Source organism: Streptacidiphilus anmyonensis, assembly GCF_000787855.1.
GTDB classification, from domain to species: Bacteria; Actinomycetota; Actinomycetes; order Streptomycetales; family Streptomycetaceae; genus Streptacidiphilus; species Streptacidiphilus anmyonensis.
In genome coordinates, this window is the sequence record NZ_BBPQ01000009.1 from 47028 (window position 1) to 160687 (window position 113660).

The window sequence follows — 113660 nt, forward strand, 5'->3', positions numbered from 1 at the left end:
CTCGGGCTCAGGCGACCCAGCCCCGGCCTCAGGTTCAGGCGGCCAGCCCGGACCCGGGCTCAGACCCCGCCTCAGGCTCAGGCTCGGGCTCGGACCCGGGCGACCCAGCCCTGGCCTCGGGCTCAGGCCCGGCCCCAGGCTCAGGCGGCCCAGACCGGACCCGGGCTCGGACCCGGGCGACCCAGCCCCGGCCCGGGCACGGGCCCAGGGTCGGCCTCAGGCTCAGGCCCAGCCTCAAGCGGCCCCGGCCCGGCCTCGGGCCCAGGCTCGGCCTCAAGCGGCCCACTCCCGGGCCCGGCCTCGGGCTCAGGCGGCCCAGACCCGGACCCCGCCTCGGGCTCAGGCGGCCCAGACCTGCCCCCGGACCCGGGCTCAGGCTCAGGCGCTCAGGTCCGGGCGACGGTGACGATGCTGCGGCTGGTGGCCGTCACCGGGCCGCCGTTCCAGTCCCCCTCGCGGCGCTCGATCTCGAAGCCCGCCTCCGTCAGGAAGGCGTCGAGCCGGGCCTCGTCGAGGAAGCGGAGCGTCGTGCCGTCGACGGAGAGGATCGTGCCGTCCGGGGTCGCGGTGGTCTCGGTGAAGGTGACGAGGTCGTCCTTCACGGAGCTCACCTCGTGCCACTGGCGCAGATCCCAGCCGTTGCCCGTGATCGTGTGGACCGTGGACGGATTCCAGGTCTCCCACGCCCGCGCGGCGGGGTTGCGGGTCTCGAAGGCGAACCGCCCGCCGGGGCGGAGCGCGCCGTGGATCGCGGCGAGCGAGGCGCGCAGCTCCTCGTCGGTGACCAGGCACTGGAAGGCGTTGCTGGCCATGGTGGCCAGGGCGAACTCGCGGTGCCAGCGCGAGGCGTCCGACACGACCCCCTCGACCCACTCGATGTCCGTGCGGCGGCGGGCGCGCCGCAGGGAGGGAAGGTCGGGGTCGAGGCCGACGAGGCGGCCGGCGTGGCCGTGCCCGCGGGCCTGATGGAGCATCATGCCGGTGCCGCAGCCGAGGTCCAGGACCGAGTCCGCGGCCATCACCAACAGGTCGTAGAACCGGTCCGTCGCGTTGGCCGCGCCGTCCCAGCGGTACATCTCGTCGTAGAGCGCGACCGAGTCGTCAGGAGTGAAGTCCACCCGGGAACGTTAGAGCCCGATCGATCGGGAGACAACGGGATTTCCCTCGACGTCACCGTCGCCGTCACCGTCGCCGTCGTCGCCGTCGTCCTCGCCCCCCTCGGCGGCAAGGCTCTCGGCCCGCCGGTTGCGGAGCACCGAGCCGTACAGGGCCAGCGCGATGAAGGCGACGCCGATCAGACCGGTGACGACCTCGGGGATCTGGTACCTGATCGAGGCCATGAGGATGAGGGCCAGCGCGCCGATCGCGTAGTGCGCGCCGTGTTCGAGGTAGACGTAGTCGTCCAGGGTCCCCCGGCGGACCAGGTGGACGGTGAGGGACCGGATGTAGAACGCGCCGATCCCCAGTCCGAGCGCGATCTGGAAGATGTTCTGGCTGACCGCGAACGCCCCGACGACACCGTCGAAGGAGAAGGACGCGTCGAGGATCTCCAGGTAGACGAAGAGCACGAAGGCCGCCTTGCCGGCCACGTGCACCGCCGAGCGCCTCGGGCGCGGCGCTGGCGCCCGCTCGGCGGCCGCGTCCTCGCCGTTCCCGTCCGGGACGCCGACCGCTTCGAAGCGGTCGGCCAGGCCGGTCGCGAGCAGGTAGGTGAGCACGCCGGCGACCCCGGCGAGCAGGACGGTCTCCGTGCGGTCCCCGGCGAAGAGGCGGGCGGCGAGCAGCAGCGCGCCGAGGGTGAGGATCACCGGCAGGCGTTCGATCCGGCCGAAACGTTCCATCAGCCGTTCCAGCGGCCCGAACCAGCGCAGCTCCTTCTCACCGGAGAGGAAGTCCAGGAAGATCATCAGCAGGAACGCCGCCCCGAAGGCGGCGATGGCCGGATGCGCGGCGTCGAGGTGCTCGGCGTAGCTGAGGCCGTGGTACGTCCGCGAGGAGTCCAGCGCCAGTTGGAGCACCGTGAGCGGAGCGATGTGCGCGGTGAGGCCGACCACGAGCAGCGGGAAGACCAGCCGCATCCCGAAGACGGCGACGAGCACGCCGACCGTCAGGAAGATCCGCTGCCAGAACGGGCTCATCCGGCGCAGCACGGTGGCGTTGATGACGGCGTTGTCGAAGGAGAGCGAGATCTCGAGGATCGCCAGGATCAGGACGACTCCGAAGCCGTCCGCCCCCCACAGGTACCCGGCCGCGGCCAGTCCCAGCAGGGTGACCCCGAAGGACCAGCCGAAGGTGCGGAGAAACACCGCGCGCCCACCCCTCTCGCTTCCGCCGTCGGTCGACGCTCGCCCGGCCGCCGTCGGCCGGGAGATGCCCCCAGCATCTCATGACGGATTCTTACGAAACGTTCACCCCGAAGTCTAGGGCGATGCCTCGCAATCCGGTCGCGTACCCCTGACCGACGGCGCGGAACTTCCACTCCCCGTCGTAGCGGTAGAGCTCGCCGAAGATCATCGCGGTCTGGTCCGACGCCTCTTCGGACAGGTCGTAGCGGGCGAGCTCGGTCCCGTCCTGCTGATTGACCACGCGGATGAAGGCCCCGCGAACCTGGCCGAAACTCTGCCTGCGGATCTCGGCGTCGTAGATGGAGACCGGGAAGACGATCTTGTCGACCTGGGTGGGCACCAGGGCGAGCTGGACGGTGATCGCCTCGTCGTCCTCGGTGCCGTCCCCGCCGTGGACGTCGTCGCCGTGGTGCTCGACCGAGCCCTCGGGGCTCTTGAGGTGGTTGTAGAAGATGAAGTACTCGTCGCCGAGCACGCGCCCGCCGGAGCAGAGCAGGGCGCTGGCGTCGAGGTCGAAGGGCGCGCCGTTCGCCGACCGCGCCTGCCAGCCGAGCCCGATCCGCACCGTCGTCAGGTGCGGTGCCGCCTTGGAGAGTGAGACGTTTCCGCCCTTGGCCAGCGTGACGCCCATGGCTTGTGTTCCTGCCCCTCTGCCGCGCCGATCTCTCGTTGCTGGGCTCGATCGTAACGGGGCATCAGCACTTGAGCACAGGGCCCGCGGAACCCGGCGAACCGGTTCCCGCGGGCCCTTTCGTCAGCTCGGCGGATCAGGCTCAGATGCCCTGCAGCGCCTTCAGGTACTCCTGCTGGTCACGCGCGTCCGGCAGGCCGTTGACGACGCTCCAGCGGACGACGCCCTGCTTGTCGATGACGAAGGTGCCGCGGACCGCGCAGCCCTTCTCCTCGTCGAAGACGCCGTAGGCGCGGGAGACCTCACCGTGCGGCCAGAAGTCCGAGAGCAGCGGGTACTCCAGGCCCTCCTTCTCGGCGAAGACGCGCAGCGTGAACGGCGAGTCGTTGGAGACGGCCAGGATCTGCACGTCGTCGTTCTGGAACGACGGCAGCTCACGCTCGATGCTGCAGAGCTCGCCGGTGCAGACGCCGGTGAAGGCGAACGGGTAGAAGACCAGCACAACGTTCTTCTCGCCACGGAAGTCCGCGAGCGAGACGACCTCGCCGTGCTGGTTCTTGAGCGAGAACTCGGGAGCCGGAGAACCGACCTCGATAGCCATGCGAAAACCCCTCATCGTCGTAGGCCGTGCCGTGGCCAATCCTGCCACGCCGAGGCCGGGCTCCCTGCTGTGCAAAGGTTGCCGCTTCCCGAGGACGACGTCCTCGCACCCTGGATGGTGCGACGAAACGTCTCAGCGGAAGCCGGGCAGGCGGCTCAGCAAGGACACCGCGCCGACGGCCTTGCGCAGCAGCGGGCCGCCCGGGAGGTTGGGGACCTGGTCGACGAGCGGCGCCAGCGCGAGCAGGCCGCCGACGCGGCGCATGCGGATCTCGCCACGGGCGAGCATCGACGGGACCGAGCCGGTGGAGACCAGCAGGTGCCGGGCCGCGCCCTCGACGCCGGGGAGGTCGTCCGCCGGTTCGTGGCGGCGTACCCGCCAGCCGTCGGCGTCGGCGGTGAAGACCCAGCCCAGGCCGCCGTCGGGCTCCCACAGGCCCGCCGAAGAGGGGATCTCGGCCCGCCAGGCCAGCGCGCCGACCACGTCGACCATCGCGGCCAGTCCGGCGTCCGCGAGCGGCGGGGGGACGGTGCCGGTGGCGTCGTGGACCGCCTGGGCGGCCTCGTGGCCCATGGCGTGGATCTGCGTCAGGACCGGCAGCGGACCGAGGGGGGAGTCCACGATGCGGCGGCCGAGCTCCGGCGCGGCCAGGACCTCCTCCAGGGCCGCGGCGACCCGCTCACGGGCCTCGGCCAGGGCGGCGCGGACCTCCTCGGGCGAGGGGTCGAAGGGCTTGGGGCGCCGCTCGGGCGCCGGCAGGCCGTGCGCCGCGGCCATGACGGCGCCGAGGACCGGCCGTCCGGGCCAGGAGCCCAGCGCGGCGAGCGGACGCAGATCCCGTGGCCCCTGCTGCTCGCGGCCCTCGCGCGGTTCCTCCGTCGCCACGGCGAGGACCGCGTCCCAGCCGCCGAGGACCCGGGCCCGCAGGCTCTCCGGGGGCTCCTCGGCGACGCCGCGCGGCCCGTGCAGGACCGGTTGGTGATCTTCTGCCATGCCGCCATTCTGCCGCCGGGGCCGCAAGCCCGGCATTTCGGCCGTTTCGCGTCCGCGGAGAAACCCTGGGCGGGACGCGCGAAGCGGGGCCCGGACGGAGGATCCGTCCAGGCCCCGCTCGTCAGCTCGGGATGCTCGGGGAGCGCCTCAGCGCTTGCCGGCCTTGGCGGTCTTCGGGGTGGCCAGGCGGACCGCCGACCACTCCTTGCTCACCGCGGCGGTGCTGGTCTGCGACAGGCCGGCCGTCTGTGCGGCGTCGGCGATGTCACTGGCCTCGACGTGGCCCTCGCGCCCGGTCTTCGGGGTGAGCAGCCAGACCAGGCCGCCCTCCACCAGGTACTCCTGGGCATCGACGAGGGAGTCGGTCAGATCTCCGTCTTCGCTGTCCTCGCGGAACCACATCAGCACGACGTCCGCGACGTCGTCGTAGTCCTCGTCGACGAGCTCGGTTCCGGTGAGTTCCTCGATGGACTCACGCAGGTCCTGGTCGACGTCGTCGTCGTAACCGAGCTCCTGGACCACCTGTCCGGCCTCAAGACCCAGCCGACGTGCCGCACTGGTCTTGTCCTCCGCGGGGTCCGCGGTCGCGCTCACGGGAATTGCCTCCTATATCCGACCCTGTCTTCTGGTACCAGGGCTGTGCCGGTAGTCCACACGGGCGGGGCGCGGAGCGCAAGTACCCGACCTCCGATCAGCCCCTGGCTACGGTGAGTCGCGGTGCGACACGCCGCCGGGAGTGACCGGGATCACTCCCATTTGCCCCAGTATCACCATCAAACGACGTTCCGCGCAGCGGATCGTGATTCCCCTTACCCGCTGTAGGCGTTGCTCACTCCTCGTAGGGATCCCGGTCCGGAGAGCAACCGAGCGTGTCTCATCACTCGACCATGTGACCGAGTACTCCTTGACCAGGCGTAGAGTCTCCTGTTGGCCCTCCCCAGCCTGCCCACTCCACAACGTTGTGGGGACGGGTCGGGCCACCTCGTCGTGCGACACCGCGCACCTGGCGAGAACCGGCTCGATTGCCCCTAAGGGATTACTCCCATAAGGGCACGATTCGGTTACTCATGGGTAGAGATGACGTTTCTCCCCCTGCGGTCCACGATGGAGGCGGCGCGACACACCCTCCGCAACGACCGACAAGTGAAGGAACAGCGTGGCTTCCGGATCCGATCGCAACCCGATCATCATTGGCGGCCTGCCCAGCCAGGTCCCCGACTTCGATCCCGAGGAGACCAGCGAATGGCTGGACTCCCTCGACGCCGCCGTCGACGAGCGCGGCCGTGAGCGCGCCCGCTACCTCATGCTGCGGCTGATCGAGCGCGCCCGCGAGCGGCGCGTCGCCGTGCCGGAGATGCGCAGCACGGACTACGTCAACACCATCGCCACCAAGGACGAGCCGTTCTTCCCCGGCAACGAGGAGATCGAGCGCAAGGTCCTGAACGCCACCCGTTGGAACGCCGCGGTGATGGTCTCCCGCGCGCAGCGCCCGGGGATCGGCGTCGGCGGCCACATCGCGACCTTCGCCTCCTCGGCGTCGCTGTACGACGTGGGCTTCAACTACTTCTTCAAGGGCAAGGACGCCGAGGGCGCCTCCGGGGACCAGATCTACTTCCAGGGCCACGCCTCGCCCGGCATCTACGCCCGCGCCTACCTGCTGGACCGACTGAGTGAGCAGCAGCTCGACAGCTTCCGCCAGGAGCACTCGCGCGCGCCGTACGGCCTGTCCAGCTACCCGCACCCGCGGAACATGCCGGACTTCTGGGAGTTCCCGACCGTGTCCATGGGCCTCGGCCCGCTGGGCGCGATCTACCAGGCGCGGATGAACCGCTACCTGCTGAACCACGGCATCAAGGACACCACCGACTCGCGCGTGTGGGCCTTCCTCGGCGACGGCGAGATGGACGAGGTCGAGTCGCTCGGCCAGCTGTCCATCGCCGCGCGCGAGGGCCTGGACAACCTGACCTTCGTGGTCAACTGCAACCTGCAGCGTCTCGACGGCCCGGTGCGCGGCAACGGCAAGATCATCCAGGAGCTGGAGTCGATCTTCCGCGGCAACGGCTGGAACGTGATCAAGCTCATCTGGGACCGCACCTGGGACCCGCTGCTCGCGCAGGACCGCGACGGCGCGCTGGTCAACAAGATGAACACCACGCCCGACGGCCAGTTCCAGACCTACGCCACCGAGTCCGGCGCGTACATCCGCGAGCACTTCTTCGGCGGCGACCTGCGCCTGCGCGCCATGGTCGAGAACCTGACCGACGAGCAGATCCAGCACCTGGGCCGCGGCGGCCACGACCACAAGAAGGTCTACGCCGCGTTCAAGGCCGCGACCGAGCACAAGGGCCAGCCGACCGTCATCCTGGCCCAGACCGTCAAGGGCTGGACGCTGGGCCCGAACTTCGAGGGCCGCAACGCGACCCACCAGATGAAGAAGCTGACGGTCGAGGACCTCAAGCGCTTCCGTGACCGGCTGCACCTGCCGATCACCGACAAGCAGCTGGACGAGGGCTACCCGCCCTACTACCACCCGGGCAAGGACTCGGAGGAGATCCAGTACATGCACGACCGCCGTGCGGAGCTCGGCGGTTACATGCCGACCCGCAAGGTCCGGCCGCGCAAGCTGGAGCTCCCCGGCGACGACGCCTACAAGGTCCTGAAGAAGGGCTCCGGCCAGCAGTCGATCGCCACCACCATGGCGTTCGTCCGCCTGCTCAAGGACCTGATGCGGGACAAGAACATCGGCAAGCGCTTCGTGACGATCGCGCCGGACGAGTACCGCACCTTCGGTATGGACTCGCTCTTCCCGTCCGCGAAGATCTACGACCCGATGGGCCAGCAGTACGAGTCGGTCGACCGCGACCTGCTGCTCGCGTACAAGACCTCGCCGCAGGGCCAGATGATCCAGGACGGCATCACCGAGGCCGGCTCCACCGCCTCGCTGATCGCCGCGGGTTCGTCCTACGCCACCCACGGCGAGCCGCTGATCCCGGTCTACGTCTTCTACTCGATGTTCGGGTTCCAGCGCACGGGTGACCAGTTCTGGCAGATGGCCGACCAGCTGGCGCGCGGCTTCGTGCTCGGCGCGACCGCCGGCCGCACCACGCTGACCGGTGAGGGCCTCCAGCACGCCGACGGCCACAGCCAGCTGCTGGCCTCGACCAACCCGGCGGCCGTCAGCTACGACCCGGCCTACGGCTACGAGATCGCCCACATCGTCCAGGACGGTCTGCGCCGCATGTACGGCAGCAGCCCCGAGCACCCGCACGGCGAGGACGTCTTCTACTACCTCACCGTGTACAACGAGCCGATCCAGATGCCGGCCGAGCCCGAGAACGTGGACGTCGAGGGCATCCTCAAGGGCGTCTACAAGCTGGCGGAGGGTCAGGGCGGCCAGGTCCCGGCGCAGATCCTCGCCTCCGGCGTGGCCGTGCCGTGGGCGCGTGAGGCCCAGCGCATCCTGGCCGAGGAGTGGAACGTCAAGGCCGACGTCTGGTCGGTGACCTCCTGGAACGAGCTGCGCCGCGACGCGGTGGAGACCGAGGAGTTCAACCTGCTCAACCCGGACGAGGAGCAGCGCGTCCCGTTCGTGCAGCGCAAGCTTGCCGGCAGCGAGGGCCCGTTCGTGGCCGTCTCCGACTGGATGCGCGCGGTGCCGGACCAGATCGCGCGCTGGGTCCCGGGCCAGTACCAGTCGCTGGGTGCCGACGGCTTCGGCTTCGCCGACACCCGTGGCGCAGCGCGCCGTTACTTCCACATCGACGCGCAGTCGATCGTGCTGGGCGTGCTGACCGAGCTGGCCAAGCAGGGCAAGGTCGACCGCACGGCGCTGAAGGCGGCCATCGACCGCTACCAGCTGCTGGACGTCGCGGCCGCCCACCCGGGCAACGCCGGCGGCGACGCGTAGTCCTGGCAATCCTTAAGTAACAGAGGCCCGGTGACGATCCGTCACCGGGCCTCTGCGTTTTTTCTGTGGATTCAGGCAAACCACTCCCGCGCGTGGTGGCACTCCTCTACCTTGGCCGAACGCCGACAACGCAGTCGGCACTTCGTGCGAGAGGAGCCCCATGCGTACGACTCGTCGCGCCACCGCTCTGTCCGCCGCACTTCTGGCCACCCTCGGGACGGCCGCCCCCGCCGTCGCGGTCACCGCCCCCGCGATCGCCAACGGCACCGTGCACAACCTGCACATCCACCTGCGCAACAGCTCCAGCTCCAACTGGTCGGGCTTCGCCGCCACCGGCGGCGGCTTCACCAGCATCTCCGCCAGCTGGGTGCAGCCGACCGGCAAGTGCACCAGCGCCACGAGCTACTCCAGCTTCTGGGTGGGCATCGACGGCGACGGCAGCAACAGCGTCGAGCAGACCGGCTCGGAGGTGGACTGCTCGGGCGGCTCGCCGCAGTACTACTCCTGGTACGAGATGTACCCGGCGTACCCGGTCAACTTCTCGAACACCGTCAGGCCGGGCGACCACTTCACGGGTTCGGTGACCTTCAACGGCTCCGGCAAGTTCACCATGAAGCTCAGCGACACCACCCAGGGGTGGAGCCGCTCGGTCAGCAAGACCTACTCGCCGGCGCAGCGCTACTCGGTCGAGGTGATCGCCGAGGCGCCGTCCAGCTCCACGGGCGTGCTGCCGCTGACGAACTTCGGCACCGTCAACTTCACCAACTCCCTTGCCAACGGCCAGCCGCTGGGCAACTACAGCCCGGACCAGATCAACATGGTCTCCGGCTCCACGACCAAGGCCACCACCTCCTCGCTCTCCGGCGGCGAGAACTTCTCGGTGACCTGGAAGCACAGCTGACAACGGGTTGGCGACCGGTTGACGACGGTGGGTGACGCCTCACGGCGGCGCCCACCGTCGCTGTGTGAACGCCTCGTAAGAATCACGCGCGAGTCACGGCCGAATGACGGCCATTGTGATGGTTGTCGCAGTTTGCGTCTGCTCCGTACAGCGTACGCAGCCGGACGATGCCCTTACGCTTGCGCAAAGCGTCTCGCATGGCGGGCATCTCGCCTCACGCCGTGACGCCCCGCACCCGCGAGACCAACCGGGCTGTTCGCGCCCGCACGACGGTCGCCGGCATCCCCGAGGAGACACCTGCATGCGGTTCAAGCGCACCCTGGTGGCAGCGATGGTCTCCTTCACCTGCCTCGCCGGCACGGGTGCCGCGGCCGCCGGAGCGGCCGTCTCCGCCGAGCAGATCGCCGTCACCACCCCGCCCGCGGGCAGCACGGGCTGGCTCCACGACCGCTCCCTGGGCGTCACCATGCCGGACCCTGCGACGGCGAGCGCGACCGACGTCGCCGACTTCTTCGCCGGGCTCACCGACGCCCAGCAGCAGCGGCTCGTCGCCGCCTACCCCCTGGTCGTCGGCAACCTCGACGGCGCGCCCCTGGCCCTGCGCTACCAGGCCAACCACCTCGCCATGCAGGCCGAGCTGGACCGGCTGAAGAAGCAGGACCCCCAGTCCGCCGCGCAGATCGCGATGCTGACGCAGCTCACCCAGCCCGGCCACCAGGTCATCGCCTTCGACCCGCGCAGCCGCGGCCTGGTCGCCGAGGTCTTCGGCGACCTCGCCACCGCGGAGAAGGTCTCCGTCCTCGTCCCCGGCTCGGACATCGACCTGGCCCACTTCGCCAAGGTCCAGGACGAGGCGCAGGCGCTGCGCGCCGAGGAGCAGCAGGTCTCCCCCGGCACCACCACCGCCGCCATAGCCTGGGCCGACTACGTCACCCCCGTGGGCCTCGGCGCCGACGCCGCGACCTCGCGCCTCGCGGACGCGGCCGCCCCCCGGCTCACCCGCTTCCTCGCGGGCCTCGCGGTCACCGCCCACCCGAGCACGCCGCCGTCGCTCTTCTGCCACTCCTACGGCTCGGTCGTCTGCGGCGTCGCCGCGCCCACCCTGCACGCGACCGGCACGGTCACCGACATGGTCGTCCTGGGCAGCCCCGGCATGGACATCGACGGCGCCTCCGCCCTCGGCGAGGGCGTCCGCCTGTGGGCGACGGTGCGCAACGCCACCGACTGGATCGGCAACGTCCCCTACCTCGAGTTCGCGGGCCTCGGCCACGGCCAGGACCCGACCAGCCCCGGCTTCGGCTCCCACCTGGTCGCCTCCACCGGCGCCGCCGGCCACAACGGCTACTACGCCCCGGGCACGGCCAGCCTCCGCAACTACGCGGACATCGCGCTGGGCCAGTACGGCGACGTGACCTCGTAACCGAGGGAAGTGCACTACCCAGGGGCGCGGGACTCTGCCGATATGCGGCTCCGCCGCGTGGGCGCGAGCAACCGCCGGCGTGCGGAAGGCCCCTCGCGCAGCCCTGCGCCCTGAAGGTGACCGTCAGCGCGAAATGCTGCTCATGTCCGCGTAGCGGTCGCCCGCGACCTGGGCGGCGATGGGCTCCAGGGTGGCGAGTTCCGCGTCGGTGAGGATCAGCCGCGTCGCGGCGGTGTTCTCCTCCAGGCGGGTGCGCTTGCGGGTGCCAGGGATCGGGACGACGGCGAGGTGGTGGACCTGGGCGCGCTGCTGGACCCAGGCGAGGGCCACCTGGCCCGGCGTCGCGCCGCGGTCCGCGGCGATCTTGTGGACCGGGGCCAGCAGCGCCGCGTTGTGCGCGGCGTTGTCGCCGGTGAAGCGCGGCTGGTAGTTGCGGAAGTCGCCCGCCGCCAGCTCGCCCGCGTTGCTGAAGGACCCCGTCAGGAAGCCGCGGCCGAGCGGCGAGTACGCCACGAACGCGACGCCCAGCTCCGCCGCCGCGGGCACCGCGCTGCGCTCGACGTCACGGGAGAAGAGCGACCACTCGGACTGGAGCGCGGTGATCGGGTGGATCGCGTGCGCCTCCCGCAGCTCCTCGCCGTTGACCTCGGACAGGCCCAGGAACCGCACCTTGCCCGCGGCGACCAGCTCCGCCATCGCGCCCACGGACTCGGCCAGCGGGACCTCGGGGTTGCGGCGGTGCATGTAGTACAGGTCGATGTGGTCGACGCCCAGGCGTCGCAGGCTCGCGTCGACGGCCTGACGGATGTACGTCGCGTCGTTGCGGACCGCGCGGTACGTCGGGTCGTCCTCGCGGCGCTCGATGGCGAACTTCGTCGCCAGCACCACCTCGTCGCGGTGGGCCTGCACGAACGGACCGACGAGCTGCTCGTTGCGGCCGTAGCCGTACATGTCGGCCGTGTCGAACAGGGTGACGCCCAGCTCCAGCGCCCGCTCGAGCGTCGCCCGGGACTCGGTCTCGCCGGTGTCGCCGAACTGGTCGCTGTAGAACTCGCTCATGCCCATGCAGCCGAGGCCCTGGACGCCGACGACGGGGCCGTTCGTGCCCAACGTGGTGGTCGGGATGGTGCTCATGACTCAGTCCTGCCTCTCGCCTTACTGACAATCTTGGCCGTACAAGTCGATCTTGTAGTCCAGGACCAGAAGGTTCGTCTGGAGGTCGCGGATCCGCGCCAGCACCTCTTCGCGGTGCGCGATCAGCAGCTCGCGGCGCTCGGCGCGGGTGTCGTCGCCGGCGCGGACCAGCTCGGTGTAGCGCAGCATCGCCGCGACGGGCATGCCGGTCGCCCGCAGGTTGCCGAGGAACCTCAGCCAGCCCAGGTCCGCGTCGCTGAAGCGACGCTGCCCGTGGTGCGAGCGGGCCGGGTGGTCCAGCAGGCCGATCCGCTCGTACCAGCGCAGCGTGTGCGCGGTCAGGCCGGTGCGTTCGACCACCTCGCCGATGGTGTAGCGAGCCTCGAACTCGCTTCCCGCGACCGCCGCCTGCGACATCTGCGACATCCCGGGCCCCCTTCCGATCGTGTCCTGATCGACGCTACCGACCTTGAGTGCACTCTAAGCAAACGCCGCTCCGTAGACTCGGCACCCATGGAGAGCCTGCACCTGATCGAACAGTGGCCCGTCACCACCGCGGCGGCCGTCGTGGTCCGCCGGGACGGCAGCGTGGCCGGCAGCCACGGCCCGCAGCGGCACCCGTTCAAGCTGGCCTCGGTGACCAAGCCGCTGACGGCCTACGCCACTCTGGTCGCCGTCGAGGAGGGCGCGCTGGAGCTGGACGACCCGGCGGGTCCCGAGGGTTCGACGGTCCGGCACCTGCTCGCGCACACCTCCGGCCTCGCCTTCGACGAGCACCGCACCATGGCCGCGCCCGGCACCCGCCGCCTCTACTCGAACGCGGGCTTCGACGTGCTGGCCGAGACGGTCTCCAAGGCGACGGGCATGCCGTTCCCGCAGTACGCGGCGGAGGCCGTCTTCACCCCGCTCGGGATGAGCGGGACCTGGCTCGACGCCGCGAGCAAGAGCCCGGCCGGCGCGGGCGGCGTCTCCACCGCCGAGGATCTGGCCCGCTTCGCCGCGGAGCTCCAGGCTCCGCGCGTGCTCCACCCCGAGACCCTCGCCGAGGCCACCCGCGTCGCCTTCCCCGGCCTGAACGGGGTCCTGCCGGGCTACGGCCACCAGAAGCCGAACGACTGGGGCCTCGGCTTCGACATCCGCGACCACAAGTCCCCGCACTGGACCGGCCTGAGCAGCTCCCCGGCGACCTTCGGCCACTTCGGCCAGTCCGGCACGTTCCTGTGGGTCGACCCGGCGGCGGGCGCGGCCTGCGTCGTCCTCACCGACCGCGACTTCGGCCCGTGGGCGGCGGAGCTGTGGACCCCGTTCACGGACGCCGTGCTCGCCGAGCTTCACCCGTAGCTGACGGCCGACTCCATCGCCCACACCAGCAACTCGACGCCGTCCGGGCCCGCCGTGGGGTCGACCAGGACGGCGTCTCCACTGATCCGCACCGCGTCCCCCGCGGCGAGCTCGCGGCCGCGCCCCTTCGGGCCGTCGGACTCGCGGAAGCCGAGGCCGCCGCGGGCGACGTGCAGGTAGACGTACGCAGCCCGCGGCAGCTCGGGAAGCGGCAGGTACGCGCCCGCGCGCAGCAGATGCAGGGCGGCGTCGGCGCGTCGCAGCAGTCCCGGCGGGGTCAGCAGCACCGACCCCGCCCCCGCCTCGGCGTCCGCATCCCGCACCGCATAGGCCGGGTCCGTGCCGAACTCCCCTGGCTGGAGCCAGAACTGCAGGAACCGCACCGGTTCGTCCGTGGCCGCGTTGACCTCGCTGTGGCTGACGCCGGACCCCGCGCTCAGGTACTGGAGCTGTCCGGGCCGGACCACCGCCTCGTGGCCGTGGTCGTCGCGGTGGGCCAGCTCGCCCTCCAGGACCCAGGTGAGGATCTCCGTGTCGCGGTGGCGGTGCGCCGCGAAGCCCGCGCCCGGGGCGAGGAGTTCCTCGTTGCAGGCCAGGAGCGCGCCGAAGGAGACGTTGGCGGGGTCGTAGTGCGCGGAGAAGGAGAACGCGTGGGCGGTCCGGACGCCGGGCTCCGGCTCGGAGCGGTACCGGTGGCCGGCGCGGCGGATACTGAGCGGCATAGGGCCACATTAGGCACTTGTGACCCGCGTCTCCCGCGCCGGGTGCATCCCCGTGCACGGATCGGCGCGGCGATGGTGCAGGCTTAGTCTGTGCCAGACCCAGTCGCCCAGAACCCCGCGAACCAGCCGGCCGAGGCAGCCCCCGGAAAGACCGCCGACACCGTGGAGCGCACCGCCGCGCGGCGCGGCTCGCGGCGCGGGACGGCCTTCGAGCGCAAAACCGTGATGGCCACCGCCGAGCAGCACGCGCAGACGCTGAAGAACCTCGAGCGCGCCGCCGGGAAGATGGCCACCGCGGCCATCGCCCGGATGGACGACAGCCTCGCCTGGTACCGCAACATGCCGCCGGAGCACCGCTCCTGGATCGGGCTGGTGGCACAGGCCGGTATCGCCGCGTTCACCGAGTGGTTCCGCCACCCGGACGCGCCGCAGGCGATCAGCACGGACGTGTTCGGGACCGCGCCGCGCGAGCTGACCCGCGCGGTCACCCTGCGCCAGACCGTGGAGATGATCCGGACCACCATCGAGGTCGTCGAGGAGGCGATCGAGGAGGTGGCCGCGCCGGGCGCGGAGGAGGCGCTGCGTGAGGCGGTGCTGGTCTACGCCCGCGAGATCGCCTTCGCCACCGCCCAGGTCTACGCCCAGGCCGCGGAGGCCCGTGGTGCGTGGGACGCGCGGCTGGAGGCGCTGGTCGTCAACTCCCTGCTCTCCGGCGACGCGGACGAGGGCGTGCTGTCGCGCGCCGCCGCGCTCGGCTGGGGACAGCCGGACCGGGTCATGGTCGTCATGGGCAGCGCGCCCGCCGGGGACAGCGAGCTGGTCGTCGAGGCGATCCGGCGGGCCGCCCGGCACGCCAAGCTGCACGTGCTCACCGGCGTGCTCGGCTCCCGGCTGGTCGTGGTCGTCGGCGAGAAGAAACCGCGCAGCGGCGAGCGGCTGTGGGATCCGGTGGTCGCCGCCCGCGCGCTGCTCGGGCAGTTCGCGCCCGGGCCGGTGGTGATCGGTCCGACCGTCTCCGACCTGCTGTCCGCGACGCGTTCCGCGCAGGCCGCAGCGGCGGGTCTGCGAGCGTGCTCGGCCTGGCCGGACGCGCCGCGGCCGGTGCTCGCGGACGACCTGCTGCCCGAGCGCGCGCTCGCGGGCGACCATCAGGCGCGCACCCAGCTGGTCGAGGAGATCTACGCGCCGCTCGACGAGGCGGGATCGGCGCTGCTGGACACGCTCTCGGTCTATCTGGAGCAGGCCTCTTCGCTGGAGGGGGCGGCCCGGATGCTGTTCGTGCACCCCAACACCGTGCGCTACCGCCTGCGGCGTGTGACCGACATCACGGGCTACGCGCCGTCGGACGTGCGTTCGGCGTTCACGCTCCGCATCGCCCTGGCCCTGGGACGACTCCAATAGGGATGAGCTGGGATGATGCCCGGCTGTAGGGAACCCACAACTCCGCTCGCGGTTCTTCGTCGCGGTCCTCACCCGCGGAGCACCGGCTCGACAAGAGAAGGTTGATGACGTGCTCGTACTCGTTGCTCCCGGACAAGGCGCCCAGACGCCCGGATTCCTCGCCCCCTGGCTGGAGGTCTCCGGCGTCGCCGACCGCCTCCGCCTCTGGTCCGACGTGGCCGGTCTGGATCTGGTGCACGCCGGCACCGAGGCGTCCGAGGACGAGATCAAGGACACCGCCGTCGCCCAGCCGCTGCTGGTCGCCGCGGGCCTGGTGACCGCGTCCGCGCTCTTCGGGGACCACGCGAACATCGCCCGGCAGGTCGGCGCCGTCGCCGGTCACAGCGTCGGTGAGATCACCGTCGCCGTCGCCTCCGACGTGCTGAGCCCCGAGGACGGGCTGGCCTTCGTCCGCGAGCGCAGCCTGGGCATGGCCGAGGCCGCCGCCGCGACCGCCACCGGCATGGCCGCCGTGCTCGGCGGGGACCCGGACGAGGTGGCCGCCAAGCTGGCCGCCCACGGCGTCACCGGAGCCAACAACAACGGCGGCGGCCAGATCGTGGCGGCCGGCACGCTGGAGCAGCTGGCCGCGCTCAAGGCCGATCCGCCGGCCGGCGCCCGGCTGATCCCGCTCAAGGTCGCCGGCGCCTTCCACACCGCGCACATGGCCCCGGGCCAGGTCCGGCTGGAGAAGCTGGCGCCCACGCTCGCGGCGGCGGACCCGACCGTCCCCTACGTCTCGAACAAGGACGGTCAGGTCGTCACCTCGGGCGCCGAGGTGCTGGCGCGCCTGGTCTCGCAGGTGTCCAACCCGGTCCGCTGGGACCTGTGCATGGAGACCCTGGCCGGGCTGGGCATGACCGCGATGATCGAGCTCTCTCCCGCGGGGACCCTCACCAACCTGGTCAAGCGCAACGTCAAGGGTGTCGCGACGCTGGCCCTGAAGACACCGGCCGATCTCGACAAGGCCCTCGCGCTCGTGGCCGAGCACGGAGCCGGGGAGCAGAACGCATGACAGCCCAGCCCACCATCAAGCCCAGCACGGGGGCGCAGTTCTCGCGCATCCACGGCGTCGGCGGCTACCGACCGGTCCGGGTCATCCCCAACTCCGAGGTGCTGAACTGGATCGAGTCCTCGGACGAGTGGATCCGCACCCGCAGCGGCATCACCGAGCGCCGTTGGGCCGGCCCGGAGGAGACCGTCGCCGAGATGTCGGTCCAGGCCGCCAGCAAGGCGATCGCCATGGCCGGGATCGCGCCCGAGCAGGTCGGCGGCGTCATCGTGGCGACCGTCTCGCACCTGAAGCAGACCCCGGCCATCGCCACCGAGATCGCCCAGCGCCTCGGCTGCGGCACCGCGCCCGCCTTCGACATCTCCGCCGCCTGCGCCGGCTTCGGCTACGGCCTGTCGCTGGCCGACGGCATGGTGCGCGGCGGCAGCGCCGAGTACGTGGTCGTGATCGGCGTCGAGCGCCTGTCCGACCTCACCGACATCCACGACCGCTCGACCGCCTTCATCTTCGGCGACGGCGCCGGCGCGGCCGTGGTGGGCCCGTCCGACACCCCCGGCATCGGCAAGGTCGTCTGGGGTTCCGACGGCTCGCAGGCGGACGTCATCAGCCAGACCGCCGCGTGGGACACCGCGTTCGCCAAGCCCGACGCCGTCAACGGCGCGGGCGAGGAGACCAAGTGGCCGGCCCTGCGCATGGAGGGCCAGACGGTCTTCCGCTGGGCCGTCTGGGACATGGCCAAGGCCGCCCAGCAGGCCCTGGACGCCGCCGGGATCACCGCCGACCAGCTCGGCGCGTTCATCCCGCACCAGGCCAACATGCGGATCATCGACGCGATGATCAAGGCCCTGAAGCTTCCCGAGTCGGTCCCGGTGGCCCGCGACATCGCGGAGACCGGGAACACCTCGGCGGCATCGATCCCGCTGGCCATGGAGCGCATGCTCCAGTCCGGCGAGGCGAAGAGCGGCGATCTCGCCCTCATCATCGGCTTCGGGGCGGGTCTCGTCTACGCAGCCGCAGTCGTTACCCTCCCGTAGGAAACACCGTTCACCACTAGAAGGAGCCATCATGGCCACGCAGGACGAGGTCCTCTCCGGTCTCGCCGAGATCGTCAACGAGATCGCCGGGATCCCGGCCGAGGACGTTGAGCTGGACAAGTCTTTCACCGACGACCTGGACGTCGACTCGCTCTCCATGGTCGAGGTCGTCGTCGCCGCCGAGGAGCGCTTCGACGTCAAGATCCCGGACGACGAGGTCAAGAACCTGAAGACCGTCGGCGACGCGGTGAACTACATCATCGCCAACTCCTGAGCGTTCACACGCTTCCAGGGGGACGCCGCCGGCCGGCGGCGTCCCCCGCCCCCACAGAACCACCCCGGACTTCCTTTCGGACCACCCGGACTTCCCTGCCAGGAGACACAGCAGTGACCAGCGACAACCGCACCGTGGTCGTCACCGGGATCGGCGCCTTCACGCCGCTCGGCGCCGACGCCGCGTCCACCTGGGAGGGCCTGGTGGCGGGCCGCTCCGGCGTCTCGCCCCTCGAGGACGAGTGGGCCGCAGACCTGCCGGTCCGCATCGCCGCCCGCACCGCGGTCGACCCGGGCGAGGTGCTTCCCCGTCCGCTCGCCCGCAAGCTCGACCGCTCGGCGCAGTTCGCGCTGATCGCCGCGCGCGAGGCCTGGGCCGACGCCGGCTTCACCACCCCGGCGACCGAGGACGGCTCCCCGATCGCCCCCGAGCGCCTGGGCGCGGTCGTCGCCTCCGGCATCGGCGGCGTCACCACCCTGCTCGACCAGTACGACGTGCTGAAGGAGAAGGGCGTCCGCCGCGTCTCCCCGCACACCGTGCCGATGCTGATGCCCAACTCCCCGGCGGCCAACGTCGGTCTGGAGGTCGGCGCGCGGGCCGGCGTGCACACCCCCGTCTCCGCGTGCGCCTCCGGCGCCGAGGCCATCGGCTACGCGATCGAGATGATCCGCACCGGCCGCGCCGACGTCGTCGTCGCCGGCGGCACCGAGGCGGCGGTGCACCCGCTGCCGATCGCGGCCTTCGCCAACATGATGGCGATGTCCAAGAACAACGAGCACCCACAGCAGGCGTCGCGCCCCTACGACAAGGCCCGTGACGGCTTCGTCCTCGGCGAGGGCGCGGGCGTCGTGGTCCTGGAGTCCGCGGAGCACGCCGCGGCGCGCGGGGCCCGCGTCTACTGCGAGGCGGTCGGCCAGGGTCTGTCCTCCGACGCCCACCACATCGCCCAGCCGGAGCCGACGGGCGCGGGCGTGGCCCGCGCGATCGAGCAGCTGCTGGAGTCCACGGACGTGAACCCGGCCGAGGTCGTGCACGTCAACGCGCACGCCACGTCCACCCCGCAGGGCGACACCGCCGAGATCAAGGCGCTGCGCCGGGTCCTCGGCGACCACCTGGACCACATCGCGATCTCCGCGACCAAGTCCATGACGGGCCACCTCCTCGGCGGCGCGGGCGGCATCGAGACCGTCGCGACGGTCCTCGCCCTGCACCACCGCACGGCCCCGCCGACCATCAACGTCGACGACCTCGACCCCGAGGTCGACGCGGACATCGTCATCGGCGAGCCGCGGGCCCTCCCGGCGGAGGGCAGCATCACCGCCCTCAACAACTCCTTCGGCTTCGGCGGCCACAACGTCGTCCTGGCCTTCCGCACGATCTGAGCACGTCGCTCCCGCAGGCAGTTGCACTCCCCAGGGGCGCGGGGCTGTACCCGACTTGCGGCTCCTCCCCCAGCCTTCGGCCGGGAGGTGCCCCCAGCATGGGCGCGACAAGCCCGACAAGTCGCTCCCGCAGGTCGTTGCACTATCAGGGGCGCGAGGAACTGCGCGACAAGCCACCAGATGTGGTGAGTCGCCGCGCTGAGCAGGGCCATCCGCACAGGGTCGTTGCTCGCGCAGTTCCCCGCGCCCCTGTTGTGGTTGCCGCTCGCGCGTAGATTTCCCGCGCCCCTGGCGTTTGCAACGGGCTCGTTGAGGTCTATCCTCGGTTTTGAGCGAGTGCTCAAAACGGGGGGTGTGAGGCCATGGCCACGGCGGAGACGCGGGAGGCGCTCGTCGCCGGAGCGATAGCGACCCTGCGGGAGAAGGGCCACGCGCACGCCAGCGCGCGCGAGATCGCGGGGCGGGCGGGGTGCAACCAGGCGCTGATCTTCTACCACTTCGGGTCCGTGGAACGGCTGTTGCTCGCCGCGCTGGACCGCGTCGCGGACCTGCGGCGGGAGCGGTACCAGGCGCTGGTCGACGAGAGCCGCAATCTCAAGGAGCTCGTCGCCGCCGCCCGGACCGTCTTCGAGGAGGACCTCGAACTCGGCCACACGGCCGTCCTCGTGGAGATGATCGCCGCCGCCCAGGCCGACGCCGAACTGCGACCGGAGGTCGCGACGCGGCTGCGGCCCTGGCGCGGCTTCGCCGCGGACGCCCTGCGGGGGACGCCCGCCGCGCGCCTCGGGCCGCCCGAGGAGCTCGCGCACGGGGTGGTCGCGATGTATCTGGGCCTGGAGCTGCTGGCCGTGCTCGACGACGATCCCGCCCCTGCCATGGCCCTGTTCGACCGGGCCGGCTCGCTCGCTACCCTGCTTGACCTTTTCTCACTGCGGAGGCGGTCGTGACGGTCATCAAGCGTGGTTGGATCTGGTTCCTGGCCTGGGCGGCGGTCGGCGCAGGCGGAGTGACGGCGTTGCTGACGGTGCTGACCGTCGGGCCCTACGTCGCGGTGCTCACCCTCGTCGCCGCGGTCCTGCTCGGCAGGACGCCGCGCTCGCACGGCGGGCTGCCGGGCCTGGTCGCGGGAGCGGGCGTGCTGCCGCTGGTGGTGGCGTGGCTCAACCGCTCCGGGCCCGGGAACGTCTGCACCGCGAGCGGCGACAGCTGCACCGAGGAGTGGAGCCCGTGGCCGTGGCTCGCCGCAGGCGTCGTGCTGATCGCGGTCGGAGCAGCGATCTGGGCCCGGCGGGGAGCGAACTCCCGCACCGGGCCCAGGCCGTGATGCTCTTCGGATCTCCTCGGATCCCTCGGCGCTTAGCGGCCGAAGTCCGCCCAGAGGAAGGACCGCAGGTAGGACGCGGTCGGCGAGCCGACGCCGGTGGCGTCGTCGTAGCCGCGGACGGCCTGCAGGCTGGTGTCCTCGCCGAAGGCGACCAGACGGACACGCAGCGAGCCGCTGATGACGCCGAAGTCGGCGACGTTGCTCAGCGGGGCCTGGTGGTGCGCCGCCGCCTGGTTGACCACGTCACGGAAGTCGCCGGCGCGCGAACGCTGGTAGATCTCCGGGTTGGCGAAGCCGATCGCGCGGCCGTGCTGCGCCTGGATCGCGTCGGCCTGGACCGCGGCGAACTCCGGCGACGCGACGCTGGTGCCGCCGTAGCCGCCCTCGCTGTACACGCCGCCGGTGGTCATGCCGACCAGGACGGAGGTGTACAGGTCACCGTTCATGGCGACGTCGGGGGTGACGCGCTGCGCGGTCGCGCTGTGCTGACCGGTCATCAGCGTGTGCGACAGGCCGCTCGGGACGATGCCCTTCTGGTAGAAGGGCTGGGCGAAGTCCTCCGAGGTACCGCCGCCGCCACCGAAGTAGAAGGCGCCGGGGAGCGGGTTCCAGGACTTGCCGTCGGCCGACAGGGCCGAGCGGAGGGTGCCCATGGAGGTCTCGAAGCCGTACTTGCCGGCCTTGTCGGCCAGGCCGAGCGCGGTGCCGCCGACATCGGTGACCCACGGGTCCGAGGACGGGTAGCCGACCTGGGCGCGCGGGGTGTCCGTCTGGCAGTTGGCACCGGTCGCCGCGGCGGTGGGCGACTGGTCGCCACAGTCGCCGGAGGAGAACCCGAAGCCGATGCCCTCGATCGCACCCTGCTCGAAGATCTGCTCGTAGGCCTGGATCTGGGCCTTCGTCATGTCCCCCTGGTCGGTGGTGTGCATGATCTCGCTCCAGGAGTTGGAGACGACATCGGCCAGGTGGTTGTCGACGATGTTCGCGAGGGCGGCCGACAGGTCGGCGTCCTCGCAGGAGTTGGCGCCGACGTAGACGACGTGGGCGTCGGGCGCGAGCCCGTGCACCATCTCGACGTCGAGCGCCTCCTCGCCGGCCCAGCCGGCGGGGCCGCCACAGGCGTCCTGGTTGGTCCACTGCGCCGGGGTGACGTCCTCGGTGTACTGGCCCTTGCGGAAGGCCTTGTCACCGTGGGCGGTGGCGAACTTGTTGGCGTCCGCCTGCATCGTCGGGGAGCCGTAGGCGTCGACGATGGCGACCCGCGCGCCCTTGCCGGTCAGGCCGGTGGCGGTGATGCCGTAGGCCTTGCGCAGCTGCGAGGGGACGAACGAGCACTGGTCGAACGGCACGGCGCCCTTGACGTAGCCCGCCGGAGCGCCGGTGGCCTTCTTCTGGCCCCAGTAGTCCGAGCAGGTCGCCGTGGTGGGCAGGCCACCGCCGGCCTTGCTGCCCGCGCCGGTCGCGGTGCTGTTGACCTTGACCGAGTCCGGCGTGGCGTGCGAGCCGATGTTGGAGCTGATGCCGACGACGCCGAGCACGTACGAGGCGACCTGGGCCGGGACGACCACGTTGGCGGCGGGGGCGTGTGCCTCTTGGCCCTGGACGCGGTAGTCGTGGATCTGGGTGCCGAAGGCCTTCGCCATCTGGGCGCTGGTGCCCGAGACGGTGATGGCGTGCCAGCTGCTGCTGACGATGGACAGGCCGGAGCTGGTGAGCCAGCTCTTGACCTGGGCGACCGCGGCGTCGGTCGGGCCGAAGCTGCTGCGCACCCAGTCGGCACTCTGGAACTTGCCGTACTGGGCGTTGGTCGGGTCGGAGACCGCCGAGGCGTAGGCGGCGAGGCCGGCCTGGTCCCGGGCGGCGAGGTACACCGTGCCCGTGAACTTGGCGCTGCTCGGCGCGGTGCCCTGGTCCGCGGCGTGGGTGGCCCACTCCGGGTGGGTGCCGGTGACCGTCTTGGCGGCGGGAGCAGGCGCACTGGCCTGCGAAGGAGCGGCGAGAACCAGCGAACCGGAGACCACCGCAAGTGAAGCGGCGGCGATGGTGGCTATCCGGGCGCGGCTGACGCGGGAGTTGCTGCTTGTGCTGATGACGACTCCCAGGATGAAGGTCCGTCAGAGGAAAGGGAGCGACAGAGATTGTTCGAAAGCCCCCGGGGGATGTCTACACGGGCTCGGATTTGCGACGCAAGGGTCCCTTGGAGGTTCTTTTCCACCGTGACACCACCGGGAGTGAATACAGACTTCACTTCCTGGACGCATCGTGCTGACCGTCCGCCAATTGAACGCGACGGCACGCATATCGGTCTGACGCAGGTCATCCGTGGCGCGACATCGAGGTCATACCCGGGCAAGTCGGCCGCCATGAGTGCGCGTGGATCATCCGCACACGCGCACGGCGCGCGTCAGCGCGCACTCCCCCCGACCGGGGGCCCCCAACCGGCTGGAATTTCTGGAAAGTCTCTGAACAGTTGGACGTGTCGGCTGCTGGATCGGTTCCGTCCGCGCTCGGACGACGGTCACACCACCTGGTGCAGCCAGCGGACCGGCGCACCCTCGCCGGCGTGCCGGAAGGGCTCCAACTCGTCGTCCCAGGGCTTGCCCAGAAGCCGGACGATCTCCGACTCCAGCTCACCCTCGCCCAGCCGCGCGCGCAGCAGCGCGGCCCGCAGCCGGTCCTCGGGGATCATGATGTCGCCGTGGACGCCGATGACGGCGTGGAAGATGCCGAGGTCGGGGGTGCTGGAGAAGCGCTCCCCCTCGGTGCCCGTGGTCGGCTCGGCGGTGACCTCGAAGCGCAGCAGTTGCCAGCCGCGCAGCGCGGAGGCGAGCCGGGAGGCCGTGTCGGGCGCGCCCTGCCAGGACAGCTCGGCGCGCCAGGTGCCGGGCGCGGCCGACTGGCGGATCCAGTCCAGGCTCACCCGCTGACCGAGCACGCCGGCCACGGCCCACTCCACATGCGGGCAGAGCGCGCGCGGCGCGGAGTGCACGTAGAGAACTCCACGAGTCGTCACCGGACCTCCAGTGTGGTGCGAGGGGCGCCTTCCCCAGCGGTCTCGCGCCAGCCTGGTGACGGTGTGTCCGTTGTCCGATATTTCCGCTTGTTCCTGCTATGGGCTGACGACTACCCCTCACGGGCGGCGACAAAACACGCGCGAGACCGGTCCGGTCGACGGGACCGGGGCCGTGTGGAGAAACGGTACCGCTCAGCAGCGCCGCTGGAGCCCTCGTCCAGCACAACCACCCGGACGGCACGCTGATCCGCCCGAGTGGTCGCACGTGATGACTGATGGTCAGACTTTTGATCCGGTCGGCCCAGCCGGGCCGACCGACGTGTCAGCCCAGCTTGACCAGCATCTTGCCGGTGTTCGCGCCGCGCAGCATGCCGAGGAAGGCGTCGACGGCGTTCTCGAAGCCGTCCACCACCGTCTCCTCGAAGCGCAGCTTCCCCTCGCGCAGCCAGCCGCCGACCTCGGCGACGAACTCGGACTGGAGGTCGTAGTGGTCGCCGACCAGCACGCCGGCCAGGGTCAGCCGCTTGCCGATCACCTGCACCAGGTTGCGCGGGGCGGCCGGCGGGTTGGTGTCGTTGTACTGGGCGATGGCCCCGCACAGCACCGCGCGGCCGTGCACGTTCAGCGCGCCGATCGCGGCCTCGAGGTGCTCGCCGCCGACGTTGTCGAAGTAGACGTCGACGCCCTCGGGCGCCGCCTTGGCGAGCTGGCCCGCGATGTCCCCGTTCTTGTAGTTGAAGGCGGCGTCGAAGCCGTACTCCTCGACGAGCTTGCGGACCTTCTCGTCCGAGCCGGCGCTGCCGACCACGAGCGAGGCGCCGCGCAGCTTGGCGATCTGACCGACCGTGCTGCCGACGGCCCCGGCCGCGCCGGAGACGAAGACCGCGTCACCCTCCTTGAACCCGCCGACCCGCAGCAGGCCGGCGTAGGCGGTCAGGCCCGGCATGCCCAGCACGCCGAGGTAGGCCTGGAGCGGCGCGGCCTCGGCGTCGACCTTGACCGCGTGCGCGGCCGGCACGTCGGCGTACTCGCGCCAGCCGAGGCCGTGCAGCACGGCGTCGCCGACCTGGAAGCCCTCGGCGGCGGAGGCCACCACGCGGCCCACCGCGCCGCCCTGCATGGCCTCGCCGAGCTGGTACGGCGGGGCGTAGGACTTCACGTCGTTCATCCGGCCGCGCATGTAGGGGTCGACGGAGAGGAACTCGTTGCGGACCAGGATGTGGCCGGGCGCCGGGGCGGCGACGGGCTTCTCGACCAGGGCGAAGTCGGCGGGCGTCGGCCAGCCCTGCGGGCGGGCGGCCAGCTGCCACTCGCGGGCGGCGGCGGGGAGGGTCTGCTCGGCCATGAGTGATCACTTTCAGGGTGGAAGTTTGAGGTACTCAAGTAACGGTGGACGAGAAAGGTTCAGCTTGTCAAATATTCAGGTAGCCTAGGAGGCATGCAAGAGGAGCACACCGATCCGCTCACGCCCGAGGTCGTGGATCTGATGGCCGCGCTGGTGGGCGTCTTCCACAAGGAGTACGAGGAGGCCGCGGCCGCCCGCTCCCTCACCGGCGCCCAGGCCAAGGTGCTGGGCCTGCTGCGCCGCGGGCCGCTGCCGATGCGCCAGATCGCGCAGACGCTCAGCTGCGAGCCGTCCAACATCACCGGCATCGTCGACCGCCTGGAGGCCCGCGGGCTGGTCGAGCGCCAGGCGGACCCCGAGGACCGCCGGATCAAGCGCGTGGCCGCCACCGAGACGGGCAGCGCCGCCACGGCGGAGCTGCGCGCCTCGCTCAACTTCGCCCGGGAGCCGCTGGCCGCGCTCAGCCAGGACGAGCGGCTCCAGCTCCGTGATCTTCTGCGGCGGATGCTCGACCAGGCGCGGCGTCAGGACTGATCCCGCTCCTGAAGGATGGAACCCGCCGCGCACGGACAACGTCTCACCAGCTATGCTGCGGCGAGCGGCCCCTTCGCAGGGCCGCTCGTGCTGGTGTACGAGATGAGGGGCTGTAGCTCAGCCGGTTAGAGCAGGGGACTCATAATCCCTTGGTCGTGGGTTCGAGTCCCACCGGCCCCACCGACGCACAGTCGACGGACAGTCGACGCACATCGAGGACGTGCGGGTGATACCTGCCTGTACGTTAGCGAAAACGCTCCGTGGTGCCTGCACCACGGAGCGTTTTTCACCCGAAAGGGCTCGTGCCTGGGGGATTGAACGGGCTAGCTCGGCAAGGTCCACTTCTGGTTGGCGCCGCCGGTGCAGTCCCAGATCTGCAGCCGGGTGCCGTTGGCCGAGCTGGGGCCGGTGGCGTCGAGGCAGCGGCCCGACTGCGGATTGACCAGCGAACCGTCCGCCTGGGCCTGCCACTGCTGCGCGCCGGTCCCGTTGCAGTCGTAGAGCTGGATCTGGGTCCCGTTGGCCGTGCCGCCACTGGTGACGTCCATGCACTTGCCGAGCGCCTGAAGCGAGCCGTCCGAGGCGACCGTCCACGCCTGCGCGCTCGTGCCGTTGCAGTCGTAGAGCTGCACGGCGGTGCCGTCGGCGCTGCTCGCGCCCGCGACGTCGACGCACTTGCCGCCGTAGCCGGTGATCTGCCCGGTCGGCGCGGCCGACGCCGTGCCCGTCCAGGTGAACGTCGCGCTGGTCTGCGCGGGCAGGGTGTAGGTGAAGTGCTGCCCGCCCCAGTTGACCGTGAACGGCTCGGAGCCCCCGGTGGCGTTGTAGGCGACCACGGCCTTGGAGCCGTCCGGGTTGAGCCAGGCCACGTTCGGCACGGCGGTGCTGGCGGTCGAGTCGATCCGGTAGGCGCCCGGCTTGACGAACTTGGTCAGCTGGCCGAGGTCGTAGTACTCGATGTTGTAGTCCACCTGCCCGCTGCGGGAGTCGCCGTTGTGCACGGTGATCAGCCCGGTGCAGGTGCCGCAGCCGCCGTTGTGCGGGCCCATGTTCTGGTCCACCGCGAGCGACCACTTCACCACCGACTTACCCCAGTTCCGGGTGTAGTCGACGATGTTCTGCATGTCCTCCTGCTGCTGGTTCGCGATCCAGGTGCCGCCGGAGTGCTCGGTGTCGAAGGCGTCGACGTTCGGGTACGCGTTGTGGACGGTGGTCTGCTCGCTCGGGTCGCCGCTGTACCCGTGCCAGGCGATCCCGCCGAAGAGCGGGTCGTTCCGGATCGCCGCGTCGTTGACGGTCTGGGCGGCGTAGCTGTCGTAGTCGTCCCAGTTCCAGTCCAGGGCCAGGACCTTCGTCGACAGGCCCGCCGCGTGGAAGGCCGGCAGCAGGTCGGTACCGGTGAAGTAGTCGAGCCCGCTGGCGTTCCACTGCATCGAGGGGTAGCCGCTGCAGCAGGTGGGCTCGTTCTGCGGGGAGACGTAGTCGATGTGCACGCCCTGGGCCTGGTAGGCCTGGATGTACTTGACGAAGTACTGCGCGTAGGCGGCGTAGTACTGCGACTGGAGCCAGCCCTGGCTGTAGGCGCCGCTGTCCTTCATCCACGGCGGCGCGGTCCACGGCGTGCCCATCACCTTGAGGCTCGGGTTGAGCTGCTCCGCCTGCTTGGTGAGCGGCAGCACGTCCGTGAGGTCGTGCGCGATGGAGAAGTCGGCGAGCGAGGGGTCGGTCTGGCCGCTCGGCATGTCGTCGTAGGTGTAGTTGTACCGGGCCAGGTCGGACGCGCCCATGGGGTTGCGCAGGAAGTCCAGGCCGATGCCGTTCACCGGGTCGAAGAGGTTGGTCATCACGGCGTTGCGGGTGGCGGTGCTGAGCGCGCCGCTGCTGTTCATCAGCCAGGCGGCGGTGTCGGTGAACGAGGCCCCGGCCCCGGTGAACTGCTGGTAGCGGGTGTTCTCGTCGACGCTCACGGTGGCGGCGGAACTGCCGGACCCGGAGGAGAAGGCGATCGGGGTCTGCTGCTGGAGGCCCCGGGCGACGGTCCGTCCTCCGGAGTCGGAGGTGGTGGTCAGCCAGATGTTCACGGCCGGGCCCGCCGCATGGGCGCTGGGGGTGGCGGCGGGTGAGGCGAGCAGGAGTCCGGAGGCGGCGAGCGCTCCGGCGAGCAGGGCGGGCAGTCGTTTCGACCGCATGGACCGCAGGGACCGCATGGGCGAAGCCCTTCGCGTGGGGGCGGATGGACTGGGACGCCGCCGCATTCAACTCCCGTATGGTCTAGACCGTCAAGAGGTTCGAGAGCGCTCTCCTGCGTCCACTTGTTGGAGTGCAGGTCGGACAGATGCGCCGGTTCCCGCACGGCCTGCCTGCACTTGATGAACTGTCATGATCCCCGGCGCGCGGCGGCTCCGACGCCCCCACGTACCATGCCGGATAGCCGAACGATCGGGGATCCGACGTGGAACTGCGCCAACTCCGTGCCTTCGAGGCCGTCGCCGCGCACCGCACCGTCGCGAACGCGGCGAAGGTGCTCGGCCTCGCGCCGTCCTCGGTCGCCGAGCGGCTACGGGAGTTGGAGCAGTCGCTGGACGTCCCGCTCCTGGCCCGCACACCGCGCGGGATGACGCTGACACCGGCCGGGAGACGGCTGCTGCCGTGGGCGCGGCGGCTGCTGGACGCCGCGGAGGAGGCGCGGCAGGAGACGGTGACCGAGCGGCCCGAGCTGCGCCTCGGCGTGCTGGAGACCCTCGCGACGGCCTCCGCGCCGGACATGCCGACCCGGCTCGCGCAGCGCCGACCGGACGTGCGGGTCGCCCTGCACACCGCGGCCGAGCACGACGGGCTGCTGGACGCCGTCGCGGCCGGGGCGTTGGACGCGGCGGTGGTCCTGGATGTCCCGGGCCCGCTCGGCGGGCTGGGCTTCGCCCTGCCGCCCGCACCGCTGGGCCACCTGGACATCGAGGACGTGCCGCTGGCGCTGGTCGCCGCCCCCGGCCATCCGCTCCGCGAACACGACGCGCTGTCCCTCGATGACCTGCGCGGTCAGCAGCTGCTGGTCGGCGTGCGGGCCTGCTCCTTCCGCCTGGCCGGGGAGCGGCTGCTGGGCCGCGCGGTCGAGCGGGTCCCCACCGGCGGGATCGCCGTCGCCCGGGCCTGCGCGGAGCGCGGTCTCGGCATCGCGCTGCTCCCGGAGTCCGCCGTCCGGGAGCAGCTGGCCTCGGGCTCCCTGGTCCGCCTGCCGGGGCCGGGCACCGAGCCGCGGCTCCGCCTGCGCGCGGTCTGGCGCGCGGACCGCGAGGCCCTCCCGGGCCTGCACGGAATGCTCCACGCCCTGGCCGAGTAGGTCCTGTCAGGAACGGGCACCGCGCCCGTCGTCCTGCGCCCTGCCCCGAGGCGCGGCGGGCACTCCCCCGGCCGTCGGCCGGGAGGCACCACCCACGACGCCGGGGCTCACGCGGCAGGGTCGGCCGACGCGCGGCGCCGACGAGCGGGACGGGCCGGAGCTCACTCCCCCCGCAGCCAGGCGTCGATACGGGCGAACGCGTCCTGGACCGCCGGGGCGTCGGAGCGCAGGAAGCTGTGCCCCGCGCCGGGATAGGCGAGGAACTGGTGCCGCTCCCCCGCCGCTGCCAGCGCGGCGGCGATCTGGCGCTGCTCCTCGGCGCCGATGACGTGGTCGTCCGCGCCGACCAGGTAGAGAAGGCGGCCGGAGATCTTGGGCGTCAGGGTGAGGGTCGGCTCGGGCCCGGTGACCGGGAGGTCCGGGTTGCCGGTGAGCCAGCCGCCGTAGCAGACGACGGCATTCGGGACGTCGAGCGCGGTCGCGGCCAGGTAGGTGAGGTGCCCGCCGGCGCTGAGGCCGAGCATGCCGGCCCCGGGGATGCCGAGCGAGTCCAGCGCGGCCAGAGCCGCCGCGGCGTCGGCGATCACGTCGGAGCGGGTCAGCTGCGGCAGCAGCTCGAAGCCCCGCTCGCGGCCCGCCGCGTCGTGCGGCAGGTCGGCGCCGGGCTGGACCCGGTGGTAGAAGTCGGGCGCGAGAGCCGTGAACCCGCGGCGGGCGAGGTCGTCGCAGATCCCGCGGACGTGCGCGTCGACGCCGAACAGCTCCATGGCGACGACCACGCCGGGGTGGTCCCCCGCTCCGGCGGGACGGGCCAGGTAGCCGCCCATCGAGGTACCGTCGGCGACCGGGATCTCGATCCGGTCGGTGGTGATCTTCTCAGCGGTCATGTCCTGAGGCTAGGTCGCGGCCGCGTCCCCAACCAGAGGGCTCTTGTCCCGGTAGCAGGGCCACCTGGATACCGGGACCAAAACCAGGACCAGGAGCAGGACCCGCGGGATCACATCCCCTGCGGGATCGACTTCGCCCGGTGATGGACCTGGATCGCGGTGATGATCTCGATCACGCCCATCACCAGCAGCCAGATCCCGGTGAAGACGGTGAGCACGACGATCGAGTGGAACGGCCAGACCAGCACCACGACGCCGCCGATCGCGGTGAGCACCCCCGCGAAGATCTGCCAGCCCCGGGCCGGCATGGCCGGGTCGGAGGCGGCAGCCACCAGGTGCGTGATCCCCCGGAACAGCCAGCCGATGCCGATCCACAGCGCCAGCAGCAGGATCGACTCCAGAGCGCCGCGGAAGCAGAACAGACCCAGCAGGATCGACAGCGCGCCGCTGATGAAGGCCATCACCCGCAGGGACGTCGTGACGTGGGTGCCGAAGGCCGCGACCAGTTGGAGAACACCCGAGATGACCAGGTAGAGGCCGAACAGCACACCGACGACGGTCAGCGTCGCCTTGGGCCAGGCCAGCACCGCGACGCCGAGCAGCATGGTGAGGACGCCCAGCACCAGCAGCACCTGCCACGCGCTGCGGGCGAGCTGCTGCAGTGGGCCGGGGAGGGTTTCCGTCATCTGGTCCATGACGACCAGGATCGGAGGCGATCGCGCGCCTCGCGCGCCGAGGAGAGGCTCCCCCAATTGGACTCGAACCAATAACCTGCCGATTAACAGTCGGCTGCTCTGCCAATTGAGCTATGGGGGACTGCACTTGGGCACCGCATCGGTGCCGCGCTCCCCCAATTGGACTCGAACCAATAACCTGCCGATTAACAGTCGGCTGCTCTGCCAATTGAGCTATGGGGGATCGTTCGTCGCCGCCGCGTCGCTCCGTGACCGGCGCGGCGCTTGCTGCGGGTCATACATTAGCGCACGTGGGGGGGTGCTCCGCCAATCCGTTGCGGTTCGGGGGCCGGAGCGAGGGGTACTCGCTTGTGACGGGGCTCTCGCCGTCACCCGGCGGCGCGCCGAACAGGCAGGTCCGCGCCGCCGCGCCTAGGCTCCATCCCGGCAGAGCGGCAGTGGCCGCGGAGCGGCAAGAGCAGCAAGCAGAAGGGCGGAGGGGTATGCGCAAGCTCACTTTCCTGGCGGGCCTGGCCATCGGGTACGTGCTGGGGACGCGCGCCGGTCGGGAGCGCTACGAGCAGCTGCGTCAGACGGCGCGGGACCTCTCGCAGACGCAGGCCGTCCAGTCGGCCACCCGCAACGCCAAGGCCGCGGCCGGCTCGGCGGCGTCCAAGGCCGGCCAGGCGGTCGCGGACAGGGTCGGCGACCGCCTCCCGACCGCCGTCACCGACCGCATCCCGTACCTCAACGGCAAGGGCTCCACCCTCGACGACTGGGACAGCGCCCGCAGCTGAGCCCTTCGCTCCCGCAGCAGGTCGCACGCACCCCAGGGGCGCGAGGCCGTGCCACTCCCCCTGCGGGAAGCCGCTGATCCCCCGCGCTGAGGTGGCGGGATGAGGCATGATCTCGGCATGGCCATCGCCGCGGGCATCGACTGCTCTGCACAGTTCACGAAGATCACCGTCTGCGACACCGAGACGGGCGCGGTGCTGCGGGAGAACCGTGCGCCGCATCCCGGTGTCGCCGCCGGGACCGCGCCGGTGGAGATCGATCCGCAGGAGTGGCTGCGTTCGCTCGGCGCCGCGGCCGAGGGCGGACTGCTGGAGGGGATCGCCGCCATCGGCGTCTCCGCGCAGCAGCAGGGGCTGATCGCCCTGGACGCCGGAGGCGTCCTGGTCCGGCCGGCGATGCTGCGCAACGATCCGCGGGCGGCGTCGTCCGCCGTCGCCTTGGTGGAGGAGCTCGGCGGGCCCGCCGCCTGGGCGCACGCGATCGGCGCGGTGCCGCTGGCCTCCGCGACGATCGCGAAGCTGCGCTGGCTCGCGGACCGGGAGCCGCAGTCCGCGAAGCGCGTGGCGGAGGTCCTGCTCCCGCACGACTGGCTGGTGTGGCAGCTGCTCGGGCAGTCCGCCCGCAAGACGACCGACCGTGGCGACGCCTCCGGCACGGGCTACTGGTCCGCCGTCGAGGAGCGCTGGCGTCCGGACCTCGCGGCGCTCGCGCTCGGGCACGAGCTCCAGCAGCTGCCGACCGTCCTCGGGCCGGCCGAGGCCGCCGGGCAGAGCCCGGAAGGTCTGCTGATCGCCGCGGGGACCGGCACGACGATGGCCACCGCGCTCGGGCTGGGGCTGGGGCTGGGCGACGTGATGGTCTCGGTCGGCAGTTCCGGGACCGTCCACGCCGTGCACGACCGGGCGCTCAGCGAGCCCGCGATCTCGACCTACGCGGACGGGACGGGCCGGTACCTGGCGCAGGTCGTCACCCTGAACGCGGCGCGGGTGCTGCGCGCGACCGCGGCGATGCTGGGCACGGACCTCCAGGGGCTGAGCGAGCTGGCGCTGCGGTCGACGCCTGGCGCGTACGGGCTGGTGCTGCTGCCGTTCCTGGAGGGCGAGCGCACGCCGCCGCTGCCGCACGCGGCGGGGACGCTGTCGGGGCTGCGGGTGGAGTCGATGAAGCCCGAGCACCTGGCGCGCGCGGCGGTGGAGGGCATGCTGTGCGGGCTCGCCGAGGCGCTGGACGCGCTGCGCGCGAACGGGGTCGCGGTGGAGCGGGTGTTCCTGACCGGTCTCGCCGGGCGCCTTCCCGCCGTGCAGGCGTCCGCGCCGGCCATCTTCGGCGTCCCGGTCGTGGTGCCGGCGCAGGCGGAGTACGCCGCGATCGGCGCCGCGCGCCAGGCCGCGTGGGCGCTGACGGGCGGCGCGGAGCCGCCCGTCTGGGAGCTGCCGGCCCCGCACACGGTGCTGGAGCCCGGCGAGGAGGCCGCCGTGGGCGGCGCGGTGCGCGCGCAGTTCGCGGCGGTGCTCAAACGCACCCACCCGGAGCTCGGTCGGTAGACCGAACGCGGCTCAGACCGCGTCGGGGCCGCGTTCGCCGGTGCGGACGCGGACGACGGTGTCGACCGGGACGGCCCAGACCTTGCCGTCGCCGATCTTGCCCGTGCGGGCCGCCGCGGTGATCGCCTCCATCACGGCGTCCGCGTCGGCGTCCTCGACGACGACCTCGAGGCGGGCCTTGGGGACGAGGTCGATGCGGTACTCCGCGCCCCGGTAGACCTCGGTGTGACCGCGCTGGCGGCCGTAGCCGCTGGCCTCGGTGACGGTGAGGCCGTGGACGCCGAGTCCGACCAGCGCCTCGCGGACCGCGTCCACGCGGAACGGCTTGATGACGGCGGTGATCAGCTTCATGCGACGGGCGCCTTGTCGGACGAGTGCGGGAGCGCGGCGGTGTGGTGCGCGGACGCGCCGTGGCTCAGGACCCCGTGATCGTACGCGGTCTCCGCGTGCACGGCGAGGTCCAGGCCCGTCAACTCGTCGTCGCGGGAGGCGCGGAAGCCCATGACCCGGTCGATCGCCTTGCCCACGCCCCAGGTGACCGCGAACGCGTAGAGCGCGACGACGGCCACCGCGAGCGCCTGCCTGCCGAGTTGCGCCATGCCGCCGCCGTGCAGCAGACCGTCGACGCGGCCGGTCATCGTCGCGGTGGCGAAGACGCCGATGAGGACGGTGCCGATGACGCCGGCGACGAAGTGGACGCCGACGACGTCGAGGGAGTCGTCGACGTGCAGGCGGAACTTCCAGCTGACCGCGAACGAGCAGACCACGCCCGCCGCCAGGCCGATGACCAGTGCGCCGAGCAGGTCGACGCTGCCGCACGACGGCGTGATCGCGACCAGGCCGGCGACCGCGCCGGAGGCGGCGCCCAGGGTGGTGGCGTGGCCGTCGCGGCGCTTCTCGACCACCAGCCAGCCCAGCAGGCCCGCGCAGCCCGCCGCTTGGGTGTTGAGCAGCACGGCCGCCGCGATGCCGTTGGCGCCGAGCGCCGAGCCCGCGTTGAAGCCGAACCAGCCGAACCAGAGCAGCCCCGCGCCGAGCAGCACCAGCGGCAGGTTGTGCGGGCGCATGGCCTCCTTCTTGAAGCCGACGCGCGGGCCCAGCACCAGGGCCAGCGCCAGGCCGCTGGCGCCGCAGTCGACCTCGACGACGGTGCCGCCCGCGTAGTCCAGCGCGCCGAGGCGCGCGGCGATCCAGCCGTCGGGGGCGAAGACCCAGTGGGCGACGGGCGCGTAGACCAGCACCGTCCACACGACCGTGAACAGCACCCAGGCGCCGAACTTCGCGCGGTCCGCGATGGCGCCGCTGATGAGCGCGGCGGTGATGATCGCGAAGGTGAGCTGGAACGCGGCGAAAAGCAGCGTGGGCACATGCCGGGTCAGGCTGCCCGGGGTGATCCCGGACATGCCGAGATGGCTCAGGTTCCCGATGAGACCCGCTCCGGCGTCGGGGTCGAAGGCGAGCGCGTAGCCGACCGTCAGCCAGACCACCGTGACGACCGCGATGGAGACGAAGCTCATCATGATCATGTTGAGCACGCTCTTGCTGCGGACCATGCCGCCGTAGAACAGGGCCAGGCCCGGCGTCATCAGCAGCACGAGCGCGGTACTGGCCAGCAGCCAGGCGGTGTCGCCGGTGTCGAGACCGGACGCGGAGGAGGCGAGGAGCATGCGGCAGTTTTTCCCGCCTCCGTTACCGCCGTCGGACAGCGATGTTTCAAGGGAGTTTCGTGTTGCGCCGACGTTTCGAAAGTCTCACGTCATGGGACGACGCTAACGGGCAACTAATCGAGATAGCCCCGCAGTTGGTCGGCGAACGCGTGGTCGCGCAGCTTGTTCAGCGTCTTCGACTCGATCTGCCGTATGCGCTCGCGGGTCACCCCGAAGAGGCGGCCGATCTCCTCGAGCGTGCGCGGGCGGCCGTCGATCAGTCCGTAGCGCAGCTGCACGACCTTGCGCTCCCGCTCCCCCAGCGTGCTGAGCACGGCCTCCAGGTGCTCGCGCAGCAGCAGGAACGCGGCGGACTCCACCGGGGAGGCCGCGTCGCCGTCCTCGATCAGGTCGCCGAGGGCGACATCGTCCTCCTCGCCCACGGGAGCGTGCAGCGAGACGGGCTCCTGGGCCAGCCGCAGCACCTCGCCGATGCGCTCCTCGGGCAGCTCCAGCACGGCGGCGACCTCGGCCGTCGTCGGCTCCATGCCCCGTTCCTGGAGCAGTTGGCGCTGGACCCGGACCACCCGGTTGATCAGCTCCACGACGTGCACCGGCACCCGGATGGTGCGGGCCTGGTCGGCCAGCGCGCGGCTCATCGCCTGGCGGATCCACCAGGTCGCGTAGGTCGAGAACTTGTAGCCGCGGGTGTAGTCGAACTTCTCGACGGCCCGGATCAGCCCGAGGTTGCCCTCCTGCACCAGGTCCAGCATGGTCAGCCCGCGGCCGACGTAGCGCTTGGCGACGGAGACGACCAGCCGCAGGTTCGCCTCGACCAGGCGGCGCTTGGCGATGCGGCCGCGCACGATCAGCTGGTCCAGGTCGTCGGCGAGCCCGTCGGCGACGGTCTCGTGATGCAGCGCCAGGTACTCCTCGGCGAAGAGCCCCGCCTCGACGCTGCGGGCCAGCTCGACCTCGTCGGCGGCGGTGAGCAGCGGGATGCGGCCGATCTCCCGCAGGTACTGGCGGAACAGGTCCGCGGCCGGGCCGCCGCTGTCGTCCAGCGCCGGGAGCGGCGGTTCGTGCTCCACGGAGCGGAGGTCGTCCGGGCCGGGCCCGGTCGGCCGCCCGGCGTCGGAAGGCGCGGCGTCGGGAGGCGCGGCGGGGGCCGCCCGTTCGTCCGGCGCGGCGGCGCGCTGCACGGGAACGACCGGGGCGAGCGAGAGGGACCCGGGTTCGTCGAGGGGCCCGGGTTCGTCGAGGGGCTGGGGGCGGAGGGCCGTGGCGGCAAGTTCCACGTCCATCCCTTCCGGCGCCGAAGGACACCCCGGGGGCGGGGCCGACGCCTGCTCGGAAGCGGGATCGGGGGCACGCGGCATCGGAACGTGGGGAGGGTTCTCGTCACCCCGCGTCCGGGAAGCCTGGGGCGCGGCGCCGCCGGAGTCGGCGGGCCGCGGCTGAGAGGATTGAGGCACCGACTCCCAGTGTGGAGCAGTCCGGGGGCCCGGGCAGAGACCCGTGCGAGGAGTTTCTGTGCAGGAGCGGTCACCGAGGGTGAGCTCGACGCACCGTCAGAGTGCCGCAGCCCCACGGGAGCGCAGCTCCCCCTCGTACTGCTGCAGACCCCACAGCTCCCGCTGGACCGCCTCCGTCTGCTCGGCGGACGCGTTCGGCCCCAGCCGCTGGAGCTGGACGCGGCACGCGGCCACCCGCCGGGCCACGGCATGGAGTCGCAGCTTCACCAGGAACTCCCCCGCGTAGAGGGTGTCCGGCGCACGCCTGGTGCGGATCGGCTCCACCGCCAGCTCGGTGATCAGGCCGCGCACGGCGTCGTCCGGTGCGACCTCGCGCAGCACGTCCACCCAGATGTCGGCCGCCTCGGCGCCCGCGGTGACGCCGCCGCCCGAGGCGATGGCCTCCCGCACGGCCGCGTAGGGCGGCGTCACGAACTCCTCCGGACTGAACGCGTCCAGGATCGGTGCGACCAGGGTCGGGAACTGCACGGCCAGCTTCAGCAGTTCGCGCTCCACGAACTGCTGCGGGTTGCGCGCGTCCAGTCGGAACGCCGACCGGACCGGCGCGGCGGGCTCCGGCGGGGCCTGCCCGGGCCGCTGCTGGCCGGGACGCTGCTGCCCGCGCGCGTTGCCGCGCCCCTCACGGCGCTCGGCGGCCCACTGCGCCACCTGCTGCACCCGGCGCACCACGAACCGCTCGTCGAGGATGCCGAGCATGCCGGCCAGTTGGACCGCGTACTCGTGCCGGATCGACGCGTCCTTGATCTGCGCGACGATCGGCGCGCACGCGTCCAGCGCGGCGGCCCGGCCCTCGGCGGCGTCGAGGTTGTGCCGGGCGACGGTGGAACGGATCGCGAACTCGAACAGCGGCGAGGCGCGGTCGATCAGGTTGCGCACCGAGTCGTCGCCCTCGGCGATCCGCAGCTCGCACGGGTCCATGCCGCCGGGGCTGATCGCGATGAGCGTCGACGCGGCGAACTTCTGGTCGTCCTCGAAGGCCCGCAGCGCGGCCTTCTGTCCGGCGGCGTCGCCGTCGAAGGTGAAGATCACCTTGGCCTCGCTGCCCGCGGTGTCCAGCAGCAGCCGGCGCAGGATCTTGATGTGGTCCTCGCCGAAGGCGGTACCGCAGGTCGCCACGGCCGAGCTGATCCCGGCGAGGTGACAGGCCATCACATCGGTGTAGCCCTCGACGACGACGGCACGCCCGGAGCGGGCGATCTCCTTCTTGGCGAGCTCCACGCCGTAGAGCACGTGGGACTTCTTGTAGAGGGGCGTCTCCGGGGTGTTCAGGTACTTCGGCCCGTTGTCGTCCTCGCGCAGGCGGCGCGCGCCGAAGCCGACGACCTCGCCGGTCAGGTCCCGGATCGGCCAGACCAGCCGCGCCCGGAACCGGTCCATCGGGCCGCGGCGACCCTCCGAGCAGATGCCGGAGGTGAGCAGTTCCTTGTCGGTGTAGCCCTTGCCGCGCAGGAGGCGGGTCAGGTTCTCGAACCCGGCCGGCGCGTAGCCCACGCCGAAGTGCGCGGCGGCCTCGCGCTCGAACCCGCGCTCCTTGAGGAAGCGCCGCCCGATCTCGGCCTCCGGCCCGTTCAGCTGCTCCTGGAACCACGCCGCGGCGAGCCGGTTGATCTCCAGCAGGCGGATGCGCTCGCCCTGCTGGCGGCCCGGGACGTAGGAGCCGCCCTCGTAGCGGAGCGTGATGCCGACCTGCGGCGCGAGCCGCTCCACCGCCTCGACGAAGGAGAGGTGCTCGACCTTCATCACGAAGCCGATGGTGTCGCCGCTCTCCTGGCAGCCGAAGCAGTTGTAGACGCCCTTGGAGGGGTTCACGTAGAACGAGGCGGACTTCTCGTCGTGGAACGGGCACAGCCCCTTGAGCTGCCCGCCGCCGCCGTTGGCGAGCTGGACGTAGTCGCGGACGACGGCGTCGATCCGCAGGGCGGCTTTCACCGCCTGCACGTCTTCATCCCTGATCCGTCCCGCCACAGAGGAAGTCTACGGCTGGTCGCGCCCTCCAGGGCGCGGGGAACCGCGCCCTGGGGAGTGCGACTAGAGCAAGGACTCCAACGGAACCGACGGATCCGCCAGGCGCTCCGGGTCGACGGGGGTGCGGGCGCGCACCAGCGCCTGGATCGGGTCTGTGACGTCCCACACGTTCACGTTCATGCCCGCGACCACGTGGCCGTCGCTGCTCTGCCAGAAGGCGATGAACTCACGCTTGCCCGCGTCGCCGCGGATGACCACGCGCTCGTAGCCGCCGGGCGCGGCGAAGCCCGAGTACTCCATGCCGAGGTCGTACTGGTCGGAGAAGAAGTACGGGACGCGGTCGTAGACGACCTCCTGCCCGAGCATCGACTTCGCCGCCGCCGGGCCGCCGTTCAGCGCGTTGGCCCAGTGCTCGACCCGCAGGCGGCGGCCGAACAGCGGGTTGAACGCGCCGGCGACGTCGCCCGCCGCGAAGACGTCGGGGTCGGACGTGCGCAGCGCGGCGTCCACGGCGATGCCGCCGCCCTCCTCGCGGGGGGCGAGCTCGAGGCCGGCCTGCTCGGCCAGCGCGGTCTGCGGGATCGCGCCGATGCCGACCAGGACCGCGTGGGCGGGGTGCTCCTGGCCGTCGCTGGTGTGGACGGCCAGGACCATGCCGTCGCGGCCCTCGATCTCGGTGACCGACGCGCCGAAGTGGAACTTCACGCCGTGGTCCTGGTGCAGCCGCGCGAAGAACTCGCCCAGCTCCGGCCCGAGCGCCGTCTGCAGCGGGGTGCTCAGCGGCTCGACGACCGTCACCTCGGCGCCGTAGCCGCGGGCCGCGGAGGCGACCTCCAGGCCGATCCAGCCCGCGCCGACGATCACCAGCGTGCCGTTCTCGCGGCCCAGCGTCTGCAAGGTCGCGCGCAGCCGCTCGGAGTCGGCCAGGCGGCGCAGGTAGTGCACGCCGCCCAGGCCCGCGCCGGGCACCTCCAGGGGACGCGGCGCGGAGCCGGTGGCCAGCAGCAGCTTGTCGTAGCCGAGGACGTCGCCGTCCCCGCCCAGGCGCAGCTCGCGGGCGGCGCGGTCGATCGAGACGACCGGCTGGCCCAGGTGCAGCTCGACGTCGTGCGCCGCGTACCACGCGGAGTCGTGGACGAAGACCTCCGAGCGTTCGCTGGTGCCGACCAGGTAGCCCTTGGAGAGCGGCGGGCGCTCGTAGGGGTGGTCACGCTCCTCGCCGAGCAGTATCACGCGGCCGTCGAAGCCCTCCGCGCGCAGCGTCTCCGCCGCCTTGGCCCCGGCCAGTCCCGCCCCGACGATCGCCATCGTCGCGTGCGTGCCCACCATGTCCGTCTGCCTCCGTGGATTACCTCGGTGGATCCTTCATGGGTGTCTGTGTCTCAGCATGGATTTCCCAGTGAGCCTCCCGTATGCACACCCGGAGGTGAAGAGGGCGTCACTGATCGTTCGTCAAGATCTCATGGTGACTTGGTGAGCGCCCGATGGCGGGCCAGGGCGCTCGCGTCGGTCAGGGTGGCGATCTGGTCGATCACCGCGCGCAGTCGGCCGGCGTCGTCGGACGCCTCCTCGTACAGGGTGCGGAAGACCGGGTCCAGCCCCTCGGGCGCGCTGCGCGTCAGCGCCTCGGCGAGCTCGCCGATGACGACGCGCTGGCGACGGCGCAGCTGCTCCTGGTCCTCACGCTGCATCACGTAGCGGTCGGCGACGGCCTTGAGCACGGCGCACTCGAGCCGGACCTCGCGCGGGACGATCAGGTCGGCGCGGTAGCGGGTGAGCGGGCCGTCGCCGAAGGCGGCGCGGGTGGCCGTCTCGGCGGAGGTGCAGAAGCGGCCGATCAGCTGGCTGGTGGCGTCCTTGAGCCCGGCCCGGTCCCGGGCTGAGCCGTCGTAGTGGTGCGGCCACCACTCCTGTGCGCGCAGCCGGTCCAGGGCCTCCTCCAGCTCCTCCTGCTCGGCGTTGGGCGCGTAGCGGGCGGCCACCCGGTACAGCTCGGCGCGCTCGCCCGGCGCGCCCAGCGCGGCGGGGCGGATGTGGCCGGCGTGCAGGCCGTCCTCGACGTCGTGGACGGAGTAGGCGACGTCGTCGGACCAGTCCATCACCTGGGCCTCGAAGCAGCGCTTGTGGCCGGGCGCGCCCTGCCGCATCCAGGTGAAGACCGGCAGGTCGTCGGCGTAGACGCCGAACTTGTGCGGCAGCTCCGGATGTTGGCCGCGGCCCCAGGGGTACTTGGTGGCCGCGTCGAGGGCGGCCCTGGTGAGGTTCAGGCCGACGCTGATCGGGTGGCCGTTGGCCTCCGCGTGCGGGACGAAGCGCTTGGGCTCAAGGCGGGTCAGGATGCGCAGCGACTGCGCGTTGCCCTCGAAGCCGCCGCACGGCTCGGCGGCCTTGTCGAGCGCCTCCTCGCCGTTGTGGCCGAAGGGCGGATGGCCGATGTCGTGGGCCAGGCAGGCGGTCTCGACGAGATCCGGGTCGCAGCCGAGGGCGGCGCCGAGCTCGCGTCCGACCTGGGCGCACTCCAGGGAGTGGGTCAGCCGGGTGCGCGGGAAGTCGCTCTCCAGGGGCGCGACGACCTGTGTGGTTCCCGCAAGCCGCCGCAGCGCGGCGGAGTGCAGCACGCGCGCGCGGTCGCGCTGGAACGCGGTGCGCCCCGGGCGCTTGTCCGGCTCCTCCACCCAACGCGCCTGCGCGCCGGGGCTGTAGCTGATGACCTGCGCGATCTCGTCCATCCCCAGCACAGTAACCCCTGGGAGGGACAACGCGGCGTCAGGCTCGCACGGGCCGGGTCCAGCGAAGCAGGCGCTTCCAGCGCGGCAGCTCGGTGAGACAGGTCAGCAGGGCGAGGGCGGTGACGAGCACCGCGGCCCACGGCCAGAACAGCAGCCAGGCCGCGGCGACCGCGCCGCCCAGCTCGGCGATCACCATGAGGATCGTCACCCAGCCGGGCACGGCGATGTTCGTCCCCGGCTTGTCACCGGGCGTCTGGAAGGCCGCGGGGACGCCGATGAGCAGCACGTCGACGCCGACGGCGGCCGGGATCGAGTGGGGCCACAGCGCGATCGGCAGCCCGATCCAGCCGACCAGTTCGAGCCCGGCGCGCAGCGCGGTGGCGTACCAGGGCTCGCTGTACTTCTCGACTCCCGGTTTCTCCGGCCCCGGCTGCTTCTCCATCGTGGCTCCCCCTCCGACGATCGCGGGGGAAGCGTAGCGCCGGGCGGGCCGCCGTGAGGTGCCTTCGGCCGCGGCCGTTCAGCCGCTCGCGGAGGCCGACGCGGACGCCGGGACCGACGCCGACGAGGACGGGGAGGCCGACGAGGACGGCGACGGGGAGGGGCTGCCGGCCGTGACCGCCTGGGCGTACAGCGCCTGGATCCGGTCGCCGAAGAACACGGCGTACGACACGTCGTCGGAGTCGCCGCCCTCCTGGTATCCCCCTATGACCCCGACCAATGTGCCGAGGCCGGTCTTCGGGTCGATGCCCTGGAGCAGCGGGCCGCCGCTGGTGCCGTCGGCGAAGCCGGTGCAGTCGAACTCGGACTGCGTCGCGCTGTAGACGGTCAGCGAGTTCAGGCAGGAGACCGGTCGGTCGCTGCCGGACGGGTAGCCGATCACGCCGACCGTCGTCGGGCGGGTGATGCCGAAGGCGATCCTCTCGGCTCCGACCGCGTCCTCGACCCGGGCGTTCGGATCGCCGTCCTTGTGCACGACGAGGAAGGCGACGTCGGAGTCCTGGTCGCTGTCGGCGGACCAGTGCGAGTCGAGCAGGACGGAGGTCGCCCTCCAGAGCCCGAAGGGACGCTGTCCGTCGTGGTAGCCGGGCGCGAAGACCACCGAGGCGGGGTTCGGCGAGCCGTTGGCCGGATCGCTCAGGCAGTGCGCGGCGGTCGCGACGACGTCGCCGCCGGTCGAGTGGACCACGCTCGCGGTGCAGAAGTGGTGGTTGGCCCCGTTGTCGTCCGGATAGAAGAGCACGCCCACGGCCGGCAGTCCCTCGAAGGGCGTGCTGTGGCCGTCGGGGGTCGCCTTGGGCCCGGCGAGGGAGGCGGGCACGTTCGCGGCGGGGCCGACCGAGCCCGTCGGCAGGGCGCGCCGACCCGCGTCGGACGCGGAGGCGGGGCCCGTCGGGCTCCCGTCGGCCCCGCCGGAGCCGAACGCCCCGTTCACAAGTACGAGCGCGAAACAGACGGCGAACGCCAGCAGACCGAGAGCGCGGGTGGCGCTGCGCAGCTGGGCTCTGGTCATTTCGCCGATCATAGGCAGGCGGACACGGGTGCTGTCGAGAGTGCGGACGCCGGGGCTTTCGTGTGTCGCGTCGGTCACACCGTCGTCGGCGACGCCGCCGTCGGTCACCCCGTCGTCGGTCACCCCGATGCCCCTTCCCTTGCGCACAGAGTCACAGCTTGCCTCACCCGTGCGACAGTTCTGTCACGAACCGCCCCGAAGCGTCAGGTAAGAGACTTTCGCTCACCCGGCCCGGCTAACGTTCACGGCGGTGGGACGGTGCTGACAGGGCTCGGACCTCCCGATGTCCGTCCAGCAGTGAAGAGAGAACGGGACTGTGAGCCTCACCGGCACCGCCTTCTTCTACACCCTGATCGCGGCGACGATCGTCGCCGTCGTGGTGACCATGGTCACCTGGGGTGCCGTTCGTGGTCCCAAGTACCTGCGGGGGTTCGTCCGGCTGAGCCTGATCGGCCTCTGCCAGCTCACCGCCATCGCGGTGGTCGCGGTGTGGATCAACAACGCCAACGGCCTCTACTCCTCCTGGGGCGACCTCTTCGGCCAGCAGGACAACGCCGGGGTGGGCGTGACCGGCGACGCCGCGAACCCGCAGGCGCAGGCGGCCTCCTTCACCGGCGGCCCCAACGGCTTCCAGCGCACCGTCCTGCACGGCGCGGCCTCCGGCCTGACGGGCGAGGTGCTGGTGTGGACGCCGCCGCAGTACAGCGATCCGCAGTACCGCAACTACTCCTTTCCCGTCGTCGAGCTGCTGCACGGCTACCCCGGCTCCCCGGAGACCTGGCTCAAGGGCGGCGGCATGCCCGGCCCGCTGACCTACCTGATGGCCCAGGGCAAGATGAAGCCCGCGATCCTGGTCGTGCCGCGGATCAACCCCAACGGCGTCAACACCGACTGCACCGACGTCGGCAACGTCCGCAACGGCACCTGGCTCGACACCGACGTGCCGAACCTCATCAAGAAGGACTTCCGGGTCCTGGGCGACTCCCACGCCTGGGGCCTGGTCGGGGACTCCACCGGCGGCTACTGCGCGACCAAGCTGGTCCTCCAGCACCCCGACCGCTTCGGCGCGGCCGTCGCGCTCAGCCCCGACGACTTCCACGGTGATCCGACCGTCGTCCGCGACAAGGCGGTCCTCGCAACGCAGAACCCGCTGGCGCTGATGAAGGCGGCGGGCCCGCAGGCGGACGTCTCGATCCTGATCGCCACCACCGCGCACGACCGCTGGAGCACCCCCGCGAACGCGCAGGCGCTGCGGGCGGCGGCGAAGTTCCCGGTCACCGTCGCGCAGCCGATCGTGCTGAAGGACGGCGGCCACAACTGGGGCACCTGGGCGTCGCTCTTCCCGGTCGTCTTCCCGTGGCTCAGCCAGCAGCTGGACGCCCCGCAGCTGGTGCAGCCGGCGGCTCCCACCCCGGCCCCGGCCCCGAAGGGCGCCCTGCCCCCGGGCCAGGTCGGCGCGAAGCCGTCCGCGTCCCCGAAGGCGTCCGGCAAGCCCGCCGGCAAGCCGTCCGTGCCGCCCGCTCCGGGCCTCGCCCTCAACGGCACGGTGACCACCCCCACCCAGACGCACAGCTGAGGCCGCTCAAGCCGCTGAGGCCGCTGAGGCCATAAGAAGGCCGCTCCCGACGCGCTGGTGCGCGTCGGGAGCGGCCTTCTTGCGTCGTACGGGCCCCGGGCTACTCCGTGTCGCCCTGCTCCGCCAGGAACTCCTCGAAGGCGCGGCCGAGTTCGTCCGCGGAGGGCAGGTCGACCGGTTCGGCCATGAGGTTCTCGCGGTCGGCGGCGCCCGCCACCGCGTCGTACTGCTGCTCCAGCCCCGCGATGGCGGTGCGCAGGTCCGCGTCGCCCTCGGCGATCTGGCGGTCGACGTCCTCGCGGACCTCGTCCATCCGGGCGCGCAGGCCCGTGCCGGGCAGGACCAGGCCGGTGGCCGACTGGATCGCCTCCAGCACCGCGACGGCGGCGTGCGGGTAGGGGGTCCTCGCGAGGTAGTGCGGGACGTGCGCGGCGAAGCCGAGGACGTCGTGGCCCGCCTCGTCCAGGCGGTACTCGAGCATGCCGCCCGCGCTGCCCGGCACCTGGACCTGCTCGAACCAGCGCGGGTGCGCGCCGATCAGGTCCTTGCGGTTGCCGTGCGGGGTCATCCCCGTCGGCCGGGTGTGCGGGACGCCCATCGGCACGCCGTGGAAGGTCACCGAGAGCCGCACCCCGAGCCGCTCCACCACCTGGATGACGGCCGCGGCGAAGCGCTCCCATTCCACGTCCGGCTCCGGGCCGGAGAGGACCAGGAAGGGCGCGCCGACGGCGTCGTGCACGAGGTGCAGCTCCAGCGCCGGGGCCGCGTAGGAGGCCCAGTGGTCGCGGTCGAAGAGCATGGTGGGGCGACGGGCCCGGTAGTCCACGAGCCGGTCCGCGTCGAAACGGGCGATCAGCCGGCGCTCAGGATCCTCCAGCAGTTCGGCGACGATCTGTTCGCCGGTCTCACCGGCATCCATGAAGCCGTCGAAGAAGTGCAGCAGGATGGAGGAGTCCGCGGCCAGCTCCTCCGCGTCCGGCTCGAACGCGTACAGCCCCTCGGGTTCCAGCACCTGGATCCCACTCCCGTCCTCTGGCTGTCGAAACAGCATCCATTACCCTGGTTCCAGCATCCCGGAACCAGGGTTCATTCCCCAATTCGGAGTGCGAACCGCGGCCATGCGCCCCGGAGACACGCCGTGCACGTCGGTTTCGCGCGGCTGGGGTGACTTAACCCCTCCGGGCGGGTATGGTCCTCTCGCTGCACTCCACTCTGGCACCGCGTAGGCTGCGTGGAGATCGCCGCACAACCCCTCGCAGCACCTTCGCAGAACCCCGCATCGCACCTTGCCTTCACCTGGCCGCCCGCTGTCCTTCGCGCTCTCGTTCCCGCCTCGGCCATTTTTCGGACACACACTGTCCCCTTCGCTCCCCGCACGCCTCACGGCGAACGCGATCCGTCGTCGTACCCACGGCCGTCGGGGCGCACCTTTCCCGACCCCACCCGCCGAAGGACATAAGGCCAAGTGCCCGTACCCGTCTTCCTCTGCGGCCGCACCGTGCGGCTGGAGCCGCTCACCGAGCGACACATCGAGGCCCTTGCCGCGGCCGCGGCAGAGGACCGAAGCAGCTATGCGTTCACGCCCGTGCCGCACGGCATCGAGGCGACGGAACGTTACGTCAGCGACGCGCTGGCCGCGCAGGCGGCGGGCCGCGCACTTCCCTTCGCCACGGTCAGAACGAGCGACGGCCTGGTGGTGGGGTCGACCCGGTTCACCGAGCTGGACTACTGGCAGGGCCCGGTCATCTGGCCGCCGGCCCCCCGCGGCCCCGTGGGCGATCCCCTGACCGCGATCCCCGACGCGACGGAGATCGGCGCGACGTGGCTCTCGGCCCGGGCGCAGGGCACCGGCATCAACACCGAGGCGAAGCTCCTGATGCTGCGTCACGCCTTCGAGACGTGGGGCGTCCGCAGGATCTCCATGCGCGCCGACGCCCGCAACGTGCGCTCGCGCGCGGCGATCGAGCGCCTGGGCGCGGTGCTGGACGGGGTGCACCGCATGCACACCCGCGGCCTGGACGGCATCGTGCGCAGCACGGCGTTCTACTCGATCCTCGACGAGGAGTGGCCCAACGTCCGCTCCGGCCTCGAACAACGCGTCGCGATCGGCCCGACCCGCCACGTGGCCGCGAGGCCGCTGATCTCCGCGTAAGCGGAACCAGGGGCGCGGGGAACTGCGCGAGAAACCACCCTGTGCGGATGGCCCTGCCCGATGGGGACCATCCGCACGTGGGTGGCTTGTCGCGCAGTTCCCCGCGCCCCTTGATGGTGCAACGACCCGCGGGAGCGGATCGTCAGCCCTTGACGACGATGGTGACCTTCCAGGTCTTGCCCGACGGGGCCGCGCTCGTGAGGACCGACGTGCCGTCGGTGGTGCCGACGAACATGGCCGGGGTGACGCCGAGGGGCGCGGTCATGACGCCCGTGTTCGCCGGGGCGAGGATCGCGCCGGTCGCCTGGACCGGCTGCCAGGTGTCACCGCTGTGCGCCGCGGTGAGGAAGATGTCGACGCGCTGCCCGCGGGGCAGGCAGTAGGCACCGGACTGCTGCTGCGTCAGTTCCCCTGCGGAGTGCGGCAGCACGGGCTCCGGCAGCTTGGTGCAGGCGGGAAGCACGGTCGGGGAGGGGTCCGGCGCCGGCGCCGCGGCCGGCGACGCGGGCGCGGCACTGCTGCACGCGGACAGCAGGGCCACGGCCGCCAGGGGAAGCAGACGCAGGGCTCGGTTCACGACAGGGCTCCTCGGGGACGGCCGTAGGCCGAGCGCCCTGGGAGGGGGCCCGGCCTACGGCATCGGGTGATGCGGTGTCAGTGCTGGTTGCTCGCGCTGGTGTAGGACACCACGCAGTTGCCCGCGCCGCCGCCGTAGTTGTTGCTCCACAGCGACTGCACGGCGAAGTTCGCGCCGTTCAGGCTGATGATCGACGACGCGCCCTGGCCGCTGGAGATCCAGGCGCACTTGTCGCCGGTCTCCGCGCCCGTGCTGTCCACCCAGCCGCTGCTCGGCGCCGGGTCCGTCAGCGTCTCGGCGTACTCGTGGCCACCGACGATGGTGATGCCCTCGTCCGTGCCGTTCACACCGGAGGAGCCGGTGGCGACGAAGTTCGCGCCGCAGCCGGAGCCGGCGTCGGTGATGTACGGCATGTTGGTGTAGGGCAGGTCCGCGCCGTTGCTCGCGGTGGTGTGGTCGTGCCAGGCGCAGTACTGCGTCTTGAAGCCCGAGGGCACCACGCCGTGCGGCAGGTCGACGATGACCTGGACGTTGTCGCCGGAGATCCCGAAGTGCGAGGCCGCCTTGACCGCCTCGGCGGCGATCTGGGCGTCGCTCGGGCGGCTCGGGGCCTTGGCGGAGCTGTCCAGCCAGGTGCCGCCCAGCGGGTTGGACGCGGGGTGGCCGACCGGGGTGCCCGCGCCGTTGCACTGGGTGGTGCCGGTGGCGACGCCCTGGCAGTACTGGGTCTGCGAGGTGAAGAACGTGTCGCCGCTGCCGTAGGCGTGCGAGAAGAAGCTCTGCTGGAGCGCGACCTCACCCGACGGGTCGTTGGTGACGGTGGAGCCGGTGCCCCACTGGTTGCCCCAGTAGACGTAGTAGACGGTCGGGCTGGTGACGACGTTGCCACCGCCGTAGACCAGGTTGCCGGCGCTGCTGGCGGCGGCCGCCGCCTTGTGGGCGTTCATGTGGTGCGGGGCGAGCTCGGAAGCGCCGGCCGGGGCGGCCATGGCGAAACCTGCGGCAGCCAGCGCGGTGGCGCAGCCGGCGACAAGTGCGGAACGAAGCACGGTGGTGCCCTTCTGAACAGAGGGGGAGGAACCGGAGGGCTGTGCAACGCCGCTGGCCAGGCGGCACCGTGGTGTCACCACGAAGAAGGGTGGTGCGCTTGCGTTCCGAGACGTTAGGCGATGCGTCGCGCGTAGTTCAAGAGCGCGTAAGCGTCAGAGTGAACTCAGAGATTCCGGAAACAGTCCGGCAAACAAAAGGCCCGGGCGGGAACGGACGCCTTTGTCCGTTCCCGCCCGGGCGGGTTCCGTCGCGGCTACTCTGCGCCGAGCTCCGCGACGGAGCAGGTGCGGGCAGCGACCCCTCCCCCCTTGCATCAACTTCCGCCTTGGTCGGGGACGGTGTGACGATGGGAGGGGCTTGCCTCGCGCTGGCACCCGGTGAGGTGAAGACCGGGTGAGGGTCTGTCAGCGCGAGTCGCTGCCCGCCGTCTCGATGGCGGCGCGGCCTGCCTCCAGGCGCGCCACCGGGATCCGGAAGGGCGAGCAGGACACGTAGTCCAGACCGACCTCGTGGAAGAAGTGGACGGAGTCCGGGTCGCCGCCGTGCTCGCCGCAGACGCCGAGCTTGAGGTCCGGACGGGTCTTGCGGCCCTCGATCGCGGCGTTGCGGACGAGGGAGCCCACGCCGTCGCGGTCGATGGTCTCGAACGGGGAGACCCCGAAGATGCCCTTCTCCAGGTAGGCGGTGAAGAAGCTGGCCTCGACGTCGTCGCGGCTGAAGCCCCACACCGTCTGGGTCAGGTCGTTGGTGCCGAAGGAGAAGAACTCGGCGGCCTCGGCGATCTGACCGGCGGTCACCGCGGCGCGCGGCAGCTCGATCATGGTGCCGAGCGCGATCTTCAGGTCGACGCCGGTCCGCGCCGAGACCTCGGTGAGGACCTTCTCGGCCTCGTCACGGACTATCTCCAGCTCCTGGACGGTGCCGACGAGCGGAATCATGATCTCGGCGCGCGGGTCGGCGCCGGCGAGCTTGCGCTCGGCCGCCGCCTCGGCGATCGCCCGGACCTGCATGGCGAACAGGCCGGGGATGACCAGGCCGAGGCGGACGCCGCGCAGACCCAGCATCGGGTTCTGCTCGTGCAGGCGGTGGACCGCCTGGAGCAGCCGCAGGTCGTTCTCGTTCGGGTCCTTGCGGGCCTCGGCCAGCGCCACGCGCACCGACAGCTCGGTGATGTCCGGCAGGAACTCGTGCAGCGGCGGGTCCAGCAGGCGGACCGTGACCGGCAGGCCGTCCATCGCCGCGAAGAGCTCGACGAAGTCGTTCTTCTGCAGCGGCAGCAGGACGGAGAGCGCGGCCTCGCGGTCGGTGTCGTTGTCGGCCAGGATCAGCCGCTCGACCTCCTTGCGGCGCTCCTCGCCGAGGAACATGTGCTCGGTGCGGCACAGGCCGATGCCCTGGGCGCCGTAGCGGCGGGCGCGGCTCGCGTCCTCGGCGTTGTCGGCGTTGGCGCGCACCCGCAGGCGGCGGACCGAGTCGGCGTGGGCGATGATCCGGTGGACCGCCTTGACCAGGCCGCCCTCCTCGTCGGCGCCGGCGTGCAGGGTGCCCTCGAAGTACTCGACGACGGGGCTCGGTACGACCGGTACCTCGCCGAGGTAGACCTTGCCGGTGGAGCCGTCGATCGAGATGAGGTCGCCCTCCTCGATGACCCGGCCGTCGGCGGTGGTGAACCGGCGCTTCTTGGTGTCGACCTCGAGCTCCTCGGCGCCGCAGACACAGGTCTTGCCCATGCCGCGGGCGACGACGGCGGCGTGCGAGGTCTTGCCGCCGCGCGAGGTGAGGATGCCCTGGGCGGCGATCATGCCGTCGAGGTCGTCCGGGTTGGTCTCGCGGCGGACCAGGATGACCTTCTCGCCGGAGCGGGACCACTTGACGGCGGTGTAGGAGTCGAAGACGGCCTTGCCGACCGCGGCGCCCGGCGAGGCGGCGATGCCCCGGCCGATCTTCTCGGCCTTGGTGTTCTCGTCGAAGCGCGGGAACATCAGCTGCGCGAGCTGCGCGCCGTTGACGCGGTGCAGCGCCTCGTCGAGGTCGATCAGGCCCTGGTCGACGAGCTGGACGGCGATGCGGAAGGCGGCCGCGGCCGTGCGCTTGCCCACGCGGGTCTGCAGCATCCACAGCTTGCCGCGCTCGATGGTGAACTCGATGTCGCACAGGTCCCGGTAGTGGTTCTCCAGGGTCTGCATGATGGCCATGAGCTCGTCGTAGGACTTCTTGTCCAGCTGCTCGAGCTCGGCCAGCGGCACGGTGTTGCGGATGCCGGCGACGACGTCCTCGCCCTGGGCGTTGGACAGGTAGTCGCCGTAGACGCCCTGGTGGCCGGAGGCGGGGTCGCGGGTGAAGGCGACGCCGGTGCCGGAGTCCTCGCCCAGGTTGCCGAAGACCATGGAGCAGACGTTGACCGCGGTGGCCAGGTCGTGCGGGATGCGCTCCTGACGGCGGTACAGCTTGGCGCGGTCGCTGTTCCAGGAGTCGAAGACGGCGTGGACGGCCAGGTCCAGCTGCTCGCGCGGATCCTGCGGGAAGTCGCGGCCGGCGTGCTTCTTGACGATCTGCTTGAACGTCTTGACCAGGCCCTTGAGGTCCGCGGCGTCCAGGTCCAGGTCGTTGACCGTGCCCTTGGCGCGCTTGGCCTCGTCCAGGGCCTCCTCGAAGAGCTCGCCCTCGACGCCCAGCACGGTCTTGCCGAACATCTGGACCAGGCGGCGGTAGGAGTCCCAGGCGAAGCGCTCGTTGCCGGACTGCTTGACCAGGCCCTTCACCGAGGCGTCGGACAGGCCGATGTTGAGGACGGTGTCCATCATGCCGGGCATGGAGAACTTGGCGCCGGAGCGGACCGAGACCAGCAGCGGGTCGGCGGCGTCGCCGAGCTTCTTGCCCATGGTGGTCTCGAGGGCGACGAGGTGCGCACTCACCTCGTCGCGCAGGGAGGCCGGCTCACTGCCGGTCTCCAGGTAGACCTTGCAGGCCTCGGTGGTGATGGTGAACCCCGGAGGGACGGGGAGCCCGAGGTTGGTCATCTCGGCGAGGTTCGCGCCCTTGCCGCCGAGAAGGTCCTTGAGGTCCTTGTTGCCTTCAGTGAAGTCGAAGACGAACTTTTCCTGAGTGGCCACGAGCCTCTCCTGCCGCACGGTTGCCCTGATGCCGGAGAACATACCCAGATCGAAGGCACTTGGCTGCCCCAGATAGGCCGTCAGAGGCCGGAACCGACGGGTAACCCGCGAGATCGCATGCCCGCAAACGGGCTTTGCCTGCGAAAGTAAAATCGTCGCCCTGACGCTAGCGCGCCTTCACCTGTTGAACCCAGGGAAACCCTGATCTCACACGATCGCAACCGGACAACTGCGGAACGTTACGCTCCGGCGTCCTTGCCTTGATCCTTTGGAGACAGGGGCCGGTCGCCGCGTTCAGCCTCGTTCGGGAAGCGTTTCACACCCCGCCCCACCTGCGGTTTTATGTCCATCTGACGCAAAGTGACGGCAAATGTGGCCGGAGTCACGCGACAGCAGGGGCTCCATCTCACCCCTCGTACGTATCCCGTCTCACCATGCGTCGCCAAGCGTCCACGTTCCGTTGTGGAAACCGGGCCTCAGCCGCCGGAGGTGTCGAGCTCCGCGTCGGCGGAGGGGACCGCGCAGTCGTACGGGTCGTCGAGCCAGCCCTCGGGAAGGACCACGCGGTTCGCGCCCGAGGTCCGGCCGCGCGGGCCGTCGGCGCTGTCCGGCCACGGCTGGTCCGGGTCGATCCGGGAGAGCAGTTCCTCCAGCTCGGTCAGCGAGGAGGCGGTGGCCAGGCCGTTGCGCAGCTCCGAGCCGACCGAGAAGCCCTTGGTGTACCAGGCGACGTGCTTGCGGAAGTCGATGACGCCGCGCTTCTCGTCCCCGATCCACTCCCCCAGCAGCTCCGCGTGGCGGATCATCGTCTTCGCGACGTAGCCGAAGTCGGGGCGGGCGTAGTCGACCTCGCCCTCGAAGACCGAGACCAACTCCTTGAACAGCCACGGGCGCCCCAGGCAGCCGCGGCCGACGACGACGCCGTCGCAGCCCGTCTCGCGGACCATGCGGGCCGCGTCGTCCGCCGACCAGATGTCGCCGTTGCCCAGCACCGGGACATGGTCCGGCACGGCCTCGCGCAGGCGCGCGATCGCGGACCAGTCGGCCTCGCCGCTGTAGTGCTGGATGGCGGTGCGCCCGTGCAGGGCGATCGCGGCCACGCCCTCCTCCGCGCCGATCCGGCCTGCGTCGAGGTAGGTGATGTGGTCCTCGTCGATGCCGATGCGCATCTTCATCGTGACCGGCAGGCCGCCGGCGTTCGCCACGGCCTGGCGCAGGATGTCGCGCAGCAGGTTGCGCTTGTAGGGCAGGGCCGAGCCGCCGCCCTTGCGGGTGACCTTGGGGACCGGGCAGCCGAAGTTCAGGTCGATGTGGTCGGCCAGATCCTCCTCGGCGATCATCTTCGCCGCGCGGCCGACGGTCTCCGGGTCCACGCCGTAGAGCTGGATGGAGCGCGGTTGCTCGCTCGGGTCGAAGTGGATCAGGTTCATGGTCTTCGCGTTGCGCTCGACCAGGGCCCGCGTGGTGATCATCTCGGAGACGAACAGCCCCTTGCCGCCGCTCTGCTCCCGGCACAGGGTGCGGAAGGGCGCGTTGGTGATCCCGGCCATCGGCGCCAGCACGACCGGCGGCCACACGGTGAGCGCGGAACCGAGACGCAGCGGTGCGGCGGCGGTGACGGCATCGGGCGCGGGCGTGGTCATCGGGGCAGTCCTTCGGTCGGGCTCGGGCCGGGAGGCGAGGAGGCAGAACCCCTATTGTCCCATTGCCGCCAGTTGCTCCACGCGCGCCTTGGTCACCGGGTCCGCCGGGATGTAGGTGGTCATGCGGTAGCCGGGCCGCGGACCGAGCCAGAGGTTGGTGTACTCGAAGTTCAGCAGGCCGACCTCGCTGTTGAGGAAGCGCTTGGTGCCCTCGGCGGTGCCGGTGACGTCGTGGTGCTGCCACGCCTCGGCGAACTCGGGCGAGGCCAGCAGCAGACGCTTGAGCAGCGACTTGTACTTGGGCTCGGCCACGTGCTCGGCGAGCGCGACGCGGAACTTGGCCGTCATGCCGCGCGCGGCCGTCTCCCAGTCGACGAGCAGCTCGCGCCAGCTCGGCTCGGTGAAGGCCAGCCACATGATGTTGCGCTCGTCCGGCTCGTAGTGCTCCAGGCCGCCCAGAAGGCGGGAGTAGACGTCGTTGAAGCCGATGATGTCGAAGCGCGCGTTGAGCACCACCGCGGGCATCGGCGAGAGCTGGTCAAGCATGGCCCGGACCGGCGGGGTGACCACCGGGCACGCCTTGGGTCCGCCGGTCGGGTCGGCGACGCCGGCCAGCGCGAACAGGTGCTGCCGCTCGACCTGGTCCAGCAGCAGGCCGCGCGCGATCGCGTCGAGCACCTGGGTGGAGACCTGGATGTCGCGGGCCTGCTCCAGCCACGTGTACCAGGTGACGCCGACGGCGGCGAGCTGCGCGACCTCCTCGCGGCGCAGCCCCGGCGTACGGCGGCGACCGACGCTGGGCAGGCCGACCTGCTCGGGCGAGATGCGCTCACGGCGGCTGCGCAGGAACGCGCCGAGTTCGCGTCGGCGCAGCTGCTCGGGTTTCCCGAGCGGCGGGACGAGTTCGAGACTGGACGCGGGTGCGGTGGTCATGTATTCCAGGATGCAACGGATTTCATCCCGTTGCCAGGTACTCCGAATACCAGGATAAGCAGACCCTGGTACCAGGGTACCAAGGGGCGGATCGTAGTGGTCGTGACGATCCAGACCACACCTCAGCAGACCCCCGGGACGCCGACCCGGGCGAACGTGCTGCCGCGCGTCATCCGCCTCGGCCACTCCTCTGCCCCCGCCGCTACTCCCTCCGGCCGGCTCAGCACCCTGGGCCTGGTCACCGTCCTGCTCGGCGCGTTCCTGCCGATGCTGGACTTCTTCATCGTCAACGTCGCGCTGCCCACCATCGACCGGGACCTGAAGGCCGGGCCCGCGACCCTGGAGCTCTTCGTCGCCGGCTACGGCATCGCCTACGCCGTCCTGCTCGTCCTCGGCGGCAGACTCGGCGACCTCTACGGACGCAAGAAGCTGTTCGTCGCCGGCGCGCTGCTCTTCGGCCTCACCTCCGCCGCCTGCGGCTTCGCCCCGACCGCGCTGGCACTCGTCGCCGCCCGCGTCGCTCAGGGCGCCTCGGCCGCGCTGATGCTGCCGCAGGCGCTGGCCACCATCCAGGCCGCCACCGAGGGCGAGCGCCGGGCCAAGGCCATGGGCGTCTACGGCGCCGTCGGCGGCATCGCCGTCGTCATCGGCCAGGTGCTCGGCGGGGTACTGCTCACCGCGAACCTCTTCGGCACCGGCTGGCGCTTCATCTTCCTGGTCAACGTGCCGGTCGCGCTGGTCGCGGTGCTGCTCGCGATGCGCACCGTGCCCGAGACCCGCTCCGCCAACCCCGCCCGCGTCGACGTCCCCGGCACCGTGCTGCTGGCGGCCTCGCTGCTGGCGCTCCTGGTCCCGCTGATGGAGGGCCGTTCGCTCGGCTGGCCGGTCTGGACCTGGGTGCTGCTGGCGCTCTTCCCCGTCCTGCTCACCGCCTTCGTGGTCGTCGAGCGGCGCGGCGAGCGCAGGGGCGAGGTGCCGCTGATCCCGATCTCGCTGCTCCGGCTGCGCGGGCTCAAGGTCGGCCTGACCATGGCCGTGCCGTTCTTCGCCGGCTTCGGCGGCTTCATGATGGTGATGGCCGTCGCACTCCAGACCGGCCTGCACGAGGGCCCGATCGCCTCCGGCTTCGCCATGGTCCCGATGGCCGCAGGCTTCTTCGCCGCGTCGCTGGCCGGTCCGCGCCTGCTGGCCCGCTTCGGCTCCCGTGTCATCGTGACCGGCACCGTCATCCAGGCGATCGGCCTCGGGGTGCTCGCGCTGACCGTCGCGAACGACTGGTCCGGCATCAACCCCTGGGTGCTGCTGCCCGGCATGCTGATCGCCGGCACCGGACAGGGCCTGGTCATGCCGCCGCTCATCCGCCTGGTGCTGAGCCAGATCCCGGTGGAGCGGGCCGGCGTCGGCGGCGGCATCCTCGCCACCACCCAGCAGTCCTCCCTCGCGCTCGGCGTCGCCACCCTCGGCACGCTCTTCCTCTCGCTCGGCCCCTCGATGGGCATGCGGGACGCGCTCACCCTGGTGCTGGGCCTCCAGTTCGCCGCGACCTTCCTGGTCGTCGCCCTCGCAACGCGCCTGCCGCGCAAGGTCGGGTGAGGGCTGTGGATAACGCGTGGCAGGGTGTCAGTGCCGACTGCCAGGATCTCGGGCATGACGCAGAACGACATCACCACCCACGAACACCCGGCTGGAGCCCGTAGCCGGGAAGAGCTGGCCGCCCTCGTGGCGGCCGGCGCGCGTCCCAAGTGGCTGATGTTTTGATGGATTAGCAGGTCCGCGCCTTACGAGGGCTCAGGGGCCGTCTGCGGGGCGTCACTCGGGATGTAGCTGGGCAGGCGGTGGGCGCCCGTCTGCTGGACTGGGTTGCAGCGCGGGCCGCGGCAGCGGGAAAACCCCTCCAGCGACTTGACGCCTGGAAGTCGAACGTGGCGCTCCAGCGGTACTACACGAGTCAGGGCTTCACGCTGGCCCGTCTCGTGGACTTGCCACACAGGCAGTCGGGAGCGCTCTTCGAGAGGCAGACCAGATGGCCCAGCGCTGCGCTACACCGAGAGTGTCGCCCCAACGGCACCAAAAATGTCGCTGTACGACTGTCCACGGCAGGCTGTGATGCTGTCAGCATCATTCTGAGGCCACTCCAGCAATGAAGCGAAAGTCACTACCGGTTCCCGTGTATCACTTCTCAAACACCGCTAGCATGTTCAATGTGGGATTTGACGGGGCCTGAGACTCGGGTGCCGCGCCCGCAGTAGGGCCTACCTCGGTAGATGAAAGGCCCGGCTCCTGTGCTACCAGGAACCGGGCCCCAGGCCAGAGGTACGAGTAGCCCGACCGACTATCACGCGGTCGGGCTACTCACATGCCCGAACCCTGCCGGTCGCACGACTGCGGTGCCTCGTTCGAGCGCCACTGCACGTGAGTGCTCACGTACTGGTAAAACCCGTTGGCGATCGGCGCGAGCACCGCGGCTATCACCAAGGGGAGCCACCAGGGCGGCCTTCGCTTGGCCATGATCGACTACCTCCACCATCAGAGCCCCGCCCTCTTGCGGGGCTTGGATGCTTGGTGGGGAGCGACCCACGACGAACTCTACTACCTCGTTAGGGCGCATCAGTGCCAGTGCTCGCACAACTGAGCATTCGCCAGGAAACGCTACCCGTACCCCTGGCATAGCTGCCTCTGCGACACCGCGCCTGCCAGCATGGCCCAGACCGCAGGCCAACCCCTACCCGTCGGGGTCGATGCGCCGACAGCCGGGCCGTCGGACGGTGGCCAACAACGACGAGGAGCGCTGGGCCGCCGAGCGGTTCGAGCTGGTGGTCCAGGGCAACGTCGCCAAGTTCGGACAGGACGCCGCACTGCGGCAGTACCTGCTCGGCACCGGCCGCCGCGTTCTGGTCGAGGCCAGCCCGCGCGACCGGATCTGGGGCATCGGCCTCGGCGCGGCCGACGAGGCGTCCACCGACCCAGGGCGCTGGCGCGGCCTCAACCTCCTCGGCTTCGCCCTGATGGAGGCCCGGGACCGGCTGGCCGCGGAGTAGTCCTGCTACCGGTAGTGGACGTCGGCCTCGCCGCTCGTCACCGCCACGGAGACCGCGCCGGTCGCCGAGGGAGAGGACAGGAGCGGGTCCACCGAGCTGCTGCCGCTGGTGACGGACGCCTTCACCCGGTACTGCGTGCCGCGTGGCAGGGCGACGGAGACCTGCCCGGAGGTCGCGCCGGCCGTGACGGACACGGGCGGCGCCGCGAACCCGAGGTCCACCTCGCCCGAGCCGGCGACGGCGTCCACCCTGTCACTCGTCAGGTCCGTGCCGCTGATCTGGCCGGATCCCACCCGGATGTCGAGCGCGCCGCTCGTGCGGGACAGGTCGACCTCGCCCGAGCCGAACTGTGCGGTGACCGGGCCCGCCATGGCCGTGACGCCCAGCTGCCCGGAGCCTCCCGTGGAGACGATCTCGGCCGTGGCCGGCACCGTGACGTCAAGCTGCACCGCGCACTTGTCGACCGGGAACTTCTCCCCGTCGCAGCTCGCGTCCACGTTCAGGGTGCCGCTCGCCGGGTCGAACTTCACGAACACCGTCGGCTTGGAGAACACCCACTGCATCGACTGCGTCACCCGCGCCGTGCCCCCGCTCGCGGGATGCACCTGCACCTGCGCCGGCCCGGTGTTCAACTGCACCGACTTGACCTGGTCGGCCGCGTACGCATCCGTGTGCGACGACTGCTTCTGCAGCATCTGCGTCAGGAGCGCCCCGGACGAGAAGGTCGCCGCCACGATGATGACGAGCGCCGACAGCACCCACCAGATCCTCTTCTGCCTGTCCATTCTTTCCCTCCCAGTTGCTCGTCTCAGGCGTCGAGGAAACGCAGCACCGCCATGACGCGGCGGTGCTCGCCCTCGGTCGGGGGCAGGTCCAGCTTCGTGAAGATGCTGTTGATGTGCTTGGCCACCGCGCTCTCGCTGACCACGAGTTCACGGGCGATCGCGGCGTTGGAGCGGCCCTCGGCCATCCGGCCCAGCACCTCGCGCTCGCGCGGGGTGAGCTGGTCCAGCGGCCCGCTCTGGCGGCGCAGCAGCAGCTGCGAGACGACCTCGGGGTCCAGCGCGGTGCCGCCCGCGGCGACCCGTTCCAGCGCGTCGAGGAAGTCGTCGACGTTGGCCACCCGTTCCTTCAGCAGGTAGCCGACGCCCCGGTTGTCGCCGGTGAGCAGGTCCGCGGCATAGCGCTCCTCGACGTACTGGGAGAGCAGCAGCACCGCGACGGAGGGCCACTGACGGCGGATCATCAGGGCCGCACGCACCCCCTCGTCGGTGAAGCCGGGCGGCATCCGCACGTCCGTCACCACGACGTCCGGCTGGTGCTCGTCGACGGCGGCGAGCAGTTCCTCGGCGTCGTTGACCGCCGCGACGACGGAGTACCCGACCGCCTCGAGCACCTTGACCAGTCCCACCCGCAGCAGGACGGAGTCCTCGGCGATTACAGCGCGCACGGCAGCTCCACATGAAGAGTCGTCGGTCCCCCGAGGGGGCTGTTGATCTGCAGCGTCCCGTCCACGGACGCCGCTCGCTGGCGCAGGCCCACGAGGCCGCTGCCCTTGCCCGGGTCGGCTCCGCCGACCCCGTCGTCGGTCACCGTGATGACCAGGACCGGCCCGTTCACCCCCGGCCGCTCCGCCACGGCGACCTCCGCGCGTGAGGCGCGGGCGTGCTTGGCGATGTTGGCCAGCGCCTCGGAGACCACGAAGTACGCCACCGCCTCGACGGCCGGCGCGGCCCGCCGCTCCAGCCGCACCTGGAGCCGGACCGGCAGCGGCGCGCGGGCCGCGATCCCCGACAGGGCCGCGTCCAGGCCGCGGTCCTCCAGCACCACCGGGTGCAGGCCCCGTACCAGGTCGCGCAGTTCGGCGATGGCGGCCTGAGCCTCGCCGTGCGCCTCGTCGATCACGACCATCGCGCGCGCGGCCTGCTCCTGCGGTGGCAGGTTCTTCAGTGTGCGCTTGGCCAGCCCGAGGTTCATCGCCAGCGACACCAGCCGCTGCTGCGCGCCGTCGTGCAGGTCCCGCTCGATCCGGCGCCGCTCGGCGTCCGCGGCGTCGACCACCTCGGCCCGGCTCTCCGCCAGGTCCTCCACGCGCCGCGTCAGTTCCGCCAGCTCACGGGCCCGGTTGGGCCCGAGCAGACCGGCCGCCGCGCGGGTGTCCATCATCCGCCCGAACAACGCCATCCACGGCGCGAACACGAGCGCGAGCGAGCCGAGCACGATCAGCCAGGTGATGCCGTGGTGGTTGATCCCGAGGACGAGCGTGGCGGGCGTGCCGCCCGGTGCGCCGAGCACGGGTGGCTCGCCGGTCGTCCCGCCACTCGGCACCGCCCAGTACCACGCCGGGAGGCTCACCAGCACCAGCCCGCAGGTGATCACGCATACGGTGGCCAGCGCATACAGCGCCATGACGGTGTTCACCAGGAGGTGGTAGAGAAGCTGTCGCCAGGTCGTCTCGACGGTGAGCGCGCGCCAGCGCGGCCGCACCTGCGGGACGGCCGGGATCTCCAGCCCCAGGAGCGAACGGAAACGACTGCGGTGAATCCTCGTCAGCACCGGGATCAGCAGGAGCGCCATCACCGGCCCGAGCACGAACGCCGCGCCGCTCGGCCGGACCAACACCGCGAACGCCCAGATGTTCGCCGTCGGCACGGCCGAGGCGAGGAAGACGAGGTCGCGCAGCCCCTGGCGCCCGTACGGGGCGAGGGCTGTGCGGACCGCACGGGAGAAGGGCATGCGCCCAGGCTAGGGGCTGAATGATCACCGTCGCCATGAACCCTGAGACCGTCTCAGGGTGTACCTGGCACCACCCCCGAAACGGCGACCAGCGCTACCGCGCTTCACAGGCGGATCCGGAAGTCTTGGACACCGTAGGCCAGAACGACCCGTTGGGAGGGGACCGGTGAACGACACCGAACTCGGCGAACCGAGCGCGCTGGACCTGGAGTTCCGCGGTCTGCCGCTGCTGGACTCGCCCTGGTCCGTCCGGTTCGCCCGCGCCACGCGGGGCCGCCGGGCGCTGGAGGTCTACAACAACGGCCTGCTGCTGGACGTGATGGTGCAGACGGACTTCTCCCCCCAACTGCTGCGCGGCGCGCGGCGCGGTTCCCGCGAGGGCCGCGACAGCGTGCTGGCCTGGGGCCACGTCTGTCCCGACGGCACGCCCCCCGCGCTGACCCTCGGCCGGGCCGGCACGCCCCTCCTCGGAGCGATCACCACCCCCGGCGGCTTCTGGCTCGCCCTCGCCGAGGGTGACGCCGCCCGCGTCATCGCCCACGCCCCCGACGGCACCCCCACAAAGCTCCGCGTCCGCGCCGGCTGGTCGCGCTAGGGACGTTGCAGACGTCAGGGGCGCGGGGAACCTGTGCGCGGTGGGCAACCACAAGAGGGGCGCGGGGAACTGCGCGACAAGCCACTGACGAGCAGATGGTCCTCACTGAGCAGGGCCATCCGCACAGGGTGGTTTCTCGCGCAATTCGCGCCCCTCAAGCGTGCTGCAACTATCTGCGGAAGCCCAGGGTCAGCAGCCGAGGAGCTTCGGGGCCAGGAACTGGTGCACCTGGTCGAGCGAGACGCGAGTCTGCTCCATCGAGTCGCGGTCGCGGATCGTCACCGCGTTGTCCTCGAGGGTGTCGAAGTCGACGGTGATGCAGAACGGCGTGCCGATCTCGTCCTGGCGGCGGTAGCGGCGCCCGATCGCGCCGGCGTCGTCGAACTCGACGTTCCAGAACTTGCGCAGGTCCGCGGCCAGGCCGCGGGCCTTCGGGGAGAGGTCCGCGTTGCGCGACAGCGGCAGCACCGCGACCTTGACCGGGGAGAGACGCGGGTCGAGCCGCATCACGACGCGCTTCTCCATGACGCCCTTGGCGTTCGGCGCCTCGTCCTCGCGGTAGGCGTCGAGCATGAAGGCGAGCATCGCGCGGTTGACGCCGGCGGCCGGCTCGATGACGTAGGGGTACCAGCGCTCGCCGGACTCCTGGTCGAAGTACTTGAGGTCCACGCCCGAGGCCTCGCTGTGCGAGGCGAGGTCGTAGTCGGTGCGGTTGGCGATGCCCTCCAGCTCACCGAACTCGTTGCCGCCGAAGTTGAAGCGGTACTCGATGTCCACGGTGCGCTTGGCGTAGTGGGAGAGCTTCTCCTTCGGGTGCTCGAAGAAGCGGATGTTCTCCTCGCGGATGCCGAGGTTGCGGTACCAGTCCCAGCGCTCCTGCAGCCAGTACTCGTGCCACTTCTCGTCCTCGCCCGGCTTGACGAAGAACTCCATCTCCATCTGCTCGAACTCGCGGGTGCGGAAGATGAAGTTGCCCGGCGTGATCTCGTTGCGGAAGCTCTTGCCGGTCTGGGCGATGCCGAACGGCGGCTTCTTGCGCGAGGTGGTCTGCACCGCGGCGAAGTTGATGAAGATGCCCTGCGCGGTCTCCGGACGCAGGTACGCGAGGCCGGAGGCGTCCTCGGTCACGCCCAGGTGGGTCTTGAGCATGCCGGAGAACTGCTTGGGCTCGGTGAACTGGCCCTTGGTGCCGCAGTTCGGGCAGTTGACGTCGGCGAGGCCGTTGGCCGGGAGCTTGCCGTGCTTGGCCTCGTACGCCTCCTCCAGGTGGTCCGCGCGGTAGCGCTTGTGACAGGAGGTGCACTCGGTCAGCGGGTCGTTGAAGGTGGCGACGTGGCCGGACGCCTCCCACACCTCGCGCGCGAGGATCACCGAGGAGTCAAGACCGACGACGTCCTCGCGGCCGGTGACCATCGCACGCCACCACTGGCGCTTGATGTTCTCCTTGAGCTCCACACCGAGCGGTCCGTAGTCCCAGGCGGCTCGCTGACCGCCGTAGATCTCACTGCAGGGGTAGACGAAGCCACGGCGCTTGCTCAGGCTGACGATGGTGTCGATCTTGTCGGCGGCCACAGTGCTCTCTTCAGGTACGACGAAGCGGTCAAGGATGGATTTCCATGCACGCGGTTATCACAGGCTACCGGGCGGCGTGGGGAACGTTTCAAATCCGTGGTAGATTGAAAATCGTTTTCATGTGAATGCTGCCGTACGAAACGCTCCCGTGCGCGCACGGACTGGCACAATTGCCCGGGAGGACTCCCGTCCTCCCCTCAACCGACAACTATCCGCAGGAGAGCCGGTGACCCCCGCGAACCCGTCGTCCCCCGCAAGGTCGACCCGTCAGCGCACCGCCGTCGCCTCCCTGCTCGCGGAGATCGACGACTTCCGCAGCGCGCAGGAACTGCACGACCTGCTCAAGCACCGGGGCGACTCGGTCGGCCTGACCACCGTCTACCGCACGCTCCAGTCGCTCGCCGACGCCGGCGAGATCGACGTGCTGCGCACCGACGACGGCGAGGCGGTCTACCGCCGCTGCAGCAGCGGCCACCACCATCACCTGGTCTGCCGCTCCTGCGGCCGGACCGTCGAGGTCGAGGGTCCGGCCGTGGAGCGCTGGGCCGAGGGCGTCGCGCGCGAGCACGGCTACGTCGACGTCGCCCACACCCTGGAGATCTTCGGCACCTGCGCGGACTGCGCCGCGCGGGGCGCGAACGCCGCTCAGGAGGTCTGAACGCTCAGGAGGTCTGAACGGGGCCCGGCTGTGACGGGACCTCGTTCGGCAGCGCCCCGCCGTAGCGGCGGTCGCGCATGGCGAACTCCTCGCAGGCCCGCCACAGGTCGCGCCGGTCGAAGTCCGGCCAGAGCACGTCCTGGAACACCATCTCGGCATAGGCGGACTGCCAGATCAGGAAGTTGGACGTGCGCTGCTCGCCGCTCGGGCGGATGAACAGGTCCACGTCCGGCATGTCGCGGTGGTACATGTACTTCGCGAAGGTCTTCTCGTTGACCTTGCCCGGGTCCAGCCGGCCCTCGGCGACGTCCTTGGCCAGCGCCGCCGCGGCGTCGGCGATCTCCGCGCGACCGCCGTAGTTGACGCACATGTAGAGCGTCATGGCGTCGTTGTCGCGGGTCATCTCCTCGGCGACCTGGAGCTCCTGGACGACGGACTTCCACAGCTTGGGCATGCGGCCCGCCCAGCGGATCCGGATGCCCATGTCGTTCATCTCGTCGCGGCGGCGGTGGATCACGTCGCGGTTGAAGTTCATCAGGAAGCGGACCTCGTCGGGCGAGCGCTTCCAGTTCTCGGTGGAGAAGGCGTAGAGCGAGAGGTTCTTCACGCCCAGCTCCAGGCAGCCCTTGAGCACGTCGAGCACCACGGCCTCGCCGACCTTGTGCCCCTCCGTGCGCGGCAGGCCGCGCTCCTTGGCCCAGCGGCCGTTGCCGTCCATGACGATGGCGACGTGCTCGGGGACCAGCTCGCCCGGGATCTTGGGCGGCTGCGCGCCGCTCGGGTGCGGGGGAGGCGGGAGGTACTCCCGGGTCCGCTTGCCGCCGAAGAGTCCGCGCCGTGCCACAGCCATGTGCCCTACTTCTTCTCTGCTACGACTATTGCCTAGTGCCTCAGTGGGCCACGTACCGGAGCGAACGCAGCCCGCGTTCCAGGTGCCACTGGACGTAGGCGGCGACCAGCCCGCTGCCTTCGCGGCGGTGCCGCGGCTCGCAGGCGTCCGCGGTCTCCCAGTCGCCGGACAGCAGCGCGCCCAGCAGCTCCAGTGTCTCAGGGGAGGGTACGACACTCCCCGGCACCCGGCAGTCGCCGCACAGGGATCCGCCGGTCTGCACGGAGAAGAACCGGTTCGGCCCCGGCAGCCCGCAGGCGGCGCAGGCCGCGAAGGACGGGGCGTAGCCGTTGACCGCGAGGGAGCGCAGCAGGAACGCGTCGAGGACCAGGTGCGGCTCGTGCTCGCCGCTCGCGAGGGTGCGCAGCGCGCCGACGAGCAGCAGGTACTGCTGGACGGCCGGCTCGCCCTCGTTCTCGGTGAAGCGCTCCGCGGTCTCCAGCATCGCCGAGGCGGCGGTCCAGCGGTCGTAGTCGACCGCTATCCGGCCCCCGTACGGGGAGATCGTCTCGACCTGGGTGCACAGCGCGAGATGACGCCCGACGATCTCGTCCCCGCGGCAGAAGAACTGCACGTCCACGTGCGAGCACGGCTCGAGCCGGGCGCCGAACTTCGACTTCGTCTTGCGCACCCCGCGCGCCACGGCGCGGACGCGGCCGTGCTGCCGGGTCAGGATGGTGATGATCCGGTCCGCCTCGCCCAGCTTCTGGGTGCGCAGCACCACCCCGTCGTCCCGGATCAGACTCATAGGTCCATTCTGACGCGTCGGCCCCAGTGCTCGGGACCAGGCTCGCGAACACGGCTCAGGGACGCAGGGTCCGCGCCGCGACCGCGAGCGCGGCGTCGGTCTCCTCCCGGTTGAAGCCGAGGCACTGCCCGATCGCCCGCAGCACCGAGCGCTCGGCGGCCCGGTAGGGTCCGTCCGCGAGCGCGACCAGCGCGCCCTGGGTCAGCAGACGGGTGAGCCCCGGCGCGAGCAGGTGCGGCACGAGCGGCTCGATCGCGGTGTGCAGCTCGACGACGAGGGCGCTGCCGCACCCGCAGACGTCCCCCAGCGGGTCCTCGTCCTCGCTCGAGGCGGCGAGGTCGGCCAGCAGGCCGGGCTCGTCGAGGTCCGCGTAGCCGGCGTCGCGCAGCACCCCGATCGCGCTCTCCTTCACCGCGGGCGCGGCGCCGGGGCCGCCCGAGGCGGCGAGGACGGCGAGCGCGACGGCGTGCTGCGCGTTGCGCAGCATGGCCAGGAGCTGGCCGGAGGTGGGGTGGGCGAGCGCGTCCAGCCCGTAGCGGTGCCGGCAGGACGTGCACTGCAGCGTCGCCGCGGTGCGGCGTAGCGGCAGCAGGGGGATCCCCGCGACCCGTAGCCAGTTGCGGCCGCGCTGTCTGCGGTAGTTGCGGTCGCCGCCGCAGGCGAGGCAGTAGAACTCCCCGAGCAGCTCGGTGTGCCACCGGGCTGAGACAGCGACCACGTGCGCCACGTTGGGCTCCTGCCTGCGTCGGCCGAGACCGCCCCGTCGCCGTCCCGACTGACCATTGATGCTGCCATGCGGATGACGCCCTGTCAGCACCGCGAACGCCGTTTAAGGGGCGTAGCCCCAGGGGCGCGGGGAACTGCGCGACAAGCCACCCTGTGTGGTGGGTCCCCGAACGAGCAGGGCTGTCCGCACAGTGGTTGCTCGCGCCCACGCGGCGGAGCCGCACATCGGCAGAGCCTCGCGCCCCTCGATGGTTACTGTCGCTGTGCCCGGTTGACGGCGGAGACGATGGCCTTGATCGACGCGCGGACGATCGAGGTGTCGATGCCGACGCCCCACACGACCTTGCCGTCGACCGCGCACTCCCAGTACGCCGCGGCCTGGGCGCCCGAGCCCTGGCTCAGGGTGTGCTCGGCGTAGTCCAGGACGCGCACGTCGACGCCGACGCCGATCTGGCTCAGCGCGCGGACGAACGCGTCGGCCGGGCCGTTGCCGGTGCCCTCCAGGGTGAAGTCCGCGCCGTCGACGACCGCGTCGACCGTGATGGTCTCGGTGCCGTCCGCCGCCGAGGACGCCTGGTGGGAGCGCAGCTGGATGCGGCCCCAGGGCGCGTCGGGGGTGGGCAGGTACTCGTCCTCGAAGACGGCCCAGATCTGCGCCGGGGTGACCTCGCCGCCCTCCGCGTCCGTCTTGGCCTGGATGATCTTCGAGAACTCGATCTGCATCCGGCGCGGCAGGTCCAGGTTGTGCTCGTTCTTCAGGACGTAGGAGACGCCGCCCTTGCCGGACTGGCTGTTGACGCGGATGACCGCCTCGTACGAGCGGCCCACGTCCTTCGGGTCGATCGGCAGGTAGGGGACGCCCCAGGTCTGCTCGCCGACGGGGACGCCCGCCGCGGCCGCGTCGGCCTCCAGGGCGTCGAAGCCCTTCTTGATCGCGTCCTGGTGGGAGCCGGAGAAGGACGTGTAGACCAGGTCGCCGACGTAGGGGTGGCGCTCGGCCAGCGTCATCTGGTTGCAGTACTCCCAGGTACGCCGGATCTCGTCGATCTCGGACAGGTCGACCATGGGGTCGACGCCCTGCGAGAACAGGTTCAGCGCGACGTTGACCAGGTCCAGGTTGCCGGTCCGCTCGCCCTGACCGAACAGGCAGCCCTCGACGCGGTCGGCGCCGGCCATCACGGCCAGCTCGGCGGAGGCGACGCCCGTCCCGCGGTCGTTGTGGGGGTGGGTGGACAGGGCGACGAACTCGCGGCGCGACAGGTTGCGCGACATCCACTCGATCTTGTCGGCGTAGACGTTCGGCGTGGAGCGCTCGACCGTGGTCGGCAGGTTCAGGATGATCTCGCGGCCCTCGCCGGGCTGCCAGACGTCCATGACGCCCTCGCAGACCTCCAGGGCGAAGTCCAGCTCGGTGTCGATGAAGATCTCCGGCGAGTACTGGTAGCCGAAGACCGTGTCGTCGCCCAGGATCTTCTCGGCGTACTCCATGACCAGGCGGGTGCCGTCGACGGCGATCTGCTTGATCTCGTCCTTGGAGGCGTGGAAGACGACCCGGCGGAACAGCGGCGAGGTCGCGTTGTACAGGTGGACGGTCGCGCGCGGGGCGCCGCGCAGCGACTCGACCGTGCGCTCGATCAGCTCCTCGCGGGCCTGGGTCAGGACGGAGATGGTCACGTCCTCGGGGATCGCGCCGTCCTCGATGATCGAGCGGACGAAGTCGAAGTCGGTGGCGCCGGAGGCGGGGAAGCCGACCTCGATCTCCTTGTAGCCCAGCCTGACCAGCAGGTCGAACATGGCGCGCTTGCGGGCCGGGGACATCGGGTCGATCAGGGCCTGGTTGCCGTCGCGCAGGTCGGTCGACAGCCAGCGGGGGGCCTTGGTGATGACCTGGCTCGGCCAGGTGCGGTCCGGCAGGTCGACGGTGCCGAAGGGTACGTAGCGCTGGAACGGCATCCCGGACGGCTGCTGGCGGACGCTCGCCGCGGTGATCGGGGTGGGACGCTCGTTGAAGGGCTGCTGGCTCATGGTGGGTGAGTCTCCTGATGCTCGTCGCTCCGAGAGGCGGCCGACGGCTGCGGGATCACCAGTGATCAACTAACGCGCAGCACCCACCCCCGCGGCGAGGGAGTCGGCCTCGATCAACTCGGGCCCTCGCCGCGGCAGCTAAGAAGAAGCAGACCGCTACGCATGATGTCTGCCAGAGTAACCCAGCCGCGACGCAGAGCTAAGCGAAACCCGCCGGTAGTCCGCCTGATGAGACGAGAGGTCTGGACCTCTGACCCTCCGGCTGGACTGGTCGCGGTCAAGAGTCAAGGCCCGAAAGCACTCCTCTTTCGTCGCTCCTCGGAGCACACTGATTACTATGCGCATCATGGTCACCCGCACCGGCGGGTCCGCCACGACGGAGCACTGGGCCCTGCTGGACACCGAGGGTCGCCCGGACGCTCCCCACATCCACGCCCTGGTGCGCGAGGCCCTCGGCGCCTGCGGTCGCAACCCCTCCCTCGGCCTGCCGCACGCCCCGCACTTCGCCTACGCCATCACCGTGGACGGCCGCCCGACCGGCTACTGCGCAGACCCGCAACTCACGTCCTCGCAGCGGTCGTTGATATCACTGGTGCTGCACGGCGGCTGACCCGCGCGGAGGCGGGACCGCGGAGCCACCGGCCCCGCGTTCCGAGGCCAGGCACGACCGGGAACGCGGGGACGGTGTGCTGCGTCAGCCGCGGAGAGGCACCTCCGCGGTGACGGTCAGGGGCAGGTCGGCCACGCTGTGGCCGACCTGGATCCGATAGGAGCCCGGGCGGTCGGTCCAGGCGCCGTCCGTCCAGGTCTGGAAGGCGCGCAGCGGCACCGGGATGCGTGCCTCCGCCGCCTCCCCCGGCTCCGCCGTCACGGCCGCGAAACCGGCGAGCGCGGTGCGCGGCCGAGACGCGTCCGAGCCGGTCGGTCCGTCCGAGCCCTCCGGGGACAAGTAGAGCTGGACGACCTCGCGTCCGGCCCGTGCGCCGGTGTTGCGCAGCCGGACCACCGCCTCCGCGACCGCGGCGTACGGGTCGTCGCCCCCGCCGTCCGCCTGCGCGGGCAGCAGCCGCACGTCGAGGCCCTCGTAGGTCCACGCGGTGTAGCCGAGGCCGTGGCCGAACCAGTAGGCCGGGGCGACGCCGTCCCGGCGCTGCCAGGCGCGGTAACCGACGAAGAGTCCCTCCGCGTAGTCCAGCCGCCCGTCGACCGGCTCGACGTCCCACACCGGGGCGTCGGCCTCCGCGGCGGGCCAGGTGGTGGGCAGACGGCCGCCCGGCTCGCGGACGCCGGTGAGGACGTCGGCCAGCGCCGCGCCCGCCTCCTGCCCGGGGAACCAGGCGAGCAGCACCGCCGCGACCTGCTCCCGCCACGGCATCAGCACCGGCGCGCCCGCGTTGACCACGACCACCGTGCGCGGGTTGGCCGCCGCGATGCGGGCCACGAGCTCGTCCTGACGGCCCGGCAGGGCCAGCGAGGCGCGGTCGACGCCCTCGCTCTCGACCTCCTCCGTGGTGCCCACGACGACCACCGCGACATCGGCGGCGGCCGCCGTCGAGACGGCCTCCTCCAGCATCTCGTCGGCGGTGCCGACGGGCTCGCCGTGGCCGAGGGTGAAGGAGACCAGGCCGAACCCCGCGAAGCCGCCGCTCTCGGGCAGCACGTGCCGCAGCCTCAGCGACACGGGCGCGGCCCCCTCGGCGACCTCCAGCTCGAAGACGCGCTCCGGCGGGTTGAGGAACGCGGCCGCCGGGTCCTCGCCCTCCGGCAGCACCGCGTCGTCGAAGACCACCGCGCCGTCCGCCTCCAGGACGAAGCGGCCGACGCCCCGGATGCCGAGCCGGTGCGTGCCCGCCCGGCCCGGCTCCAGCGTGGCTCCGAGCTCGACCGACGCGAGATCGGCGAAGGAGAGCCCGTGCGGAAGCCGGCCGATCCAGCGCGCCGCTCCGTCGGGCAGCGAGGCCGTGCCGAGCTCCGCGCCGTCACGGCCGAGGAACCGCGCCTCGGTGCGGGCGGCGAGCGGGCGCAGGTGGACGTTCGGGTCCGCGCCGACGGCGTAGGCCACGGCGGTGCCCTGCGGCAGTGCGGACCGCAGGCCCTCCAGCGGGCTGACCACGTGCGTCGGGAAGACCTGCGCGGACCCGCCGCCCCCGATCCGTGCCTCCTGCGCGGCCTGACCGATCACCGCGACCGAGCCGACGGAGTCGGGGAGCGGCAGCACGCCGTCGTTGGCCAGCAGCACCATGCCCGCCGCGGCGACCTCCCGGGCCAACGCCTCGCCGTCGATCGGCGCGGGCAGCTCGGACGACGGGACGGCGGCGGGGGCGCCCTCCAGCAGGCCGACGCGGGCGGCGAGCCGCAGCACCCGGCGGGCCAGCTCGTCCACCGTCTCCTCGGGCACCAGGCCCTCGCGCACCGCGCGGACCAGGTGCTCGCCGTAGACGGTGGCCGGGCCCGGCATCGCCACGTCCAGGCCCGCGAGCGCGTCGCGGACGGTGTCGCGCGCGCCGGTCCAGTCGGAGACGAGCATCCCGTCGAAGCCCCACTCTCCCCGCAGGACGTCGTTGTTCAGCTCCTGGTGCTCGGTCATGAACGTGCCGCCGACCTTGTTGTAGGCGGACATCAGGCCCCACGGCGTGGCCTTGCGCACGATCGCCTCGAACGGCGCCAGGTAGAGCTCGCGCAGGGTCCGGTCGTCGACGCGGACGTCGACGGTGAAACGGTCGGTCTCGGAGTCGTTGGCGACGAAGTGCTTGGGCGTCGTGGCCACGCCGCCGGACTGGACGCCGGACACGAAGGCCGCGCCCAGCTCGCCGGTGAGCAGCGGGTCCTCCGAGTACGCCTCGAAGTGCCGCCCGCCGCGTGGGCTGCGGTGCAGGTTGACCGTCGGCGCCAACACCACGTGCGCGCCCTTGCGACGGGCCTCCTGCGCCAGCAACTGTCCCGTGCGGTGGGCCAGTTCCGGGCTCCAGGCAGCCGCCAGCGCGGTCGGCGAGGGCACCGACACCGACGGGTCGTCCGGCGTCCAGTTCTCGCCGCGCACACCGGCCGGCCCGTCGGACATCACCAGCCGGCCCAGGCCGATGTCCTCGTTGGCGGGCAGCGACCACATGTCCGCGCCCGCGAGCAGGGCGACCTTGGCGGTCAGGTCCAGCTTGCCGAGCGCCGCCTCGACGGTCGCCTCACGCTGCTGATCGGGTGTCATCTCTCGTACATCCTCTCTCACTCCCCCGGTTGCCGCCTTGTTCAACTGTCCGTCAGATCCAGCCGTCGAGCGAGGCCATGAACCCGTCGAAGTCGTCGCGGTGGACGGTGTGCCCCGCGCCCTTCACCACGCGGACCTCGAATCCGCGCTCGCGCAGCGTCTCCTGGTCCGCGGCGGAGAGCAGGAAGCTCGGGTCCGCGACCTGGACGAGGGAGGGGACGACCGGCGCGGCGGGCATCATCGAGTGGCCGCCCGCCTCGCCGAGCATGCCGATGGTGGCTCGGTCCCACACGGCCAGGGTCTCCAGCTCGACCTCGACGTCCTCCGGCGCCCAGCGCGGGTTCATCGCGGCGACGGACTCGCGTGTGGCGTGCTCGGCGAACTGCACGAACATGGCCGGGTCGAAGGCGTCACCCGCGGCGGGGATGTTCCAGCCCGGGTCGGAGTAGACCGCGCGCTTCGGCCGCAGCCGGTCGACGGCCAGGGAGAGGGTGAGACCGCCGAGGGAGTGCCCGATCGCGAGGTCGGCGCCGGCGGGCAGGGTGTCGACGAGGTCCTGCGCGAACAGCTCGGGGCTGTACGCGCCGCGCTCGGACGCGCCGTGGCCGCGCAGGTCGACCGCGATGACGCGGTAGCCGCGGTCCGCCAGCGCCGGGGCGACCAGTCGCCAGGTGCGGGAGTCGGACATGACGCCGTGGACGAGCAGGGCGAGGCGGTCGCCGGAACCCCACTCACGGGTGTTGAGCTTCATGCGGTGCAACTGCCTTTCGAGGATCGAGGATTCGAGGATCCCGAGGTTTTCGGGGATCGGTTCAGCGGACGGAGCGGATGGGTCGGATGGCCAGGGCGCCGAGCACGGCCAGGACGCCGCCGGCGGCGAAGAGCAGGTCGTAGCCGCCGAGGCCGACGAGCATCGAGGCGACGAAGGGCGCCACGATCTGCGGACCTGCGTTGGCGACGTTCAGCACGCCCATGTCGCGGGCGGCGTCCTCGGCCTTCGGCAGGACGAGGGTGACCAGCGCGTTGTCGACGGCGAAGAAGCACCCGAAGGCGAGGCCGTTGACGACGGAGAAGACGACCATCCCGACGAAGGTGGGGCTGCTGATGGGGATCAGCACAGCCAGCCCCGAGGCCGCGGCCGAGATGCCGACGAAGAGCTTGCGCGCGTCGAGCCGGTCCGAGAGCGGGCCGCAGACCGCGATCGAGACGACCATGGCGACGCTGTTGACCGGCGTCAGCACGGCCGCGGCCGCCGTCGCGCTCATGCCGTGCGGCAGGCGGATGTGGTCCTGCAGGACGTAGAGCTGGTAGCCGCTGACGGCGAAGTACCCGAGGACGAGCAGCGCCCGGCCGATGAACGCCCAGCGGAAGTCGTGGGCCCGCAGGCTGTCCGCGAAGGCGCGGACCTGCTCGCCGAGGGTGGCCGGGGCCTTGGGCGGGCGCGGCGTCTCCTTGCCGAGCGCGGTGAACAGCACGGCCGCGACGGCGACGAGCAGCCCGAGCACGAGGTAGCCGGTGGTGAAGTGGCCGGAGAACCCGTTCGCGACCAGGACGCCGAGGATGGAGCCGACCGGCACGCCGAGCCCGACGGCGGCCGAGGCCGCGCCACGGCGTGCGACGGGCACACGGTCCGGGATCACCGAGGTGATCGCCGCCTGGTAGACGTTCATCACGGCCTGGCCGAGGCACCAGGCGAGGGCGACCAGCAGGATCGAGTTCACCGCGCCGAGCAGCAGCATCGCGGGCACGGCGAGCAGACCGCCGCCGAGGATCCACGGGTTGCGCCGCCCGGACCGGTCCGAGAGCGCGCCCGCGACGGGGTTGAAGACGGTGGCGAAGACCGCGCTCACGCCCGCGACCAGACCGAGCATGGCGACCTTGTCGTGCGGGGCGATCTTCTCGATCTGGAGCGGCAGCAGGATGCCGCCGACGCCGACGTAGAGCGCGTACATCGCCGTGTTGCCGGTGAAGAGCAGCGGCAGCAGCCCTCCGGCTCTGGAGGGTCTCGCGTCGGCGCCGGCGTCGGCGCCGGCGTCGGCCCCGGCCCCGGCCCCGGCCCCGGCCCCGGCCTCGGCGTGCTGGGCCGGTGCGTGGACGGGGGTGGGGGTCGTGGGGGTCGGTTCGGAAAGGGCCACGGTGCCCTCCTGGTTCCTGACTCGGAGCTGTGGGTGGGGGTGCCGCGGCCGGTTGAGGGAGTCCGCCGCGGCTGGGGTCTCGCAACCCCGCGCCGCTCCTTGTGAGGCGCTTGCTTACACGTGTCACATGACTCGTGTAAGCACATGTCTAGCATTGGTTTCGGTAAGAGACCAGCCCCTGGGCCCGACGAGTCTGCAAAGATGTGGAACGCCATGAGCGAAACGTCATCATCCGCGCCCACCAGCGCGGACGTCGCCCGCCTCGCGGGCGTCTCCCGGGCCACCGTCTCCTACGTGCTGAACGACACCGCGGGCGGCCGGGTCAGCGAGAAGACCCGGCTGCGCGTGCGCGCCGCCGCCGACCAGCTGGGCTACGTCCCGCATGCCGCCGCGCGCTCGCTGCGCGCCGGCCACACCGGGCTGGTGCTGATGGCCGCGCCGGAGGTCACCCTCGGACGGCTCTTCAACGAGTTCTTCACCGATCTGCGCGCGGGCCTGCGCGACCACGGCTACACCGCCGTCCTCTACGGCACCCGCGCCGACCTCTCCGCCCGCGAGATCGCCCGCGCCTGGGCGGAGCTGCGGCCGACGGCCGTCATCACCGGCGTCACCGACGATCTGACGCCCGAGGGCGTGGAGATCCTCAAGCGCGCGGGCACCCGCGCGGTCCTCGCGCTCACCGAGCGCCCGGTCCCGGGCGCGCACTCGCTGATCCTCGACCAGGGCGGCGTCGGCGCGACGGCAGGCGAGCACCTGGTGGCGCGGGGCCACCGCGCCATCGGCGTCGTCATGCCGACGGACGCCACCCTGCGCCGCTTCAGCGAGCCCAGGCTCGCAGGGCTGCGGGAGGCAGCGGGCCCCGCGGGGGCCCGCGTCGAGCCGCTGGACCTGGACTACACCGAGGAGTCGGCGGCGGCCCTGGCCGGGCGCTGGCCCTCACTCGGTCTGACGGCGCTGTTCTGCTACAACGACGAGTACGCGGCCCTGATCCAGGCGGCGTTCCAGGACGCGGGCATCACCGTCCCGGCGGACGCGGCCCTCGTCGGCGCGGACGACCTCATGCTGGCGCGCGTGCTGCGGCCCAGGCTGACGTCGGTCCACGTCTCGCTGCCCAAGGGGCTCGCGCTGGCGGACCTGATCGACCGCCTGATCCACGAGCCGGACACCCCGCCGGAGACCCACGCGCTGGGCAGCGCGCGGATCGCGGTGCGGGAGAGCAGCTGAGCCCGGAGGGCCGTCAGAAGCCCAGCTTGCGCAGCTGCTTCGGGTCGCGCTGCCAGTCCTTGGCCACCTTCACGTGCAGGTCCAGGAAGACCGGCGTGCCGAGCAGCGCCTCGATCTGCGTGCGCGCGGCGGTGCCGACCGCCTTGAGGCGGGCGCCGCGGGTGCCGATGACGATGGCCTTCTGGCTCTGGCGCTCGATGTAGACGTTCGCGTGGATGTCCAGGAGGGGACGGTCCGCGGGGCGGCCCTCGCGGGGGATCATCTCCTCGACCACGACCGCGAGGGAGTGCGGCAGCTCGTCGCGGACGCCCTCGAGCGCGGCCTCGCGGATCAGCTCCGCGACCATGACCTGCTCGGGCTCGTCGGTCAGGTCCCCGTGCGGGTAGAGGGTGGGGCCCTCCGGCAGCAGCGGGACGAGGAGGTCCACCAGCAGCTCGACCTGGTGACCGTCCTTCGCCGAGACCGGAACGATCTCCGCCCACTCGATGCCGAGCTCGGCGCCCATCCTGGCGACGTCGAGCAGCTGCTCGGCGAGGCGCTTGGAGTCGACCAGGTCCGTCTTGGTGACGATGGCGACCTTGGGGGTGCGCTTGATCCCGGCGATCTCCTTGGCGATGAACTTGTCGCCGGGGCCGATCTTCTGGTCGGCGGGGAGGCAGAAGCCGATGACGTCGACCTCGGCCCAGGTGGCCCGCACGACGTCGTTGAGGCGCTCGCCGAGCAGCGTGCGGGGCTTGTGGAGGCCGGGCGTGTCGACGAGCACGAGCTGCGCGTCGGGGCGGTGCACGATGCCGCGCACGGTGTGCCGGGTGGTCTGCGGGCGGTCGGAGGTGATCGCAACCTTGGTGCCGACGAGCGCGTTGGTGAGCGTGGACTTGCCGGCGTTGGGCCGCCCGACGAAGCAGGCGAAACCCGATCGGTGCTGCTGGGTAGAACTCATATGGCCATTCTCCCCTACGCGGGGAGGGCGCGACGTCAGCGGTGGAGCCGCCGGTCGGTGAGGTCGACCTCGATCGGGTAGGGCAGCTCGGTCTCCAGCTTGCCGCGGTGGATACCGGTCGGGGCGTAGGCGCCGATGGCGTCGTCGAGCTCGAAGGTGTGCACGACCGGATCGGCGCCCTCGCGCTCGACCCGCCAGAAGTAGCGGATTCCGGCGGCCGCGTACTTGCGCGGTTTCACCTCGCGGTCGCGCACGTCGGACTCGGGGGAGACGACCTCGACCGCCAGGTGCACGTCCTCGGGCTGGTAGCTGGTCAGCTCGTCGTCGAACGCCTCCGCGGAGATGACCATCAGGTCGGGCTCCGGCCGATCCCGTTTGCCGAGCGTGACGGTCATCTCCCGGATGACGGTGAGATGGCCCGGGCAGGTGGCCATCAGGCGGAACTCCAGCAGCCGGATGACGCGCATGTGGAAACCGCGCTGCGGACACATGAAGACGAGGCTCCCGTCGAGCAACTCCGTGTGGCGGGGGAGGTCCGGGAGTTGGTCGAGGTGCTCCGCCGTCCAACCGCCCTCGGGCGGGAAGGGCCACGCGGTCTCCGCGCAGGCGGAGTCGTCCCCGCTCGCGGGCGGGTTCGTCGGCGCGACGGTCATCGCTGCTCCCATGCCGCAGGTCCTCGTCGTGCCGTCCAGCGTACCCAGAGGGGTTCGGGGCTAACTCACCCGAACGAGCGAGCGCAGGCTCACTTGCCGCGCTTGAACAGCGCTCCGACGCCACCGATCACGGTGAAAAGGGCGACGATGATCGAGGCGGCGAGCCAGCCCGGGTTGTTGTCCTGCTGCCAGTGCCCCATGCCCATCAGCACGAACAGCACGCCACAGATGAACGCGACGCCCTTCATCACGTCTGCTCCCCCACCGCCGCCCGACACCGCGCGAACACCGACGCCCCGACCATAGTCGGCCTCGGGGCGTTGGCAAGAGAGAAAGGCTCGAGGAACGCCTCAGTTCTCAGTTCACGACGACCCTCAGTTCACGACGACGGTGTCCCGCACGACCGCGTCCGTGCCGGCCAGGTAGACCGGCGTAGCGGCGCCGCCGAGGTCGCGGGCGGCGGCAAGGTCGGGCTCGGCGAGGTGGTTGGCGTCGCTCACGACAGCGGCTGCCTCCAGGCTCTTCGCGCCGCTGGCCACGGCCATGGCGACGGCGGTCTGCAGGGCGCTGAGGTGCAGGGACGGGAGGGAGACGGTCGCCGCGACGTACGTACGCCCGGTCTCGTCGCGCACCGCGGCGCCCTCGGCGACGCCGTTGCGGGCGCGGGCCGACCGGGCCAGGGTGATGATCTTCTTGTCTTCGGCGTCAAGCTCGACGGACTGCTCGCTCATGCCACGAGGATAAGGTCTGTCGCCTCGTCATGATCGGTCGTGTTCAGCGTGTGGTCGCGACGGGTTCCGAGGCGGGACCCTGCCCCGGGAGGGAAAGGGGTCGGCCGGACCTCGGCGCAGGCGCTAGCTTGGCCGCTCATGACGGCTCTTCGTATCGGTGTGATGTACGACCGTTCCTGGGACCCGGCCGGGTTGCCCGCGTTCGCGCGGGAGGTGGAGGCGCTGGGGGTGGACGACCTGTGGGTGGTCGAAGATCTGGGCTGGAACGGCGGGATCTCGGCCGCGGCGGTCGCGCTGGGCGCGACCGAGCGGCTGCGGGTCGGCCTCGGGATCGCCCCCGCGCCGCTGCGCAGCCCCGCGCTGCTGGCGATGGAGATCGCGACACTGGCGCGGGTCTTCCCCGGCCGTCTGGTGGCCGGCGTCGGCCACGGCGTGCGGGAGTGGATGCGGCAGGTCGGCGTCGCCCCTCGGTCGCCGCTGGCGCTGCTGGAGGAGACCCTGGGCGCGGTGCGCGGCCTGCTGCGCGGCGAGCGGGTCACCGTCGACGGGCGGGAACTGCGCATCGACGGTGTGGAGTTGGTCCACCCGCCCGCGAAGGACGCGGTGCCGCAGGTGATCGCGGGTGTCGTCTCGCCCAGGTCGCTGGAGCTGGCGGGCCGCGCCGCCCAGGGGACGCTCGTGGCCGAGGGCCACGGCCCGCAGGACCTCCACACCGCCCGCGCGGCGGCGCAGCGGGGCGGCGCGGGCGCGGACCACACGCTGACGGTGTTCACGTTCCTGGGTGTCGGAGACGCCGCGGCGCCCGCCCTGCGGGAGGCTGTCGCCGGGCACGCGGAGTGGCTCGGTCGCGACACCTCGGAGACGTTCGCGGCCGGCGGCACGGCGCAGGAGGCGGCGGACGCGCTCCGCGCGCTGGGGGCCGCGGGCGCGCAGACGGTCGTGGCCCGCGTCTGCGGCCCCGAACCGCTGGGCCAGCTCCGCGAGGTCCTGACAGCGCTCCGCGGCTGACCCCCGCGGGCGGACGGCTCCCCGATTCCAAGGGGACTCGCCCCCGCCCCGGGTTCCTCTCGTGCCGGGGGTGGGACCCCCATGCGGCGGCGGGGACGACCGGGCAGGGCTGCGCGAGTCGCCGCCACACGACCAAGCCTGCGGCGGCGCGCTCGGATGCCGACCCCCAGGCGCGGACACGTCCCTTACGGCGGCCCGCACCCCTGCCCCAGGCACGTCCCGGTGCCGGGGACGGGGTCACCGCCTGCGAGCGGCGGGGACCACGGGACAGCGCTGAGCCAGTCGGGGCCACGCGACCAAGAGGCTGCGCTCCACGACCAGCCCCGGGCGCGGACACGTCCCCCACGGCGCGACCCTCGCCCCGTCCCGGGCAGTCCTGTGCCGGAGGCCAGGGCCCGTGGCCGTGCGGGTGGGACCCTGCTTGCGGGCGGCCGGGGTCACCCGAGGGCCGGGCGCGTCGCGGCCGGGGCGAGCCGGAGTCGGCGGACCCGCTGACGGCCTCCCCGCACGGCGGCGGAGCCCCGCACCTCCCTACCGGAGGCCGGAGGCCCGAGGGCATCTCCCTGCGGGCCGCCTCGCCCCGCCTGCGGGCGGCGGGACCGTCGGGCGGGGCTGGGCGAGTCGCGGCCACACGATCAGGTCCGCGCCGCCGATCCGCGGCTGCGCAGTGCGCGCGGGCGACTCGGCGTCCCGGACGGGGGCCGCGGGTCGTGCCCGCCCGCGCCGCGGGCCAGCGCGCTCCCCGCCCCCGACCGCGGCGCGGGGGCTCAGGCGCGGGCGAGGCGGCCCATCGCCAGTGCGGCGAGCAGCGCCGCGCCGTCTGCCAGGACGGAGTCGTCGAAGAACGCCTCCGGGCTGTGGTTGTACGGGGCCGTCGCGGGGTCGCGGTCGGGCGGGCACGCGCCGAGGAAGAAGTAGGCCGAGGGGACGCGCTCGCAGACGTAGGAGAAGTCCTCCGCGCCCGCGAGGGGCTGGGGCATGGGGCGGAAGCGCTCCTCGCCGAGGAGTTCGCGGACCGTGCGGGCCGCGAACGCGGCCTCCGTCTCGTCGTTGCGGGTCACCGGGTAGAGGCGCTCGTAGCGGGCCTCGACCTCCAGGCCGTGGGCGGCCGCCACGCCCCGCACGATCCGCAGGGTCTCCTCCTCGGCGCGGTCGCGGGCCTCCGCCGAGAAGGTGCGGATGGTGGCCTCGAAGGCGGCGTCGTCGGGGATGACGTTGTTGATCGTTCCGCCGTGGATGTGACCCACCGTCACCACGACGGGGTCGAAAGCGTCGAAGCGCCGGGTGACCATCGTCTGCAAGGCGATGACCGCCTCGCACAGCGCCGGGACGGGATCGAGGGCGGCGTGCGGGGCGGAGCCGTGGCCGCCGCGGCCGCGCATGGTGACGTGGAGGGTGTCGGCCGCGGCCATCGCCGCGCCGGGGCGGCCGGAGACGACGCCGCCCGGGAGCAGGCCGCTGGTGACGTGGATGCCGTAGGCGGCGACGACCTCGGTACCGGCCGCCTCCAGCAGGCCCTCGTCGATCATGATCTTCGCGCCGCCGCAGCCCTCCTCGCCCGGCTGGAACATGAAGACGACCGAACCCGCCAGCTCCTCCCGACGCTCCACCAGCAACCGAGCCGCACCCACCAACCCCGCCACATGCAGATCATGCCCACAGGCGTGCATCGCCCCCGCCACCCGCGACGCGAACGCCAACCCCGACGTCTCCTGCACCGGCAACGCGTCCATATCACCGCGCAACAGCACCGCAGGACCCGGACGACCACCCCGCAGCACCGCCGTCACACTGCTCAGCTTCTCCCCCACCGAGACCTCAAGCCCCAGCCCCTCCAACGCCGCCAACACCTTCGCCTGCGTCAACGGCAGATCCAGGCCGATCTCCGGCTCCTCGTGCACCGACCGCCGCAAAGCCACCAACTCCGGCAGCAACAACGCGGCGGACTCGGCGAGGGTGGGGGTCATCGGCGTCTCCTCCGGTGGGACGTTCAGGGCGCGCCCATGGTCGTCCCGTCCGGCCCGAGGCCCGACGGCCTGCACGGATCAGCCGCAGCGCGCGGTCTCGCGCACGGATCAGCCGACACGGATCAGCCGGCACGGATCAGCCGGCGACGGGGCGGAGGGTGGAGCGGCGGCCCTCCGGGGAGGCGAGCCACTCCAGCTTGCTCAGGGTGTCCGTCCCGGGGACGGCGTTGTGGAGGACGACGGTGAGGTCGGGCCGGTCCGGGATGCGCAGTTGCGTGCTCTCGAAGCGCAGCTCGCCGAGGAGGGGGTGCTCGACCTGCTTCGAGCGGGTGCCGGGCGGTCTGACGTCGCCGCGCGCCCACAGCTCGGCGAAGAGCTCGTCCGCCGCGCTCAGCTCGTCCACGATCGCCGCGAAGCCCTCGTCGCCGGGGAACTCCGCGGCGGCGGCCCGGTACTCGGCCACGACCAGGGCCGCGTCCTTCTCCCAGCCGCCGTTGCGGCCACGGTAGATGGGGTTGCCGAAGAAGGAGAAGAGGCAGTTGAGGCAGCGCTCGTCGAAGTCGAAGACCGCCGTGGCCGTGGCGTTGTAGGCGACGTTGTTCCAGTAGCGGTCGATGACGTTGGCGGGGAGCGGCAGCCAGGAGTCGATGAGCCGCTGGATCGAGTCGCTGACCGGGGCCTGCTCCTGCGGGACCGCGAGGAGCGGCGGGTTGAGTCCGGCCAGCACGTAGAGGTGGCGGCGCTCGGGCTCGTCCAGCTTCAGCACCCGGGCGACGGAGTCCAGTACCTGGCCGGAGACGGTGATGTCCCGCCCCTGCTCCAGCCACTGGTACCAGCTGACGCCCACTCCCGCGAGCACGGCCACCTCCTCCCGACGCAGTCCCGGCGTCCGCCGCCGCGCCCCGCCGTCCGGCAGCCCCGCCTCGGCCGGGCTGACCCGGGCGCGCCGACCCATCAGGAACTCCCGCAGGTCGGCGCGGCGCCGGACCTCGGCGGTGTTGGTGCGAACGTCCACAGTCCCCCCTGGCTGATGGTGTGCCTCCAGGTTAGCCAAGCGCCGTCGGCGGTCCTCTGAATTCCTGGCCTGGCGCCGACGGGCTGCCGCCCTCCGCTGCGCTTATGTCGCCTTAATAATGCGCAGCATTAGAGTGGGGGCATGGCTCGCACCCCTGCCTCCGGCATCAGCACCCGCGACCGCCTCCTCCGCGTCGCGGAGGAGTTGTTCGCCACCTCCGGCGTCCACGGCGCACAGCTGCGTGAGATCGTCACCCGTGCCGGTCAGGCCAACCCCTCGGCCGTGCAGTACCACTTCGGCTCCCGCGAGGGGCTGCTGGAGGCGCTGATGGCCGAGCGGCAGCAGCGAGTCGAGGCGGCGCTCGCCGCGCTGGGCGTCCGCGTCGAGCAGGCGTCGCTGCCCGAGCTGCTGGACGCGCTGATCACGGCCGAGAGCAGCGAGCTGCGGACCGAGCGCGGCCGCCACTGCCTGCGGATCTCCGCGCAGCTCAGCCACGACAGCGGCGTCCGCTCCCGGCAGCCGCACCCCGGCCTGGCCGGCACGGGCTACTGGCGGCTCATCAGCGCGCTGGAGCGGCCGCTGACCGACCCTCCGCACGCCCTGCCCGAGCCCGTCCGCCTGGAGCGGATCGATCTCGTGCTCAGCCTGATCGGCACCGCTCTGGCCGAGCGGGCCCGCCAACTCACCGCCGGGGAGCCGACCCTGACCACCAACGCGGCCTTCCTGGCCGACCTGGCGGCGATCTCCACGGCGATGCTCACCGCCCCCACCCCCTCGTCCTGACCCCTGAGGAGCAGCACCCCATGACCGACACGACCGCCACGACCGAATCGAGCGCCGCCACGACCGCGGGGGCCGACCTCACCGGCAAGACGGTCCTCGTCACCGGCGCGGCCCGCGGCCTCGGCGCGGAGACGGCCCGTCAGGCCGTCGCCGCCGGAGCGAACGTCGTCCTCACCGACGTCCTCGACGAGGACGGCGCGGCCACCGCCGCGGCGCTCGGCGACCGCGCCCGCTACCTCCACCACGACGTCACCTCCGAGCAGGACTGGGCCGACGTCGTCGCCTTCGCGCAGCGGACCTTCGGCGGCCTGCACGGTCTGGTGAACAACGCGGGCATCGCCACCGGCAGCCTCCTCGCCGACGAGTCCGTCGAGCACTTCCGCCGCGTCGTCGACGTCAACCTCACCGGCGTCTTCATCGGCATGAAGACCGCGATTCCGGCCCTGCGCGCGGCCGGCGGGGGCTCGATCGTCAACATCTCCTCGGCGGCCGGCCTCATGGGCCTGGCGCTGACGGCGGGGTACGGCGCGTCGAAGTGGGGCGTCCGGGGCCTCAGCAAGATCGGCGCGGTGGAGCTCGGCACAGAGCGCATCCGCGTCAACTCCGTCCACCCGGGCATGACCTACACCCCGATGACCGCCGCCACCGGCATCCGGCAGGGCGAGGGCAACTACCCCAACACCCCGATGGGCCGCGTGGGCGAGCCGGCGGAGACAGCCGCCGCCACGGTCTTCCTGCTCTCCGACGCCGCCTCCTACATCACCGGCGCCGAACTCGCCGTCGACGGCGGCTGGACGACGGGCCCGACAGTCAAGTACGTCATGGGCCAGTAGACGTCCGCAGCCTGCCTGGTGGTGGCACCAACAGGATAAGCGCCCTCTCTCCAGGGCGTGTTGATCCGCAGAACCATGATGGTCATGGCGATCGACACCACAGCGGACTCCCGCTCCACCACCAGCGCCCCACTGCCCGCCGACCACGACCCCGGGCGTGGCGAGGGGCTCTCGCTACGGGCCAGGCTGGTCCTCTTCGTGCTCTGTGCCGCCCAGTTCGCGGTGGCCCTGGACTTCTCCATCCTCAACATCGCGCTGCCGTCGCTCGGCGCCTCGCTGCATCTGTCGCAGGCGAACCTGCAGTGGGGCATGACCGCGTTCGCGCTGCCGTCCGGAGGGTTCCTGCTGCTGTTCGGGCGGGTGGCCGACGCGGTGGGGCGCAAGCGGGTGTTCCTCGGCGGGTTGACGTTGTTCACCACCGCGTCCGTGCTGGCCACGCTGGCGTGGTCGCCGGCGAGCTTCCTCGCCGGGCGCGCGCTGCAGGGGCTCGGGGCGGCGGCGATCGTCCCGGCCGGGATGGCGCTGCTGACCACGACCTTCCGGGAGGGCCCGCAGCGCGACCGGGCGCTCGGCATCATGGGCAGCCTGATGGCCGTCGGCTTCACCTGCGGCATGGTCCTCGGCGGCGTGCTGACCCAACTGCTGACCTGGCGTTCGACGATGGCCCTCAACGTGGTGATGGGCGCGGCCGTGCTGCTCGCCGCGCCGCGGCTGCTGCCGGAGTCCCGCAACGAGGTCCGTCCCCGGATGGACATCCCCGGCGCGATCACCGTCACCGGCGGCCTGCTGTCGTTGATCTACGCCCTCTCCACCGCCGCGCAGCGCGGCTTCGGGGACCTGTCGGTCCTCGTCACGCTGGTCGCGGCCGCGGTCCTGCTGACCGCGTTCGTCGCGATCGAGGCCCGCACGGCCGAGCCGCTGGTCTCGCTGCGCATCCTGCGCCGGCCCACCGTCGCCTTCGGCAACCTCGGCGGGCTCACCACCATCGCCACGATGACGGCGGCCGTCTTCCTCGGCACGCTCTACCTCCAGCAGGTCAACCACCTCTCCCCGATCCTGACCGGGCTGGTCTTCGGCGCGCTCGGCGTCAGCTGCGCGGTCACCGGCGCCCTCGCTCCGCGCTGGGTCGCCCGGGTGGGGTCGGCGAAGGTCCTCGCGGGCGGGCTGCTGCTCCAGGCAGTGCTGACCTTCGGCCTCCTCGCCGTCGGCGCGGGCGCCGCCGGGACGTGGATCTTCCTGGTGGTCATCTCCCTGGCCGGGATCGGCCACATGGCGGCGATGGTCTCCTACAACGTCACCGCGACCTCGGGCCTGCCGAACGACGAGCAGGGCCAGGCGACGGGCCTGACCACCACGACCCAGCAGGTCGGCATCACCGTCGGCATCCCGCTGCTGGCCGCGCTGGCCTCCACCCGCGGCGACGTGCTGAGCGGCGTGCGGCTCGGCCTGGCGGCGGACGCCGTCGCGGTGGCGGCGCTGGCCGTCACCGTGGCGCTCGGGCTCGGCACGGCCGCCCGACGCCGTCACTGACCGCGGAACCGCCCCGGCGGGACGCCGACGATCCGCTTGAAATGCCGTCCCAGGTGCGCCTGGTCGTAGAAGCCCGCCGAGGTGGCCGCCTCGGCGGGCGGCAGGCCGTCCAGCAGCAGCGCGCGGGCGCGCTCCACCCGGCGGGCCGTCAGGTACTGGTGTGGGGCCAGCCCGTACGCCGTGCTGAACGCGCGGACGAGGTGGGCCGGGTGGGCGTGCAGGATCTGCGCCGCCTCCTTCAGGGTGACGCCCTGGAGGTCACGCGCGTCCAGAAGGTCCCGGAAGCGGCCGGCCACGTCCCGCCGCTCGGGTGTGGGCTCGAACCGCGCCCGCAGATGCTCCCGCAGGCGCTCGCCGACGAAGGCGAGCCGGCTCTCCGCCTCGAACTCGTCGCCCGGGTGCGCGAGCACCCCGTGCAGTTGGCCGACCCGGCGACGCAGCAGGGGATCGGTGAAGTCGGGGGTGTCCGCCGCCGAGCCGATCAGGGCCGGGTCCAGCACCGAGGTGTCCAGGTACAGCACCCGCTTGCGGAAGCCCTCCGGCGTGGCCGGGGAGCCGTTGTGGGGGACGTGCGGCGGCAGCAGGGAGACGGTCTCGTGCAGGGTGCCGCAGGCGTGGCGGCCCAGGTCGTAGCGGACCGCGCCGGTGTCGACGATCAGCAGCGTCCAGACGTCGTGGACGTGCATCGGGTAGGCGTGCTCGGTGAAGTGCGCGTGGAAGACCTCGGTGACGCCCGGGACCTGTGGGCGCCACGCGGAGACCTCCTCGCGTGCGGCCATGCAAAGAACGTACAAGACCGGAGCGGCGCACGGGCGGCAGTCTCAACCCATGAGCGAGCAAGAGAACACGCCCGTCCGCTTCGACACCAAGATCGCCGTGCTGCTCCGCGAGGACCTGCCGACCTGGCAGCGTCTGAACGTGACCGCGTTCCTGGTCAGCGGCCTCGGCACGGACCTGCCCGAGGTGATCGGGGAGCCCTACGCCGACGCCGACGGCACCGCCTACCTGCGGATGTTCCGCCAACCCGTGCTGGTCTTCGAGGCGTCGAAGGAGACGCTCACCGCCGCGCACGGCCGCGCCCTCGCCCGCGCGCTGCCGCGGGCGGTGTTCACCTCCGACCTGTTCGTCACCGGCAACGACACCGACAACCGCGCGGCGGTCCGCGCCGTGCGCCGGGACGACCTCGACCTGGTGGGTCTGGCCGTGTACGGGCCGCGCAACGTCGTCGACAAGGTGCTCAAGGGCGCGCGGATGCACCCCTGAGACGGCCCCGTCGACCATCCGTCGACCGCCCGTCGACCGCCCGGCTACGCCGACTCGGCGTGCGGCTCCTCGGCGTCGTGCTCCTCGCGGCGGTCGAGGCGCGGGACCGGCGACGCCAGCAGCGTCCCGATCCGGTTGCGGCGGCCCGCCGTGCTCTCCGCGGTGAGGCGGATCGCGGCGATCGGCAGGTCCTCGTCCTCCGGCAGCGGCACCTCCGCGTCGCTGCCCGGGATCGGGACCCGGCCCAGCGCCTTGGCCAGCAGGCCGCCGACGGTGTCGACGTCCTCGTCCTCCAACTCCAGGCCGAAGAGCTCACCCAGCTCCTCCACCGGCAGGCGCGCGGTGATCCGGAAGGAGCCGTCCGGCAGCGGTTCGACGGCCGGGGTCTCCCGGTCGTACTCGTCGGTGATCTCGCCGACGATCTCCTCCAGCACGTCCTCGATCGTCACCAGCCCGGCCGTGCCGCCGTACTCGTCGATGACGACGGCGACGTGGATGCGGTCGCGCTGCATCTCCCGCAGCAGGTCCGCGGCCGGCTTGCTGTCGGGGACGAAGGTCGCGGGCCGCATCACCGAGCCGACCGCCTCGGACTCGGCGTCGCGGTTGGTGTGGGTCCGGCGGACCAGGTCCTTGAGGTACGCGATGCCGACGACGTCGTCCTCGTTCTCGCCGACCACCGGGATACGGGAGAAGCCGGAGCGCAGCGCGAGCGTCAGCGCCTGCCGGATGGTCTTGCCCCGCTCGATCATCACCAGGTCGGTCCGGGGCACCATCACCTCGCGGACGATGGTGTCGCCGAGCTCGAAGACGGAGTGCACCATGCGGCGCTCGTCGTCCTCGATCAGGTCGTCCTTCTCGGCCAGGTCCACCAGGGCGCGCAGCTCCGCCTCCGAGGCGAAGGGGCCCTCGCGGAAGCCCTTGCCGGGGGTGAGCGCGTTGCCGAGCAGGATCAGCAGCCGCGGGACCGGGCCCATGACCCGGGCCAGCGGCAGCAGCAGGTAGGAGGCCGCGGTCGCGGAGTTCAGCGGGTGCTGGCGGCCGATCGTGCGCGGCGAGACGCCGGTGGCGACGAAGGACACCAGCACCATCGCGCCGATGGCGACCAGCACCGCCTGCCAGGTGTGCGGGAAGCCCCGCACGCAGACGACGGCGACCAGCACCGTCGCCGCCATCTCGCAGGTGACGCGGATCAGCGTCGCCAGGTTGAGGTAGCGGATCGGGTCGCTCGCCAGCGCGAGCAGCCGCTCGGCGCCGCGCCTGCCGTTGCGGACCGCCTCCTCGGCGCGGAAGCGCGAGACGCGCGAGATGCCCGCCTCGGCGCAGGCGGCCAGCCACGCGCAGATGACGAGCAGCACCGCCCCGATGAGGAAGGAGGTGCTGAAGCTGGTACTACTGCCGCTCATCTCTGTGGCGTTTTCTCTTCTTCGTCTTCGGCTCGAACGCGCTCAGCGGATGGTGGGTGCCGGGGACGGGCCGGTCTCGCCGCGGGTGGCGCGCCAGTCGTCGAGGATCCGCTTCTGCAGGCCGAACATCTCCCGCTCCTCCTCCGGGTCCTCGTGGTCGTAGCCGAGGACGTGCAGGACGCCGTGGACGGTCAGCAGTTGCAGCTCCGCGTCCATGGAGTGCCCGTTGGCCGCGCCCTGCCGGGCGGCCACCTCCGGGCACAGCACGATGTCGCCGAGGAGGCCCTGCGGCGGCTCCTCGTCCTCCTTGCCGGGCCGCAGCTCGTCCATCGGGAACGACATCACATCCGTGGGACCGGGCTCGTCCATCCACTGCACGTGGAGCGCCGCCATGGCCTCCTCGTCCACGACGATGACGGACAGCTCGGAGAGCGGGTGGATGCGCATCCGGTCCAGCGCGAAACGCGCGACGTCGAGGAGCGCCTCCTCGTCGACGTCCGTACCGGATTCGTTGTTGATGTCGATCGCCATGGCGAGTGCGGTTCTCGGCTTCCTGGTCGGTTGCGTCAGTTGCGGTGGGAGTTCGGCTTCGGCGCGCTGTTCGCGTCGTAGCGGCTGTAGGCGTCGACGATGCGGCCGACCAGCTTGTGGCGGACCACGTCCGCGCTGGTCAGGCGCGAGAAGTGGATGTCGTCCACCCCGGCCAGGATGTCCTGGACCACACGCAGGCCGCTGACCGTGCCGCCGGGCAGGTCGATCTGCGTGATGTCGCCGGTGACCACGATCTTGGAGTTGAAGCCGAGACGGGTCAGGAACATCTTCATCTGCTCGGCGCTGGTGTTCTGCGCCTCGTCGAGGATGATGAACGCGTCGTTGAGGGTGCGCCCGCGCATGTAGGCGAGCGGGGCCACCTCGATCGTCCCGGCGGCCATCAGGCGCGGGATCGAGTCCGGGTCGATCATGTCGTGCAGCGCGTCGTAGAGCGGGCGCAGGTACGGGTCGATCTTCTCGTAGAGCGTGCCGGGCAGGAAGCCGAGCCGCTCGCCGGCCTCGACGGCCGGACGGGTCAGGATGATCCGGTTGACCTGCTTGGCCTGGAGCGCCTGCACCGCCTTGGCCATGGCGAGGTACGTCTTGCCGGTACCGGCCGGGCCGATGCCGAAGACGATGGTGTGGCGGTCGATCGCGTCCACGTAGGTCTGCTGGTTCAGCGTCTTGGGACGGATCGAGCGGCCGCGGTTGGAGAGGATGTTCGCCGTGAAGACGGACGAGGGGCTCTCGTGCGCCTCGGGGCTGTTCGGATCCTCTGCGGCCTTGCGCAGCATCGCGATGGAACGCTCCACGGTGTCCTCGGTCAGCGGCTGCCCGGTGCGGAGCACGAGCAGCATCTCGTCGAACACACGCTGCACCAGCGCGGTCTCGCGCGGCTCACCGGTCGCGGTGACCTCGTTGCCACGGGCGTGGATGTCGACGGAGGGGAAGGCGTTCTCGATCACGCGGAGGAGTGAGTCCCCGGTACCGAGCACCGTCACCATCGGGTGCTTCTCCGGGATGACGATGCGCGCTTGAGTCTGCGACTGGGGCGTCTGAGTCTGCGTTTGAGAGGTCATAGGTCGGCGCTGGGGCCTGCCTCATCCCATTTCTCTGTCGGGTCCATCGGTTCCCACCGATTCGGATAGGAAAAGGGTACGACGGACGATACGGCCGGGGACAACGATGCTGCGCCGGTCAACGGGGATGCGCCAGTGATTTGTTCCGCTGTTCATCTGGGCGGTTCATCGTGCGGCTCGCTCGGCGGTTCGTTCAGCGACGGGCCGGGACGGGGATCCGCATCAGGTCCGCGGCGATCACGATCTCGCCGTCGAAGTGACGGCGGGCCTCGGCGAGGTGGGTCTCCAGGTCCGGGTAGCGCTGCGAGAAGTGCGTCAGCACCAGCGTCCGGACACCGGCCTCGGCCGCGACCCTGGCCGCCTGGGCGGCGGTCAGGTGGCCGTGCTCCTCCGCGAGGTGCTCGTCCGCGTCGAGGAAGGTGGCCTCGATGACCAGCAGGTCCGCGCCCTCGGCGAGGGCGTGCACGCCCGCGCAGAGCCGGGTGTCCATGATGAACGCCGCCCGCTGACCGCGCCGCGTCTCGCTGACGTCGCCGAGGGTGACGTCCCCCAGCCGCCCCTCGCGCTGGAGGCGGCCGACGTCCGGGCCGGAGATGCCGTGCGCCCGCAGCCGCTCCGGCAGGAGCCGGTGCCCGTCGGGTTCCACGAGGCGGTAGCCGTAGGACTCGACGGGGTGCGAGAGGCGTGCCGCCTCGAGCGCGAACGGCGTCCGCTCGCGGCCGGTGGCCTTCAGCGGCCCGCCCTCGCCCGAGACGGGCTCGGGACGCAGCTCGGCGGACTCGTAGAAGGCGCTCGCGTGGCGGAGCCGTTCGAAGAACCGCTCGCCGGAGGCGGGGTAGTGCACGGGCACCGGGTAGGGCACCTTGTCGAGGTTGATGCGCTGGATCACGCCCGGCAGGCCCAGGCAGTGGTCGCCGTGGAAGTGCGTGACGCAGATCCGGGTGATGTCGTGCGCGCTCACCCCGGCGTGCAGCATCTGCCGCTGGGTGCCCTCGCCCGGGTCGAAGAGCAGGCCTTCGCCGTCCCAACGGAGCAGGTAGCCGTTGTGGTTGCGGTGCCGCGTCGGGACCTGGCTGGCCGTGCCGAGCACGACCAGCTCGCGCGCCGACACGCGGGTCAGACCAGCTTCTCGTGCAGCCCGCCCCCGGCGAGCACGTGCACGTGGGCGTGGAAGACGGTCTGGCCCGCGCCGGAACCGGTGTTGAAGATCAGGCGGTACCCGCTGTCGACGACCTTCTCGTCCTCCGCGACCCGCCCGGCCTCGGCGAGGACGGTCCCCGCGAGACCCGGGTCCGCGTCCGCGAGCGAGGCGGCGTCGGGGTAGTGCGCCTTCGGCACGACGAGGACGTGCGTCGGCATCTGCGGGTTGATGTCGCGGAAGGCGAGCGTGTGCTCGGTCTCGCGCACCTTGGTCGAGGGGATGTCCCCGGCCACGATCTTGCAGAACACGCAGTCCGCCTGGGCCTCGCCGGCCATCATTCGCTCCTGAAGTCTGGGGGTCTCACGGGGAATCGTACCGATCGTCGCACTGCCTCAGGGGCGCGGGGAACCACCCTGGGCGGACGGCCCCGCGCGTGCGGCGACTCGCCACCTGGGGTGGCTTGTCGCGCGGTTCCTCGCGCCCCTGAGTGCTGCGACAGAACGTCCGTCGCTACAGCTCGGGGAGCGGGGGCGGGGTCACCGCCGGGCGGTCCTCCAGCGCGGCGAGCGCCAGGCGGACGGCCTCGTCGAGTTGGGGGTCCCGGCCCGCCGCGGCGTCGTGCGGGGCGAGGACGACCTCGACGTCCGGGTCGACGCCGTGGTTCTCCAGGCCCCAGCCGTAGCCGTCCATCCACGTCGCGTAACGCGGTTGGGTGACCCCGGTGCCGTCGACCAGGCTGTAGCGCCCGTCGATGCCGACCACCCCGCCCCAGCTGCGGACGCCGACCACCGGGCCGAGGCGCAGCGCCTGGAACGCCGCCGCCGCGATGTCGCCGTCGGAGCCCGCGAACTCGTCGGTGACGGCGACCAGCGGGCCGCGCGGCGCGTCCATGGGGTAGGTCACGGGGACGCTGTCGCGCGGCAGGTCCCAGCCGACGACGCGGCGGTTCAGCTTCTCGATGACCAGTTGCGAGGTGTGGCCGCCGCGGTTCTCGCGGACGTCCACGACCAGGCCCTCGTTGCGGACCTCGGTCCGCAGATCGCGGTGGAGCTGGGCCCAGCCGTTGCTGACCATGTCCGGCACGTGCAGGTAGCCGAGGCGGCCGCCGGACGCGGTGTGGACGTGGGAGCGGCGGTCGGCGACCCACGCGTGGTAGCGCAGCGGCGCCTCGTCGGCGAGCGGCACCACGACGACGGTGCGCTCCGCGCCGCCGTCCGCCGGGGCGACCCGCAGTTCGACGGGCTTGCCCGCCGTTCCGACGAGCAGCGGCGCGGGGCCGGTGACGGTGTCGACGGGGCGACCGCCGACGGCGAGCAGCGCGTCTCCCGCGCGGACCGCGACGCCGGGCGCGGCCAGCGGCGAGCGCGCGTGCGGATCGGAGGACTCGCCCGGCAGCACGCCTGCCACCCGCCACACGCCGTGCTCGTCGCGGGCGAGGTCCGCGCCGAGGAAGCCCTGGGCACGCGCGGCGCCGGGGCCCGACTCCCGCGGCGAGACGTAGGCGTGCGAGGTGCCGGGCTCGCCCTGGAGCTCCCAGAGCAGGTCGACGAGGTCGCCGTGGCTGCCCAGCCGCTCGACCAGCGGCCGGTAGCGGGCCTGCACCGCGTCCCAGTCGATGCCGCCCAGGTCGGGCCGCCAGAAGTTGTCGCGCATCAGGCGGGCGGTCTCGTCGAACATCTGCCGCCACTCGGCGGCCGGGTCGACGGTCAGCCGGATCCGGGAGAGGTCGACCTCGACGCGGGCGTCGGCGTTGTCGTCCTTGTCGACGCGGCTGTCGGCGGGCAGCACGGTCAGCGACCCGCCGTCGCGGACCACGACGCGGCCGCCGTCGCCGGAGACGGCGTAGCCGTCGAGCGCGTCCACGAGCACGGTCAGCCGACGGGCGGTCAGGTCGTAGTGCTCCAGGGCGCTGCGCTGGGGCTCGGTCTCCGGCGTCGCGCGGCCGTTGCCGAGGTTGCCGACCAGGGGGTGGTGCAGCCAGGCGACGCCGCCCTTGACGGCGTGCAGGCGGCCGTAGCGGCCGGCCGGGACGGGGAAGGCGAGCACCCTGGCTCCCAGGCCCTCGACGTCGACCTCGGTCGTCGGAACCTCGGTGGCCGTCTTCGCGGCAGACCGGGCGTCCGCGGACCGCGCGTCGGCGGACCGGGCGTCGTCGGCCTCGCGGACGGGCCGTCCCTGCGGCAGCGGTCCGAAGGGCGAGAGGGTGTCGGCGGCGAGCGTGAGCAGGTAGGGCCGGGAGGCGGCGGGGAACGACAGGTCGAAGGCGTGCTCGTCGTAGACCGGGTCGAAGTCGCGCGCGGAGAGGAAGGCCAGGTGGCGGCCGTCGGCGGTGAACGCGGGCGACCAGTCGCGGAAGCGGGCCGGGGTCGCCTCGACCACCGCGCCGGTGTCGGTGCGGGCGAGGCGGATCTGACTGGTCGTCTCCTCCGCGCAGTGCGAGTGCGACCAGGCGAGCCAGCGCGAGTCGGGCGAGAAGGCCAGGCCGGTCGCGAAGGCGTGCTCGCTGCGGTCCAGTTCGCGCAGGCCCGCGTCGCCCTCGGGATCGCCCGTCGCCACCAGCAGCACCCGGCCCAGCCGGTCGGCGGCCGCGAGCAGGCGGCCGTCGGGCGAGGCGGCCAGCTCCTCGACGCGTCCCAGGCGGCCGGCCAGCACGCGGCGGCCGTCGGAGAACTCCAGCGCGTCGTCGCCCTCGGCGTCCGTCACCCACGCCGAGGCGCCGTCCGGCAGGGCCACCGGCAGACGGTGCCGCACCCCGGGCGTCGCGGCCAGCTCCCGTACCGGCCCGTCGCGGTGGGTGACGCCGTGCAGGGTGCCGCGCACCTCGACGACGCTGGAGCGGCCGTCCGCGTCGACGGCGACCGCGCCCAGGTGGGACCCGGCCTCGACCGGATGCGGCTGCCGCCCGTTGCGCGGCCCGCCGAGACGGATCTCCAGCCGTCGCGGCGCGGCGCCCTCGGCGAGCGAGTCCAGCAGCCACAGGTCGCCGCCGGCGTGGTAGACGACGCGCGCGCCGTCGGTCGCGGCGTTGCGGGCGTAGAAGTCGTGGCCGCCGTGGGCGCGGAGGTCGGAGCCGTCGGGGAGGCTGGACCACAGGCGTCCCACCCCGTCGTGGTCGGAGAGGAACGCGACGCGCTCCCCCACCCACATCGGCGATTCGAGGTTGCCGTCCACGGCGGCGTGAAGGCGGGTGAACTCGCCGCCCTCGACGCCGATCCAGAGCTTGCCGGCACGCCCGCCGCGGTAGCGCTTCCAGTGCGCGGCCTCGCGCCCGGAGGAGGTCGACAGCAGCACGCCGTCGCCGCCCGGCCGGAGTGCGAGCCGCCCCAGCCGCCCGTACGGCAGCGTGCGGGCGGGGCCGCCGTCCAGGGGCACGGCGTGCGCCCACACGTTCGCCCGGGACCGCCTGCCCTGGGCGCTCGCGGCGACGACCTCGCCGTCGGCGGTCCAGCCCAGCACGGCCGTGTGCGGGTTCCCCCAGTACGTCAGCCGCCGCGCGGGGCCGCCGTCGACCGGCGCCACGTGCACCTCCGGCGCGCCGTCCCTGGTCGACGCCCACGCCAGCAGCGTGCCGTCGGGCGAGAACCGGGGCCCGGCCACCGGCACGTGGTCGGCGCTCACCCGCCAGGCGCGCCCGCCTTCGACGGGCGCGACCCACACGTCGTCCTCGGCGACGAAGGCGACCAGGTCGCCGTGGATGTCGGGGTGCCGGAAGTAGCCGTCGGCACGGGGCGTCTGCTGCTGAGTGTGCGTCTGCGTCTCTGTCACGCGCGCACGCTATCGAGGGGGCGTCCGAGATTCGAGATCTTTTTCCGTGGTCGAACCAGGACGACGGCTATCCCCAGCGACCGCTGCGGCCGAGCAGCAGCGCGGCCGCGGCGACGCCCGCGGTGGAGGTGCGCAGGACGGACGGCCCGAGGAGGTACGCGCCCGCGCCGGCGGTGGTGAAGGCGTCCATCTCGTCCGGGGAGACGCCGCCCTCCGGGCCGACGACCAGGACGACGGAACCGGACGACGGCAGGTCCGCGGAGGCGAGCCGGGCCGCCCCCTCCTCGTGCAGCACGCCCGGGAGGGTGGCCGAGGCGAGCAGGGTGCCGACCTGACGGGTGCTCATCGCCGGGTGCACCACGGGGAACCGCAGCCGCCGTGACTGCTTGCCCGCCTCGCGCGCTGTCGCGCGCCACTTCGCGAGGGCCTTCTCGCCGCGCTCGCCCTTCCACTGCGTGATGCAGCGGGACGCCTGCCAGGGGACGATCTCGTCCACCCCGACCTCGGTCATCAGCTCCACGGCCAGCTCGCCGCGGTCGCCCTTGGGCAGCGCCTGCACCACGACGATCCGCACGTCCGGCTCGGGCTCGGCGAGGAGTTCGCTGACGCTCACGTCGAGGACGTCCTTGCCCTCGACGGCGGCGACGGCCCCGCGCAGCCCGGCGCCCTCACCGTCGGTGAGCACGACCTCCTCACCGGGGTTCAGCCGCTTCACCGAGACGGCGTGCCGCCCTTCCGCACCGTCGAGCCGCACCGTCCCGCCGACCCGCGCGGTCGAGAGTCGGTCGGCGGGGAGGAGGAAGACGGGTGCGGTCACGATGTGCGCTCAGCTTTCGGAAGGAGACAACCCAGGGGCGCGGGGCTCTGCTTGATGAACCACGCGCGCGAGCAACCACCCTATGCGGTGGTTCCCCGACAGACGGGACCATCCGCACAGGGTGGTGTCTGATCGCTACCGACCGTTGAACGCGTCCTTCAGCCGCGAGAACAGTCCCTGCTGCCCGGGAGCGAACTGCCCCGACGGGCGCTCCTCACCGCGCAGCTTCGCCAGCTGGCGCAGCAGGTTCTCCTGCTCCGCGTCCAGCTTGCTCGGGGTGAGGACCTCGACGTGCACGATGAGGTCGCCGCGGCCGCCACCGCGCAGGTGGGTGATGCCGCGCCCGTGCAGCGGGATGGACTGGCCGGACTGCGTGCCCGGACGGATGTCGATCTCCGCCGCGCCGTCCAGCGTCTCCAGGGGGACCTTCGTGCCGAGCGACGCCGCCGTCATCGGCAGGGTGACCGTGCAGTGCAGGTCGTCTCCGCGTCGCTGGAAGATCTTGTGGGGGTTCTCGGAGATCTCGACGTACAGGTCGCCGGGCTGGCCGCCGCCGGGGCCGATCTCGCCCTCGCCGGCCAGTTGGATCCGGGTGCCGGTGTCGACGCCGGCCGGGATCTTGACGGTCAGGGTCCGACGGGCCCGCACGCGGCCGTCGCCGGCGCACTCGGGGCACGGGGTCGGCACGACCGTGCCGAAGCCCTGGCACTGGGGGCAGGGGCGCGAGGTCATGACCTGGCCCAGGAAGGACCGGGTGACCTGGGAGATCTCACCGCGGCCGCGACACATGTCGCAGGTCTGCGCCGAGGTGCCGGGGGCCGCGCCCTCGCCGTTGCAGGTGTTGCAGCGGACCGCCGTGTCGACCTGGATCTCCTTGGTCGTGCCGAAGGCCGCCTCCTCCAGATCGATGTCGATCCGGATCATGGCGTCCTGGCCGCGCCGGGTCCGCGAACGCGGGCCCCGCTGGCCGCCGGCCGCGCCGAAGAACGCGTCCATGATGTCGCTGAAGCCGAAGCCCGCGCCCTGGCCGAAGCCGCCCGCGCCGGCACCCGTGCCGGACGCGGAGAGCGGGTCGCCGCCGAGGTCGTAGACCTGCCGCTTGTTCGGGTCGGAGAGGACCTCGTACGCGGCGTTGATCTCCTTGAACCGCTCCTGCGTCTTCGGGTCCGGGTTGACGTCAGGGTGCAGCTCGCGCGCCAGACGGCGGAAAGCCTTCTTGATCTCGTCCTGACTCGCGTCCCGTCGGACGCCGAGTACCGCGTAGTAGTCCGTGGCCACCAAAATGCTCCGCTAGTTTCCGTCTGAGGCTCGTGCCGGTCGTCGGGCCGTTGTCGTCGGTCCCTGCTGGGTCTCTCGTCGCGTCGTCGATGCCGCCTACGACGCGGCCAGGATCTGGCCGACATACCGGGCAACCGCCCGGACGGCTGCCATGGTTCCCGGATAGTCCATGCGAGTCGGTCCGACCACGCCGAGTTTGGCGACGGACTCGTCGCCCGAACCGTAGCCCACCGAGACGACCGAGGTGGAATTGAGGCCCTCGTAGGCGTTCTCGTGACCGATTCTGACCATCACGCCCGGATCCGCGGTCTCACCCAGCAGCCGAAGCAGTACCACCTGCTCTTCCAGCGCCTCCAGCACGGGAGCGATGGTGAGCGGGAAGTCGTGCGGGAACCGGGTCAGGTTGGCGGTGCCGCCGAGGACGACGCGCTCCTCGGTCTGCTCCACCAACGCCTCGAACAGAGTGGACAGCACCGTCGACACGGCGGGGCGGTCCGCGGGTGTGAAACTTTCGGGCAGATCCTGCAACAGCCTCGGGACCTCCGCGAAGCGGCGGCCCCCTGCCCCGGCGTTGAGGCGGGTGCGCAGATCCCCGAGCATCGCCTCGCCGACCGGCTGCGGGCAGTCCACCAGGCGCTGCTCGACCCGGCCGGTGTCGGTGATCAGCACCAGCATGACCCGGGTCGGGGACAGTGCGACCAGCTCGACGTGCCGGACCGTGGACCGGGTCAGCGAGGGGTACTGGACGACCGCGACCTGACGGGTCAGCTGCGCGAGCAGCCGGACCGTGCGGGCCACCACGTCGTCGAGGTCGACGGCCTGGTCCAGGAAGTTGGTGATCGCCCGGCGCTCCGCCACCGACAGCGGCTTGACCTCGGTCAACCGGTCCACGAAGAGGCGGTAGCCCTTGTCCGTGGGCACCCGGCCGGCACTGGTGTGCGGCTGGTGGATGTAGCCCTCGTCCTCGAGCACGGCCATGTCGTTGCGGACGGTCGCCGAGGAGACGCCGAGGTTGTGCCGGTCGACCAGGGCCTTGGAGCCGACCGGCTCCTCCGTGCCCACATAGTCCTGCACGATGGCGCGCAGCACCGCGAGCTTGCGGTCGTCGAGCTGACGCTCCTCACGCACGGGCACGCACCTCCAGCCGGACCTTGATCCCGTCCCTACCTCGGCTCTGGCACTCTGGACATTCGAGTGCCAGCCTCCGTCAGCTGTCAGTGTAAAGCGCGACGGTCCGCGACCGGAACGTCTGGACCTCGTCAGACGTACCACATACCGAAGGCGGCACGGCAGAATTGCGATCGGCAGTTCACCGCCCAGGAGGGACCTCATGTCCAGGACTCGTTTCGCGCCGGACCGTGGGCTCACCACGCGCATGCTGATCACGATGTTCATGATCGGTCTGCTCTTCGTGGTCTTCGTCGGGCTGCTGCTGGTGGTGCTGCGTGGGGCGTGGCCGATCGTCCTGATCGTCGCCGGCGGGCTGTTCATCGCCCAGTTCTGGTTCAGCGACAAGATCGCCGCGTTCAGCATGGGCGCCCGTGAGGTCTCCCCGCAGGAGTACCCGGAGCTCCACGGCACCATCGACCGCCTCTGCGCACTGGCCGACATGGAGAAGCCGCGCGTCGCCGTGGCCGACACCGACATGCCCAACGCCTTCGCCACGGGCCGCAACGAGAAGAACGCCGTGGTCTGCGTCACCACCGGCCTGCTGCGCCGGCTGGAGCCGGAGGAGCTGGAGGGCGTGCTCGCCCACGAGCTCTCCCACGTCGCCCACCGCGACGTCATGGTGATGACCATCGCCGGCTTCCTCGGCGTGCTGGCGGGCATCATCACCCGCGTCGGCCTGCAGTTCGGCATGTTCGGCGGCTTCAACGACCGCGACAACCGCGACAACGACAACGCGGCGATCGCGGCCCTCGTCGTCATCGCCGTCAGCGCCGTCGTCTACGCGATCAGCTTCCTGCTGACGCGTCTGCTGTCGCGCTACCGCGAGCTGTCCGCGGACCGCTCGGCCGCGCTGCTGACCGGCCGTCCGTCGGCGCTGGCCTCGGCGCTGACCAAGGTGACCGGCGACATCGCCGCGATCCCGACCAAGGACCTGCGCCAGGCCCAGCCGTACAACGCCTTCTACTTCGCCCCGGCCCTGTCGGCCCGCGAGGTCGCGGCGAACGCCTTCTCCACCCACCCCTCGCTGGAGCAGCGCCTCGAGCAGCTCGGCAAGATCTCCGCCGAGCTCGGCAAGGGCTGAGCTTTGCGCTAGAACAGCAGCAGAGAAGTAGAAAGACGCGCCGCGAGGCCGGCCGAGAGGAAGACGTAGCGATGGGTTTCCTGGATGCCCTGCTGGGCCGCACCAAGCCGGTCAAGCCCGATCTCGACCAGCTCTTCGGCCTCCCCTCGGCCGCGATCACCCTGGAGGCGGCGGCCGGCTTCAAGCCGACCGGCGTCGGCTCCGTCTGCTTCGCCGCTGCCGAGGGCGGCGCCTTCGCCCAGGTCCAGCAGGACATCCAGGCCCTGCTGGACGCGGACACCGGCCGCGGCGGCGCGCCGATCGAGGTGACCCAGCGCGACTCCTACGGCTACCGCTGGATCACCGCCCGCCAGTCACCGGACGACATCGTCTCGCTGGTCAACGACGTCCACGCGGTCAACTCGGGCCTGGAGTCCCAGGGCTTCGGCCCGCAGCTGCTGTGCACCCTGGTGAACTTCACCGACGCCCAGCAGCGCCGGCTCGCGCTGGTCTACCTCTACAAGCGCGGCAGCTTCTACCCCTTCGCCCCGCTCCCGGGCGAGAAGCGGGACAACCCGCTGGAACTCCAGATCAAGGCGATGCTCGGCAACGACCTGCGCATCGAACAGGACCTCAACCGCTGGTTCCCCGTGTGGGGCGCGCCGGGGTTGTAGTCCCAGTCCTACGATGAGGGCGATGCATCGTCAGTCGGTCCGTACGAGGGATGCCGATGAACCCGCGCCACTACGAGCTGCTGGAACGGGCCCGGAAGGCCGCGCCTGAGAACGTCAAGGTCGAGCTCAGCGGCGACATCGTCGTCATGCAGGCGTCCCCGTCAGCGCTGCACCAGCGCAACCTCGCCATCGTGCAGCGCCAGTTCGAGGCGAACTGCCCTCCGGGCTACTTCCCCAGCGGCAGCAGCGATCTTGCGTCTGCCGAGGTGGGCAAGGTCCGCAACCCGGATCTGACGTACCTGCCCGACGAGTCCGTCGATCTGCCGGAACACGACGTCCCGGCCCGCATGGCCCTGGTGGCCGTCGAGCTTGTGTCGCCGAAGAACCCGGAGAACGACTGGATCGGCAAGCTGCGCGACTACCCGGTGATGGGGATCCCGCTGTACCTCATCGTCGACGCACGCGCGAAGACCGTGACGCTCTTCTCGGAGCCGGAGAACGGTCGGTACCGAAGCCGCGAGGACGCCGACTTCGGCGAGACCGTCCGCATCCCCGCCCCTTTCGACTTCGTTCTCGAAACCGCCGCGCTCCTCCCGATCACGGGCTGACGGCGGGCAGCGGGCGGCGGCCCGTGACGGTCAGCAGGATGTCCTTGGCCGGGAGCTCCACCACGTGCGCTCCCGTGCCGATGGCGATCTCCGCGTCGGTGGCGCGGAGGGTGAAGCCGGTGAGGTCGACGCCGAAGTAGGCCAGCGAGCGGGCGTTGGTGTCGGTGTTGGCCAGGACGATGGCGATCCGGTCCGGCGGGGCGGCCGGGAGGCCGAGGGGTTCGGTGATGTCGAGCCCGTGGATCACGTCGTGGCTCAGCGCGCCCGCCTGGCCGCCGCGCGGGGGCTGCCAGGGGTGGTGGATGTTGCCGCGCAGGGAGCGCAGCAGCTCGTCCGCGGACATGCGGGAGGCGTCCCGGCGGGCGGCGGTGTCGGAGTAGCGGTTGAAGGAGAAGCCCGCGGCCGCCAACCCTGCGATGAAGCGCAGCGGCCTGGTCCGGAACGGGAAGGTGATGTGCGCGACGACCTCGCGCACCCGCCAGCCCGCGCACAGGGACGGCGCGTCCCACTGCGCGGGGGTGAGGCCGGCGAGCAGTGCGGCGAGGCGCTCGCGCTCGGCGTAGGTCTGGGCCCGCGGATCGGTCTGCTCGGCGTGCGTCGTCATGATCGTGCCCGGTCTTCCTGGTCGGAGAAGCGCTGACACTCCTGGTACGACCGGGCCATCCGGAACTCATCGGTCGCCGCGGAACGAGTTCACGGATGCGGCGGCAGGCCGAACTCCGCGAACCGCTCCCCCGCGCCGAGGTAGGTGACGATCTCGCTGATCCGGCCGCCGCGCACCTCCAGGACGAGCAGCGCGAAGGGCCGCAGCACCCCGTCCGCGTCCGGCCGGTACTGGCCGATGGTCGGGCAGCCGTTGGCGCCGGCGCCCGGCAGCATGCGGTCGTCGGCGCAGTACTCCGCGCCCGCCTCGATGGCCGCCCCGATGGCGGCCGGACCGTGCAGCCACCACAGGAACGGCGGCATGCCGGAGCGCACGTCGTCGGCGAGCAGACCGATCAGCCGGTCCACGTCGTGGGACTCGAAGGCGTCCACGTAGTCGCGCAGCAGTCGCCGCTGCGCGGCGTCGTCCGGGTCCACGGGGTCCACCGGGTCGGCGGGCGCGGGCCGGTGTTCCTCCAGCGTGGCGCGGGCCCGTTGGAGCGCGCTGTTCGCGGCGGCCGTCGAACAGTCGAGGATCCGCGCGGTCTCGGCCGCCGTGAATCCGAGGACGTCGCGCAGCACCAGCGCCGCCCGCTGGCGCGGCGGCAGCCACTGGAGCGCGGCGACGAAGGCCAGCCGCACCGACTCGCGGCGCACGGCGAGCTCGGCCGGGTCGGCCACGTGCGGCAGGCGCGAGTCCGCCAGCGGCTCGACCCACTGCGAGTCGGGCAGCGGCGCGCCCAGTTCGCCGCTGGTCGACGCGGGACCAAGGTCCCACGGCAGGGCCCGGCGGCGCGCTCCGCGCAGCAGGTCCAGGCAGACGTTGGTGGCGATGCTGTGCACCCAGGTGGACAGGCTCGCCCGGCTCGCGTCGTGGCGGTGGAGGTTGCGGTGGGCGCGCAGCAGCGTCTCCTGCACGGCGTCGTCGACCTCCCCGGCGGCGCCCAGCATCCGGTAGCAGTAGCCCGTGAGCGGGCCCCGGAGCGGTTCGAGCGTCGTCTCGGCGTACGGTGCGGCCACCCGCCCATGATGGCGAATCAATCCCCGCGACGCCGCCACCCACGCCCACCGGGCCCGCCTCTGCGATGATCGGCGGGTGAGCCGATATGACGCGCTGGACCTGACGCCGCCGTGGAAGCGGCCCTCCGCCGTGCCGGAGGTTCCCGCCGAGCGGGACCTGGTGGTGGAGGAGGCCACGACGGGCTTCTGCGGTGCGGTGGTGCGCTGCGAGAAGACCGCCGAGGGGTTCACCGTCACCCTGGAGGACCGGCACGGCAAGCTGCGGGTCTTCCCGCTGACGCCGCGTGGGTTCCTGGTGGACGGCCGGCCGGTGACGCTGGTGCGCCCGCAGCCGGGCGCGGCCGTGAAGCCGCAGGGCCCGGCGCGGACCGCGTCGGGGTCGATCGCCGTGCAGGGCGTGAAGGCGCGCGTGGCGCTGCCGAGCCGGATCTACGTCGAGGGCCGGCACGACGCCGAGCTGGTCGAGCGGGTCTGGGGCGACGACCTGCGGATCGAGGGGGTCGTCGTCGAGTACCTGGAGGGCGTCGACGATCTGCCCGCCATCGTCGCGGAGTTCGCCCCGGAGCCGGGGCGGCGTCTCGGCGTGCTGGTGGACCACCTGGTGCCGGGCAGCAAGGAGGCGCGGATCGCCGCGCAGGTCACCGGCGACCACGTGCTGGTGGTCGGGCATCCGTTCATCGACATCTGGGCGGCCGTGAAGCCCGCGTCCGTCGGCATCGCCGCCTGGCCGCAGGTGCCGCGCGGGGAGGACTGGAAGTCGGGCGTCTGCGCCCGGCTGGGGTGGCCGCTGGACACCCCGGCCGCGTGGCGGCGCATCCGTGGCAGCGTCACCTCCTACAAGGACCTCGACCCGGCGCTGCTGGGCCGGGTCGAGGAGCTGATCGACTTCGTCACGCAGCCGGACTGAGGAGGCCCTCTCAGCCCATCGGTGGAGGCGGGTCAACCGTTCGGTGGGGCGCGGGGATTCAGCCCCGCACCCGGTGGATCGGTCGATGTGCGCGGGGCCGTTGGTCGCGACTCTGGAAGGGAGCCGAAGAGACGACCCCAGAGAGGACCCCGGTCATGACCAGCACCAGGACCGACCGTTCCACCGCCACCACCGCCGCCACCGGGACGACCGCCGACGAAGCGCCGGCGCACCCGCTCAGCCTGTCGGCGTTCCGGACCCTGAAGAACCTCGTCACCTGCTACGCCGGACTGAGTGTGGCGACCCTCGCCGTCGCCTACCTGCTGCGCGCGCACAGCGATCTGGTCACCGCGACGGTGTGGGTGCGCGGCGGGATCGTCGCGCTGACCTCGCTGCTGATGCTCTCGTTCGTGACGCGCAGCGCCCGAGGCAGCCGGGGCGCGTTCCGCAGGCTGCGGATCGCCTCGGGCGCGATGGTCGTCGCCATCGCCGTCATCGTCTCGCTCCCCGGGTTCCTGCCCCTGTGGATGCGGATCGAGCAGGGCCTGTGCGGGGTCCTGCTGCTGGGCGTCGTGGCCGTGGCGAACGGCCGTCAGCTGCGCGCCGCCTTCGCCGCGTGAGCGGAGAACGAACGGATGGAGAGTGCGACGCGCACGCCGTCGATAGATTGGCCGGATCAGCGGATTGGTCGCGGTCGGCGGCGGCGCGACGGAGCGGAGGCGGGCGTGGACGGTCCCGGGCGGCGCTGGCCCCTGGCGGCGACGGTCATGCCCTACCTCCTCCTCGCCCTGCTGACCGCGGTGACCGCGGTCAGCAGGACCGGCGGCTCCCGCGTCGCCGATCTGACGCTGTGCGCGGCGGCCGCGGCGTGGATGCTGGCGTTCTTCACGCTCCGCCCGGCGTGGCGGGAGCGCCCGCGCCTGATGGCGGTCTTCTTCGCCGTCCTGATCGGGATCGCGGCCGTGCTGGTGCTCCGCGACCCGTGGTTCGGCTTCTTCACCCCGGCCCTGTACGTGTACGCGTTCCGGGTGGTCCCCTGGCCCTGGGAGCCCGTCGCGGTGGGCGCGGTGGCGGCGGTCGCCGGCACCGCGCAGGCCTACGGCGTGGGCAAGGGCACACCGCTGGGCGCGGCGGAGTACCTGGCGATCCTGCTCGCCAACATCGTGCCGATGTGCGGCTTCTCCTGGTTCGCCCAGCGCAGCAACCGGTACCAGGAGGAGCGGGAGCGCGCCCTGGCCGAGATCAGCGAGGCGAACCGGCGGCTGGAGGCGAGCCTCGCGGAGAACGCCGCGCTGCACGAGCAACTGCTGGCCGGCGCCCGCGAGGCGGGCGTGCAGGACGAGCGTCGCCGGATGGCCCGGGAGATCCACGACACCCTGGCGCAGGGCTTCACCGGCGTCATCGCGCAGCTGCGGGCCGCCGAGCAGGCGGCGGAGGGAGCTGACGCCGCCGCCCCGGCCGTGTGGCACCGCCATGTGGACGCGGCCGCCCGGCTGGCGAAGGAGAGCCTCACCGAGGCCCGCCGCTCGGTGCACGCGCTGCGTCCGGAGCCGCTGCGGACGGCGAGGCTCGGCGAGGCGCTGACCGGCGTGACCGAGCGCTGGACGGCCCTGAGCGGCACGCCGGTGCGGGTCTCCACGACCGGCACGCCCCGGCCGCTGCCCCCGGAGACGGAGCTGGCGCTGCTGCGCACCGCCCAGGAGGCACTGGCCAACGTGGCCAAGCACGCCCGTGCCCGGCAGGTGGCGTTGACGCTGTCGTACCTGGAGGCCGAGGTCGCCCTGGACGTGGTCGACGACGGCACGGGCTTCGACCCCGCGCGCGCGGCGGTCGCCGCTCCGCGCACCGACGGCGGGTTCGGGCTGGTCGGGATGCGGGAACGGATCGAGTCGGTGGCGGGCACACTGCAGATCGAGTCGGAGCCCGGCTCCGGCACCGGCATCTCGGCCCGCGTGCCGGCCGGACCGACGGAGGCGGAGACATGAGTGGGGACATGAGCGGGGACGCGGGAACGACGGGCACGGGCGCGACGGGCGAGGACCCGGCGGGCGAGGCCATGCCGGGTGGGCGCGCGATCCGGCTGCTGGTCGCGGACGACCATCCCGTGGTGCGGGACGGTCTCGCCAGCCTCTTCGCCCGCGAGCCGGGCTTCGAGGTGGTCGGCGAGGCCGCCGACGGCGCGGAGGCGCTGCGGCTGGCCGAGGCGCAGGGCCCGGACGTGATCCTGATGGACCTGCGGATGCCCGGCACCGACGGCGTCACCGCGATCCGCGAGCTGGCCCGCCGCGGCGACCCGGCCCGGGTCCTGGTGCTGACGACGTACGACACCGATACCGACGTCCTGCCCGCGATCGAGGCGGGCGCGGCCGGTTACCTGCTCAAGGACGCCCCGCGTGACGAACTCCTGCGCGCGGTCCGTGCGACGGCACGCGGCGAGTCCGTGCTCGCGTCGTCGGTGGCCGCGCTGCTGATGCGGCGCGTCCGCACACCCGCCCAGACAGCACAGGCCGCGCCGTCCGCCTCGCCCGCCGGGACGGCGGCCGGGGCGACGGCCGGCCCGCCCGCGGCGAGCGGGCCGCTGAGCCAGCGGGAGCTCGAGGTGCTTCAGCTGGTCGCGTCCGGCTGCACCAACCGCGAGGCCGCGGGCCGGCTCTTCATCACCGAAGCCACCGTCAAGTCCCATCTGCTGAACATCTACGCCAAGCTCGGCGTCGGCGACCGGGCGGCAGCGGTGACGGAGGCGTTCAACCGCGGCCTGCTGCGTCCGGTCAGCCCATGAGCGTCGCGCCCGCGAGGAAGCTGTTGCCTGCGACGGCGACGCGCGGCGCGAAGCCGCCGTTTCCATTGCTGACGTAGAGGTAGAAGTGACCACCGGGCGCACGGGCGACCAGCTCGTTGCGGCCGAGGTCGTCCAGCGCGCCGCCGACGACCAGCGCGTTGTAGGCGTTCCAGCCGCCGCCGACGCGCACCCTCGGCAGGAACCCGCCGCGCCCGTTGCCCGCGTAGAACCAGAGCACCCCGGAGGCGTCCCGGGCCACCAGGTCCGGGATCCCGTCGCCGTTCAGGTCGTCGTGGGCGGACATGAGGGTGTAGGCGTTCCAGCCTCCCCCGATCCGCACGCGCGCGAGGAACCCGCCACGGCCGTCGCCGGGGTAGAACCACAGCACTCCGGAGCGGTCCCGGGCCACCAGGTCCGGGATCCCGTCGCCGTTCAGGTCGCCCGGGGCCAGGATGGTCGTGTAGGCGGACCAGCCGCCGCCGATCCGGTGCAGGCTCATCTGGTCGAACGAGTGCGAACGTTGGGTCATGTAGCCCAGGTCGGCGAAGAGGACGCCGTCGGAGCGACGGATCAGCACGTCGCCGTACCCGTCATGGTTGAGGTCCCCGGCCGGGAGGATCAGGTCGGCCCAGCCCGGCGCGTTGCCGTTCTCACCGCTGCCGCCCGCGAGGCACCCGGTGAGCGGCATGACGCAGAAGGAGGAGATGATCCGGTTCGAGGCCATGGCCGCGAACGTGCCGTCCTGGCCGCCGTTGTCGACGGGGCCGATGTAGGCCGTCCAGTTCCGGATCAGCGCCTGGTGCGCCGCGATCGAGGTGTAGACCCGGACCCCGCCGACGACGCAGCCGTTCACCGGGGTCGCGGAGACGCCGATCAGCTTGCCGTCGGCGACGAGGGCGCCGCCCGCGTCGCCGTAGCACTGCTGCTGCTGCGGCACGGCCGGGGCGCCGGGCGCGGGCGTGGTGCAGAAGGTGCCCGCGGCCATCCCCCGGCCGAGCAGGGCCGCGCAGTCGGCGGCGGTGTGCACCTGGACCGCCTCACTGTGGGCGGTGAAGTGGTCGGCGAGCTGGCCGGCCGCGGGGGCGGACGTCGTCCAGGAGTAGAACTCGGCCTGGGTGCCGGAGCGGTAGAGCGCCGCGTCCCCGGCCCCCGCGAGGACGGGCGCGCTGACGCTGCTCGTGCTGTCGAAGAGCACGGCCAGGTCGTCCTGTCCGGTCTTGGGGTCGTAGCGCGGATCGGCCCGGTGCGGCCCGCCGCCGCCCCCGCCGGCCATCGCGCCGGTCGCGGTGGCGAAGCCCTGGAGCTGGTCGGGGCCGCGCGTGACCGAGCAGTCGGCGGGCACCAGCTCGCGGAAGGTCCCCAGGCTGATCCCGCTGCAGTAGCGCCCGGTGTAGCCCGTCGCGTTCGAGACGAGCGCGGTCCAGGTGCCGCGCAGCCAGCCGGGCATCGTGCCGGCGGTCGCGGTCGCGGTGGCGCCAGCGGCGACCGTGTGCGCACCCGCGCCGCCGGTCGCGGCCGGGGCGGCCGACGCGACCAATGCCGACGGCGCGAACCCGGTCCCCGCCGCCATGGCGGCCAGCACCGCGCACGTCGCCAAGGCTCTGTGGACGGTCTTCCTCATCGCTTCTCCCCCCCGTCGGTGGTGACACCGCGTCAAGTCGCTCGGGCCGCCCGTGCCGGGCGGGCAGCGGTGATCCTACGCCCGGAGGTCGGAGCCCGTGCCGGGACGAGTGGAAGTCGCGCGAAGGAGCGCCACCGCGGGGACGTCAGAAGCTGATCTCCACGGTGGCGATGGGGTGCCGGCGCCGACGGCCCGTCAGCCTGGACCACCAGTCCCCCAACCGGAACATCAGGTACTTGCGGCCCATCAGGCGGCGCACCTTCTCGGTGCCCTCGGCGTCGAGGAGCCGTCCGGTGCCCTCGGCCTCCGCCGCGCCCGGCGCGATCCGGCCGCGCACGTCGCAGACGACGACCTTGACGGCGCCGTCCCGGCGCAGGCGCTTGACCTTGCCGCTGCCGGCCTCGGTCCAGACGTAGAGCTTGCCGTCGTCGATCGCGTGCCAGACCGGGGTGGCCACCGGCGTGCCGTTCTTCCGGTACGTGGTGAGGCTGACGTAGCGGGCGCGGGTCAGCGCGTCGAGGACGCTCGGGGTGAGTGGGGTCACGCCGCAGACGCTACCGCGCCGGGGCCCCGCCGCCCCACGGCCCCGCCGACGCCCGTCAGTCGACCAGGTCCCGGACCACCGCGTCCGCGAGCAGGCGTCCGCGCAGCGTCAGCACGGCCCGGCCCGCCGCGAACGGCCCGGCCTCCAACAGCCCGTCCGCCAGTGCCTGGTCGGCCGCCTTGCGACCGGCCTCGCGCAACAGGTCGAGCGGGCAGCCCTCGGAGAGGCGGAGCTCCAGCAGGACCCGCTCGACGCGCCGGTCCTCGCCCTCCAGCCGCTCGCGGCCCTGGGCCGGGGTCGCGCCCGCCTCCAGCGCCTGCGCGTAGGCCGCGGGGTGCTTGCGGTTCCACCAGCGGACGCCGCCGACGTGGCTGTGCGCGCCGGGGCCGGCGCCCCACCAGTCGGCGCCGGTCCAGTAGAGCTCGTTGTGCCGGCAGCGCGCGGCCGGCGAGGTCGCCCAGTTGGAGACCTCGTACCACTCCATGCCGGCCGCGCGGAGCCGCTCCTCCGCGATGAGGTAGCGATCGGCGTGGACGTCGTCGTCCGTCATCGGGATCTCGCCGCGGCGGATGCGGGCGGCCAGCTTGGTGCCCTCCTCGACGATGAGGGCGTAGGCGCTGACATGGTCCGGCTCGGCGGCGAGCGCGGCGTCCAGGGAGGCGCGCCAGTCGTCGTCGGACTCGCCCGGGGTGCCGTAGATCAGGTCGAGGTTGACGTGCTCGAAGCCCGCGGCGCGCGCTTCGGCGACGCAGGCCTGCGGGCGGCCCGGGGTGTGGTGGCGGTCGAGGAGCTGGAGCACGTGCGGGCGCACGCTCTGCATGCCGAAGCTGAGCCGGGTGAAGCCGCCCTCGCGCAGCTCGCTCAGATAGGCGGGGTCGACGGACTCCGGATTGGCCTCCGTCGTCACCTCCGCGCCGGGCGCGAGGCCGAACTCGTCGCGGATCGCGCCCAGCATCCGCACCAGGTCGCGGGCGGGCAGCAGCGTCGGCGTGCCGCCGCCGAGGAAGACCGTCTCGACCGGCAGGTCGGCGTCGCCGAGGACGCGGCGCGCGAGCCTGATCTCGGCGATCAGGTGCTCGGCGTAGGTGTCCTGGGAGGCGACGGCGCCGGAGGAGCGCAGCTCGGTGGCGGTGTAGGTGTTGAAGTCGCAGTACCCGCAGCGCGTGGCGCAGTACGGGACGTGGACGTAGAAGCCGAAGGGGCGCGCGCCCAGCCCGCCGAGGGCGGTCTCGGGCAGCGCGCCGTCGGCGGGGACGGCTTCGCCGTCGGGCAGAGCGGAGGGCATGCCGTCCATTGTCCGCTATCTGTCGGGCATGCCCTCCGGCGACCGCCTACGCCTCCCGCGCGCCCGCGTACATCGCCTCGATCAGCTCGGCGTTCTCCCGCTCGACGACGGGGCGCTTGACCTTCAGGCTCGGGGTGAGCTCGCCGTGCTCGACGTCGAGGTCGCGCGGCAGGACGGTGAACTTCTTGATCGTCTGCCAGCGCTGGAGCCCGCCGTTGAGCTGGTCGACGAAGCCGGAGATCAGCGTGTGGGTCTCGGCGGAGGTGCAGACCTCGGCGTAGGACCTGCCCGCCTGGCCGTTGGTGCCCGCCCACTGCATGATGGCCGGCTCGTCCAGGGTGATCAGCGCGGTGCAGAAGTTGCGGCCGTTGCCGATGACCAGGATGTTGCTGACGAACGGGCAGACCGCCTTGAACCGGCCCTCGACCTCGCTCGGCGCGACGTACTTGCCGCCGGAGGTCTTGAACATGTCCTTCTTGCGGTCGGTGATCCGCAGGAAGCCGTCCTTGTCGAGCTCGCCGATGTCGCCGGTGTGGAACCAGCCGTCGGCTTCCAGCACCTCGGCGGTCTTCTCGGGCTGGTTGTGGTAGCCCTGCATGACGCCGGGGCCGCGCAGCAGGATCTCGCCGTCCTCGGCGATGCGGACCTCGGTACCCGGCAGCGGGCGGCCGACGGTGCCGATGCGGTAGCTCTCGCCGGGGTTGACCGTGGAACCGGCCGAGGTCTCGCTCAGGCCGTAGCCCTCGAGGATGTGGACGCCCACGCCCGAGAAGAAGTAGTTGATGTCCGGGGCCAGCGCCGCCGACCCCGACACGCAGGCCCGCAGCTGTCCGCCGAAGGCCGCGCGGATCTTGGCGTAGATGAGCTTGTCCGCGACCGCGTGCTTGAGCTGGAGCGGGAACGGGACGGTCCGCGAACCGGTCGTGACCTCGTTCTTCTGCGCGGTCTCGGCGTACTCGCGGGCGACCCCGGCGGCCCACATGAAGATCTTGTACTTGGCGCCGCCCTCGGCCCGCGCCTTGCCGGCGATGCCGTTGTAGACCTTCTCGAAGATGCGCGGCGCGGCGGCCATGTAGGTCGGCTGGACCAGCGGCAGGTTGGTGATGATCCTGTCGATCCGGCCGTCGACCGCGATGACCGAGCCCTGCTGGATGTGACCGGAGGTCAGCGTCTTGCCGAAGACGTGGGACAGCGGCAGCCACAGGTACTGCACGTCGGTGTCGTCGGTCAGGCCGAGGGAGGTCTGCGCGGCGGCCTGGTAGGCCCAGCAGTCGTGGAGCAGGCGGACGCCCTTGGGCCGGCCGGTGGTGCCGGAGGTGTAGATGAGGGTGGCCAGCTGCTCGCGCTTGATCGAGGCGACGGCCGCGGCGACCGCGTCGCCGTGCTCCTTCAGGTGGGCGGCGCCGCGCTCCTCCAGCTCCGCGAGGGAGAGCACCTCGACCCCGTCCGGCTGCGCGCCCGGCTCGGGCCTGCTGCCGTCGACGGTGACCACGAACCGGATCTCCGGCGCCTCGCCGAGCACGCCCAGCACCTTGGCCAGCTGCTTGCCGTCCTCGACGAAGATCGCCCGGCTGCCGGAGTCGGAGAGGATGAACGCGGTCTCCTCGCCGTTGGTGCTCGGGTAGACGGCGGTGACGGCCGCGCCCGCGCACATGATGCCGAGGTCGATCAGGATCCACTCGATCCGCGTCGAACAGGAGATGCCGACGCGCTCCTCCGGGACGACGCCGAGGCTCATCAGGCCGGCCGCGATGCCCTGGACGCGCTCCGCCGCCTGCCCCCAGGTCATGGAACGCCACTGCTCGGCGCCCGGCGCGCCGTCGGCGGCGTGGTCGTCGACCGGTACGGGATAGCGGTAGGCCACCCGGTCCGGGGTGGAGGCGACACGGGCGAGGAAAAGCTGCGCCACGGACTCCGGGCGATTGTCCAGCAGGGGCTCGGCGACGAGCGGCTTCAAGCTCACGGCTACCTCCGGTGCCCGGACGGCCGGTGTGGGGCGGCCGAGGGGCGAAAAGCGGTGCGGACGGCGGGGCTGACTGCGGGGGTGGACGAGGGCGGACTGCGGTGCGGGCAGACCGCGGGCGTCACTTCTGACCCACTGCTTAACTCACGAGTAACCAGCGGGCAACGATCAGCGTAGGACGTTAGGGGCCCGGACGTAAGAGGGGAAAGGTGAGGGCGCCCACACAACTTGCCGGGCGGCAGGTAAGCTTCGTACGATGCCGCGCCGCCAATTCGATAGCCCGCGCCCACACAACCGGGTACGGTGTACGCAGAAATCTTCACCCTACTCCGCCCACCAGTTCCTCTCCTCCTCAGAGAGATCTTGAGAGATCCGTTGTGCTGATCCGACTCCTGCGCGCCCATCTGGGGCCGTACTCCAGGCAGATCACCCTGCTGGTCCTGCTCCAACTGGTCCAGACGATCGCGACCCTCTACCTTCCCACCCTCAACGCCGACATCATCGACAACGGCGTGATCAAGGGCGACTCCGGCTACATCCTCGCGACCGGCGGGATCATGATCGGCGTCTCACTGGCCCAGGTGGTCTGCTCCGTCGGCGCCGTCTACTTCGGCGCCCGGACCGCCATGGCGCTGGGCCGGGACATCCGGGCCTCGGTCTTCACCCGGGTCCAGTCCTTCTCCGTGCGCGAGGTCGGCCAGTTCGGCGCGCCCTCCCTGATCACCCGCAGCACCAACGACGTGCAGCAGGTGCAGATGCTGGTGCTGATGACCTTCACCCTGATGGTCTCCGCGCCGATCATGTGCGTCGGCGGCATCATCCTGGCGCTCAACCAGGACGTGCCGCTGTCCAGCCTGCTGATCGTCATCGTGCCGATCCTGGGCGTCATCATCGGCTTCACCGTCAGCCGGATGCGCCCGCTCTTCCGTTCCATGCAGGAGCGCATCGACACCGTCAACCGCGTCCTGCGCGAGCAGATCAGCGGCCTGCGCGTGATCCGCGCCTTCGTCAAGGACGAGCACGAGCGCACCCGCTTCCGTGGCGCCAACGACGACCTGACCGACGTGGGCCTGCGCGTCGGCCGGCTGATGGCGCTGATGTTCCCGCTGGTCATGCTGGTGGTCAACCTCTCCAGCGTGGCCGTCATCTGGTTCGGCGCGCACCGGATCGACTCCGGCGGCATGCAGATCGGCGCGCTGACGGCCTTCCTCAGCTACCTGATGCAGATCCTGATGTCGGTCATGATGGCCACCTTCATGTTCATGATGGTGCCCCGCGCCGAGGTCTGCGCCGAGCGCATCCAGGAGGTGCTCGGCACGGAGACCACCGTCGCCCCGCCGGCCGTGCCGGTCCGCGAGCTCTCCGCCCGCGGCTACCTCGAGGTGCGCGGCGCCGAGTTCCGCTACCCGGGCGCCGAGGCGGCCGTGCTGCGCGACATCTCCTTCACCGCCCGGCCCGGCGAGACCACCGCGATCATCGGCTCGACCGGTTCCGGCAAGACCACGCTCATCAACCTGATCCCGCGGCTCTCCGACGTCACCGACGGCTCCGTGCTCGTCGACGGCGTCGACGTGCGCGACCTCGACGAGCAGGTGCTGTCCAAGTCCATCGGCCTGGTCCCGCAGAAGCCCTACCTGTTCACCGGCACCGTCGCCTCCAACCTCCGCTACGGCAACCCGGACGCGACGGACGAGGAGCTGTGGGCGGCCCTGACGACGGCGCAGGCCAAGGACTTCGTCTCGACGTTCCCCGAGGGCCTGGACGCGCCGATCGCCCAGGGCGGCACCAACGTCTCCGGCGGCCAGCGCCAGCGCCTGGCCATCGCCCGCGCCCTGGTGCGCAAGCCCGAGGTCTACCTCTTCGACGACTCCTTCTCCGCGCTCGACTACGCGACCGACGCGCGGCTGCGCGCCGCGCTGGAGCAGGAGACCAGGGACTCGACGGTGGTCATCGTGGCCCAGCGCGTCTCCACGATCCGCAACGCGGACCGGATCATCGTCCTCGACGAAGGCCAGATCGTCGGCGAGGGCACGCACCGTGAACTGATGGACGACAACGAGACGTACCGAGAGATCGTGCTGTCTCAGCTCACCGAGGAGGAGGCGGCATGAGCTCCGGCGGCGACGAAGCGAAGGCGGCGGCCAAGCGCCGCCCCGGGGCCGCGGCGGGCCCCGCCCGCTGGATGGGCGGCGCCCAGCCCGCCGAGAAGTCGATGGACTTCAAGGCGTCCGGCAAGCGGCTGCTGGGCCGGCTGCGGCCCGAACGCCCGCTGATCATCGGCGTGCTGGCGCTGGCCACGGTCAGCGTCGCGCTCTCGGTCATCGGCCCCAAGGTCCTCGGCCACGCCACCGACCTGATCCTCGGCGGCGTCTTCGGCAAGAGGATCCCGGCGGGCACCAACCCGGCCGTGCTGAACGAGCACCTGAACCACCAGCAGCAGCAGATGCTGTCGTCGATCCACTTCACCCCCGGCAAGGGGATCGACTTCGGCGCGGTGGGCACCGTGCTGCTCTGGGTCACCCTGATCTACCTGTTCGCGGGCCTGTGCGGCATCGTCCAGGCGCGCCTGGCCAACGTGGCCGTCCAGCGCGCCGCGAACCGCCTGCGCGCGGACGTCGAGGACAAGCTCTCCCGGCTGCCGCTCAGCTACTACGACAAGCAGCCGCGCGGCGAGGTGCTGAGCCGGGTCACCAACGACATCGACAACATCGCGCAGACCCTCCAGCAGACGATGTCGCAGGTCATCACCTCGCTGCTGACGGTCGTCGGCGTGCTGACGATGATGTTCTACATCTCCTGGATCCTGGCCCTGATCGCGCTGGTCTCCATCCCCGCCTCGGCGGTGCTGGCGGCCAAGGTCGGCAAGCGGGCGCAGCCGCAGTTCGTCCAGCAGTGGAAGTCCACGGGCAAGCTGAACGCGCACATCGAGGAGATGTACACCGGCCACTCGCTGGTCAAGGTCTTCGGCCACCAGCAGGAGGCCATCGAGCAGTTCCACGCCGAGAACGAGAAGCTCTACCAGTCCAGCTTCAAGGCGCAGTTCATCTCGGGCCTGATCCAGCCGGCGATGATGTTCATCGGCAACCTGAACTACGTCGTCGTCGCGGTCGTCGGCGGTCTGCGGGTCGCCTCGGGTGCACTGTCGATCGGTGACGTGCAGGCGTTCATCCAGTACTCGCGGCAGTTCAGCCAGCCGCTGACCCAGGTCGCGGCCATGGCCAACCTGGTGCAGTCCGGCGTCGCCTCGGCCGAGCGCGTCTTCGAGCTGCTGGACGCCGACGAGCAGTCCCCCGAGCCGGCCCGGCCGGAGCGTCCGGAACTGGTGCGCGGGCGAGTCGAGTTCGAGCACGTGGCCTTCCGCTACGAGGCGGAGAAGCCGCTCATCGAGGACCTCTCGCTGCTGGCCGACCCCGGCCACACGGTGGCCATCGTCGGCCCGACCGGCGCCGGCAAGACCACCCTGGTCAACCTGCTCATGCGGTTCTACGAGCCGACGGGCGGGCGGATCACGCTGGACGGCGTGAACGTGGCCGAGATGAACCGCGAGGAACTGCGCGGCCACATCGGCATGGTGCTCCAGGACACCTGGCTGTTCGGCGGCTCCATCGCCGACAACATCGCCTACGGGTCCGAGGGGGCGACACGCGAGCAGATCGTCGCGGCGGCCAAGGCCGCGCACGTCGACCGCTTCGTGCGCACCCTGCCGGACGGCTACGACACCGTCATCGACGACGAGGGCACCGGCGTCAGCGCGGGCGAGAAGCAGCTGATCACCATCGCGCGGGCGTTCCTGGCCGAGCCGTCGATCCTCGTCCTGGACGAGGCGACCAGCTCCGTCGACACCCGCACCGAGGTGCTGATCCAGCGCGCCATGGCCAAGCTCCGCGCGGGCCGCACCGCCTTCGTCATCGCCCACCGCCTCTCCACGATCCGCGACGCGGACACCATCCTGGTGATGGAGAACGGTGCGATCGTGGAACAGGGCGACCACGCCTCCCTGCTGGAGCGGGACGGCGCCTACGCCCGCCTCTACAAGGCCCAGTTCGCCCAGGCGGTCGCCGAGGTCGACTGAGTCGCAGCCTCACCCGGAAGGCCGGTGCCCGCTCCCCTCCGGGGGCGGGTGCCGGCCTTCCGCCTTCCGCCTACCGGCTCGCGGTCGCGGGGGCTGCCGGAGCGGGAGCGGGCGCGGGCGCGTGGTGACCGCCGTGCGTGAGCAGGAACGCGAGGGCCGCGGCGGTGATCAGCAGTCCGCCCGCCCCGGCCAGCCGGGGGTCCAGCAGCGGGTTGCGCGGTGTCCGGTCGTCCTCGTCGGGTGTGCCTGTCACCGGCTCAGGCTAGGCCAGCTCCTTGAACATGTGAACGTCCTCGGCGCCGCCGGGGATGCCGAGGGTGCGGCCGGTCTCCCGGTAACCGTGTCGCTGGTAGAAGCCCGGCGCCTGGAAGGTGAACGAGGAGACGACGGCGCGGTCGCAGCCGCGGCGGCGGGCCTCCTCCTCGGCGGCGAGCAGGAGGCGACTGCCCCAGCCGTCCTTGCGGCTGTCCTCGCGGACCCAGAGCATCTCGATGCCGAGCAGGCCGCCCCACGTCCAGGCCGCCAGGCCGCCGACGATCTCGCCCGCGTCGTCCACGACCTTGACGGACAGCTTGCCTTGGTCCGCAGCGGTGGTGCCGGTCGCGGGGAAGTTGAACTCGTCGAGGCCGGCGGACAGCCGCGCGTTCAGCTCCGCGTCGTCGTCGCCGACGGTCAGTCGATCACTGTGCATGCGGGCGAGTCTGGCACACCCGGGGCTTCCGGCGCGGGGCTGGAAAGGCTCGTCGCAATCGCTTGAAAACTCTTTCCCGATCCGGGTCTACATGCGTAGCATTCCTGTGGCATGGCTGGGACAAGAACCTTTCCGGCCGTCAGTTCAGCGTTCTCGCAAGCCCTTTGCCGTCCAGCACGAGGACAACACGGAGGCGCGACGCAATGAACTCCCTTTCCCTCCCCCGCAGACTCACCGCCGCCGCAACCCTGTTCGCGGCGCTCGGCCTGGCGACCGCGACCCCCCTCGCACCCGCGCAGGCCGCATCCGCCCAGGCCACGTCCGCCCAGGCTCCCGCCCAGGCAGCTTCCGCCAAACTCCCGCGCGGCGACGCCTACATGGGCATCGGCGTCCGCGCGCACGGGGGCGGCGGAGCCGGCGGCGGCGTCCAGCCGATGGTCACCCAGACCGAAGGCGTGGACGTCTCCAGCTACCAGGGCACCGTGGACTGGGCGACGCTGTGGAACAGCGGCGTCCGCTGGGCCTACACCAAGGCCACCGAGGGGACCTACTACACCAACCCCGACTTCGCGCAGCAGTACAACGGCCCCTACAACGTCGGCATGATCCGCGCCGCCTACCACTTCGCCACCCCGGACACGACCTCGGGCGGCGTCCAGGCGGACTACTTCGTGAACCACGGCGGCGGCTGGTCCGCCGACGGCAGGACCCTGCCGGGCGTCCTGGACATCGAGTGGGACCCGTACGGGGCCGCCTGCTACGGCCTTTCGCAGAGCGCCATGGTCAGCTGGATCTCCGGCTTCCTGAACGAGTACCACGCCCGCACCGGCCGCTGGGCGGTGATCTACACCGCGACCTCCTGGTGGGTCCAGTGCACCGGCAACTACGGAGGCTTCGCGGCCGACGACCCGCTGTGGATCGCGAACTACAACGGCTCCCCCGGCACCCTGCCGGCCGGCTGGGGCTACTACACGATGTGGCAGTACACCGACTCCGGCCCGTACGTCGGCGACCACGACGAGTTCAACGGCGACATCACCCGCGTCCAGGCCCTCGCACTGGGCTGATCAGCGCTCCCCGCGGGAGTACCGGGACGGCGGCACACCCACGACGGCCGTGAAGTCACGGGTCAGATGGGCCTGGTCGCTGTAGCCCAGGTCGGCGGCGAGAGCCGCCCAGTCCACGGAGCCGCTGTCGGCGCGCTGCGCCGCCTCGTGCAGACGAGCGCGGCGCAGCACCGCCTTCGGGCTCACCCCCACGTACTCGGCGAAGAGGCGCTGCAGGCTGCGCGGCGAGAGGTCGAACCGCGATGCCACC

Annotated in this window: 102 protein-coding genes, 3 tRNA genes and 1 pseudogene (1 of these 106 only partly in view); 39 read left to right on the top strand and 67 right to left on the bottom strand. The window is 71.8% G+C overall.

Annotated features, from left to right (window positions below):
• Window positions 1-386 precede the first annotated feature (386 nt).
• From TR50_RS11900 to TR50_RS11925, 6 genes are all read right to left on the bottom strand, one after another.
• Window positions 387-1118: a class I SAM-dependent methyltransferase gene (locus TR50_RS11900; RefSeq protein ID WP_236654384.1), complete on the bottom strand. Its 732-nt coding sequence runs from the start codon at window positions 1116-1118 to the stop codon at window positions 387-389.
• A 9-nt stretch (window positions 1119-1127) separates the two neighbouring features.
• Window positions 1128-2306 (bottom strand): DUF475 domain-containing protein, encoded by a 1179-nt coding sequence (locus TR50_RS11905; protein ID WP_042419098.1) that lies wholly within the window; start codon window positions 2304-2306, stop codon window positions 1128-1130.
• Window positions 2307-2397: 91 nt separating this feature from the next.
• Entirely contained in the window at window positions 2398-2976 is a 579-nt protein-coding gene (locus TR50_RS11910) for a TerD family protein (protein WP_042419101.1), read from the bottom strand.
• A gap of 142 nt (window positions 2977-3118) precedes the next feature.
• On the bottom strand, window positions 3119-3577 hold the full coding sequence (locus TR50_RS11915; RefSeq protein WP_042419103.1) for a peroxiredoxin: 459 nt from the start codon (window positions 3575-3577) through the stop codon (window positions 3119-3121).
• 132 nt (window positions 3578-3709) lie between these two features.
• Entirely contained in the window at window positions 3710-4570 is an 861-nt protein-coding gene (locus TR50_RS11920) for a DinB family protein (RefSeq protein WP_042419119.1), read from the bottom strand.
• A gap of 147 nt (window positions 4571-4717) precedes the next feature.
• Window positions 4718-5164, bottom strand: a complete 447-nt coding sequence (locus tag TR50_RS11925; protein ID WP_042419121.1) for a DUF3052 domain-containing protein — start codon at window positions 5162-5164, stop codon at window positions 4718-4720.
• 562 nt (window positions 5165-5726) lie between these two features.
• Here TR50_RS11925 and aceE point away from each other — a divergent pair.
• The 3 genes from aceE to TR50_RS11940 all read left to right on the top strand — a co-directional run bounded on the left by aceE (window position 5727) and on the right by TR50_RS11940 (window position 10798).
• Window positions 5727-8477, top strand: coding sequence for a pyruvate dehydrogenase (acetyl-transferring), homodimeric type (gene aceE / locus TR50_RS11930; protein WP_042419124.1), 2751 nt, complete (start codon window positions 5727-5729; stop codon window positions 8475-8477).
• A 160-nt stretch (window positions 8478-8637) separates the two neighbouring features.
• Entirely contained in the window at window positions 8638-9378 is a 741-nt protein-coding gene (locus tag TR50_RS11935) for a G1 family glutamic endopeptidase (RefSeq protein WP_042419125.1), read from the top strand.
• Between the two features lie 301 nt (window positions 9379-9679).
• A complete protein-coding gene (locus tag TR50_RS11940; RefSeq protein WP_042419128.1) occupies window positions 9680-10798 on the top strand; it encodes an alpha/beta hydrolase in 1119 nt (372 codons plus the stop codon).
• Window positions 10799-10921: 123 nt separating this feature from the next.
• Here the strand turns inward: TR50_RS11940 and TR50_RS11945 are convergent, their stop codons facing one another.
• Together TR50_RS11945 and TR50_RS11950 are read right to left on the bottom strand one after the other, a co-directional pair.
• Window positions 10922-11932: an aldo/keto reductase gene (locus tag TR50_RS11945; RefSeq protein ID WP_042419131.1), complete on the bottom strand. Its 1011-nt coding sequence runs from the start codon at window positions 11930-11932 to the stop codon at window positions 10922-10924.
• A gap of 21 nt (window positions 11933-11953) precedes the next feature.
• Window positions 11954-12358 (bottom strand): MerR family transcriptional regulator, encoded by a 405-nt coding sequence (locus TR50_RS11950; RefSeq protein WP_042419134.1) that lies wholly within the window; start codon window positions 12356-12358, stop codon window positions 11954-11956.
• An 87-nt stretch (window positions 12359-12445) separates the two neighbouring features.
• Here TR50_RS11950 and TR50_RS11955 point away from each other — a divergent pair, with 87 nt between their 5' ends.
• Window positions 12446-13273: a serine hydrolase domain-containing protein gene (locus TR50_RS11955; protein WP_042419136.1), complete on the top strand. Its 828-nt coding sequence runs from the start codon at window positions 12446-12448 to the stop codon at window positions 13271-13273.
• Here the strand turns inward: TR50_RS11955 and TR50_RS11960 are convergent.
• A complete protein-coding gene (locus tag TR50_RS11960) occupies window positions 13264-13995 on the bottom strand; it encodes a pirin family protein (RefSeq protein WP_042419140.1) in 732 nt (243 codons plus the stop codon). The two genes, TR50_RS11955 and TR50_RS11960, sit on opposite strands and share 10 nt — an antisense overlap.
• A gap of 225 nt (window positions 13996-14220) precedes the next feature.
• Here TR50_RS11960 and TR50_RS11965 point away from each other — a divergent pair, with 225 nt between their 5' ends.
• From TR50_RS11965 to TR50_RS11995, 7 genes are all read left to right on the top strand, one after another.
• A complete protein-coding gene (locus tag TR50_RS11965) occupies window positions 14221-15396 on the top strand; it encodes a PucR family transcriptional regulator (protein ID WP_042419452.1) in 1176 nt (391 codons plus the stop codon).
• Window positions 15397-15505: 109 nt separating this feature from the next.
• Entirely contained in the window at window positions 15506-16450 is a 945-nt protein-coding gene (locus TR50_RS11970; protein ID WP_042419144.1) for an ACP S-malonyltransferase, read from the top strand.
• The gene (locus TR50_RS11975) at window positions 16447-17481 is read left to right on the top strand and encodes a beta-ketoacyl-ACP synthase III (RefSeq protein ID WP_042419147.1); all 1035 of its coding nucleotides are present in this window, start codon (window positions 16447-16449) and stop codon (window positions 17479-17481) included. Before TR50_RS11970 ends, TR50_RS11975 begins: the two co-directional genes overlap by 4 nt.
• A 28-nt stretch (window positions 17482-17509) precedes the next feature.
• The gene (locus tag TR50_RS11980) at window positions 17510-17755 is read left to right on the top strand and encodes an acyl carrier protein (RefSeq protein ID WP_042419155.1); all 246 of its coding nucleotides are present in this window, start codon (window positions 17510-17512) and stop codon (window positions 17753-17755) included.
• A gap of 113 nt (window positions 17756-17868) precedes the next feature.
• Window positions 17869-19137 (top strand): beta-ketoacyl-ACP synthase II, encoded by a 1269-nt coding sequence (fabF, locus tag TR50_RS11985; RefSeq protein ID WP_042419158.1) that lies wholly within the window; start codon window positions 17869-17871, stop codon window positions 19135-19137.
• A 362-nt stretch (window positions 19138-19499) separates the two neighbouring features.
• Window positions 19500-20084, top strand: a complete 585-nt coding sequence (locus TR50_RS11990; protein WP_042419162.1) for a TetR/AcrR family transcriptional regulator — start codon at window positions 19500-19502, stop codon at window positions 20082-20084.
• Window positions 20081-20461 (top strand): hypothetical protein, encoded by a 381-nt coding sequence (locus TR50_RS11995; RefSeq protein WP_042419165.1) that lies wholly within the window; start codon window positions 20081-20083, stop codon window positions 20459-20461. Before TR50_RS11990 ends, TR50_RS11995 begins: the two co-directional genes overlap by 4 nt.
• 32 nt (window positions 20462-20493) lie before the next feature.
• On the opposite strand, the gene TR50_RS12000 is transcribed toward TR50_RS11995, so the two are convergent.
• From TR50_RS12000 to TR50_RS12010, 3 genes are all read right to left on the bottom strand, one after another.
• Window positions 20494-22482 carry a S53 family peptidase gene (locus TR50_RS12000; RefSeq protein WP_042419168.1) on the bottom strand — a complete coding sequence of 663 codons (1989 nt, stop codon included), beginning with the start codon at window positions 22480-22482 and terminating at the stop codon, window positions 20494-20496.
• A 497-nt stretch (window positions 22483-22979) separates the two neighbouring features.
• Window positions 22980-23474 (bottom strand): DUF3145 domain-containing protein, encoded by a 495-nt coding sequence (locus TR50_RS12005; RefSeq protein ID WP_042419171.1) that lies wholly within the window; start codon window positions 23472-23474, stop codon window positions 22980-22982.
• Between the two features lie 322 nt (window positions 23475-23796).
• Window positions 23797-24819 (bottom strand): NADP-dependent oxidoreductase, encoded by a 1023-nt coding sequence (locus tag TR50_RS12010; protein ID WP_042419173.1) that lies wholly within the window; start codon window positions 24817-24819, stop codon window positions 23797-23799.
• 93 nt (window positions 24820-24912) lie between these two features.
• Between TR50_RS12010 and TR50_RS12015 the strand changes: the two genes are divergently transcribed.
• Both TR50_RS12015 and TR50_RS12020 read left to right on the top strand, forming a co-directional pair.
• Window positions 24913-25353: a MarR family winged helix-turn-helix transcriptional regulator gene (locus tag TR50_RS12015; protein ID WP_042419175.1), complete on the top strand. Its 441-nt coding sequence runs from the start codon at window positions 24913-24915 to the stop codon at window positions 25351-25353.
• A gap of 106 nt (window positions 25354-25459) precedes the next feature.
• Window positions 25460-25533, top strand: a tRNA-Ile gene (locus TR50_RS12020).
• A 143-nt stretch (window positions 25534-25676) separates the two neighbouring features.
• Here TR50_RS12020 and TR50_RS12025 read toward each other — a convergent pair.
• Window positions 25677-27560 (bottom strand): ricin-type beta-trefoil lectin domain protein, encoded by a 1884-nt coding sequence (locus TR50_RS12025; protein WP_152648364.1) that lies wholly within the window; start codon window positions 27558-27560, stop codon window positions 25677-25679.
• 245 nt (window positions 27561-27805) lie between these two features.
• On the opposite strand from TR50_RS12025, the gene TR50_RS12030 reads away from it, so the two are divergent.
• Entirely contained in the window at window positions 27806-28690 is an 885-nt protein-coding gene (locus tag TR50_RS12030; protein WP_042419178.1) for a LysR family transcriptional regulator, read from the top strand.
• A gap of 161 nt (window positions 28691-28851) precedes the next feature.
• Here the strand turns inward: TR50_RS12030 and TR50_RS12035 are convergent, their stop codons facing one another.
• The 4 genes from TR50_RS12035 to TR50_RS12050 form a co-directional block, all read right to left on the bottom strand.
• Window positions 28852-29577 (bottom strand): dienelactone hydrolase family protein, encoded by a 726-nt coding sequence (locus TR50_RS12035; protein WP_042419181.1) that lies wholly within the window; start codon window positions 29575-29577, stop codon window positions 28852-28854.
• Window positions 29578-29687: 110 nt separating this feature from the next.
• Complete coding sequence (locus TR50_RS12040) at window positions 29688-30272, bottom strand: HdeD family acid-resistance protein (RefSeq protein WP_052440935.1); 585 nt, start codon at window positions 30270-30272, stop codon at window positions 29688-29690.
• Window positions 30273-30320: 48 nt separating this feature from the next.
• Window positions 30321-30393: transfer RNA gene (locus TR50_RS12045), tRNA-Asn, on the bottom strand.
• 29 nt (window positions 30394-30422) lie between these two features.
• Window positions 30423-30495 (bottom strand) — tRNA-Asn (locus TR50_RS12050).
• A 259-nt stretch (window positions 30496-30754) separates the two neighbouring features.
• On the opposite strand from TR50_RS12050, the gene TR50_RS12055 reads away from it, so the two are divergent.
• Window positions 30755-31048 carry a hypothetical protein gene (locus tag TR50_RS12055; protein WP_042419185.1) on the top strand — a complete coding sequence of 98 codons (294 nt, stop codon included), beginning with the start codon at window positions 30755-30757 and terminating at the stop codon, window positions 31046-31048.
• A gap of 117 nt (window positions 31049-31165) precedes the next feature.
• A complete protein-coding gene (locus TR50_RS12060; protein WP_042419188.1) occupies window positions 31166-32590 on the top strand; it encodes an FGGY family carbohydrate kinase in 1425 nt (474 codons plus the stop codon).
• Between the two features lie 12 nt (window positions 32591-32602).
• Here TR50_RS12060 and TR50_RS12065 read toward each other — a convergent pair whose 3' ends face one another.
• The 8 genes from TR50_RS12065 to TR50_RS42465 form a co-directional block, all read right to left on the bottom strand.
• Window positions 32603-32941: a P-II family nitrogen regulator gene (locus tag TR50_RS12065; protein ID WP_042419192.1), complete on the bottom strand. Its 339-nt coding sequence runs from the start codon at window positions 32939-32941 to the stop codon at window positions 32603-32605.
• Window positions 32938-34257 (bottom strand): ammonium transporter, encoded by a 1320-nt coding sequence (locus TR50_RS12070; RefSeq protein WP_042419195.1) that lies wholly within the window; start codon window positions 34255-34257, stop codon window positions 32938-32940. Before TR50_RS12070 ends, TR50_RS12065 begins: the two co-directional genes overlap by 4 nt.
• A 113-nt stretch (window positions 34258-34370) precedes the next feature.
• On the bottom strand, window positions 34371-35540 hold the full coding sequence (locus TR50_RS12075; protein ID WP_042419198.1) for an RNA polymerase sigma factor: 1170 nt from the start codon (window positions 35538-35540) through the stop codon (window positions 34371-34373).
• A 267-nt stretch (window positions 35541-35807) separates the two neighbouring features.
• Window positions 35808-37736 (bottom strand): DNA primase, encoded by a 1929-nt coding sequence (gene dnaG, locus TR50_RS12080; protein WP_042419202.1) that lies wholly within the window; start codon window positions 37734-37736, stop codon window positions 35808-35810.
• A gap of 63 nt (window positions 37737-37799) precedes the next feature.
• Entirely contained in the window at window positions 37800-39065 is a 1266-nt protein-coding gene (locus tag TR50_RS12085) for an NAD(P)/FAD-dependent oxidoreductase (RefSeq protein ID WP_042419204.1), read from the bottom strand.
• Window positions 39066-39196: 131 nt separating this feature from the next.
• A complete protein-coding gene (locus tag TR50_RS12090) occupies window positions 39197-40465 on the bottom strand; it encodes a deoxyguanosinetriphosphate triphosphohydrolase (RefSeq protein ID WP_042419218.1) in 1269 nt (422 codons plus the stop codon).
• 37 nt (window positions 40466-40502) lie between these two features.
• The gene (locus tag TR50_RS12095) at window positions 40503-40907 is read right to left on the bottom strand and encodes a hypothetical protein (protein ID WP_162837955.1); all 405 of its coding nucleotides are present in this window, start codon (window positions 40905-40907) and stop codon (window positions 40503-40505) included.
• A gap of 78 nt (window positions 40908-40985) precedes the next feature.
• Entirely contained in the window at window positions 40986-41978 is a 993-nt protein-coding gene (locus TR50_RS42465) for a trypsin-like serine peptidase (protein ID WP_160311107.1), read from the bottom strand.
• 316 nt (window positions 41979-42294) lie between these two features.
• Between TR50_RS42465 and TR50_RS12105 the strand changes: the two genes are divergently transcribed.
• A complete protein-coding gene (locus tag TR50_RS12105) occupies window positions 42295-43554 on the top strand; it encodes an alpha/beta hydrolase (protein ID WP_063775054.1) in 1260 nt (419 codons plus the stop codon).
• Between the two features lie 100 nt (window positions 43555-43654).
• Here TR50_RS12105 and TR50_RS12110 read toward each other — a convergent pair whose 3' ends face one another.
• Window positions 43655-44566, bottom strand: coding sequence for a PAC2 family protein (locus TR50_RS12110; RefSeq protein WP_042419221.1), 912 nt, complete (start codon window positions 44564-44566; stop codon window positions 43655-43657).
• Window positions 44567-45019: 453 nt separating this feature from the next.
• Between TR50_RS12110 and TR50_RS12115 the strand changes: the two genes are divergently transcribed.
• Entirely contained in the window at window positions 45020-45706 is a 687-nt protein-coding gene (locus TR50_RS12115; protein ID WP_042419223.1) for a GNAT family N-acetyltransferase, read from the top strand.
• Between the two features lie 142 nt (window positions 45707-45848).
• Here the strand turns inward: TR50_RS12115 and TR50_RS12120 are convergent, their stop codons facing one another.
• The 5 genes from TR50_RS12120 to TR50_RS12140 all read right to left on the bottom strand — a co-directional run bounded on the left by TR50_RS12120 (window position 45849) and on the right by TR50_RS12140 (window position 53022).
• A complete protein-coding gene (locus TR50_RS12120) occupies window positions 45849-46283 on the bottom strand; it encodes a hypothetical protein (RefSeq protein ID WP_042419225.1) in 435 nt (144 codons plus the stop codon).
• 77 nt (window positions 46284-46360) lie between these two features.
• Complete coding sequence (locus tag TR50_RS12125; protein WP_152648366.1) at window positions 46361-47332, bottom strand: hypothetical protein; 972 nt, start codon at window positions 47330-47332, stop codon at window positions 46361-46363.
• A gap of 405 nt (window positions 47333-47737) precedes the next feature.
• Window positions 47738-50488 carry a pyruvate, phosphate dikinase gene (gene ppdK / locus TR50_RS12130; protein ID WP_042419230.1) on the bottom strand — a complete coding sequence of 917 codons (2751 nt, stop codon included), beginning with the start codon at window positions 50486-50488 and terminating at the stop codon, window positions 47738-47740.
• 434 nt (window positions 50489-50922) lie between these two features.
• Window positions 50923-52089 (bottom strand): tRNA dihydrouridine synthase DusB, encoded by a 1167-nt coding sequence (dusB, locus tag TR50_RS12135; RefSeq protein WP_042419233.1) that lies wholly within the window; start codon window positions 52087-52089, stop codon window positions 50923-50925.
• A 51-nt stretch (window positions 52090-52140) separates the two neighbouring features.
• Window positions 52141-53022: a helix-turn-helix transcriptional regulator gene (locus tag TR50_RS12140; protein WP_042419236.1), complete on the bottom strand. Its 882-nt coding sequence runs from the start codon at window positions 53020-53022 to the stop codon at window positions 52141-52143.
• A gap of 102 nt (window positions 53023-53124) precedes the next feature.
• On the opposite strand from TR50_RS12140, the gene TR50_RS12145 reads away from it, so the two are divergent.
• Both TR50_RS12145 and ybiA read left to right on the top strand, forming a co-directional pair.
• Window positions 53125-54615: an MFS transporter gene (locus TR50_RS12145; RefSeq protein ID WP_439654213.1), complete on the top strand. Its 1491-nt coding sequence runs from the start codon at window positions 53125-53127 to the stop codon at window positions 54613-54615.
• Between the two features lie 1166 nt (window positions 54616-55781).
• A pseudogene (gene ybiA / locus TR50_RS45435) lies at window positions 55782-56060 on the top strand (riboflavin biosynthesis intermediates N-glycosidase); the annotation flags it as partial.
• A 5-nt stretch (window positions 56061-56065) separates the two neighbouring features.
• Here ybiA and TR50_RS12160 read toward each other — a convergent pair.
• The 3 genes from TR50_RS12160 to TR50_RS12170 are packed head-to-tail and all read right to left on the bottom strand — an operon-like array spanning window position 56066 to window position 58796.
• Window positions 56066-56845, bottom strand: coding sequence for a DUF4097 family beta strand repeat-containing protein (locus TR50_RS12160; protein ID WP_042419241.1), 780 nt, complete (start codon window positions 56843-56845; stop codon window positions 56066-56068).
• A gap of 23 nt (window positions 56846-56868) precedes the next feature.
• Window positions 56869-57510, bottom strand: a complete 642-nt coding sequence (locus TR50_RS12165) for a response regulator (protein ID WP_042419243.1) — start codon at window positions 57508-57510, stop codon at window positions 56869-56871.
• Complete coding sequence (locus TR50_RS12170; protein ID WP_042419246.1) at window positions 57498-58796, bottom strand: sensor histidine kinase; 1299 nt, start codon at window positions 58794-58796, stop codon at window positions 57498-57500. Before TR50_RS12170 ends, TR50_RS12165 begins: the two co-directional genes overlap by 13 nt.
• Before the next feature lie 166 nt (window positions 58797-58962).
• Here TR50_RS12170 and TR50_RS12175 point away from each other — a divergent pair, with 166 nt between their 5' ends.
• Window positions 58963-59391, top strand: a complete 429-nt coding sequence (locus tag TR50_RS12175) for a hypothetical protein (protein WP_042419249.1) — start codon at window positions 58963-58965, stop codon at window positions 59389-59391.
• 189 nt (window positions 59392-59580) lie between these two features.
• On the opposite strand, the gene TR50_RS12180 is transcribed toward TR50_RS12175, so the two are convergent.
• On the bottom strand, window positions 59581-60963 hold the full coding sequence (locus TR50_RS12180; RefSeq protein WP_042419252.1) for a glycine--tRNA ligase: 1383 nt from the start codon (window positions 60961-60963) through the stop codon (window positions 59581-59583).
• A gap of 226 nt (window positions 60964-61189) precedes the next feature.
• On the opposite strand from TR50_RS12180, the gene TR50_RS12185 reads away from it, so the two are divergent.
• Complete coding sequence (locus TR50_RS12185) at window positions 61190-61621, top strand: Fur family transcriptional regulator (protein WP_042419257.1); 432 nt, start codon at window positions 61190-61192, stop codon at window positions 61619-61621.
• A 4-nt stretch (window positions 61622-61625) separates the two neighbouring features.
• Here TR50_RS12185 and TR50_RS12190 read toward each other — a convergent pair whose 3' ends face one another.
• From TR50_RS12190 to leuA, 4 genes are all read right to left on the bottom strand, one after another.
• On the bottom strand, window positions 61626-62465 hold the full coding sequence (locus tag TR50_RS12190) for an isoprenyl transferase (protein WP_042419475.1): 840 nt from the start codon (window positions 62463-62465) through the stop codon (window positions 61626-61628).
• A gap of 46 nt (window positions 62466-62511) precedes the next feature.
• A complete protein-coding gene (gene recO, locus TR50_RS12195; protein WP_042419259.1) occupies window positions 62512-63258 on the bottom strand; it encodes a DNA repair protein RecO in 747 nt (248 codons plus the stop codon).
• A 55-nt stretch (window positions 63259-63313) separates the two neighbouring features.
• Window positions 63314-63976 carry a hypothetical protein gene (locus tag TR50_RS12200; protein WP_063775056.1) on the bottom strand — a complete coding sequence of 221 codons (663 nt, stop codon included), beginning with the start codon at window positions 63974-63976 and terminating at the stop codon, window positions 63314-63316.
• 260 nt (window positions 63977-64236) lie between these two features.
• On the bottom strand, window positions 64237-66009 hold the full coding sequence (gene leuA / locus TR50_RS12205; RefSeq protein WP_042419265.1) for a 2-isopropylmalate synthase: 1773 nt from the start codon (window positions 66007-66009) through the stop codon (window positions 64237-64239).
• 346 nt (window positions 66010-66355) lie between these two features.
• Between leuA and TR50_RS12210 the strand changes: the two genes are divergently transcribed.
• The gene (locus TR50_RS12210) at window positions 66356-66619 is read left to right on the top strand and encodes a protealysin inhibitor emfourin (protein WP_439654214.1); all 264 of its coding nucleotides are present in this window, start codon (window positions 66356-66358) and stop codon (window positions 66617-66619) included.
• Window positions 66620-66703: 84 nt separating this feature from the next.
• Here the strand turns inward: TR50_RS12210 and TR50_RS12215 are convergent, their stop codons facing one another.
• The 3 genes from TR50_RS12215 to TR50_RS12225 form a co-directional block, all read right to left on the bottom strand.
• Window positions 66704-69211, bottom strand: coding sequence for a beta-glucosidase (locus TR50_RS12215; RefSeq protein ID WP_042419271.1), 2508 nt, complete (start codon window positions 69209-69211; stop codon window positions 66704-66706).
• 52 nt (window positions 69212-69263) lie between these two features.
• Window positions 69264-69962, bottom strand: a complete 699-nt coding sequence (locus TR50_RS12220) for an alpha/beta fold hydrolase (RefSeq protein ID WP_042419274.1) — start codon at window positions 69960-69962, stop codon at window positions 69264-69266.
• A 61-nt stretch (window positions 69963-70023) separates the two neighbouring features.
• Window positions 70024-71346 carry an MFS transporter gene (locus TR50_RS12225; RefSeq protein ID WP_042419277.1) on the bottom strand — a complete coding sequence of 441 codons (1323 nt, stop codon included), beginning with the start codon at window positions 71344-71346 and terminating at the stop codon, window positions 70024-70026.
• A gap of 213 nt (window positions 71347-71559) precedes the next feature.
• On the opposite strand from TR50_RS12225, the gene TR50_RS12230 reads away from it, so the two are divergent.
• Complete coding sequence (locus TR50_RS12230; RefSeq protein ID WP_042419477.1) at window positions 71560-72570, top strand: LacI family DNA-binding transcriptional regulator; 1011 nt, start codon at window positions 71560-71562, stop codon at window positions 72568-72570.
• Between the two features lie 13 nt (window positions 72571-72583).
• Here TR50_RS12230 and era read toward each other — a convergent pair whose 3' ends face one another.
• The 4 genes from era to TR50_RS12245 form a co-directional block, all read right to left on the bottom strand.
• Window positions 72584-73510: a GTPase Era gene (gene era, locus TR50_RS12235; RefSeq protein ID WP_042419278.1), complete on the bottom strand. Its 927-nt coding sequence runs from the start codon at window positions 73508-73510 to the stop codon at window positions 72584-72586.
• 35 nt (window positions 73511-73545) lie between these two features.
• Window positions 73546-74175 carry a Uma2 family endonuclease gene (locus TR50_RS12240; protein WP_201776818.1) on the bottom strand — a complete coding sequence of 210 codons (630 nt, stop codon included), beginning with the start codon at window positions 74173-74175 and terminating at the stop codon, window positions 73546-73548.
• Window positions 74176-74252: 77 nt separating this feature from the next.
• Window positions 74253-74414, bottom strand: a complete 162-nt coding sequence (locus TR50_RS46670) for a hypothetical protein (protein ID WP_160311108.1) — start codon at window positions 74412-74414, stop codon at window positions 74253-74255.
• A 123-nt stretch (window positions 74415-74537) separates the two neighbouring features.
• Entirely contained in the window at window positions 74538-74894 is a 357-nt protein-coding gene (locus TR50_RS12245; RefSeq protein ID WP_042419284.1) for a cytidine deaminase-like protein, read from the bottom strand.
• 138 nt (window positions 74895-75032) lie between these two features.
• On the opposite strand from TR50_RS12245, the gene TR50_RS12250 reads away from it, so the two are divergent.
• Window positions 75033-75902, top strand: a complete 870-nt coding sequence (locus tag TR50_RS12250) for an LLM class flavin-dependent oxidoreductase (RefSeq protein ID WP_042419286.1) — start codon at window positions 75033-75035, stop codon at window positions 75900-75902.
• Window positions 75903-76669: 767 nt separating this feature from the next.
• Here TR50_RS12250 and TR50_RS12255 read toward each other — a convergent pair.
• Both TR50_RS12255 and TR50_RS12260 read right to left on the bottom strand, forming a co-directional pair.
• Complete coding sequence (locus TR50_RS12255) at window positions 76670-77869, bottom strand: M20 metallopeptidase family protein (RefSeq protein WP_042419289.1); 1200 nt, start codon at window positions 77867-77869, stop codon at window positions 76670-76672.
• 136 nt (window positions 77870-78005) lie between these two features.
• Entirely contained in the window at window positions 78006-78824 is an 819-nt protein-coding gene (locus TR50_RS12260; RefSeq protein ID WP_042419479.1) for a helix-turn-helix transcriptional regulator, read from the bottom strand.
• Window positions 78825-79025: 201 nt separating this feature from the next.
• Between TR50_RS12260 and TR50_RS12265 the strand changes: the two genes are divergently transcribed.
• The 3 genes from TR50_RS12265 to TR50_RS12275 all read left to right on the top strand — a co-directional run bounded on the left by TR50_RS12265 (window position 79026) and on the right by TR50_RS12275 (window position 82030).
• Window positions 79026-79667: a TetR/AcrR family transcriptional regulator gene (locus TR50_RS12265; protein ID WP_042419294.1), complete on the top strand. Its 642-nt coding sequence runs from the start codon at window positions 79026-79028 to the stop codon at window positions 79665-79667.
• Window positions 79668-79687: 20 nt separating this feature from the next.
• Entirely contained in the window at window positions 79688-80500 is an 813-nt protein-coding gene (locus tag TR50_RS12270; RefSeq protein WP_042419297.1) for a glucose 1-dehydrogenase, read from the top strand.
• Window positions 80501-80584: 84 nt separating this feature from the next.
• A complete protein-coding gene (locus TR50_RS12275) occupies window positions 80585-82030 on the top strand; it encodes an MFS transporter (RefSeq protein ID WP_084700169.1) in 1446 nt (481 codons plus the stop codon).
• On the opposite strand, the gene TR50_RS12280 is transcribed toward TR50_RS12275, so the two are convergent.
• Window positions 82024-82809: a helix-turn-helix transcriptional regulator gene (locus tag TR50_RS12280; protein ID WP_042419299.1), complete on the bottom strand. Its 786-nt coding sequence runs from the start codon at window positions 82807-82809 to the stop codon at window positions 82024-82026. The genes TR50_RS12275 and TR50_RS12280 overlap by 7 nt on opposite strands.
• A 49-nt stretch (window positions 82810-82858) precedes the next feature.
• On the opposite strand from TR50_RS12280, the gene TR50_RS12285 reads away from it, so the two are divergent.
• Window positions 82859-83293 (top strand): DUF2000 domain-containing protein, encoded by a 435-nt coding sequence (locus tag TR50_RS12285; RefSeq protein WP_042419301.1) that lies wholly within the window; start codon window positions 82859-82861, stop codon window positions 83291-83293.
• 44 nt (window positions 83294-83337) lie between these two features.
• Here TR50_RS12285 and TR50_RS12290 read toward each other — a convergent pair whose 3' ends face one another.
• From TR50_RS12290 to hrcA, 9 genes are all read right to left on the bottom strand, one after another.
• Window positions 83338-84696, bottom strand: a complete 1359-nt coding sequence (locus tag TR50_RS12290) for a hemolysin family protein (RefSeq protein WP_042419303.1) — start codon at window positions 84694-84696, stop codon at window positions 83338-83340.
• Window positions 84697-84738: 42 nt separating this feature from the next.
• Window positions 84739-85227 (bottom strand): rRNA maturation RNase YbeY, encoded by a 489-nt coding sequence (gene ybeY / locus TR50_RS12295; protein WP_042419306.1) that lies wholly within the window; start codon window positions 85225-85227, stop codon window positions 84739-84741.
• Window positions 85228-85262: 35 nt separating this feature from the next.
• On the bottom strand, window positions 85263-86306 hold the full coding sequence (locus TR50_RS12300) for a PhoH family protein (RefSeq protein WP_084700153.1): 1044 nt from the start codon (window positions 86304-86306) through the stop codon (window positions 85263-85265).
• A gap of 193 nt (window positions 86307-86499) precedes the next feature.
• Window positions 86500-87417 carry a ribonuclease Z gene (locus tag TR50_RS12305; protein ID WP_042419312.1) on the bottom strand — a complete coding sequence of 306 codons (918 nt, stop codon included), beginning with the start codon at window positions 87415-87417 and terminating at the stop codon, window positions 86500-86502.
• Window positions 87418-87422: 5 nt separating this feature from the next.
• Entirely contained in the window at window positions 87423-87782 is a 360-nt protein-coding gene (locus TR50_RS12310) for a histidine triad nucleotide-binding protein (protein ID WP_042419313.1), read from the bottom strand.
• Between the two features lie 175 nt (window positions 87783-87957).
• On the bottom strand, window positions 87958-91212 hold the full coding sequence (locus TR50_RS12315) for a S41 family peptidase (protein ID WP_500802482.1): 3255 nt from the start codon (window positions 91210-91212) through the stop codon (window positions 87958-87960).
• Between the two features lie 67 nt (window positions 91213-91279).
• Window positions 91280-92029: a 16S rRNA (uracil(1498)-N(3))-methyltransferase gene (locus TR50_RS12320; RefSeq protein WP_042419316.1), complete on the bottom strand. Its 750-nt coding sequence runs from the start codon at window positions 92027-92029 to the stop codon at window positions 91280-91282.
• Between the two features lie 135 nt (window positions 92030-92164).
• Window positions 92165-93307, bottom strand: a complete 1143-nt coding sequence (dnaJ, locus tag TR50_RS12325; protein ID WP_042367929.1) for a molecular chaperone DnaJ — start codon at window positions 93305-93307, stop codon at window positions 92165-92167.
• 96 nt (window positions 93308-93403) lie between these two features.
• Window positions 93404-94435: a heat-inducible transcriptional repressor HrcA gene (gene hrcA, locus TR50_RS12330; protein WP_042419319.1), complete on the bottom strand. Its 1032-nt coding sequence runs from the start codon at window positions 94433-94435 to the stop codon at window positions 93404-93406.
• A 202-nt stretch (window positions 94436-94637) separates the two neighbouring features.
• Between hrcA and htpX the strand changes: the two genes are divergently transcribed.
• The 3 genes from htpX to TR50_RS12345 all read left to right on the top strand — a co-directional run bounded on the left by htpX (window position 94638) and on the right by TR50_RS12345 (window position 96819).
• Entirely contained in the window at window positions 94638-95558 is a 921-nt protein-coding gene (gene htpX, locus TR50_RS12335; protein WP_042419321.1) for a zinc metalloprotease HtpX, read from the top strand.
• A 71-nt stretch (window positions 95559-95629) separates the two neighbouring features.
• Window positions 95630-96211 (top strand): PspA-associated protein PspAB, encoded by a 582-nt coding sequence (pspAB, locus tag TR50_RS12340; protein ID WP_042419324.1) that lies wholly within the window; start codon window positions 95630-95632, stop codon window positions 96209-96211.
• Between the two features lie 56 nt (window positions 96212-96267).
• Window positions 96268-96819 carry a Uma2 family endonuclease gene (locus tag TR50_RS12345; protein ID WP_042419486.1) on the top strand — a complete coding sequence of 184 codons (552 nt, stop codon included), beginning with the start codon at window positions 96268-96270 and terminating at the stop codon, window positions 96817-96819.
• Here TR50_RS12345 and TR50_RS12350 read toward each other — a convergent pair.
• Window positions 96809-97423 (bottom strand): maleylpyruvate isomerase family mycothiol-dependent enzyme, encoded by a 615-nt coding sequence (locus TR50_RS12350; protein WP_042419327.1) that lies wholly within the window; start codon window positions 97421-97423, stop codon window positions 96809-96811. The two genes, TR50_RS12345 and TR50_RS12350, sit on opposite strands and share 11 nt — an antisense overlap.
• Window positions 97424-97512: 89 nt before the next feature.
• A complete protein-coding gene (locus tag TR50_RS12355) occupies window positions 97513-98481 on the bottom strand; it encodes an RNA polymerase subunit sigma-70 (protein ID WP_052440938.1) in 969 nt (322 codons plus the stop codon).
• 76 nt (window positions 98482-98557) lie between these two features.
• Between TR50_RS12355 and TR50_RS12360 the strand changes: the two genes are divergently transcribed.
• The 4 genes from TR50_RS12360 to TR50_RS12375 all read left to right on the top strand — a co-directional run bounded on the left by TR50_RS12360 (window position 98558) and on the right by TR50_RS12375 (window position 102167).
• Window positions 98558-99388: a DUF3097 domain-containing protein gene (locus tag TR50_RS12360; RefSeq protein WP_042419333.1), complete on the top strand. Its 831-nt coding sequence runs from the start codon at window positions 98558-98560 to the stop codon at window positions 99386-99388.
• A 155-nt stretch (window positions 99389-99543) separates the two neighbouring features.
• Entirely contained in the window at window positions 99544-100008 is a 465-nt protein-coding gene (locus TR50_RS12365; RefSeq protein ID WP_236654385.1) for a hypothetical protein, read from the top strand.
• Between the two features lie 105 nt (window positions 100009-100113).
• A complete protein-coding gene (locus TR50_RS12370) occupies window positions 100114-101373 on the top strand; it encodes a sensor histidine kinase (RefSeq protein WP_201776819.1) in 1260 nt (419 codons plus the stop codon).
• Between the two features lie 71 nt (window positions 101374-101444).
• Entirely contained in the window at window positions 101445-102167 is a 723-nt protein-coding gene (locus TR50_RS12375) for a response regulator transcription factor (protein WP_042419495.1), read from the top strand.
• Here TR50_RS12375 and TR50_RS12380 read toward each other — a convergent pair.
• The 4 genes from TR50_RS12380 to TR50_RS12395 all read right to left on the bottom strand — a co-directional run bounded on the left by TR50_RS12380 (window position 102157) and on the right by TR50_RS12395 (window position 107580).
• Window positions 102157-103788: an FG-GAP repeat domain-containing protein gene (locus tag TR50_RS12380; RefSeq protein ID WP_152648369.1), complete on the bottom strand. Its 1632-nt coding sequence runs from the start codon at window positions 103786-103788 to the stop codon at window positions 102157-102159. The two genes, TR50_RS12375 and TR50_RS12380, sit on opposite strands and share 11 nt — an antisense overlap.
• 145 nt (window positions 103789-103933) lie before the next feature.
• Window positions 103934-104332: a PPOX class F420-dependent oxidoreductase gene (locus TR50_RS12385; RefSeq protein WP_052440939.1), complete on the bottom strand. Its 399-nt coding sequence runs from the start codon at window positions 104330-104332 to the stop codon at window positions 103934-103936.
• A gap of 55 nt (window positions 104333-104387) precedes the next feature.
• Window positions 104388-105617, bottom strand: a complete 1230-nt coding sequence (gene hemW / locus TR50_RS12390) for a radical SAM family heme chaperone HemW (protein ID WP_042419500.1) — start codon at window positions 105615-105617, stop codon at window positions 104388-104390.
• Between the two features lie 46 nt (window positions 105618-105663).
• Window positions 105664-107580, bottom strand: a complete 1917-nt coding sequence (locus TR50_RS12395) for an AMP-dependent synthetase/ligase (protein ID WP_236654386.1) — start codon at window positions 107578-107580, stop codon at window positions 105664-105666.
• A 377-nt stretch (window positions 107581-107957) separates the two neighbouring features.
• Between TR50_RS12395 and TR50_RS12400 the strand changes: the two genes are divergently transcribed.
• Window positions 107958-109691: an ABC transporter ATP-binding protein gene (locus TR50_RS12400; RefSeq protein WP_042419338.1), complete on the top strand. Its 1734-nt coding sequence runs from the start codon at window positions 107958-107960 to the stop codon at window positions 109689-109691.
• Window positions 109688-111652 carry an ABC transporter ATP-binding protein gene (locus tag TR50_RS12405; protein ID WP_042419340.1) on the top strand — a complete coding sequence of 655 codons (1965 nt, stop codon included), beginning with the start codon at window positions 109688-109690 and terminating at the stop codon, window positions 111650-111652. Before TR50_RS12400 ends, TR50_RS12405 begins: the two co-directional genes overlap by 4 nt.
• Before the next feature lie 70 nt (window positions 111653-111722).
• Here the strand turns inward: TR50_RS12405 and TR50_RS12410 are convergent, their stop codons facing one another.
• Entirely contained in the window at window positions 111723-111905 is a 183-nt protein-coding gene (locus tag TR50_RS12410) for a hypothetical protein (protein WP_042419342.1), read from the bottom strand.
• A gap of 9 nt (window positions 111906-111914) precedes the next feature.
• Window positions 111915-112343, bottom strand: a complete 429-nt coding sequence (locus TR50_RS12415; protein WP_042419344.1) for a GNAT family N-acetyltransferase — start codon at window positions 112341-112343, stop codon at window positions 111915-111917.
• A 203-nt stretch (window positions 112344-112546) separates the two neighbouring features.
• Here TR50_RS12415 and TR50_RS12420 point away from each other — a divergent pair, with 203 nt between their 5' ends.
• The gene (locus tag TR50_RS12420; protein WP_042419347.1) at window positions 112547-113410 is read left to right on the top strand and encodes a lysozyme; all 864 of its coding nucleotides are present in this window, start codon (window positions 112547-112549) and stop codon (window positions 113408-113410) included.
• Here TR50_RS12420 and TR50_RS12425 read toward each other — a convergent pair whose 3' ends face one another.
• A protein-coding gene (locus TR50_RS12425; RefSeq protein WP_042419508.1) for a helix-turn-helix domain-containing protein crosses the window boundary here: on the bottom strand, window positions 113411-113660 show its 3' portion. It continues 557 nt past the right edge of the window; the window shows 250 of its 807 coding nt (coding positions 558-807); its start codon lies off the right edge, out of view — the gene reads right to left on this strand; the stop codon is at window positions 113411-113413.

Coding starts and splice junctions, on each gene's coding strand:
- TR50_RS11910 (WP_042419101.1), bottom strand. CDS start 2,976: ATGGGCGTCACGCTGGCCAAGGGCGGAAACGTCTCACTCTCCAAGGCG.
- TR50_RS11915 (WP_042419103.1), bottom strand. CDS start 3,577: ATGGCTATCGAGGTCGGTTCTCCGGCTCCCGAGTTCTCGCTCAAGAAC.
- TR50_RS11920 (WP_042419119.1), bottom strand. CDS start 4,570: ATGGCAGAAGATCACCAACCGGTCCTGCACGGGCCGCGCGGCGTCGCC.
- TR50_RS11935 (WP_042419125.1), top strand. CDS start 8,638: ATGCGTACGACTCGTCGCGCCACCGCTCTGTCCGCCGCACTTCTGGCC.
- TR50_RS11940 (WP_042419128.1), top strand. CDS start 9,680: ATGCGGTTCAAGCGCACCCTGGTGGCAGCGATGGTCTCCTTCACCTGC.
- TR50_RS11945 (WP_042419131.1), bottom strand. CDS start 11,932: ATGAGCACCATCCCGACCACCACGTTGGGCACGAACGGCCCCGTCGTC.
- TR50_RS11950 (WP_042419134.1), bottom strand. CDS start 12,358: ATGTCGCAGATGTCGCAGGCGGCGGTCGCGGGAAGCGAGTTCGAGGCT.
- TR50_RS11955 (WP_042419136.1), top strand. CDS start 12,446: ATGGAGAGCCTGCACCTGATCGAACAGTGGCCCGTCACCACCGCGGCG.
- TR50_RS11960 (WP_042419140.1), bottom strand. CDS start 13,995: ATGCCGCTCAGTATCCGCCGCGCCGGCCACCGGTACCGCTCCGAGCCG.
- TR50_RS11965 (WP_042419452.1), top strand. CDS start 14,221: ATGGCCACCGCCGAGCAGCACGCGCAGACGCTGAAGAACCTCGAGCGC.
- TR50_RS11975 (WP_042419147.1), top strand. CDS start 16,447: ATGACAGCCCAGCCCACCATCAAGCCCAGCACGGGGGCGCAGTTCTCG.
- TR50_RS11990 (WP_042419162.1), top strand. CDS start 19,500: ATGGCCACGGCGGAGACGCGGGAGGCGCTCGTCGCCGGAGCGATAGCG.
- TR50_RS12010 (WP_042419173.1), bottom strand. CDS start 24,819: ATGGCCGAGCAGACCCTCCCCGCCGCCGCCCGCGAGTGGCAGCTGGCC.
- TR50_RS12015 (WP_042419175.1), top strand. CDS start 24,913: ATGCAAGAGGAGCACACCGATCCGCTCACGCCCGAGGTCGTGGATCTG.
- TR50_RS12025 (WP_152648364.1), bottom strand. CDS start 27,560: ATGCGGTCCCTGCGGTCCATGCGGTCGAAACGACTGCCCGCCCTGCTC.
- TR50_RS12035 (WP_042419181.1), bottom strand. CDS start 29,577: ATGACCGCTGAGAAGATCACCACCGACCGGATCGAGATCCCGGTCGCC.
- TR50_RS12040 (WP_052440935.1), bottom strand. CDS start 30,272: ATGGACCAGATGACGGAAACCCTCCCCGGCCCACTGCAGCAGCTCGCC.
- TR50_RS12055 (WP_042419185.1), top strand. CDS start 30,755: ATGCGCAAGCTCACTTTCCTGGCGGGCCTGGCCATCGGGTACGTGCTG.
- TR50_RS12060 (WP_042419188.1), top strand. CDS start 31,166: ATGGCCATCGCCGCGGGCATCGACTGCTCTGCACAGTTCACGAAGATC.
- TR50_RS12065 (WP_042419192.1), bottom strand. CDS start 32,941: ATGAAGCTGATCACCGCCGTCATCAAGCCGTTCCGCGTGGACGCGGTC.
- TR50_RS12070 (WP_042419195.1), bottom strand. CDS start 34,257: ATGCTCCTCGCCTCCTCCGCGTCCGGTCTCGACACCGGCGACACCGCC.
- TR50_RS12075 (WP_042419198.1), bottom strand. CDS start 35,540: ATGGACGTGGAACTTGCCGCCACGGCCCTCCGCCCCCAGCCCCTCGAC.
- TR50_RS12085 (WP_042419204.1), bottom strand. CDS start 39,065: ATGGTGGGCACGCACGCGACGATGGCGATCGTCGGGGCGGGACTGGCC.
- TR50_RS12090 (WP_042419218.1), bottom strand. CDS start 40,465: ATGGACGAGATCGCGCAGGTCATCAGCTACAGCCCCGGCGCGCAGGCG.
- TR50_RS12095 (WP_162837955.1), bottom strand. CDS start 40,907: ATGGAGAAGCAGCCGGGGCCGGAGAAACCGGGAGTCGAGAAGTACAGC.
- TR50_RS42465 (WP_160311107.1), bottom strand. CDS start 41,978: ATGACCAGAGCCCAGCTGCGCAGCGCCACCCGCGCTCTCGGTCTGCTG.
- ppdK (WP_042419230.1), bottom strand. CDS start 50,488: ATGTTCTCCGGCATCAGGGCAACCGTGCGGCAGGAGAGGCTCGTGGCC.
- dusB (WP_042419233.1), bottom strand. CDS start 52,089: ATGACCACGCCCGCGCCCGATGCCGTCACCGCCGCCGCACCGCTGCGT.
- TR50_RS12140 (WP_042419236.1), bottom strand. CDS start 53,022: ATGACCACCGCACCCGCGTCCAGTCTCGAACTCGTCCCGCCGCTCGGG.
- TR50_RS12160 (WP_042419241.1), bottom strand. CDS start 56,845: ATGGACAGGCAGAAGAGGATCTGGTGGGTGCTGTCGGCGCTCGTCATC.
- TR50_RS12170 (WP_042419246.1), bottom strand. CDS start 58,796: ATGCCCTTCTCCCGTGCGGTCCGCACAGCCCTCGCCCCGTACGGGCGC.
- recO (WP_042419259.1), bottom strand. CDS start 63,258: ATGAGTCTGATCCGGGACGACGGGGTGGTGCTGCGCACCCAGAAGCTG.
- leuA (WP_042419265.1), bottom strand. CDS start 66,009: ATGAGCCAGCAGCCCTTCAACGAGCGTCCCACCCCGATCACCGCGGCG.
- TR50_RS12210 (WP_439654214.1), top strand. CDS start 66,356: ATGGTCACCCGCACCGGCGGGTCCGCCACGACGGAGCACTGGGCCCTG.
- TR50_RS12215 (WP_042419271.1), bottom strand. CDS start 69,211: ATGACACCCGATCAGCAGCGTGAGGCGACCGTCGAGGCGGCGCTCGGC.
- TR50_RS12220 (WP_042419274.1), bottom strand. CDS start 69,962: ATGAAGCTCAACACCCGTGAGTGGGGTTCCGGCGACCGCCTCGCCCTG.
- TR50_RS12230 (WP_042419477.1), top strand. CDS start 71,560: ATGAGCGAAACGTCATCATCCGCGCCCACCAGCGCGGACGTCGCCCGC.
- era (WP_042419278.1), bottom strand. CDS start 73,510: ATGAGTTCTACCCAGCAGCACCGATCGGGTTTCGCCTGCTTCGTCGGG.
- TR50_RS12240 (WP_201776818.1), bottom strand. CDS start 74,175: ATGGGAGCAGCGATGACCGTCGCGCCGACGAACCCGCCCGCGAGCGGG.
- TR50_RS12245 (WP_042419284.1), bottom strand. CDS start 74,894: ATGAGCGAGCAGTCCGTCGAGCTTGACGCCGAAGACAAGAAGATCATC.
- TR50_RS12250 (WP_042419286.1), top strand. CDS start 75,033: ATGACGGCTCTTCGTATCGGTGTGATGTACGACCGTTCCTGGGACCCG.
- TR50_RS12255 (WP_042419289.1), bottom strand. CDS start 77,869: ATGACCCCCACCCTCGCCGAGTCCGCCGCGTTGTTGCTGCCGGAGTTG.
- TR50_RS12260 (WP_042419479.1), bottom strand. CDS start 78,824: ATGGGTCGGCGCGCCCGGGTCAGCCCGGCCGAGGCGGGGCTGCCGGAC.
- TR50_RS12265 (WP_042419294.1), top strand. CDS start 79,026: ATGGCTCGCACCCCTGCCTCCGGCATCAGCACCCGCGACCGCCTCCTC.
- TR50_RS12270 (WP_042419297.1), top strand. CDS start 79,688: ATGACCGACACGACCGCCACGACCGAATCGAGCGCCGCCACGACCGCG.
- TR50_RS12275 (WP_084700169.1), top strand. CDS start 80,585: ATGGCGATCGACACCACAGCGGACTCCCGCTCCACCACCAGCGCCCCA.
- TR50_RS12280 (WP_042419299.1), bottom strand. CDS start 82,809: ATGGCCGCACGCGAGGAGGTCTCCGCGTGGCGCCCACAGGTCCCGGGC.
- TR50_RS12285 (WP_042419301.1), top strand. CDS start 82,859: ATGAGCGAGCAAGAGAACACGCCCGTCCGCTTCGACACCAAGATCGCC.
- TR50_RS12290 (WP_042419303.1), bottom strand. CDS start 84,696: ATGAGCGGCAGTAGTACCAGCTTCAGCACCTCCTTCCTCATCGGGGCG.
- ybeY (WP_042419306.1), bottom strand. CDS start 85,227: ATGGCGATCGACATCAACAACGAATCCGGTACGGACGTCGACGAGGAG.
- TR50_RS12300 (WP_084700153.1), bottom strand. CDS start 86,306: ATGACCTCTCAAACGCAGACTCAGACGCCCCAGTCGCAGACTCAAGCG.
- TR50_RS12310 (WP_042419313.1), bottom strand. CDS start 87,782: ATGGCCGGCGAGGCCCAGGCGGACTGCGTGTTCTGCAAGATCGTGGCC.
- htpX (WP_042419321.1), top strand. CDS start 94,638: ATGTCCAGGACTCGTTTCGCGCCGGACCGTGGGCTCACCACGCGCATG.
- pspAB (WP_042419324.1), top strand. CDS start 95,630: ATGGGTTTCCTGGATGCCCTGCTGGGCCGCACCAAGCCGGTCAAGCCC.
- TR50_RS12345 (WP_042419486.1), top strand. CDS start 96,268: ATGAACCCGCGCCACTACGAGCTGCTGGAACGGGCCCGGAAGGCCGCG.
- TR50_RS12350 (WP_042419327.1), bottom strand. CDS start 97,423: ATGACGACGCACGCCGAGCAGACCGATCCGCGGGCCCAGACCTACGCC.
- TR50_RS12365 (WP_236654385.1), top strand. CDS start 99,544: ATGACCAGCACCAGGACCGACCGTTCCACCGCCACCACCGCCGCCACC.
- TR50_RS12375 (WP_042419495.1), top strand. CDS start 101,445: ATGCCGGGTGGGCGCGCGATCCGGCTGCTGGTCGCGGACGACCATCCC.
- TR50_RS12380 (WP_152648369.1), bottom strand. CDS start 103,788: ATGAGGAAGACCGTCCACAGAGCCTTGGCGACGTGCGCGGTGCTGGCC.
- hemW (WP_042419500.1), bottom strand. CDS start 105,617: ATGCCCTCCGCTCTGCCCGACGGCGAAGCCGTCCCCGCCGACGGCGCG.
- TR50_RS12405 (WP_042419340.1), top strand. CDS start 109,688: ATGAGCTCCGGCGGCGACGAAGCGAAGGCGGCGGCCAAGCGCCGCCCC.
- TR50_RS12415 (WP_042419344.1), bottom strand. CDS start 112,343: ATGCACAGTGATCGACTGACCGTCGGCGACGACGACGCGGAGCTGAAC.
- TR50_RS12420 (WP_042419347.1), top strand. CDS start 112,547: ATGAACTCCCTTTCCCTCCCCCGCAGACTCACCGCCGCCGCAACCCTG.